Below are 87,665 nucleotides of genomic sequence, written 5' to 3'. Positions count from 1 at the left end.
CCGAGACCCAGTCGATCACCGACGAGGCCGCGAAGATCGGCGTGAAGAAGTTCATCAAGACCAACGCGCAATCGACCCTCTCGAAGCAGATCTCCGACATCAACGACCTCATCCCTCCCGCGGTTCCCGTCTACACCCTCGAGCAAGACGCGGGCGGTCTCTACTTTCCTCTCATCAAGGGTGCCGACGCTGTGCCAGGGGCTCTGGTCGAGGCTGTCGACGCCGCCGGATCGGTCTTGGCCTCTGCAACGGCAGACCTGTCGGGCGCATGGTCGATGACGGACTTCCCTGCGTTGCCCGTTGGCACGTCGACGGTTCGGCTTCGGCAGACGGTCGACACAGTGGTCTCGGCGGTGAGTGCGCCGGCCGATGTCACGATGGCGCCCCCTCCCGTGGTCTCACAACCCGCCGAAGGCGCCGTCGTCGATGCCACCGACTTCGTCATGCAACTGACGGGGGCGAGCGGCGCTGATGCGCAGAGAATCGTCAACGGCGCCGTTCGAGAGACGCCCATGCCGCTGACCGACGGCACGTGGCTGGGGTCGTTCAGCATCGCTCAGGGGCCTGTGAATCTGGGCATCCGGTATCTCGACCCGGTCACAGGGCGTTTTGGGCTGACCGCAACGAGGCTGTTCACCGCCCAATAGTCGCGGCCGACGGGTGGGTTCGAAAAGAAGTTCGGCGCACCGCGTCACGAAACGGGTCTGAGGGGGTCTTCCTTAGTGAAGGGCCCTGAATCCCCCCGAGGGGCCCTTCACCTACTCTGACGTGGAGATCACTGGTTGATCGGCCGCGGTCATTCGAGCGGAGCGGGCAGAACCCGCCTCAGCCTGAACTCCGTCATCGTGCAGCCGAACCGTTCTCTGAATGCGCGGCCGCAGGCATCCACTGATCGAAACCCGAACCGCCTGGCGACGGTGGCGAACGGCACGCGGCTCAACTCGACTCGCAGGTATGCGGCAAGCAGATCGAGCCTCGTGGCTCGGATCTGCGCTGCGAGGTTTGTGGGCTCCGCAGCGAAGATGCGGTACAGGTTTCGAGTCGTGGTGCCGAGGTCTGCGGCAATGGTTGCGGGAGCCAGGTCTTGTCTCTCGATCTGTTCGAGAATGAGCCGCCGGATGTTCGACACCATGATCTGGTCTGAAGTCGCCACCGCCACACCACTCTGCTCGGCGTGGTTCAGAATGAGTTGTTCGAGCAGACTGATGGTGAGCCCCTCGACCACGGTGCCGTCGCGCTCGAGCGGACGCTCATTGGCGAGGTGCGGGCTGAAGAACGCGGCTGCGGTGGCGAAGACCACCGGTTCATCGATGGGTTGTGAGGTCACCAGAGGAACGTGTCGGCGCGCCGGTAGCGCCAGGGCCGAGAGGGGCATCGACACGACATACGCGTTGCAGCCATCGCTCACGGCGTAGTCGTATGCCGCGTTGGCCCGGAGGATCGTCACCATGCCGGCCGGAGTGAACGCCGCCCGACCGTCTTGCCGCGTACGGATGCCCCCCACCCGCACGTACACAACGTGAATGATGTCGAGCGGTACCTCTCGAAGACGCTCGTGGCTACGTTTTGCCCGGTACGCGGATGACGTGATGTCGATGAGGGTCAGTGACCCGAATCGGTAGTTCTTCAGGCGCGCAGTAAAGCTGAGTGGGTCTTTGGCAACGCGAACGGCTTCGGGTGACATTTGCGTCAGTCCATCGGGTCCGAGATACTCGGTGATGTGGGGCATGAGTCGATTCGATGGGGGCGAAAAACTCTCGGTGATACGCACTCTAGGCCTTATGACTCAGTATGTGTAGTAGTTTCCGGGTAAGCCCTTTTTGCCTGACCGGGGCCCAACTGACCGGGGGGCATCGAGATGACAACGCAGGTTGAGGCTGCGCCTGTGACGGATGCGATGCCAGCACCCACGTGGAACACTCTCACCCACGCCTCGGGGCTGGTCAGCCATGAGCATCTCGCGCCCTTTCTCGAAATGGTGGCTCCAGCTCAGAGCAGCTTCTCTGCAACGATCATCCGCAGCACGCTCGGAAACGTGCGGTTGTTCACGATGACGGCCTCAGAACATCGAGCGGTTCGCTCAACCGAGCTTCTCCTCGCCGACGATCGCGATGTCGTAACCCTCTCGTACACCCGGTCTGGAACCTTCGGGGTGCGGCAAGACGGCCGTTCGTCGCTGGCCGAAACCGGCAGGCTCGTCTTTCTTCGTTCTGCTGCCACTTACTCATATGCCACAACCGGCAACGTCGAACTCGTCGTGGTGTCGATTTCGAGACGTCTGCTCCGCGGTATCTCCTCAGCTGCGCTGGCCCGTGTCACCGCTCGAACGCTGCCGCGGTCTGCGCTGACCGATTCGTTCGTGACCACGCTCGATACGCTCACCCGAACCGTCGTCGCGCCCGCACCCGCAGAACTCGTGACACTCGAGCGGTTCGTGATTCGGCTGGTTGGGGAGGTCTTCGATGAGAGCATCCGAGATAGTGCGGGGAGTGCGGCGTCAGATCATGACCTGCGCTCTGCTGCGCGCGTACAGATCGCCTTGCACGCGACCGAACCCGATTACGGGTCGGTCGATGTCGCAGCAGCCATCGGAGTCATTCCGCGGCGGCTGCATCGGCTGTTCGCGTCAGCAGAATTCGGAGTGGCAGAGCAGATTCTGAACACGCGGCTCGAACGCATCGCACGGCAGATCTCCGACCCCAATGACAGCGCGACGAATCTTGAGATCGCCGAGAGCTTCGGCTTTCACGGCCTCGACCAGTGTGTGCGGGCGTTCAAGAAGAGGTACGGCCAGACCCTGCGCGAATACCGCATCAGCAGCCGCCTCTGACCCAGCCCGATCATTCGAGTCTGAGAGTGACGAGCGTGCGCGCGGCGAGTTCGTCGAGCTGCTCATCGGTGACCGGGCGCTGCAATATGTATTCGCTCGCAAAGATGACGCCGGTGAGTGTTGCGTACTCGAAGTCGGTGATGGCACCCACATGGGTGCGAAACTCGGCCAGCCGAAAGGCAGTCAGATCGTTCAGCCCCGCCGCTGCCGATGGGTCGGTCACCGCCGCCGCCACCAGAGCAGCACCCAGCTGGCGGGCGACGGGCTCGTGCACTCCGTCGCGAAGGTTGCCGAGATATTCCCTCAGCCGTAGTGCAACCGGAAGGTCGGCATCGGCGGGGTGGTAGTCGACGCGGTTGAACTGCAGCGCGTCGGCGATGACCTGTTCGATACTCGACCAGTGCAGGTACAGCGTTCGCCGCGAGACCTCCGCTTCGATGGCCAGGGCAGTGAATGTGAGGGGCCGCGGGTGGGGTTGGCGCAGCAGGGCCTGCACGGTGTGGAGCACGTGCACGCGTGTTCTGCGGGCCCGCGGATCACTCATGTGCATCACTGTATTGCACGTGTTCGCGCCGTAGTGAAGGGCGCGTCTGTGAGGTGAGCATCCGGGAACTCTACGCCCGCGGGCTCCAGTCATGCCGAAGAAGCTGAGCTTTTTCGATCGTGCTTGTGACTTCGACACTTTCGCCGAGCGCAGAAGAGTGCTGGATGCTCAGCAACACGTCGAGCACGTGAAAGCCCAGTTCGCCCGACGCCCGGGCTGGTCGATCGTCGCGGATGGCCTCGGCCAACTCGGCGATTCCCGTGCCGCGGCTCGCTTCGTGGCCGGCCGCGGGTAGCACGGAGCCGAGCGGATGCGCAGCGTCGTACAGCACCGAGTCGCCGACGAACCGGTTGGGGTCGGGAAAGACGAGCGTGCCCGCCGTTCCCGACACCTCAAAAAGGCCGGTGCGCTCGCGGTGGGAGTCGAAACTGAACAGCAGTTGCGCTGACGCCCCGCCGACAAACTGAACGAGCGCCGAGACGGTCGTTTCGACCTCGGCGGTGAAGAACTCGCCGGCCCGCGGGCCTGAACCGATCTGTCGCGGCTGCGAGGTTGTCGACGCCGTTGCCGTCACTCTCGTCACCGCGCCGAACACCTGCACGAGAGTGGTGATGTAGTACGGACCCATGTCGAACAGGGGCCCACCTCCCCGCTGGTAGAGAAACTCGGGGTTCGGATGCCACGACTCTGGTCCGGCGGTCTCGAAGACGCACACCGCGCGCTGCGGTTCACCGATTCTGCCGTCAGCCACGAGTGCGAGCGCGGTCTGGGTGGCAGCGCCGAGAAAGGTGTCGGGCGCTGATCCGATCCGCAGGTTCAGCGCGACAGCCGTCGTCAGCAGCGTCGAGGCCTCGGTGCGGTCAAGGCCGATCGGTTTCTCTGTCCACACGTGTTTGCCCGCATGAAGTGCCTGCAGGCTCAAGCGTGCGTGCACCGCCGGTACCGTCAGGTTCACGACGATGTCGACGTCAGCTCGCCGGAGCATCTCATCCATCGTGCCGGATGCGTCGACACCGAATTTGGCCGCCTGAGTGTTCGCACGGCCACCATCGAGATCGGCCACGAACCGCACATCCACCGTCGGGAAGGTGCGCAGGTTCTGCAGATACGTGTCGCTGATGGTTCCCGCGCCGAGAATCCCTACTCCGAGTGGCGGGTGGTGTTGTGGGTTCATCGTCGGCTCTCATCTGAGGCGCGCACGAAGGCAATGCTCTCGGCGATGGCAGACAGGATGCTCTCGTCAGAGAGATCGAATTCCACTACACGGTCGGCGTGGGGCGCAGCGGCCAGAACTGCGACAATGTCGAGGTCGCCGCGACCCGCGGGGCGCTGGGTCTCTCGGCTGAGCGGATGGCCGCCGTCTTTCACGTGCAACAGCGCCACCCGGGAGCCGAGTCGGGAGAGAAGGTCTGCCGCCGGTACGCCCCCTGCGTCGGCCCAGAACGCGTCGAGTTCGAAGACCACCCTGTGGTCGAGCAGTGTGTGCAGAACTTCAAGAGCTGATGTTTCTGCGTGACGTGTAGAGAGCTCCCAGTCGTGATTGTGGTAGCCGACACGCACCGAGTGGCGGGCCGCAATGGCCGCTGCCCTGTTCAGCGCGTCGGCAACGGCCTCGATGTCATCTGGATGAGCGAACCGCTCACGGGGCAGCATCGGCTCGATCACGGTGCTGATTCCGGCTGATCGTGCCGTCTCGAAGAGTTTGTCAAGATCAGGGTGGGCGCCCGGGTCGCTGAGAAAGTTGGCGTGGGTCGATGCGACCTCCAAGCCTGCGCTGTTCGCGAGGTCGACGAGTGTGGTGGTTTCACTGCCGAATCCGAACGCTTCTACCCTGGTGACCCCGATCTCGAGGAGGTCGGTCAGCGCCCCCCGCATGTTGTTGGCCAGTCTGTCGCGAATCGAATACAGCTGAACGGCCGGTTCGCGCTCAGCGGTGCGGGCGGGGGCTCGGAAATCCGTTGTCATCCGCCTATTATATAGTTAACATGTTATTTGCTAACAAGTGACGTGGAATCAACCGGAAGGCGGCGCGTATGCATGACGACGGCAAACAGATCGAGATGCGGTTGGCCCGTTTTGTACGCGACCGTCTGCAGAACGCGCTCTATCGCCAGACGCTCGACGTGACTCTGACCAGTCATACTCTTGCCGGTGAACCGACGGGGTTCGAGCAGGCTACCGCCGGTGAATTCAGCCCGTTCGCCCTCGGGCAGGTATGGGGCGCGCCCTGGTCGACCACCTGGTTTCGCCTCAGTGCGGAGGTGCCTGAGCGTTGGTTCGAATCTACGTCAGCGGGCACGACCGGTATCGAGCTGGTGCTCGATCTGGGTTTCAACTGGCATCGGGCGGGGTATCAGGCCGAGGGCCTCCTCTACTCCCTCGAGGGCAGGCCGTTGAAGGGCATCAACCCGCTCAACGCGCATTTTGACCTGACCGGGATGACATCGATCGACAGCCGGTCGGTTGAGCTGTTTCTTGAAGCGGCCGCCAACCCCGACTTCGACATCGAAGAGTTTCGATTCAGGCCGACTTCGTTGGGTGACAAGGCCACGGCGGGTGCGGTGCCTCAGTACACCTTCAGAGAGTGTTCGATCGCGCTTCTCGATCGCGAAGTGTGGGAATTGCGCGCCGACATCAGCGTTCTTTCGGGGTTGCTCGAGGTGCTGCCGCGAACCCTGCCGCGCCGCGCCAGCATCGAACGGGCGCTCGAAGACATGCTGAACATCGTCGATCCAAACGACGTCTCGGGTACCGCGTCGCTGGGTCGAGCTGCGCTCGTCGGAGTTTTGTCGGCCACAGCGTACGAGAGCGCCCACGCCGTCGTCGCGATCGGGCACGCCCACATCGACTCGGCCTGGCTGTGGCCGATTCGAGAGACGATCCGCAAGTGCGCGCGAACGTTCTCGAATGTGCTCGACCTGATGGATCACGATGAGACATTTAGGTTCGCGGCCTCATCTGCCCAGCAGTTCGCCTGGATGAAGACGCACTATCCGACGATCTTCGAGCGAATCACGAGCAAGGTGCGCTCGGGCCAGTTCATTCCGGTCGGTGGCATGTGGGTCGAATCCGATACGAATCTGCCCGGGGGTGAAGCTCTCATGCGGCAGTTTCTGCACGGTAAGACCTTCTTCAGAGAGGAGTTCGGCATCGACAGCGAAGAAGTGTGGTTGCCCGACTCGTTCGGGTACTCCGGCGCTTTGCCACAGATCGCCCGGCTCGCCGGGGCGAAATGGATGCTGACCCAGAAGATGTCGTGGAGCCACACAAACTTTCTGCCGCACCACACCTTCTTCTGGGAGGGTATCGACGGCTCGCAGATCTTCACCCATCTCCCGCCCGTCGACACCTACGTGGCCGAACTGACTGCAGTCGAACTCGCTCACGCCGAGGCGAACTTCAGAGAGAAGGGGCGCGCGACCGTCTCGCTTGTTCCCTTTGGCTATGGCGACGGCGGCGGCGGCCCGACCCGCGAGATGGTGGCGACAGCGAAGCGGCTCGCCTCGCTGGAGGGTTCGCCGACGGTTGAGATGGCCGCTCCGGCCGACTTCTTTCGGCGCGCAGAGGCCGAATACGCCCACCCTCCGGTGTGGGTGGGCGAAATGTACCTCGAATCACACCGGGGCACGTACACGAGCCAGGCGCCCACGAAGCAGGGCAACCGTCGAAGCGAGCACTTGCTGCGGGAGGCCGAACTCTGGGCATCCACGTCGTCTGTTCGTACCGGTGCGCCGTACCCATACGACGAGCTCGACGAGGTGTGGAAGACGGTTCTGCTGTTGCAGTTCCACGACATTCTGCCCGGTAGTTCGATTGCATGGGTGCACCGGGAGGCCGAGACGAGTTACGAGGCCATCGCTCAGCGTCTCGAGGCCGTTATCGCCCGTTCCCTTCGGGAACTCTCGGGCGTGGGCAGCATCGATCTGCTCGCCAATGCGCTTCCGGATGCCTCGGCTGGCGTCGGCTCTCTTGCCATCGGCCGCCCTGTCTTCGACTCTTCGTCTCTTCCCGTCAGAGTCACTCGAATCAACGGCTCGATCGAACTCGACAATGGTCTTGTCCGCCTCCGTATCGACCCGCACGGCCTCCTTGTGTCGCTCATCGATCTGTCGTCGGGGCGCGAAGCGATCCCCGCGGGGGAGAGAGCGAACCTGTTGCAGTTACACGCCGACATTCCGAACGAGTGGGATGCCTGGGACATCGATCGGCACTATCTGAGCGCCTCTACTGACATCACCGATGTCGTCGGCATCGACGTCGACGACGACGCTTCGGGCAACCGGGTCTGCATCAGCGTCGCACGCCGGTTCGGGTCATCCCAGGCGGTGCAACGCATCTCGATCGAACGAGGGAGCACTCTCGTGGGCATCACGATCGAAGTCGACTGGCACGAGCGGCAGAAGCTTCTGAAACTCGCGTTTCCCCTTGCGGTCAAGGCCGACACTGCGGCATCCGAGATTCAGTTCGGTCACGTCTATCGCCCCACCCATTCGAACACGTCATGGCAGTACGCGCAGTTCGAGACCCCTGCGCATCGCTGGGTGCACGTGGGGGAGCCGGGGTTCGGGGTGGCCGTTGCGAACGACTCGACCTACGGGTACGACATCAGGCGGCACACCCGTGCCGATCGCACGCCCGTCATGGTGGTGCGGGCGAGCCTGCTGCGTGCCCCGCTCTACCCCGATCCAGAATCTGACCAGGGCCATCATCGGTTCGGCTTCTCACTGCGAGCGGCAGCTACGATCGGCGATGCGATCGCTGACGGCTACTCCCTCAACGTTCCTCCGCGGGCATTCAAGGGTGAACGGCAGACCGCGCCGATTGTGCGGGTCTCCGATGTCGGCGTGGTCGTCGAATCGGTCAAGCTCGCCGAAGACAGGTCGGGGGACGTGATCGTTCGACTCTACGAGGCGCGGGGTGACCAGCGGCCGGTGACGGTGCGCGTCGAGGCAGCGGTGATTTCGATCAGATGCGTCGACGGGCTCGAGAGAGACGATCTGACGATTCACCCGGCGCCTGTTCTCGGTGAGGCATCGATTCACCTCGTACTTCGGCCGTTTCAGATCGTCACGCTGCGGGTCGTGCTCGCATCGACGCACGAGGTGGAGCGCAATGGGCTTCCGACCGATTTATGATGTTAACACTCTAGGGGCGACGAGCCCGCGATTGGATCACGACCAATGCCGTCGAGCAAGCAACCGAAGTACGCGCAGATCAAGGCAGATCTTCGTCTTCAGATTCTTCAGGGCGCCTTCACTCCCGGTCAGCCGTTCGTCACGCAACAGCAGATCTGCGACTTGTATGCCGTGAGCATGCTCACGGCAGCACGAGCCCTCAACGAGCTCGAGTTCGAGGGCCTGGTGACTCGGCAGCGAGGTCGCGGCACCTTTGTCGCCGAACTGCGGGCGCCGGCGAAGGTGGGAGAGTCGAAATCGATCATGTGCATCGTTCCCGGGCTCACGAGCGGCCACGTGGCGAACGTCGTGCGAGGCATCGAGTCGGTGTGCGACAGCCGCGACTATCAACTTGTTCTAGCCGACTCCCACGGTTCGGAGGAACGCCAGTCGCGCTCGCTGCAGCGCGCCGCAGCCGGTGAAGTGGCGGGTGTCATCATCTATCCGGTCGAAGGAGCGGCAGACGAAGAGAGCATCGCCCAGCTTCGCGCCGCCAACGTTCCAATCGTCTTCGCCGACCGTTACTGGCCCGATATCCCCGCGGATGCCGTGATTCTCGATGACTTCGCCATTGGCTACGAACTCACCAGAAAGCTCATAGCGCGTGGTCATCGAAGCATCGGAACAGTCTGGGGCGAAGTGGCGTGTACCTCGGTTCGTGATCGCCTCGCCGGTCACCTCAGAGCCCTGAGGGAGCATGAGCTGCCCGTCATCGGCGAACTCACCGCCTTGCGCCCCTACCTTCCCGCCAGCGCTTCTGCCGGCACATCGGTTCTGAAACGGATGTTCACCGGAACAGTGCCGCCCACGGCCCTTCTCTGCGCCAACGGCTTCGTGCTCGCATCCGCGATGAACGAACTGGCCGAATGGGGCGCCGACGGCGCTGAACCCGTCGAGCTGGCCGGGATGGACGAGGCAGGCCCATATGACACGTTGCCCCTGACGGTCGCATCGGCCGCTCTGCCCTCGACAGAGATGGGCTCCCGCGCCGCCGAGATTCTGCTCGGTCGGCTGGGAGCCCCCTCGGTATCAGATGACACCGCGCACATCGTGCTTCCGGTGGAGATTCACGTGCGCGACGTTCCGGCGGTACTCATTCAGGCGTGAGGCGCGTAGACCACCTTCAACACGGGCGCATCGGTGGTGTCGGAAGGCGTGAACTCTGTCGGGCGGAACGTGCGGTAAGAGGTAGTGCTCGGCGCCACCACGGACAGTCTGATTCTGAACGTGCTGTGCGTGACCCCCGCCGCTTTGTCTGCCAGCACCCAGCTCGTTACGTCGATCTGGCGATGCGTACCCGTCGACGATGGCGCGCCAGAGATCGGGAACGGCTTCGCATCAGTGGCGGCCGATCCGAAATTCGACGCGCTCAGAACAGCGGTCGAGGGGAGGTGCTCGATGACGATGTCTGTCGGCGCCCCCGCTTCGAACTCGGTCAGGTCGAGAACCACACGTGAAAGCGGGTCGGCACCGAGGTCTGCCAAGGTGAACGAAACCACCGGCCGGTACTCGGTGTGAGTGCCGTCTGACCGCGCCGCGTTTCCGACCTGCAGGCGGCCATTCGAGTTGTTGATTTCTGCCGTGCCATCGGAGCGCATCGTGCCGTCACGGGCGGCCGTGGTACCCACGGTCACTTCCTTCGGGCTCACGGTGGCCGTGCCCAGATCGACCGTACCCAGAGGCGACGTGAAGGTGGCGCCCACGAGAGCATCGGCCCCGGTCGAGTTGACGAACGTGACGGCTGTTTCGCGACGTTCATCCGGTGCCAACGTCAGAGCCACCGACGAATGCGAAGCGGTGACCCCCGCAACCGTTTCGAGTGTGAGCGTTCCCGACACGGGAGCATGTGACTGGTTGTGAACCCAGAACGATTGCGAATCGGTGGTGCCATCGAAGCCGTTGCGAACGATGCGGCTCGCGAAGTCGGGAATGACGGTGAGGGGCAGAGGAACGCGTGACGACACCGTGATTCCGCCGACCGTGAGGGTGTAGCCGAGTTCGACGGCCTGCCGGTTTCCTTTCATCGGGCTCGGGCCGGCGAACATGTCAGAAACGGAGTAGATGACACCGTCACCGACGGCGGAGGGTACCGTCACGGCGGTCGAAGCGTGCTCGCCGGCGAGGGCGACAGTCGCTGCGGGCCAGGTCGTGGGGTACTGCAGCTGCCAGTTGACAGCACTCACAACCGGCGCGGGCCCGGCCGGGTCGACCTCGACATCTGCTGTCACCTGCACTGTCTCACCGGCGGTCACCGAGTAGTCGCTCGACCCTGCTGTGACGGTGATGCCGAATGCTGTCTCTGCCAGGCTGGCCCACGCGGCCGCGACCTGCGCGAGCAGCATCGGCGAGGTGCCCCCGCTCACCAACTCGGCACGGATCTCTTCGAATTGCGACGACAACCCAGACGAGCCGGGCAGGGCGGCACGAATCGCAGCGGCATCCGACGTCGACAGACTCTCGCAGAGGGCATCGGTGTGCGAGGTGGCAGAGCCGAGCGCAGCAGCCTCACCACTGGTGAGCGTGGGCGCTGCCGAAGCGGTGGCGATGGCCGAATGCAGCTCGTCGCACAGGTTCACCGACCGCGCACGCACGGTTCCATCGCGGTCATTGGTGCCGAAAACGCGGCCGACCTGGCTGGTGTAGGCGTCGCCGTCGGCCTTGGTCGGCAGAAAGTAGTGGCCCTCGAACAGCTCGTTCCAGCTGCCGATGATAGCCATTTTCACAGAACTACCGGGCGAGAGGTTGGTCTGCGGATGCTCGTCGAGAAAGGTCTTCGTCTCGCGCAGGTAATTGCCGAATGCTTCGGGCGTCTTGTCGATCGTCCACGAGTTGTATTCGGGATGCACGATGTTGTCCCACCCCTGAGAGACCACCGGCACGTAGTCGCTGTTCGCGTCGATGTACCGGGCGAAGTAGTTCCACACGTAGTCGTGGTTGTCGCGGATCAGGTTGTCGTAGCTGTTGTCGGCAGCGGGAACTCGTTTCATGTCGTGCCAGGCGTACGCGGTGAAGAAATCATAGAGCCCGTCGTAGTCATGCGCGCTCACATATTCGCCACTGAAGCCGGGTTGCTGCAATCCTCCGCCAATGATGACGTCGGGAAATCCAGCTGCTCGGGCTTTTGATTTCAGCACGTCTACCGCCGACTGCAGCACCGCTCGCTCTTCAGGAACCTGCGCCAGTTGATGCGGGTTCAGAATGGGGCGGGTACCCGTGCTGAAATCGGTGGTGAACCGCTGCACGTCGTAGATCTCGATCACGGGCTTGCCGTCGATTTTCACGTAGCTCGGGTCGGCGAACAAGCTCACCCACTTGTCGGTGATGGTGTTCCACTCGGCGCTTCGAACCGTTTCGTATTGCGCCTGCGTCATTCCGGGAGTGCGCAGTGCGCCGATGTTGAACGAACCGCCGTCGATGTAGTTGATCATGAACTGCATGCGGCTCTTCTCGGCTGAGGTGCGGAACAGGTTCATACCCGTGTGCAACCCGCCCAGCTCGCCGCCATCGTTGATGGTGGGGCGCTCGGGGTACCAGTCGAAGACGAAGTAGTCGAGGCCATTCGCGCTCGCGTCGACGATCTGCTGGTCGATCACGCTCTGAGTGTCGTCGTACCAGCCATACTTCGGCTCCAGCTCCGGATGATCGGCTCGCCAATCGGTGCCATTGAGGTAGTCGAAATGAAAGTTGTCACCGCTTCGCCACCCGCTGAAGTAGTTCGCTCCTACGAAGTAGTCGTCGTTCTGGGCACCGCGAGCGATTGGTGCAGCAGGCGGCGTTTCCGAAGCGTCAGCACTCTCTACGATCGGCGCCAGGCCCAGAAGGGCGGCGATCACCGTGCCGGCAATGACGAACGTAAGAGATCTGAGTCGGGAACGGGTTGGTGAGGCAGCAAACTTCATTGTTTTCTCCTAGTGGGTGAACCGTCACGTTGGTTTGACAAGTTAAGATGCTAATGCTTATGCTTGCCACCAACAAGCGTGAAATATCGCCCAGCTGGCTCAATGAGGAGGAAGAGTGGTCGTACTACCACCCAAGAAGAAGCGGGCGCACTGGGGCATCTACGTCGCACTGCTGCCGCTCGCCCTGGTTCTCGGGGCCTTTCAGTACTACCCGGCCCTCAGCGGTATCTGGTATTCGTTCTGGGACTGGAAGCCAGGCTTCACGTCGACCTTCACCGGTCTCGACAACTACGTTCGCATGTTCGGCGACGAGATCTGGTGGAAGTCGTTCGGCAATCTGGGCATCATCTTTGCCTTCAGCGTGCTCACGTGGGTGGTTCCGCTCGTCTCAGCCGAACTCCTCGTCTCGCTGAAGAGCGAACGCGCGCAGTTCATCTACCGCACCCTGCTCATCGTGCCGATGGCGTTTCCCGGCGTTGTGACGGCTCTCGTGTGGTCTTTTCTCTACCAGCCCAACAATGGCGTTGTGAACCAGATTCTGCGGGTCTTCGGTTTGGGCGACTTCGCTCAGAACTGGCTGGGCAACCCCGAACTCGCTCTCATCGCCCTGCTCTTCATCGGGTTTCCCTTCGTGGCGGGGCTGCCGTTTCTGATCTTCTACTCGACGCTCAAGAACATTCCGAACGAAATCTTCGAGGCGTGCGCCCTCGACGGCGTGGGCCGTGTTCGCCGGTTCTTCGCCATCGACATGCCGCTGATGGGGCGCCAGGTGCAGCTGCTGCTCATCCTCGTCATCATCAACACTCTGCAGTACGGCTTCGTCGCGTACATCTTGACGCACGGTGGGCCCGACAACGCCACGATGGTGCCTGTACTCCGGATGCTCAACCAGGCCTATGACGGCCAGGCCTGGGGTTACGCGGCAGCGCTCTCGACCACTCTCTTCGTCTTCACCATCGTGTTGAGTGCCATCGTCGCCCTTTTTCGGCGCAGAGACACCACGACCAACGTCAAAGGAATCTGATCGGCCATGACTTCTCTCACAGTGAAGCCGCCGGTTCGCCGCAGGCGTGCGGGCCGCAAGCAGATCGGCGTCTATGTGGCGCTGACGGTGATCGCGGTCGTCGGTCTACTGCCATACCTCTTCGCGCTCAGCACGTCTGTGAAGACCAACCAGCAATTCGCCAGTGAATACTGGCTGCCGTCGTTTCCCTTTCATTTCGAGAACTATGTTGTCGCCTGGGTGCAGATTCAGCCCTACATGGTGACCTCGTTGCTCGTGGCCGCCGCCTCCATCGTGGGCATCGTCGCCCTGAGCCTTCTGGCTGGCTTCGTTCTTGCGCGATTCGACTTTCCGGGGCGCAATTTCTTCTTCATCATGGTCATCACCCTGATGATGGTTCCGGGAATCGCCAGCCTGATCCCCCTCTTCGTCATGATGAAAGACCTCGGTCTGCTGAATACCATCTGGGTGCTGATCATTCCCCACATCGCCGCGGGTGCGGTGCTCGGAACCATCTTGATGAAGACGTTCATCGAGGGCATCCCGCAGGAGATCTTCGATGCTGCACGCGTCGACGGCGCCAACCCGGCGCGCCTGTTCTGGTCGATCATGATGCCGCTCTCGCTGCCCGTCATCGGCACCGTGTCACTCATCACCGTGATCGGCGTCTGGAACGACTTCTTCTGGCCGCTGCTGACTATCTCACAGAACGAACTCAAGACGGTGAGCGTCGGGCTCATCTTCTTCCAGGGCCAGTCGGGAACCGACTTCGGCCCGATGTTCGCCGGGTATCTTCTGGCCAGTCTTCCGCTTCTGCTCTTGTTCACATTTCTGTCGAAGTACTTTCTGGCAGGAGTCCAAGGCGGTCTGCCCGGTTCTCACTGAGCCGCAGCCTGCGCTGTTATGCACCACCCCGTTCACCCTTTCTGAAAGGCACAACATGAAACATCGGCGTTTCTTCACGGCGGCCGCCGCCACGATTGTCATTGGCGCAGTCGTTGCCGGCAGCTCCGGATGCTCGGCCCAGTCATCAGACGCGGGGGGCAAGGTGACCATCACTCTCGCCGGCCCCAACCAATGGAACAGCGATCCGTCGAGTTTCGGCCCCGCCTGGGAAGATCTCGTGGCGCGTTTCGAAAAGGCAGAGCCCACCATCACGGTCAAGACGACGGTACTGCCGCTCGCCGAGTTCAAGCAGACCTTGGCAACGCAGCTGGCAGCAGCAACCGCACCCGAACTCATTTTCGCCCAGACCTCCCATACCCCCGAGCAGGTCACCGCGCTCGATGACTACCTGGCCAAGCCGAACCCCTACGTCACGGGCAACACGAAGTGGCTCGATGTCTTCAACCAGGACTATTTCGGGCGGAACGCCACCGCCGGTCGTAACGTGGCGAACTCGTACGAATTCATTCCCCTCAACCTCTATATCTTCGGGTTGTACTACAACAAAGACGCATTCGCGAAAGCCGGCGTCAGCGCCGTGCCCGAGACCCTCGGCGACCTCATCACAGCCTGCGGCAAATTGAAGAGCGCGGGATTCACTCCCCTCGCGTATGACAACAGCTGGATCGCTCAGAACAGCACGGTGAAGCCCATCATGTCGATGCTGCTGACGAAATACTTCAACAAGCTCAACGCGTTCGGGGCAGACGGAAAGCCAGGAACCTCGACGCAGATTTCGAAGAAAGACTTCTCGAAAGCCATTCTGACCGGTGAGATCTCTCCACAGAACACCCCCGAGATCGCGGCCGGGCTCGAGCTGGCGAAGAAGGTCGTCGACAGTTGCGCTACACCGAACTGGTCTGGTGTCTCGCCGACAGGTGCAGCGTTCACGGGTGGTCAAGAGTTTCTCGGCGGCACTGCGGCGATGTCATTCGGCGCGAACTTCTCGGCCAACAACCTGGCCGGCGTCAGCTGGAAGTGGGGCACCATGCCCTTTCCGACGGTGACGAAGGCAGACAGTTCACTGTCGACGGGTGAGCCCGCACGGCTCGGGGCCACGATCGGCGGAACGAGTTACATGATCCCGTCGTACATCAAGGGCGCCAAGCTCGACGCGGCGATCAAGTTTCTGCAGTTCGTCTCGAGTCCGAATGGCGCGCAGCCGTGGCTCGACGCCACCGGCGGCATCCCGTCGCTCACCGATGCCAAACCTGCCCCGGGCCTCGAAGGGCTCACCTCGGGCGATTGGGCGCTGAGCCCCAGTGTGCCCGACCCGCAGTTCATCCCTCGCGCGCTCTCGGGCCAGGCTGTCTACACGGGCTTTCTCACCGGCAGCAAGTCGGTCGACAACCAGCTCTCTGACATGGCAGAGCAGTGGAACGACGCGGCCAAGGAGTTCGCCAAAGACGGGGCCTGGACAGAAGACTGGGCCACGAAATAAGCCATGAGCGAGACGAGAACAACCGAACAGATGAACACCACCTCAGCCGCGGAAACGGCGGAGGTGGTCGAGGGTCGATCGGGTGCGCCCGTGCTGTGGCAGGGCATCCCCGGCATCAGCGAGACCGCGGGTGGAGTGCTCTGGGCCACGTGGTACACCGGAGGCCCCCGCGAACCCGATGCGGCCAACACCGTCGTGCTTGCCCGAAGCGCAGACGGGGGTGCCTCGTGGGGCGACATCGCCGAAATAGTGCCGCCCTCATCGATCAGAGCCTTTGACCCGAACCTGTGGGTCGATCCGCTGGGGCGACTCTGGCATCTCTGGAACCAGACCGACGAGTCGGTAGCCGAGCTCTTCGACGGCCGCGGGGGTGTGTGGGCCCGGGTCGGGTCGGTCGGTGCCGCGGGCGACGTGACATGGTCGGCGCCGCGGCGGTTGAGCAACGGGGTGTCAATGAACAAGCCGATCGTGGCGGCAGACGGGGCATGGTTGCTCCCTGCTTCGGTGTGGGGCCAGGGCCCGGATGCACGGCTCCCAGAACCCCGCGAGGCAAACGTGTACGCCTCGACCGACCAGGGCGAGAGCTGGGTCTACCGGGGCGGTGCGCACATCGCCGCCGGCGTACGCACCTTCGATGAGCACATGGTGCTTCAGCGCGCGTCGGGGGAGCTGTGGATGATCATGCGAACCCTTGAGGGGCTGGCTGAGTCCTTCTCGGGTGACGGTGGAAGAAACTGGAGCCTCGTACGGCCGTCGGGGTTCAACCCGCACACCTCCAGTCGGGTCTTCTTCAGAGCCCTCGAGAACGGCACGCTTCTGCTCGTTCGAAACGCGCATCCAACCGAGCGCACGGGCCTCTCCGCGGTGGTTTCGACAGATGATGGGCTCAGCTGGAAGCCACCTGTCGTGCTCGACGATCGGGTGCTGCTCACCTATCCGGATGCCGCCCAGCTGGCAGATGGCCGTGTCGCACTCGTCTACGACCGCGAGCGTGCGGCCCGTGGAGAGATCGAACTGCTGTTCTTTCGGATCGGTGACGACGGCACCGTGGCAGAGGTCTCAGAACCCGCGGTGATCAGCGCGCTCTGAAGCACCCGTCGGGGTGACGACGTCAGCGCGAGACGTCGTCACCCATGGTGGCTGCCAGTTGCGCCCGTGACGGGCTGCCTTCCCAATCGCCGGCTGTGCTCACAGCGGCATGGCCGAGCGCTGTGCCGAGAGCCAGTCGTTCGGTAAGCGGCTCGCCCTCGAGCCGTGCGGCCAGGTAGCCGGCAACGAATGCGTCTCCGGCGCCGACCGGATCGACAACTGTCGCCGGCCGTGCCGGGCACTCGACGAGGCCTGACGCGGGAGTGTAGGCCACCGAGCCGGCTGCCCCCATGGTCAGAACGACCTCGGGCACACCGCTCTGACCGAGTTGCTCAGCGAGTTCGCTCGGCGATGAGCCTTCACAGAGCATCTGAGCTTCGTGGGCACTCGCAAACACGATGTCGACAAACGGAAGCACCTTTCTGAGCACGGCACCAGCAGATTCGGCACTCCAGAGCGCCAGACGGTGGTTCACGTCGAGCGAGACCAGCACGTTGGCGGCCCGAGCCCGGCTGATGGCGGCCAGCACGGCGCGACGGGGCCCGCCGCCCAGGGCGAGGGTGATTCCCGTCACATGCAGCAATTCTGTCTGCGGGGTGAGCGCGTCAGCGGTGTGTGCGGGTGAGAGCCGTGAGCCAGCAGAGCTCGAACGGTTGTAGCCGACGCTCCAGTGCTCGGGCGACAAGCGCTCTTTCACCATCGTGGCTGTTGCCGCGCCGGCGATGACATGTGCCTGCACATCGACACCCTCTGCCCGCAGCTCCCGCACGATCATCCGGCCTACCGCGTCGTCACCGACGCAGCCCACCCAACGCGTTGTCACGCCGAGGCGCGAGAGTGCGACAGCCACGTTGGATTCAGATCCCGCGTGGCTGAGCGAGAGCGACTGGCCGCGCATCAGCGGATGAGCGCGTTCGCTCGAAAACGACCCCATGGTTTCGCCCATGGTCACCACGCGGATGCCTGGAGCTGTCTCTGTCGGTGCGATCATCTCCGCGGTCACGGCCGGGCCGCCCGTCGTTCGGCAAGCTCGGTCACAAACGCGCGCAGACGTGACGGTTCAGCGGAGCTCAGCGCCCGGCCAAGGCCTACCGCGCTTGCGCCGGCGTCGAGGTATGTCGCAGCGTTCTCAAAAGTCACGCCTCCCACGGCGAGGAGGGGAATGCGAGGCAGCGGTTCGCGCACCTGTTGCAGGTAGACGATGCCGAGCGCGGCGGCCGGAAAGACTTTAACTGCTGCGACACCTGCCTCCCAGGCGCTGACGATCTCGCTCGGGCTGAATGCGCCGGGGTAGTAGCCGAGTTTGCGTTCCTCGGCCACGGTTCGTGCCGCCGCTGAGAAGTTCGGGGCGACCAGGAAGTCGGCGCCGGCGTCGGCGGCGACTGCGGCATCGGCGCCAGAGAGCACCGTGCCCGCCCCCACGAGAACCTCGGCGGGCAGTTCAGCACGCAGAAACTCGATGACCCGAGGCGCACCCGCGAGGGTGAACGATATTTCGAGCACCGTCACGCCGGCCTCGACCAAGGCGGTGGCGCGGGAGATCGCCTCAGTGTTGTCGGTCGAACGCACGATCGCCAGCAGCCCGGTCGAACTGAGCTGTCGGGAGAGGGGCTGATGCGGTTGAACAATCGCAGTCACGGTGCTGCCTTCACGGTTGTCGACGAACGACGTCGTCACATGTTAACTAGTTATAAAGTTAACATTACAACCATGAAGGCCTCGGATGAGCTACCCGTTCGAGCGCAGTTCGAGGTACTTCTCGATGAGCGCCTTCGTCGACGCGTCTTGCGACTCGAGTGCTGCGGCGTCACCAGCGACGGCGGGCGTGACCTGCAGCGCCAGCTGCTTGCCGAGCTCCACTCCCCACTGGTCGAACGAGTCGATGCCCCAGATGGTTCCTTCGGTGAACACGATGTGCTCGTAGAGCGCAATCAGCTGGCCGATGACGCTCGGTGTGAGCGCGGGCGCGAGGATCGACGTGGTCGGCCGGTTTCCCGCGAACACCCGGGCCGGCACGACAGACTCGGCCGTGCCCTCTGCGCGCACCTCGTCGGCCGTCTTGCCGAAGGCCAGGGCTTTGGTCTGGGCGAAGAAGTTGGCCATGAACAGGGCGTGCACGTCTTGCCCGGGCTCGACGCCGTGCCCGTCGCCGGTCTCGTCTTTCAGCGGCCTGGCCGGGTTCGCAACCGCAATGAAGTCGGCCGGAATCAGCCGGGTGCCCTGGTGGATGAGCTGGTAGAACGCGTGCTGGCCATTCGTGCCCGGCTCACCCCAGAAGATCTCACCTGTGTCGGTCGTCACGGGCGAGCCATCCCACTTGACGCTCTTGCCATTCGATTCCATCGTCAGCTGCTGCAGATATGCGGGAAAACGACTGAGGTACTGTGCGTACGGCAGCACAGCGTGGCTCTGAGCCTTCAGAAAGTTTGTGTACCAGACGTTGAGCAGCCCCATCAGAACGGGCACGTTCTGAGCGAGCGGCGTGGTTCGCATGTGCTCGTCGATCGCGTGGAACCCGGCGAGGAACTCGCGCCAGTTGTCGGGCCCGATGGCAACGATGACCGCTGTGCCGATGGCGGAGTCGACCGAGTAGCGGCCGCCCACCCAGTCCCAGAAGCCGAACGCGTTCTGCGGGTCGATGCCGAAGGCCTCGACTTTGTCGAGCGCGGTCGAAACGGCCACGAAGTGCTTGGCGACAGCGTCTTTTCGGTCGGCGTCTGAGTCGCTGATGGCACCGGTCGTGCTGAGGGCATTCCACAGCCACTGGCGCGCCAGGCGTGCGTTCGTCAGAGTCTCGAGCGTGCCGAACGTCTTCGACGCGACAATGAAGAGGGTGGTCTCGGGGTCGAGGTCTGCGGTCTTCTCGAAAATGTCACTCGGGTCGATGTTCGACACGAAACGGCACTGGATGCCCGGCTGCACATACGGCATCAGTGCGTCGTACACCATGACCGGCCCGAGGTCTGAGCCACCGATGCCGATGTTCACGACGGTCTCGATGCGCTTGCCGGTGACGCCCTTCCACTCACCCGAGCGCACGGTGTCGGCGAACGCGTACACCTTGTCGAGGGTGTGATGCACGGCAGCATCGATGTCTTCACCGTCGACCACGAAGCCCGCGGGCGGTACCAGCCCCGCGCCGTTCTTCGGGCGACGGAGGGCCGTGTGCAGCACGGCGCGGTCTTCGGTGACGTTGATGTGACGGCCCTCGATCATGGCCTGGTAGCGACCGGCGACGTCGACATCGTTCGCCAGCTGCAGCAGGTGGCCGAGAATCTCTTCGGTCAGAAACGACTTCGACAGATCGACCGTGAGGTCGGCCGCCTGGAACGTGTACGTCGCGGCTCGCGAGGCATCGGCGGCGAACCAGCCGCGGAGGTCGGGGGAGAAGTCTTCGGCTATGCCTTCGAGGTGCTTCCAGGCATCGGTCGAAGCGGAATCGACGGGAACGGACTCGGTCACTGTGGTCTCCTGAACGCCAGAACGGAATGAGCCCCGAGAAGAACGCGCCACTGCGGCAAGGGCTCCCTCAACCCTATTCCTTCTCGCCTTCGGCGCCGCTCGTTACTCTGATCGGTATGGGAGATCAGAGGAACGAACGCCAGAGGCTTCTCGAACTGGCGGCAGATCTCATCGTGGTCGAAGGCGTCAGTGCCCTCAGCCTCAGCGGTCTCGCTCGCTCGATCGGCTCGAACAACCGCATGCTGCTGTACTACTTCGGCTCGAAAGAAGACCTTCTCGCCGAGGCGAGCCTCGTGGTCTTCGCCCGCTTTCCCCGGCTGCGAACCATGACAGAGAACCTCACCGGCCGCGCCCCGCTGGCCGATCGGCTCGATGCCGCGTGGCTCGCCATCAGTCATCCCGACAACATGCCGTTTCTGCGGTTGTTCTTCGAGACATTCGGCCTCGCCGTGCACAAGCCAAAAGAGAACCAGCGTCTTCTCACCACAATGGGCACGAACTGGTCCAACGGCCTGCACGCAGCGCTGGTCGCCGACGGGTTCGACGAGGCCCCTGCCCGCATTGTGGGCGTTCAGGTGCTGGGGCTCTGGCGCGGGTTGCAGTTCGACCTCGTGCGGGGCGCTTCGAAAGAGCTGCTCGACTCCGCGCATCCGGCAGCCATCAGGGCGCTGCTCGCCCCCTACGGAAAATAGCCGTCGGCGTTCTACTGCGTCGGCGCGGGGTGGCCTTGTTGGGTGGCCACCGGATGCCCGGGCGGGCGCTCAGCGGCGAAAGCGCGCCCCGGGGTGGGTGTCGGGCAGCAGTTTGTGGCCGGCGCCGAAGAGGTGTTCGCGCAGAGTGGTTCCGGCCGGAGCGTCGGCGATCAGGCCGCGCCGACGCAGCTCTGGCATCACCTTCTCGAAGAACACGTCGTGTGAGCCGTCGGGCTCGGGCTGAACGAGCAGCCCGTCGGCACCGGTTTCTTCGAGCATGGCCACGGCCTGGTCGACGGCGCTCTCGACCGTGCCGAGGTAGGGGCGCCCCATGACGCCGTTCGCACGAAACTCGGTGAGTATCTCGCGTACGGTGGGTGCGTTCTCGCCGAGAAACCGTTCGACGTTGGTGCGGCCGTTGTCGCCGTTCGCCGCCGCGGCCGGTATGGGCTTGTCGAAGTCGAGCGAGAGCAGGTCGATGCCGGTGAAGTAGGCGTAGAGGGTGGCGGCGTGCTCGAGGCTGACGGCTTCGGTTTGCGCCTCGTGCTCTGCGCGGGCCTGCTCGTCGGTGTCGGCGACGCGAAAGGTGCCCGCGATGAGGCACTTGACGGCGTCGCGGCCGCGCCCGTTCTCTTCGGCGCGGCGCCGGATGTCGTTGATCTGCTCGGCGAGAGCCTTCGACTCGGCCGCGAGAAAGACGGCCTCGGCGTATTTGGCGGCGAGGGTTCGGCCGGCTTCCGAGGCTCCTGCCTGAAACAGAGTGGGCGTGACCTGCGGGCTCGGCGGCGTGACGAGCACTCCCTTGGCCGAGAAGTGCGGGCCGTCGTGTTCGATCTCGTGAACCTTCGCGGGGTCTGCCCACGTGCCCGACGCGCTGTCGGCGATGAGGGCGTCGCTCTGCCAGCTGCCCTCCCAGTACTTCAGCGACAGCTCGACGTGGTCGTCGGCCTTCGCGTAGCGATCGCCGTGCGGCATCAGCGGTTCGCCGAAGAGCAGGGCCGAGCCGGCCTGCCCCGAGCCGGTGACGATGTTCCAGCCGATGCGCCCCTTCGTCAGGTGGTCGAGCGTGCGGTACTGCCGGGTGACGATGGGCGGCTTTTCGACGGTGGTCGAGACGGTGGTGACAAGGCCCAGCGTGCTCGTCACGGCGGCCATCGCTGACATCAGCATCTGCGCATCCACGGTGGAGAACTGCACGTTGCGCTCGATGGAGGTGGGGATGATCGACCCGTTCAGGGTGGGGTAGCCGTACGAATCGGCGAGAAACAGAAAGTCGGCCCCGCCGGCTTCGCACTTCTTCGCCAACTCTGTCCAGTACCCGAGGTCGGTGAAGTTGGGCTCCGCCTCGCGCCCCGGCATCTTCCAGGTGGGCCGCACACCGCCGGTCTGGAACATTCCAATGGTGATTTTCTTCGTCATGATGGTGTCTCCCTGACTCGGATCGCGGCACAAGTGAACTGATCAGTTCAAGTCTAGAGAGCATCTGTTTCGGGCACGTATCGCGCCAGCACACGCCGTGTTACGTCACCATGCCACGAGCGTGCGATAGACGCGGGCCAGTCGGATGCCCGGGAGCACGGAGGAGCGTCGAGTCCGTCTGAGACCGCGGCGTTGTTCGGGGTCTACCTGATCATTCCGGTGTTTCACGGGGGCTGAACTATTGTGGCCGCCCTCGGGGGAGGCCGGGCATCCGGCAGCCGTATGTCAGCGAGACTGGCGCCGCTTGCCCACGCGCGAGGCGCCCTTGACCGCGGGAGCCCGCCCCTTGCCCTTCGATGCTTTCGCCTTGCCACCGGGTGCCGGAACATCGGCCGCGGCGGCCGCAGCCGACTTCGCGAGCTCGATCTTGGTCTTCTTCAGGTACGCGATTCCCGCCGGGGTGAGCGTTGTGCTGGTGGCTTCGTAGTCGAACAGCGGGTACCCGAGTTCGGCCTCGAGCTCTTTCACTGATGCAACCAGCGTGGCCCGTGACACGCCCTGTGAGCGTGCAGCGTGGGCGAAGTGCAGTTGATCGGCCGCTGCCACGAAGTGGCGCGTGAGTTCGCTGTTCACAGCATCCGTTCGGTCGTGGTGAGACCCCCAGACTACGCCAGCCGTGATCGGATGCTCGGAGGAGCTTCAGGCTGAGACCAAACCTTTTTGTGGGGGTGACCGAACTACTGCTATCGAGATGGCAACCGCTTCTCGCACACAGCCTGTTAGGACTCCCCCTCATGCGCAACATCAAAACTGTCTCGCTCGCTATCGCGGCGTCGGGTCTGCTCGCGTTCTCTCTCGCCGCTTGCTCGACCTCCTCAACGACATCGTCATCGACGTCGTCTCCTTCGGCTTCGGCCTCCACGAACGGCACCCCGATCGCGACGATCCCGGCCCTGTCGGGTGTCGATACCGAGGTCACGGTCGATGCCGGGTTCCTCGCCGCACTGAAGAGCCTCTCCCTCACCCCCGGTGTCATTGGTACCGCAACCCTGTCACAGGCCGGCGTTCTCGCGTTCCCGATCACGGGCGGTAACGTGAAGTACTACGACCCGGCCCAGTCGTACCGCCCCTACGTGCAGGGCACCATCGATCACGCCGGTTCGGGTCTGAGCCTGACCGGTGGCGGTATCGAGGTCGACCTCACGAACTTCACCATCGACCCGGGCACCTCGAAGCTCTACGGTGATGTCGCCGCGAACGGTGCATCGGTCGCGAAGCAGGCATTCCTGTTCGATCTCGATGGTTCAACGCTGAAGCCGCTGCAGACCGGTACGAACGGTACCGCGATCCTCGAGGGCACGACCGTGCACGTGTCAGCTGACGCTGCCGCACTGCTGAACAAGACCTACAACACGACCGCCGTCAAGGCCGGCCTGCTCGTGGGTGTCGCGAAGATCACCGTCAACACCAAGTAACACCCCGCACCACCCGCACCACGCACCACCCTCGCACCACAGCTGAAGGGCCCCGACGAAAACCGTCGGGGCCCTTTCGCTGTGCATCCACGGGCCCCGGCGGATCGGCTATGATTACTGAGGCAACAACCTAGGAGCTGTCGCATAGTTCGGCCTAGTGCACCACCCTGCTAAGGTGGAGAGGGGTTTATACTCCTCCGTGGGTTCAAATCCCACCGGCTCCGCAAGAAAAAATCCTCGTCAGACCGTCGTTTCACGAACGGCGCTCGCGTTGCGCAAGCGAGTGGTCTGACTCGCCCACGCGCATGCGCGTCGCGGTTGACGTGAGGGCCCTCCGGGTCGTAAGCGGTCGTCTGAGCAACTCCACTTTCGCCCGGGGGCCCTCACACCATTTCACCGACTGCAGCGAGGCGTCACACGGCCTCATCCACTGTCGCTGAGCGGCACACCGAGGTGCGCTACTTCGGGGTGTCGCCTGATCGTGGTCGATCAGTGCCGCCAGCACTGTGTCGGCGTCGGCGAACCATCAGCAGGGTCACGCCTGCGCCGATGAGCACGACCATGAGTGAGACCCAGCCGGTGACTTCGAGGCCGGTGTTGGCCAGTGCGCCTGAGTTCGGCCCGGATGCCGTCGTCGTTGCCGCCGATGTGGGGGCCGCCGACGCGGGAGGGGCTGAGCTCGACGGGGTGGCTGTCGAAGTCGGCTGCGAACCTACCGCGACGGGAACGATCGACGAGACCGAACCGTCGGCCGCCAGCAGCACGGCGCGCTGTTGCGGGTTTGCGAAGTCGAACAGGCCGGTGAGCTTACCGGCGCGGTCGTCGAACGAGGAGTCGCCGATGCGCCCGGTCGACCAGTTGTCTTCGATGAATTTCGTGACACTGGTCTGCTCGGTGGCCGTGCTGTCGATGGCATTCTGCTTGGAGTAGGGCGAGATGACAACGAGCGGCAGGCGCTGGCTCGGGCCGCAGCGGTCTTGGTAGCCGCCGGCAACGGGGGCAGTCGAAGTCGTGCAGGTCGCTTTGTCGGTGCTCGAGTCGGTTGAACCGTTCAGGATGGTCGGTGCAACGTGGTCGTACCACCCGTCAGAGTCGTCGTAGGTGACGACGATCGCCGTGCTTGACCACTCGGGCGAGCTCTGGATGGCGTTGATCTGGTTGACGAGGAACTTCTGTTCGTCGATCGGGTCGGAGTAGGAAGCGTGCCCGTCCTGTGCCTCGGGGGCCTTCAGAAACGACACGGCCGGGAGGTTGTTCTGGCTGAGCGCAGTGCTGAAGTTCGAGAGGTCGTAGTTGTGGTTGGCCTGGTCAGTGTGCCCGATCATCGCGTCTGACGTAGGAGCGAGGTGATGCGGGTTCGAGGTCGAGGCGTAGTACTCGAACGGAGAGTGGTGCGGTGAGTAGTCGCGTACAGCTGTACCGCCGACGTTGGTCGTCGTCGCTGAGCAGGTCGCATAGGTGCCGCTGGTTCCGCTCCACGCGGTGGTGGGGGCGAAGCCGCCTTGAAACCATCCCCAGGTCACGTTCTTGGTGTTCAGAAGGTCGCCGATGTTCGTGCCCTGCATCGCCACGGTGGCAGAGGTCGAAGTGTGGTTGTTGTCTGAGCAGTCGTCGTACGCCGGGTCGGGATCGCCGATGACGGTACCCACGCCGTTCGCGTCTGGGGAGATGACCGCGGTACTGCTGGTCAGAGTCGCACCGGTGACCGAATTCTTGGCCACAGCGCCGTGCGTCTGGCCCGAGACCAGGTTGAGGGCGCCTGGGGTTGAGGGGCCGAACGTGGTGTCCCAGTAGTTGTCGCTCATCGAGTAGTTCTGGGCGTAGTTCCACAGGGCGGTTGTCGTGTTGCCGTCGTAGTAGTCCATCGCGAGCCCGGGGCTGGTGGTCTGGCCCGTGCAGGTGTCGGTCGACGTCTTCTGCACGAACATGTTCATCGCACCGTTGTTCTCGGCCGCTTGCTCAGCGCTGTAACCGTGGTTCTGGTCGCAGGTGATGGCCTGGGCCGGGCTGAGCCGGCTCGGGTCATACAGATTGGGATTGCCGGTCAGCGTGTTCGACGACACCAGGTTGTTCGGCGTGGGGGTGCCGGCCGCAGCTGTGAAGCTGGTTCCATCGGTGTTCGCCGCCTTCGGATAGGTGCCGAAGTAGTGATCGAACGAGATGTTCTCGTCGAAGATCACCACAACGTGTTTGATCGGCGTGGTGGTGTCTGACGACGCATCGCCCGTGTTGGCGACAGCGGGAGAGGCCAGCAGGGCCGCTCCCAGCATGCCGGCTAACGCGAGCGTGGGTACTGCAACCCTGACCGCCCGGTTCTGTGTGAGACGAAACATGGGTGGGACCTCTTTCGTTTGATTTGCGCGGAACGTGAGAAGCGAAATGAACAGAGCAGGGTCAGGCCAACAGTGCGCGACCGAAATAGTCGGTCGCGCCGGTTACGCCGGGTAGCGCGAAGAAGTATCCGCCGCCGAAGGGGGAGATGTAATCGACCAGCGGTTCGTCGGCCAGCCGCTTCTGCACGGCCACGAATTGACGGTCGAGGTCTTGGTTGAAGCACGAGAAGATCAACCCCATGTTGAGGTTGCCGTTCGAATCGAGCCCCGAGTTGTAGTTGTACGGCCTCCGCAGCATCTGCTGGTTCGCGGCAGCGGCGGTGCGGGGGTTCGCCAGCCGGATGTGCGCATCCAGCTGGATGACGTCGCCGGTGGGATCGAGATCGTACGCCGGCACATCGAACTCAGCAGTACCCGTGAGGGGCGCGCCCGTCGCGCGACGCCGGCCGATCATGTTCTCTTGCTCGTGCAACGACACTCTGTCCCAGAACTCGACGAGCATACGGATCAGGCGCACCACGTGGTAGCTGCCACCCGTCACCCAGGCTGGCTCGTCGCCGACACCGCCCTGGGTCCACACCAGGCCGGCCATGCTCGGTGTGTCGCCCACGGGTGGGTTCGCCGTGCCGTCTTTGAACCCCAGCAGGTTTCGCGGTGTGCCGGTCGGGCGGGAGGGTGAGGTGAATCCGTCGCTTCGCCACCGCACTTGCATGCTGCCGCGGGTCTTTTTCATGAGATCGCGCAACGCATGAATGAGAGTGTCTTCGTTGTCGGCGCAGAGATGCAGCAGCAGGTCGCCGTCACAGACAGCGCGATCGAGCGCGTCATTGGCGAAGTCGTCCATCACGCGGAGGCGGGCCGGTTTGAGACCCGCGAGGCCGAAACGGTCGTCGAAGAGCGATGATCCGACAGAGAGAGTGATCGTCAGGTTCTCGGCGGGAACATCCGGCCCCAACACGCCCGAGTCCGTCGGGGGTGCGGTGAGCCCGGGGTCGACGGGGGTGCCACCTGCGGTGAGAAAGCGGGTGCGGTCTGTGAGTACCGTGAAGAGGGACTGCAACTCCGAGCGCGTCGTCGCGGTGACGTCGAAGGCGACGAAGCTCGCGTGCTTCTGGGACGGGGTCAGGATGCCCTGCTGATGTTCCCCCTCGAAGGGGTACGTGGGGGCATCCTGATTCGGCGAAGAACCGGTGTCGGCGAGGGCGGTCGATGTTCCGAGCCCCGCGCCCACCGTCAACGGAACGGCCAGACCTGCCCCGACAAGGCCGTGCAGAAAGCCTCTACGGCCCACGTGCGCCGAACCGTCAGTGTGTTTCATGATTCCCTTCGGATGTCGCAGATGGCAGCGACGGGGGCGAGGAGTTCGACGGCATTGCCGATGGCGGAGTTGATGCGTTCCCGCTCGGTCTGCGAGAGAGCGCTGAGAGGCGTCCAGGTGCCGTCAGCATGCCGATAAGAAGTGACAAGGGTTTCGGCGGCGCTGAGTGCCGCATCGGTGTCGGCCAGGGCGGCTGGCGGGTACCGTGTGGCAAGCAACGGCCGAAGCGGAGCCAGTGCGGCGTTCGTTCCCGTGAGATTGGCGGAGACGGTGGCCAGTTCGGTGCCGCTGTTCGCGTCGGTGCGCCCTGACAGCTCGAACTGCAGAGCGTTCTCGAGAATCTCATGCGCCCGCAGCCCGACATCGAGTGGGTCGATGCGTGCCGACGCGAACGCTGTTTGCAGATCGCTGACGGAGGCGACGAGCTGGCCGGTGGGCCCTGTGATGTCGGTGGCAGCTGCAGTGGAGTAGAGCAGTGCTTCGATGCGGTGAAACCCCGTGAGGCCAGGGTCGGTAAGAGCCGTCGAGCCCGACGCCGGCATTCCGTTGATGGCGCTATCGAGGTCGCCGAACGCGCCGTACGCGGCACCGAGCTGCTCGTACGCCAGATGCGCGGTGAGCCAGTCGCTCCGGGCTGCGGTCAGGTTTCCGGCGACGATGTCTGACTGCAGAAGCTGCGTGTCGACGAGCAACGCAGGCAGTTGGGCGGTTATCCAGGCGCCGTACTGCTTGGCGATCGGAATCATGTCGTTACGGGTCACCGGCACGATGCCGGGGGTGGCATTGGCGAAAAGCGTTCGACCTTCGTGGTCAGGGCCCAGCGAGAAGACCGGGCCGAGCACCGGATCTGCGTCGGCCGGGAGGCAGACGAACTGGTAGTCGCCGGCATTCAACACGAGGTTGACGTCGACGCTGGCGGTCGTGCCGAGACCTTCCACATCTAGATACGTCGCTCGTGAAACCGGATCCTGAAGGTACGTTTCTACGCCGGCGACGGTGGTGTTCTGCAGGGTGAACGACTGCTGGCCGGCATCGTGCCCGCTCCAGCCGCTGCCGCAGGTATCGGTCGACACTGAAACAGTCGGGCCTGCCGCAGCGACCCCTTTTGTCGGGCCAGGCGCAGCGATGAAAGCCACGACGACGATGGCGCCGACGATCAGTACCAGGACGGCGGCCGAGATCAGTCGGAGCGAACGCCGCCGTGCGAGCGAACTCGCCACGGCGGCATCGCCCGACTCCCCTTGATCTCTCTGCCCTGCCACCAAAACACGCCCCGAACTGGCTCTGCGAAGTGAGCCCGCGATGCCGGGTACTCCGCACCGATGCTAGAGCGCAGCCAGTTCGACAAGTAGTTAGTGCCTCTTAACTTCATTGCCCGTTCACATGGGCGTCGACAAGGCGTCAGATGTGAGCGGCGAGTCTCTGAGAACTCACAGATTCCCGGAGTTGGTTGCAGCTCGGCGGCGGCGGTTCAGAATGACCACGAGCGCACCGAGCAGCGCCAGCAACAGCCCCGCCAGAGTGGCTACACCTGACAGTTCGAGACCGGTGTTCGCGAGGGCAGTTGTGCCGGCTGCGCCGCCGATCGGAATCGTCGCTGCTGAATCGGTGGCGCTCGGGCGTGGTGTTGTCGCACCGGGCGCGCCTTCGATGCCGAAGTCGAAGGCGACCGGCTCGGATTCACGCGTTCCCAGTGCCTGCACAACCGATGCTTCGTAGGCCCCGGCTGCCAGCGCCTGTGGCAGAACGATCGACCACTTTCCGGCCGTGTCGACGACCGTGCTGCCGCCGATACTCCCCGACATGCGCACCTCGGCACCAGGGTGACCTGCGCCTGAGAATGTCGTCAGCCGGGTGGTTGCCGGAAGCGAGCCCTGCGGGGCGTCGGTGACGGTGAGGCCCGTGAGGTCGGCGCGAGCCGTCAGCCACTGGGTCTGATCGATGACGTGGTCGACGATGCGAGTCTCGCCGATGCAGCCGTTCCAGCCGGCCCCGGGGTTGTTGTTGTCCATTCCCGCACCCATCAGCCACGGGGCATCCGGCACGAAGCTCTGGCCGACGGTGTCGGTCGCATTTCGGAGCACGGGCGCACCATTCACGTACATGGTGGTGGTTCGAGCAGTGGGATCGTTGACGATAGCGACGTGCATCCAGGTGTCGAGTTGAATCTCGCCTGACCAGTTGACCCTGTCGCCGAGGCCGGGCTCGTTGGGGATAACGCTCCACTGAAACTCTTTGAGGTTCGACAGGCCGAGCACGACGGGCCCGCCATTGCCCCAGCGGTCGTAGGGCACGCCGGGCATTTCATTGCGGTTGCCCGCGCGGATCAGCGCCATCATCCATTGGTTGGTGCTCGAGGTCCATGACGCGTCGATCTTCAGGAATGACTCGATCGTGTACCCGTTGTCGAATGACGCGTTGTTGACCGGGGCGCCGCTCGCCGACGTGAGGTAGCTGTACCGGGAGTTGTTCCGATCGGCATTTGCGAAACACACGCTCGAATCGTCTGACGAGAGGTAGGCGTGGTCTGAACCAATGGTGACATCGCCCACCTCGGCGTTCGTCGCTCCGGATGCGGCAATGCTCGCGCGGGTGAGGTCATTGCCGGCCGCGACATCGGTAACGGTTTGGCCCTCTTTCACTACGCCTGAGGTGCCCGTGAAACGCCAGTGCGCGAGCGTGCCTGCAACGTCGACGTAGTCGTTGGTGTTGCCCGGCGCTTGTGTCGAAACCGGATCGGGCCCGACGAAACCGGCCAGCACGATGTCACGTGCCTTCTGCGACAGCGACGGGTGAGTGGGCGCGCCAACGGTGAAAGCTGGATTGAAGGTGGAGAAGCGTGCCGCGAAATCCATCGGCACCGTGAACTGCTGGTTCACGCCTTCGAGCAACGGCTGGTCGTAGCTCGTGAGTGTGTCTTGCGGCTTCCAGATGACCCAGGGAGATGCCGTCTGAACGGTGATGGCTTTGTTGCTCAGGTCGAATTCGAAGAGGCCGAGGTAGCCATCGCCGCCTTCATAGGCCATTTGGTAGTCGATGACGATCTGAGTCACGGAGTGGCCGAAATCGTTCGTCTTCGTGAGATGGGATTCTCCGTGGAAGTGCCCGTTGACGGTCAGAAAGATCTGGTCATTGGTCTTGATCAGCTTGTCCCACAGCTCGAGACCGTACTGGGTCTCCTTCGGCGAGATGGCGTCAGAATCGATGTCGATGACCTGGTGGGTGGTCAGGATGACCGGCACAGTGGGGTTCGCTTTGATCACCGAATCGGCCCATGCGATCGTCGCGTCTGACACACGCCAGCTCAAGGCAAGCACCATGTACTTCTGGCCCTCTGCCTCGAAGACGTGGTATTGGCTCATACCAGTCGGGTCGGCACCTTTGTAGGTGGAGACGTTCTTTGCGCGGCCAGGCCCGAACCACTTCAGAAAGGGCTCTTGGCTCAGATCGTACGACGTGTCGTCGAGATCATCGTTCGAATCGCGTACGTCATGGTTGCCCGGCGCCGTGGAGTACGGCAGAGCGGCATCGTCGAGAGTTTTGACTGCGTCGTCGGCAGCAACCCACTCATTCTCTTTCCACGATTGGTCGACAATGTCGCCGAGACCCGCCACGAACGGAATGTTGAGGGCATCGCGGTTGTGAGCGAGCCATTCCGTCTGGGCCTGGAAGGGGTCTTTTCCGTACCGGGGTTGAAACTGGTCTGCGGAGTACCGAGAGTAGAACTGGGTGTCGGGCAGTACGGCGAGGGTGAATCGCGAACCGAGGTCGGCCGTTGGTGCGGCCTCTGCCGCGGGAGCGGCCGCCAGTAGTGACAGGCTGACCGTTGCTACGGCGAGTGCAGCACTCGCGCGAATGAATCGCTTTCGAAAAAGCGGATGAAGGGCTGTGGAGGGCACGGTTTTCCTTGCGGGTTGTGTCGACTATCAGGTAACTCTCAATCAAGAGCAGTAGAACCTTGACAGCCCAACAAAACCGCAGGGTTTCACTCGAGTGAACAGGGCGCGACGTCGATGTCAGGCATTCGATCCGATGCGATCACATGAATCACGCTGAGAGTACTCACAGGGTGACGCAGGCCGAACAAATGAAGAGGTGGGGCCGATCGGATGATCGGCCCCACCTCTCGTTCTGACTTCAGCTATCGCCTAGAAGTTGAACTGGTCGATGTTGGCCTTGTTGAACACGGTCGGGTCACCGAGAAGCACGGTGCCCTTGTCGCCCACGGTGAACGAGCCGAGCTTGCCGGCGGTGAACTTGTCGCCGCTCTTGCCGGTGATGGTGCCATCGATCAGTGCCTTGTCGGCGTACGCCGCGAGGTAGCCGAGGTCGGCCGGGTTCCACAGCGCGAACGAGGTGACGGTGCCGTCAGCGATGTAGGCGCGCATCTGGTTCGGGGTTCCGAGGCCGGTCAAAGCGACCTTGCCCTTTGACGACGAGGTCGACAGGTAGCGGGCCGCGGCAGCGATTCCGACCGTGGTGGGGGAGATGATGCCCTTCAGATCGGGGTGGCTCTGCAGAAGCGCCGCGGTCTTGTCGAACGAGGTCTGATCGTCGTCGTCGCCGTAGACGACTTCGTCGAGCTTGATGTTCGGGTGGTCTTTGGCCAGGTCGGCCTTCATCAGGTCGATCCATGCATTCTGGTTCGTCGCGTTCGCCGATGCCGACAGAATCGCAATCTCACCGGTGTCACCGATCTGCGAGGCGATCTGGTCAACCTGCGACTTCGCGATGCCTTCGGGGCTGGCCTGGTTGATGAAGATGTCGCGGTAGCTCGGGTCGGTGTCTGAGTCGAACGTGACGACCTTGATTCCGGCCGCACGCGCCTCGTTCAGTGAATCGCCGATGGCCTTGGGGTCGTTCGCCGAGATGACGATTCCACCGACCTGCTGTTGTGTGAGCGTGTTGATGAAGCTGACCTGCGCGTCGGGGCTTGCCGTGGCGGGCCCGACTTCGGAGTACTTTCCGCCGAACTCGGTGATCGCCGCGGCGCCGCCCTTGTCTGAGGCGTCGAAGTACGCATTGCCGAGGTTCTTGGGAACGAATGTGATGGCGTAGTTTCCCGATCCACCCGTCGCCGCACCGCTCGCGGCGGGGGTGGAGCTGGTGGTGGCGCAGCCGGCGGCGACGAGGGCGACCGAAACCGCCATGGCGCCGATGGCGCCAGCACGAAGGGCGCGCCGGGTGGGCCGCGTGTTATGAAACAACATCGTTGTTCTTCCTTTCATTGTGCCGGTTGTGATCTACCGGCAGAGGTGTGAGCGTGTCAGCCTGCGGTAGCTGAGACGGCAGTTTTCTTGGTTCCTCCGCGGCGCTGACGGCGCTTGCGCGCCCAGGCCAAGAAGCTTGTGCTCACGACCGAGAGCACGAGGAGCGCGCCGGTGATGATGTTGATGACGTCGCTTGAGACGTTGGCGAGGCGCAGCGCGCTGCCGAGCACTCCGATGAGCAGAACACCGGCGATGACCCCGTGAAGGGCTCCTCGCCCACCGAAGATCGAGACTCCGCCGAGCAGCACTGCGGCGATCACCGACAGTTCGAGCCCCGTCGCATTGTCGCCGCGGGCACTGCCGAAGCGCAGCGTGTAGTAGATACCAGCGAATGCCGAAACGACTCCGGTGAGCATGAAGAGGATGAATTTGGTGCGCTCGACGTGCACCCCGGAGAACGCGGCCGCCTCTGAGCTCAGGCCGATGGCGAAGATACCGCGGCCGAACGAAGTGAAATGCAGCAGAACCGCGAAGACGACCGCGAGGATGATGAACGGGACGATGACAACGGGGATGCCGGTCGCCGCGAACTTCGCTTTCGCGATGTCTGTCCAGAACTTCGGAAAGTCGGTGACGGCCGTTGTGCCGAGCAGGCCGACCGCCAGCCCGCGGTACAGCGCCAGCGTGCCGATGGTGACGGCCAGTGAAGGCAGCCCCACCACGGTGATCAGAAAACCGTTGAGCGCGCCGCCGATGACACCGACGACCAGGGCGACGACGAAGGCCACCTCGATGGGCCAGCCCGCCTGTGTCAGCGTTCCGACGGTCACGCTTGACAGGCCCATCATGCTTGCCACCGACAGGTCGATCTCACCGGTGATGATGACGAGGGTCATCGGCAGCGCGATCAGCAGAATGGGCGTGGTGTCGAGCAGAAGGTAGCTGAAGGTGATGGGGGAGGCGAAGTTCTTCACACTGACAGAGGCCACGATGATGACGATTGCAAGAAGCGCGATGACCGCCATTTCGCGGGTGACGAAGATGCGTCGAAACAGCGAACTGCCGTAGTTGCGGTAGCTGCGGCCGGGTGCCTGCCCGGCGGGAGCGGCGGGCGAGGTGAGGGTGGTGGTGTCAGACATGCGAGGCGTCCCTCTCCTTGATCAGTCGGCGCGATTGTCGAAGCGCGAGCACTCGGTCGAGCACGATGGCCCCGATGATGAGAATTCCCACCACCGCCTGCTGCCAGAAGTCCGGTACCCCGAGAATGGGAAGCGCACGGTTGATCGTGAGAAGCAGAATCGCGCCGATGGCCGCGCCCCACACGGTTCCACTCCCGCCGACGATGGCGACACCACCGATGACGGCCGCGCCCACTGCGTCGAGTTCGAAACCCGTACCCGCCTGAGAGTCGACGGTTCCGTACCGAGCGGCATACAGTACGCCCGCGAGCCCGGCGAGAGCACCCGAGAAGACGAAGGCGAAGATGATGCGGCGGGTGACCTTCAGGCCGTACAGGTTGGCCGCTGACGGGTCTGAACCGATCGCGTAGAGCTCACGGCCACCGCGGATGTTCTTCATGAACCACCCCGCGGCGATGAGCACCACGAGAGCAATGATGGCGAGAAACGGGATGCTCAGAAACTGGCCGGTGCCGAGCGCGAGAAACTCTTTGGGCAAATCGGAGGCGTTGATGCGCCCACTGCCGGCCCACACCACATTGATGCCGCGGTATGCGTACAGCGTTCCGAGGGTGATCACCAGCGCGGGCACCCGGGCGAATGCCACCAGCACACCGTTCACGAGCCCGAGAACGCCGCCGAAGATGAGCCCGATCAGGAACACCGCAATGATGGGCATGCCGGGAAAGCTGACGAAGACCTTTCCGGTGAGAAAAGCGCTCAACCCGAGAACAGAACCCACCGAGAGGTCGACGCTGCGGGTGATGATGACCACGGCTTGGCCGATAGCGACGAGTACCAGAATCGACGGGGTGAGCAGCAGGTCGCGCCAGCCATCGCCACTGAAGAGAAAGGTGGGGTTCTTGATGGTGGTCACGAGAATGACGATGAGCAGAGCGAGCAGGATGCCCGTCTCGCGTGCCCGCACGAACCGACCGAGCGTCTCTGTCACGGCGTTTGTGCCTCTCGGCCGGCCCGGCAGCGGGGCGGGGGCGGTTGCCCGCGTGGAGGTGGTCATGCGGCGTGCTCCTGGGAGTGGGTTGCGGCGAACATGACCGATTCGGCCGTCGCTTCGGTTCGTGAGATCTCTGCGGTGAGACGGCCTTCGCGCATGACGAGCACGCGGTCTGCCACGCCGAGCACCTCGGGTAGTTCTGACGAGATCATGAGGATGGCCATTCCCTCACCGGCAAGCTGTGACAGCAGGCGGTGCACCTCAGCCTTGGTGCCCACATCGATACCGCGGGTCGGCTCATCGATGATGAGCAGCCTGGGGTTGGTGGCCAGCCACTTGGCCAGAACCACCTTCTGTTGGTTGCCGCCGCTCAGCGTGCCCACTTCGGCATCGAGAGCATTTGTTTTGACTTCAAGTCGGCTCGACCAGATGGCGGCGGCCTTGTTCTCGACGTGCGAGTCGATGAGTCCGAGTTTCGACAGCGAGCGACGGATGGCCATGGTGGCGTTGCGCGCCACTGATGACTCGAGCACGAGGCCCTGTTTGCGACGGTCTTCGGGTACGAGGGCCAATCCCAGACGCATCGCCTGTGACGGGCTGTTCTTGGGCACCGCGGTGCCGCTCATGATCACGCGGCCGGCTGCGTAGGGGTCGACCCCGAAGACGGCGCGCACCACCTCGCTGCGGCCGGCACCCACGAGTCCCGCGAGCCCGACGATCTCGCCGCTTCGAACCGTGAACGAGATATCGGTGAAGACGCCGGGTTGTGTCAGCCCCTCGACCGAGAGCACCACGTCGCCGATGGCAGCTTCTTGTTTGGGGAAGAGTTCTGTCACATCACGGCCGACCATTCGGCGCACGATCTCGTCGACGGTGACCTCTGAGATCGGGTCAGTGGAGATGTACTGGCCGTCGCGCATGACCGTGATGGTGTCGCAGAGCGAGAACACCTCATCGAACCGGTGGGAGATGAACACCAGCGCCCGGCCTTCGTCTCTGAGGCTGCGAGCCACGGCGAACAGGCGGTCGACTTCGACACCGCTCAGGGCGGCGGTCGGTTCGTCCATGATGAGCACCCGCGCGTCGAGCGAAATCGCCTTGGCGATCTCGATGATCTGCTGGTCGGCAATCGAGAGGCCCTCTGCGGGCCGATCGGGATCGATGCGAACGGCGAGACGCTCGAACAGGCGCAGGGCCTCGACTTTCATCGCCTTGCGGTCGATGCGCCCGAACCGGTTGGTGGGCTGGCGACCCATGAAGATGTTCTCGGTGACAGACAGGTCAGGAAACAGTGTCGGCTCTTGATAGATGACCGCGATGCCAGCGGCCTTCGACTCGGCCGTCGAGCTGAAGTCGACCGATTCGCCGCGCAACAGAAAGTCCCCTGCGTCACGGTGGTACAGGCCGGCGACGATCTTCACCAGGGTGGACTTGCCGGCACCATTCTCGCCGACCAGCGCGTGAATCGAATTCAGGTCGACTCTCAGGTTGGCTGAGGTGAGCGCAACGACGGCGCCGAACGCTTTGGAGACTCCGCGGAGTTCGAGCGCAGCTGGAACGGAGCTGTCTGGGGTGATCGCCATGGGCGTCTGTTTCCTCTTCATTGAGAATGGGTCGAATTGTCTGAAACGATTCACTCTTGGGCGTTCGAAGGCTAGCTGGCTGGTCATAGGCATGTCAACACAGATCAGGTCACAATTACGACGTTGCGCGCCCTCCGTGGTCGACGCAAACGGACTGTGACCCTTGTGGGGGCCATTGAATCTGCTGTAGGTTGACCCGGTATTGCATATGAATCGATTCAGGATTGACGTCTGAAATGCAATCAACGCACTGAATGGTGCGTCTTCACCTCAGCGCCGAGCCAGGGAGACGATGTCGTCTTGTTCCTTTTTTCGCAGTACTTTCGCTCGCTCACCCACCGTCGAACCGGTGGCGAAGCTTCGGCAATCCGCACCGTGGTGAAGCAATGGATCGCTGTCGCCGTGGCCTTCGTGCTGCTGCTCGGCAGTCTCGCGTCGGGGGGCCTCACGGCCGCAGCATCGACCGAGACCCCCTCAAGCGTGGGAACCGCACGGGCAGCTTCGGCCCTCGAAATAAACGCGCTGACGACCGGGGAGCTCCGCACGAATGGGCTGACAGACCCGCTCGGCACCAGCACAGAGGCTCCCACGTTCAGCTGGAAAGACAGCTCGACCGGCCGGGCGGTATCGCAGATCGCCTACGAGGTGCGGGTGGCATCGAGCGAATCGGCATTGCCGAGCGCTGACGTCTGGGCGAGCGGCAAGGTGGTCGCTGCCGACCAACTGAACGTCACCTATGCCGGGGCTCCCCTCGCTGCAGAGACGCGGTACTTCTGGCAGGTTCGGGCGTGGGGCAGCGACCAGAGCGCGTCTGACTGGAGTGCGCCGGCCTGGTTCGAGACGGCCCTGGCCGGTTCGGATGCGTGGAAGGGCGAATGGGTGGGCGGCCCAGACCCAGCGGTGCAATTGCAGCAGTGGAGCGACTACACCGTCACCGTGAACTTCACGATGGACAACCTCGTGATGGGGCTCTATGCCCGCGAGAAAGACAGCAACAATTCGTACATGTGGCAGCTGAGCGTTGCCGACGGCACCCCCCGACTGCGCCCCCACGTCAAGATCAACGGTGGTTTCCAGCTGCTGGAGAACAAAGACATCTCGGCCTTCATCTCGGCCGATCAGCTTCGCACCGGCAGCCATTCGTTCGCTGTCACCTTCGCGGGCAACGTGATCACCAGCAGTCTCGATGGTGTTGTGATCGACTCTCGCACCGATAACTCGCTCAGCCAGGGGTATGTGGGATTTCGGCAGAGCGTGGCGCAGGAGGGCAAAGAGAATTCCACCATTCACTCGGTGAAAGTCGTCTCTCCTACCGCCGGCGTGCTGCTCGACACCGATTTCAGCGACGGCCAGAACCCGTTCTCGGGTGGCACCGTGACGAATGACGGACTGCAACTCATCGCTCCTGTCGAGCCGCTCTACCTCACCGAACAGTCGAAGCCGCTGCTGAGAAAGAGCTTCACCGTCGACAAGACGGTCACCAACGCGCGACTCTACGCAGCCGCCCGCGGTGTGTACGAACTGAGCCTCAATGGCCAGAAAGTCGGCGACCAACAGCTCGCCCCCGGCTGGACCGACTACGCCAAACGCATCGACTATCAGACCTATGACGTGACCTCTCTGGTGGCCAGCGGCAGCAATGCCATCGGCGCTGAGCTGGGCGACGGCTGGTACGCCGGCAACATCGCCAGTTTCGGCCCCGGGCACTGGGGAACCGCACCGTCTCTGATCGCAGAACTGCGCATCGACTATTCCGACGGCACCAGCACCTGGGTGAATTCTGACGCGAGTTGGAAGACCGCGGCGGGCCCGTTCGTGCAGGCCGACCTCATCGAGGGTGAGACCTTCGACGCACGCAAGGTGCCCACAGGGTGGAAAGACGCGTCGTATTCCGACGCCTCGTGGGCACCCGTAGGTGTGGCCGACGCGGCTGCGACGGCCCTGCTCGAACCGCAGTCCGACCAGCCCGTTCGGGTGACCGAGAAGCGCACTCCGATCAGTGTCTCTGAGTCGGCGCCGAACACCTGGATCTACGACATGGGCCAGAACATGGTGGGCGTCGCCGCGGTGCAGCTCACGGGCACCGCGAACAGAACGGCGACCATCCGGTATGGCGAAATGCTGAACCCCGACAAGACGCTGTACACCGCGAACCTGCGAAGTGCGAAGGCGACCGACTACTACACCTTCAAGACCACGGGTACGGCTGACTACACACCGACGTTCACGTTTCACGGGTTTCGTTACCTCGAGGTCACCGGAGTGACGACGCCGCCGACGGTGAATCAGGTCACGGGCCTGGTCTGGGGCACCGATCTGCCCACCACCGGCACCTTGACCACGTCGGATGCCATGCTGAACCAGCTGCAGAGCAACATCACCTGGGGCCAGCGCGGTAACTTCCTGTCGATTCCGACCGACACGCCGGCGCGCGATGAGAGACTCGGCTGGACGGGCGACATCAGCGTCTTCTCACCCACCGCCAGCTACAACCAAGACACTCTCGCCTTCTTGAGCAAGTGGCTGGTCGACCTCAGCGATTCGCAGGGCGCCGACGGCAACCTTCCCGGCGTCTCGCCCGCACCGCCCGGTTCAGGCTGCTGCGGTGGCGGAACGGGCTGGTCTGATGCGGGCGTGACAGTGCCGTTCGCGCTCTACAACGCCTACGGCGACACCGCCGTGATTCGCGACAACTACGCCATGATGACGAAGTTCATGAATTACGTCGAAACCTCGACCGGTTCGAGCCTCATCCGCAACAGCGGCGGGTACGCCGACTGGCTGAACCTCGATGACCCGACTGATTCGGGCCTTCTCGGCACGGCGTACTACTCGTACATCTCGGGTCTGATGAGCCAGATGGCGGCCGCCATCGGCAAGACCGACGACGCAGCGCACTACGCCGACCTGGCCGCCAGGGTGAAGGCGGCGTTCGGTGCCAAGTACCTGGCCGGTGACGGCACGGTCGCGGGCAACAGTGAGACCGGGTATGCGATGGCCATCGGCATGAACCTCGTTCCTGCCGACAGGCTCGCACTGGTCGGCGACAAGTACGTCGCCAAACTGGCCAGCCGCGACAACCATCTTTCCACCGGATTCCTCGGTACCCCCTGGCTGCTGCCGGCCCTGACCGCGACAGGCCACCAAGACCTGGCGTATCAACTGTTGAACACGAAGAGCTACCCCTCGTGGGGCTACGAGGTCGCCTCGGGCGCAACCACGATGTGGGAGCGCTGGGATTCGTTGCGGCCCGACGGCTCATTCGGCGACGTCTCTATGAACTCGTTCAATCACTACGCGTACGGCGCCGTCGGCGACTGGATGTACGCGAACATCGGTGGCATCGCGGCGACCAGTGCCGGCTACAAGACGTTCACGGTCGCTCCGACGCCCGGAGGCGGGCTGACAAGCGGTAAAGGAACCTTCGACTCGGTCTACGGCAGCATCGTCTCTGACTGGAAGACGACGGCAACGGGCCTCGACCTGGGCGTCACCGTTCCCGTGAGCACGACCGCCACAGTGAAGATCGCCGCCACGAATCACTGGGAGGTCACCGAGGGCGGTAAGCCCCTCGACCAGATCGCCGGTGTGAGCGTGGTGTCTGACACCAACGGTGTGACGGTACTGACGGTCGGTTCTGGTACCTACAACTTCAACTCCGACCCGGCGAACAGCGGCCTCTCGGTGTCGTTGGTGGCCCCCGGAGAAGCGACGGCGCTGCCGGGTGACACGGTTCACGGCTCGCTGCACGTGGTGAACACCGCGGCGAACCCGGCAACGGGCTTCTCTGCTGTGCTCAGCCTGGGTGCGGGTCTCACGGCGAATCCACCCGCGGTCAGCGCCACCAGCGTGGCGCCCGGTGCGAGCGTCGACCTGCCCTTCTCGGTTGCACTGCCTGCCTCGAGTGCGGCGGGCGATGTCACGGTCACGGCAGCCGTCACCGCGACGGTGGGCGGTGAGGTTCGCCACTTCACGCTGGTCTCGAAGCTGGTGTCGGTCGTTGCGGCGATAGCCATCGCTCCGATCACTGCCGTTCTGTCAGACCCTGACTCGCCCGAAACGGCGACGATCACGGCGACGCTCACGAACTCGGCGCACGTTGCGATCAGCGGAACACTGGTTGTCGACCCGCCGAAAGGCTGGCCCACTGCCCTGCCTTCCCGGCTCGTCACTGTGGCGCCGGGTGCCTCGACTCAGGCCAGCGTGGTCGTCTCTGTACCGCTGTCTCTGAACGCAGGAGCGCAGACTCTCACGGCACGGTTCGTGGCAGGGAGTGCCACGCTTGCTTCAGCGACCTCAGCGGTCACCGTTCTGCTGGCTACTCCGCCGGCCGGTGCGCTCGACCACATCGATCTCGGCGAAGCAACGTCTGAGGCTGCCCACAACACGACTTCGACCGGCGATGGCGGTACAACCGTCGAGGCCGGCCTCACGAGGCGCTACTCGGGCCTCACGAAGGTTGGCGCCGCGTTCTCATTCGACATGCAGGTCACGCCGAATCAGCCGTTCCTCCTCCGGGCCATTGAGACCTACGACATGGCCCAGATCAAGAGCTACGACATTCTGGTCAATGGCCAGCAGGTCGCCCAGCGGCTCAACCCGCGCACCGATTCTGGCCCCGGTCTGGTGACCTACCAGGCACTGATTCCGGATGACGGCACGCTCACCTCGACCGGAAAGGTGACCATCACGTTTCGATTCAACGGGCTTGGCGACCATGACCCGTCGATAGCCGATGTCTGGACCCTGCCGGTGCCGAAAGACACCGTCGCCCCCTCGCTCGTGCTCGACGTATCGCATGCTGGCGCCAACGGCTGGTACACCGCTGGCGCAGCGGCCACTCTGCAGGCCGACGACGCCCGAAGTGGAGTAGCCACCGTCGAATATCAGCTCGACGACGGAGCCTGGCAGCCGTACGCCGCACCAGTGGCGCTGAACGAAGGTTCGACCTTGTTGCGCTACCGGGCCACTGACAGGGCCGGCAACGTCAGTGCCGCTCTGTCAGAAGTGGTGCGGGTCGATGCCACCGCGCCCACTGTGTGGGGCTGGCTCAGCACGGCGGGCCGTGTGGTCGCCTTCACGCAAGACGGCGGTTCTGGCGCCGATCATCTTCAGTATTCCGACGGTGGTGTGTCGTGGGTCGACTCGCTGACAGCGCTGCTCGGCAGCACATCATCGCCGTCAACGCTCTCGGTGCGCGCCATCGACATGGCCGGCAACACCAGTGCGGCCCTTGCCCTCACGCCGCGTGACGCCGCACCCACGCTGATCATCGCTCCCGGTCAGACGGCGATTGCCGAGGCCAGTGGCTTTGCGGCGGCGGCGACGGTTCGTGTCGAGCTGCACTCTGACATTGTGGTGCTCGGTACGGCCACGGCGGATGCGATGGGTGCGGTGTCGGTCAGCGGGGCTGTTCCCGCAGACTTCGCCGCCGGTGCCCACGAGCTGGTGTTCGTGGTCGAAACGCTCGCTCCTGACCCCGGCACGGGTAACGGCGCGACGCCCGGCACGGGGCCTGCCCTTGGCTCGGGTGCATCGGGAACAGCAGCAGGGTCATCGCTGACCGTACCCGCGCAGGTGCTCGCCGCCACCGGCGCAACACCGCTGCTGTGGGCCACCTCAGCAGGGCTGCTTCTGCTGGCCGGCCTCGTATTGCTCGTCGTGCGACGTCATCGACGTCGCCGTGGGCACGACGGCCGCGGGCATGACGACGGGGCAGACACCGTCTCGCCTCCGCTCAGCTGACTCTCTGTATCTCTCTGTTCCGTACGAAAGGCACTCCTATGTCGGTTCCTCCTGGTTTCGCTCGCGCTGCTGCGTGCGGAGCACTCGTGTTGGCCCTCGGCGCAGTCGCGGCGGTGCCAGCGATGGCTGCAGCTCCCGCCGCCTCTGGGCCTGCTGTGCCCGCGCCCTCGTGGCAGAAATACGTAGTCGGACCCGATACGTCTGACGTGAAGCCCACCGCGGTCGCGGCATCCACTGCGGGCGTGACCAATGCAGAGGGCGTTCTGGGCACGGGCGTCGCCACCCTCACCCGAACGCCGGCCCCGGCCAAGCCCACCTGGCCGGCTGGCACGTCGGCAACGGCATCATCGTTCGCCGGGGCGAACACCGACAACGGTCTGCCGCGCAGTTACGAACCCAGCAACGCGCTCGACGGCAACCCGGCGACGTTCTGGAACGACAACACGTACGGCGCGTATCCCGATTCGCTCACCATCACGTCGCCGACGCCCGTCACTGTGCCGGGCATCACGCTACTGTCGAACAGCGATGGCGTGCCCCAGGACTACACGGTCGACACGTGGGACGGCAGCGCCTGGCACCAAGCCGCTGCGGTGACGGGAAGCACCGACCTGCAGCGGGCCGTCTCGTTCGACTCACCCGTCACGACCACTCAGGTTCGTATCACCGTGACGAAAGACCAGTCCACAGGTAAGGGTGAATACACCCGCATCGCTGAGGTGTATCCCGGCCTGATCGAGGCCGACGTGGTTCCCAGCATCACTGTCGACTTCGGCAAGGTCGTGGTGGGGTACCCGAAGATCAGCTTCGCCGGGGCATCCGGAAACCACCCCGGTCTGAGGCTGGCGTTCTCTGAGACGAAGCAGTATCTCACCGACACCTCAGACTTCACGCGCTCGAACAACGGAGACACGATCACCCCGGGTACAGACCAGATTGCGGTGGCAGCTGCACCGTACAGCTGGAAGGGTGCGCACGGCTGTGCCGACGGCACGAAGGTGTGCGCCGATGGGCTGCACGGTTTCAGGTACATGAAGATCTCGCTCGACGCGCTCGCGGCTGACGCGCCCGACACGGCCAACACCGGCACCGTGAGCATGAGCGGAGTCTCGCTCGACTTCACAGCGTTCGTCGGTAACGCCGCCAGTTACACCGGGTGGTTTCAGTCATCAGACGAAGACCTCAACCGTTACTGGTACAACGCTTCGTACACCAACGAGCTCATCACTGACACATTCAGAAAAGACGATGTCGACCCGCGTAACTCGTACTCGGCCAGCCTCGATGGCAAACTCGTGCTCACCGACGGGGCGAAGCGCGATCGAGACCCGTACGTCGGCGACGTGGCGGTCTCGGGGCGCACGGCCTACCTCACGCACGACGTGAGCATCGCGGCCAAGAACGTGCTCGCCGACCTCGCCGATCACCAGCGCGCCGACGGCTGGATTCCGCCGGCATCGATCAGCAACTACTCCCTGCCGCTGTTCGACTACCCGCTCTGGTGGGTGACAAGCAGTTGGGACTACGAGCTCTACACCGGCGACACCGCTTACGCCGAGCAGTACTACCCCAACCTGCAGAAGGTGCTGAACACCTGGTACCCCTCCGTCACCGACAGCAATGGTTTGCTCTCGAAAGGCCTGAACGGCACGGGCGGTTACGGTGACTACGCGTTTCTCGGTCGAACCGGTGAAGTGACCTACTACAACGCGCTCTACGTTCAGGCGCTGACCGATGCCAGCAAACTCGCCGCGCAGCTCGGTCACGCCGACGATGCTCAGACCTGGGCCGACCGGGCGGCCACAGTGTCGGCAGCCATCAACGCCCACCTGTGGGATTCGACGGCCGCCGCGTACCTCGACTCGAACGTCGGCGATGTTCGACACGCTCAAGACGGCAACGGCATCGCGATTCTGGCGGGAGTCGCCGGGCAGCAGAGAGCCACTCAGGCGCTCGACTACCTCTCGGCCAACACCACGCTGCCGTATGGAAACTCGTTCATGGACAACGACACCCTTGTTTCGGATGGCTCGCAGCGGGTGTACGCCTTCACTTCGTATCCTGAGATTCAGGCGCGGTTTCTGTCGGGCCAGGCCGACTCGGCGATCGATGAGATCAAACGACTCTACGGCTGGATGGAGAGCCAGGATCCGGGCGTGACCGATTGGGAAGGTATCGGTGCGAACGGGTCGATGTACGAGGGCGGATTCACCTCGGCGGCTCACGGCTGGTCGACCGGTGTTCTACCGGCCCTCACGAATGATCTGCTCGGGGCGACGCCCACCGGTAGCGGGTTCAGCACGTGGACGGTAGTGCCGCACCCGGGTTCGGTGACGTGGGCCCAGGGCCAGCTTCCGACGCCCCACGGGCCTCTGGCCGTGAGCTGGAACACCGCACCGGCTGGCCAGTTCGCCCTCACTGTCACCTCACCCGCCGGAACCTCGGGCGATGTCGCAGTGCCGGTGAGCGATAGGTCAGCAAACGTGTTCGTCGACGGCGTGGTGGCGTGGAACGGCGAAGCGTCGGTGGGCGACTTCGCCGCCACGCGCGGAGCCGACGGTTACGTCACACTGCACGCAGTGGGCGCGGGTACGCACGTGGTCACGGTGGGTGCAGCTGTGGTGGTGGCACCCGGTGGCGGCACCGGAGGCGGCGCTACCGACCCGGGTGACGGTTCGGGGAGCGTAGGCGCGGGCACGGGAGCAGGGGCCGGTTCCGGTTCTGGCACATCCACGATCGCGGGATCGGGGGCCACCCACCTGGCTGCCACCGGGTTCGACGGGCTGCCCTTGGCCCTCGGCGGCTTCGCCCTCGCCGCGGCCGGCAGTGTGCTACTGCGCATGCGACTGCGCGCCCGCCTGGGTATGCGCTCGAACGCTAACCGAGGCCCAGGGCGGTGAGCTGCCACTGAAGGGCCGCGGCGATGTGCTCCGAATAAGCGGTGGTGAGGTGCACGTCGTCGTACTTTGTGGGCAGGGTTCCGGCGAAGGCGGGGCATCCGGCGGGCACGCAGCTGAAGGGCAACGACGAGATGAAGTGGTCGCCCTCGCCGAGTGCCGCCTGGGTGGCAGCGGCGAAGTCGGTGAAGGCCGGATCGACGGCGGTGGCGCAGTCGCGGGGGCTTGAACGAGGGGAGTAGCACTGGTTCAGGTCGGCGCCGAGAGGCGGGGGTGCGAGGTAGACCAGTCTGCCGGGTACGTTGTATTTCGCTGTCTCGGTGACGGTCGAGGCCACGAGTGCTGAGGTGCTGAGGGCGGCGCCGTTGGGGGACTTGCCGAGGGCGTACGCGTTCGACACGATGACGAGCTGGGGGTTGTCGGCCACGATGGCGCGGGCGATGTCGCTCTTGCGTTGCGGGCAGGCGGCCATCACGCCGTCGCCGTCGTTGGCCACCGCGGCATCGGTGAAACGGCAGCCGTACAAGCCGATAGTGGTGATCTTCCAGCGGCCGCCGCTGCCTTCGGCAATCGATTTGAAGGCGGGGGCGTAGGCCATCGCGGTCGAATCGCCCACGAGATAGAGGTGCTTCGACGCGTTCGGGTCGCCCCACGTGCACGACCCGATGTCTGGTGTTGCGCCGATGTCGAAACAGGCCTTCGCGGGGTTGTCATTCGAGGTGGTTCGCATGACGTCGTCGAGCGAGGGCGATAGTGTGCTCGGCCAGGCGGTCGCTTGAAGTGCTTCTGAGAGATCGGCCTGCAGCTGAACAGCTGGGTCGACCGACGAGGGCTGGGGCTCGGCGGGTATGCCCGGCGCGCTCGGGTCGATGCTCGCGAGCCCGGGGTCACCGGATGCTCCGGCCAGCGGTGCCACACCCCGGCCCGACATCTGAACGCCGGCGAAGACCACGACCACGATCGCGATGAGACCGACGGTGGCGAGAATGAATTGCGCGCCGAACCGATCGCGCCAGGCCTGCCACGCTTCGCGTCGAACCTCAGTGGTGCCCCGTGGTTCGAGCCACGGGGATCGGTGCAGGGGCTGTTCGACGAGGTAGTAGGTCACTACCGAGAGCGCCACGATCATGCCGGCGACCAGGGCCAGGTTCTGCGGTGTTTCGACCGGCACGAGTTGCAGCGAGAACACGATGACGGGGAAATGCCACAGATACAGCGAATACGAGATGTTGCCCACAAAGCGGCTGAGCGGGTTGGTGAGCAGAAAGAGATGGCCCTGGGGGCCGCCGATGCCGGCAGCCAGAACGAGGAGCGTGCCCGCGACGGGTGCTGCGGCCCAGGGGCCCGGAAAGGGAAGGGTGTCGCTCATCAGCAGGATGCAGGCCAGCAGCACGAGCAGGCCGAGCCAGCCGAGCACGAATCGTGCGGCTGCGGGGAGTTTTCTGAACTGGGGCGCTGTGAGTGCCAGCAGTGCTCCGGCAGCCAGCTCCCAGGCGCGGGAGAGCGTGGAGAAGTAGGCCGTTGTGGGCGAGGCTGCGGTTTCGAAGACGGCGTACACGAACGAGAAGGCCACAATGGCGGCGATCACACTGCCGACGACGAAGCGAGCACGGGTGCGAGCCTGGCCGCGGCCGCGGCCAGGGGCGAGTGCGAAGAGAAGCAGCAGCAGCCATGGCCAGACGAGGTAGAACTGCTCTTCGACCGACAACGACCAGAAGTGCTGCAGCGGCGAGGTGGGGCCCGCGGCCTGAAAATAGTCGGTGCCCACGGCGGCGAACCGCCAGTTGGCGGTGTAGAAGAACGAGGCAACGGCATCCCACACGGTCTCGAGCGCGCGGGTCTGGTTGAACAGGAACCAGGCTCCGCCGACGGTGGCGATGAGAACGGTCGCTGCGGCAGGAACGATGCGTCTGACACGTCGGGCGTAGAACCGGGCGATGGGATGCGAGGTATCGGTCTCGGTGGGAATGCCAGTGCCGTTGCGGTCGCGAACGAGGATGCCTGTGATGAGAAATCCGGAGATGACGAAGAAGATGTCGACACCGACGAACCCGCCCGTCGGCCACCCCACAAGATGGTTCGCGATGACGGCGATCACGGCCAGCGCCCGCAGCCCCTGAATGTCGCGGCGAGCATCCGGAGCCGCCGGGGTACCGGTGGCGGTGGGCCCGGCGGTGGTGGATGAAGCGCGCTCGGCCTCGGATTCAGACGTCATGCGCCCCCCTTTTCGCTGTCAAGGCTACCGGGCCTGTTTGCGCCCCGAAGTTCTCGGCCTCAGCGCCCCTCTCTGCAGCACTTCGCCGCGGCCGTCGTGAAGCACACCCTCACAGCAGCGTGGCGAGCATCAGGCCCACGGTGAAGTCGAACCGTTCGTGCCCGGTGCCAGAGGTCAACTCGGTGGCGTACCGTCGGGTGTTCGGAAAGGTGTCGGCCGGCAGGGCGGAGAAACGGCGAAGCACCTCGTCGCGCTGCTCGCGGCCGACGACCCCGTCGGCGTCGGGGCGGCCGGTGTCGCCGGCGCGGCCGGAGCCGTCGATTTCGTCGGTACCGCCGGAATCGATTCCCCCTCGTGCGGCGAGCGAGATCTCGAGCGTGTACGCACCCACATAGAGATAGAGAGCGTCGATCGCCCAGGCCGCGGTCTGTGGGTCGATGCCGGCGGTGACCAGGATGGCCAGCATGCCCTCGGCGACGCGCAGTACATCGAGGTCGGTGGCGACCATGGCGAAGGCGGCCCGCGAAATACCCGGGTACGCCAGGTACTGGTCACGCAGCTGCGCGCAGACGTCGGCGATCTGCTCGCGCCAGCGTGCCGCGTCGGGCGTGGGCAAGACCAACTGGTTGCAGAGCCGGCCGATGATCAGCTCATCGAGGTCGGCCTTGTTCACGACGTGAGCGTAGAGAGAGGCAGGGCCGGTGTCGAGCAGCTTCGCCACGCTTCGCATTGTCAGCGCATCGTAGTTCTGGGTGGCGACGACCTCGAGCGCGGCATCGGTGATGCGCTCGACGGTGAGCGGCAGTTTTCGTGGGGTGATGGATGCTGCGGGGGCCGACGGCGACGGGGCATGGCGGTCTCTGCGGCGTTGTCTTGGGTTCGCGGGCATGCTGACATCGTACCTTGACACGAACGTGGTTCGCGGCATATAACTAAGTACGTCATTACGAACATTGTTCGTTCATAACCATCTCGATCACCGTGATTCATCACGAAAGGAGCGCCCATGAGCGCCCAGCGCCACCCCGACGAAACGATAACCGCAGCCGGTGGGGCGCCTGCGTCTGCCTCCTCTCCCACATCGCTGCGAGCGGCGGGGTTGGCTCTGGCCGGTCTCTCGGCCATCTTTCTGTTCGAGATGCTCGACAACTCGATTCTGAATGTTGCGCTGCCGACGATCGGGCGCGATCTGCACGCATCGACGACCGGTCTGCAGTGGGTGACGGGTTCGTATGCCGTGGTCTTCGGTGGGCTCATGCTCGTCTTCGGCGCAGTGGCCGACCGGTTTGGCAGGCGACGCATCATGCTTATCGGCCTGGTGCTGCTGGGCGTGGCGAGCCTCGCGACGGCGTTTGTGACTACCGCAGACCAGCTCATCGCCGTTCGCGTTGTGATGGGCATCGCGGCGGCCATGACGACTCCCGGCTCGATGGCGCTGGCGTTTCGTCTGTTCGACACCGAGAGCCTGCGGGTGCGCGCGATCACGCTCATTTCGACGGTCGGTCTGGTCGGCCTCGCCGTGGGCCCCACGGTCGGCGGCCTGGTGCTCGCGATCGCCCCGTGGCAGGTACTGCTGCTGGTGAACGTTCCGATTGCGGCGCTGGCTTTTGTGGGCATCCGGTTCGGAATCGCGCGTGATGACGCGGCCGACCTGCACCGCGACCCGATCGATGTCGCGGGCGCAGCGCTCGGCACGGCGACAATTGTGTTCGCGCTGGTTGCGCCGACGCTGTTCGTGAACGAGGGTGCGGGCTCGTGGCTGCCGTGGGCCATGACGACGGCGGCCGTCGCGGGGGCGATTGCCTTTGTGCGGCGGGAGCGTACGGCTCGGCATCCGCTGCTCGATCTGAAGCTCATCGCCCGCCCGCTCGTCTCGAGCGGCCTCGCATTCAAAGCTGCGGCCGGCTTGGCCACCGCGGGCCTCGGCTACATGGTGACGCTGCAGCTGCAGCTCGCCTGGGGGTGGCCGCCCGCCCTCGCAGCCCTCGGCATGCTGCCGCAGGTCGTCGTGCTGCTCGGGGCCGGGCCGTTCGTCAACCCGTTCGTCGAACGCGTCGGTCTGGGCCGGGCAGCGTGGCTGAGTGCGTCGGCGGTCGTGATCGGGCTCGCCGTCTACGCGGTACTCGGGAGTTTCGGGTACGCGTGGGTGGCGATCTCGCTGGCCCTGGTGGCCGCCGGGCTGCGGGTGGTGGGCGTGGTCGCCGCGGTGAACGTGCTCAACGGTCTGCCGAAGAACAGAACCTCCATCGGTGCCGCCCTCAGCGACTCTGTGACGGAGGTCGCCTCGGCCATCGGTGTCGCCGTGACCGGAACGGTTCTGGCTGCGGTGTTCGTCGGTACCCTTGCCTCGACGAACTGGGTACCTGCGCAGACGGCCCAGTTTCAGCAGGCGATCACCATTTCGGCGCTCAGTCTCACCGTCATCGCGGCTGCCCTTGTCGGGTGGGGAATCGTGCGCACTCGGCGGGCGGGTGCGGGCGGCGACGATGCTGCGAATGGGGCAGTGGAAACCCGGGGAATGGGGCAGGAGTAGCCCGGGGAATGGGGCAGGAGAAACCCGGGGAATGGGAGATATTCCGCCGAAAGCGACAAGGTTGCAGGTGTATAAAGGGCTCACGATGATCCGCTAAGGAGCCCACCCGCAATGACCGTTTCGACCCCGATCACCCTCGCCTCTGCCGGCCCGCTGCTGTTCTCGCCTGAGCTTTCGCCGAGCGGCGGTGCCGTGCTGTTCGTCGCCGATGTGGCCGCGGCGACGGTGTTCGCGTTCGAACTCGAGCCCGAAGGCGCGGCCCAGGAGGGGGCGCAGCGTGTTCGGGTCGAGCAGCTCGACGCCAAGCTCGCTTCCCTGCTCGGGGTGGAGCGCGGGGGTGCGATCATCCGGGGGATGACCGTTCACCCGCAGTCGCATGCCGTGTATCTGTAACTGAAGAACGGGGCGCTTGTGCGGGGGCGCACGGTGGCCGAACTGGGCCCGATGAACCAGCCGTTCAGCCTGGTCTCGTACGACCGTGACGGCCAGGAGTTTCTGCTGGTGTCGAACACGCGGCATCCGCTGCTGAAGATCGCGGCCGCTTCGATCGCAGGCCAGGCGGGGCTGACGCAACCGATGTCGGAGCCGGGGGCGCCGCTCGGCGTCGAGCGCGAGACGCTCGACGCGCATGCCGGCGTCACGTGGATGGCCTCGCTCGACCGCGGCGCCGTGGTGGTGGTGCAGAACGACGACGGAGAGCAGCGGCTGCGCACACTCGAGGCGGCGGTGCTCTGAGCGATTCGGGCAGCGATTCGGGCGGCGATTCGGGCAGCAATGCGGGCGGCGTGTCGGCTGCCGTCGGTCTGCCCGGCGACGCTGGCAGCGTGCGGGCCGCGTGGGTGGAGGGTGCTGTGATCGTGAACGGTCGGGCCCTGCCAGGCCTGCCCGACCTCACCAGAGGGAGTGCCGCGCACGGCTCTGCCGACGCGTGGCCCCGCGCGCTCGCTGTGGTTCCCGCCGACGCGGTGCTCGGCACTGCAGACCTCGTTGCGATGGCGGGGTCGTGGCAGCGGGAGATCGGCGGTCTGCGTTTCACGCCGCGTTTCGCCGCCGCGCCGGGCAGCGTCTTCGTGGTGGCTCGCCGCGACCCCGCGAGCGGCGTGTGGGCCGAATGCGCCCGGGTGGCGGTGCCGGGCGGCCCACCCCCTCGCCTCACCACCGTCGTCTCGATCGACCCCGGCGGCGGCGAGGTGCCCGCGAACCTGTTGCGCTTCGCCGTCACCTTCTCTCACGAGATGCCCGAAGGTAGTTCAGCCGGGCAGCTGCGCCTCCTCGACGCGAACGGCACTGAGATCGCGGGAGCCCTGTACGACCTCCCTCCCGAACTGTGGGATCGCAGCCGCCGACGCCTGACCGCGCTGCTCGAACCGGGTCGCATCAAGCGCGGCCTGCAGCCGAATGCCGTGGTCGGCGCGCCGCTCGTCGAGGGCGCTACCGTGACATTCAGCGTGGGTTCGGGGCTTTTGGATGCCCGGGGCGCCCTGCTCTCAACGGGCGCTTCGCGCAGCTTCCGCGTCGCGGCGCCCGTGCGCTCCCGCGTCGATCCGGCCCGGTGGGAGTTGCGCTGGGCGGCATGCGGCGCCTCCCGCGGTTGCGTGCTGGGCGGCGATGCGCTCGTGGTTCGGTTCGAGAGGCCGCTCGACCGCGCGCTCGCACTGAGCTGCATTCGCCTTCGAGACGGTCGCGGGCATCCGGTGCCCGGTATGGTCTCGGTCAGCTCTGATGGCTCCGAGTGGGCGTTCGCCCCAGCTGCCATTACCGCCAGCGCTTCGCGGGCAGATTGGCGACTGCACATTGCCACGCGCCTCGAAGACCTCGCCGGAAACTCGGTGCGGCGCGTGTTCGACCGCGACCTACGGCTGCGCGAAGACGACGGTATCGACGCTGCCGAGGTCGTGCGTGCGCTGCCCGCGTGATCGTCGGCCGCATGCTCCAAATCGACCGATAGAACACCTCCAAATCGAACGATAGAACACCTCCAAATCGAACGATAGAACACCTCCAAATCGAACGATAGAACACCTCCAAATCGAACGATAGGGCTTTGGAAGTTCGGGCGTCGGGCTCCTAGCCGAGTTGCGAGACCGCCGCGCGCAAGCGGTCGAGCGACCCGTGCATCAGGTCGGCCAGCTCGGTGGGGCTTTCGGTGGGTGACTCGTCGGCGACCCACGCCGCGAATGCCTCTTTGAAGGCGAGTAGCCCCAGTTCGGCCGCCGCGGAGGCAACGGGGTCGGGCACGCCTCGAGCACGCAGGGCATCCGTCATGGCTGCCGCCATGCCTACCCGCTTCAGGGCATCGCGCTGCTGCAGTTCGGAGCTCGAGGCGATGACCGCCGCAAGCCGGGGGGCCAGTTCGCGGTTGAACTGCGTCATGGTCGCCGCCGCGTGCGCGAGGCCAGCACCCACCGCCTCGAGCGGGGTTGCCGACGCGGGCGCGGCCGTGATGCCGTCGGCCAGGAGCCGCGAGAGGGTCTCCTGCCCGGCAGCGAGAACCTCGCGCTTGTCACTGAAGTGGCGAAAGAAGGTGCTCTTCGTGAGCCCAGCCCGTTCGGCGATCTCGGCGACCGTGGTGTCGTCGTACCCCTGGTCGGTGAAGAGCTGCAGGGCGGCGACGACGAAGCGTGCACGAGCATCAGGTTCCCAACGAGGCATGGGCCCAGTCTATCGACGCGACAAGAGTCGCATCACGGTGCTAGGGTGATGGGAGTCAAGTCGCATCACAAAAGGAGCTTCTCATGCGTGTTTTTGTCACAGGTGCCTCAGGGGGCATCGGCTCGGCCGTCACCGCCGAACTCATCGCCTCGGGCCATGAGGTTCTGGGCCTGGCCCGGTCGGAGGGCTCGGCCCAGATCATCGAAGCGCTGGGCGCAACCGTTCTTCGGGGCGACGTCGACGATGCGGGCATCCTGACAGCCGGAGCAGAGCAGAGCGACGGGGTCATTCACCTCGCCTTCAGTAACGATTTCACCAAGTTCGCAGAGGGAGTCGCCGAAGAGGCGTTTGCGCTCGAGACGCTCGGCGCGGCGCTCATCGAGACCGGCAAGCCGCTGGTGATCGCGTCTGGCACGCCCGGTGTGGCCGGGCGCGCGTCGACCGAGCATGACCCTGCGCTGGTCGATGGGCCCGTGGGAGGGCGCGGCCGCAACGCCCAAGGCGTGCTGAAACTGGCTGAGAAAGGGGTTCGTTCTGCCGTCGTTCGCCTGCCGCGCTCGGTTCACGAGGCCGGGGTGAGCTACGGGTTCGCCGGCATTCTCATCACCGCCGCCGAGCGCTCGGGCGTCTCGGGGTTCATCGGCGACGGCAGCCAGCGCTGGCCCGCCGTGCACCGACGCGACGCCGCAACACTGTTTCGGCTCGTGCTCGAACAGGCCGAAGCGGGCACGGTGGTGCACGCCGTCGCCGACGAGGGCGACACGATGCGCTCCCTCGCCGAGGCCATCGGTGGTCAGCTCCGGATGCCCGTCGAAGCGGTTGCGGCAGAGAACTTCGGTTTTCTCGGAGCCGTCTTCGCCGCAGACCAACCCTCATCGAGCACCTGGACACGTGACACGTTCGGCTGGCGCCCCACGCACCCGAGCATGCTCGCCGATCTGGCTGCCGGGGGTTACCCGGTGCTGGCAGGCTGAGCTCGGGAGCAATTCGGGAGCAATTCGGGAGCAATTCGTGACCGACCCGGGCGCGGCTCGGGACCGGCCCGACCGGCTACGGTGTCAGCACGATGCGCCCGAACACTTCACCCGCATCCATCCGGCGGTGTGCGTCGGCGGCCTGCGCGAGCGGCAGCACGTCGTGCACCACGGCGACCAGTTCGCCCCGGGCCGCCGCCTCGAACTGCTCGGAACGCACCCGGTTGCGCTCCGCGATGGGCACGGTGTTCAGGCTGACGGTGGCGAACGAGAGCGACCGCTGAAAGCCGCGCATGAGCGGCATGCCGAAATCGGCGGGTGGGTAGCCGGCCACGATGCCGACCGACACGAAGCGCCCGTTCGGCGCGAGGCGGTCGAAGAAGCTCGGCAGTGCCTCGCCGCCGACGATGTCGATCACGACGTCGAATTCGTGCGGGGCCTCGGTGCTGCCATCAACGCCGGCAACAGAGTTGCTGTTGCTGTTGCTGTTGCTGTTGCTGTTGCTGTTGCTGTTGCTGTTGCTGTTGCTGTTACCGTCGCGGTCGAGCACGTCGGTCGCGCCGAGCGCTCGCAGGCGGTCACCGCGCTCGGGTGACGACGTGGTGACGCCGATCACAGGCTCCGCCCGGCCTGCGCCGCGCGCCGCCGCGAGCTGCACCGCCATGATGCCGATGCTCCCCGCGGCCCCGCGCACCAGCACCGACTCACCCGCCGCGAACCGGGCGTGAGCGAGTGCGAAGTGCGCCACCGGCCCGGCGCTGCCGAGCGTCACAGCGTCGATCGCCGAGAGACCCTCTGGCAGGCTTGTCACATCGTCAACCGCGGCGACCGCCCGCTCGGCATACCCGCCGCCCACGCCCGTGAATGCCCACACGCGCTTGTCGAGCCACGCTCTGTCGACCTCCTCGCCGACCCCGATCACGCGCCCAGCCACCTCGCTGCCGGGAATGTGCCCCGAGACGAATGCGGCGCTGCCGAGCGTTCCGCGCCGGATGACCGCGTCGACGCCCCCGACACCGACTGCCTCGACCGCGATGAGCATCTGGCCGGGCCCCGCCACCGGTTCGGGCAGCTCGACCACGGTCATCCCGCTCGCATCTCCGAAGGTTTCAATCGCCACTGCTCGCATTGCCGTCATCGTTTCTGTCGTGGGATGTTCGGAGTACTCCGTCACCCGGTCGTGAGTTCATTCGAGACAGTACCGGACGCCCACGTCCACTTCGATAAAGTGAGAGGTATGGCCACTCGATTGCCTCAGATGCTGCGCGCCGACGCGGAGGAGAACCGTGAGCTCGTGCTCGACGCGGCGCGGGCGCTGTTCTCCGAACGCGGCCTCGACGTACCTCTGCGCGAGGTGGCCCGCCGCGCCGGAGTGGGCCCGGCTACCCTGTACCGCCGCTTTCCCACAAAACAGGCACTCATCGACGAGATCTTCACCGACGAACTGCGCGCGTGCCGGGCGATCGTCGACGAAGAGTGCGCCGACCCTGACCCCTGGCGAGGGTTCTGTGCGGTGCTCTGCCGCGTGGGCGAGCTGAATGCGATGAACCAGCGCTTCATCGATGCGTTCCTGTCGACGGATGCCCGGTCGATCGACCTCGACGCACACCGCGCCGCGCTCCTGGGTTCGCTCGCCGAACTCTCCCGTCGCGCGCAACGTGCGGGCGGATTGCGGGCCGACTTCGTGCTCGACGACTTAGTGCTCTTTCTTGCGGCCGCACGCGGGCTGCCCGGCGGCAGCGTGCAGCAGAGGCTCGCGGGCGCTCGTCGGTTCGCCGAGCTCGCCATCGACGCGTTCAGGGCGTGACGGCGACGCTGTTGCCCGTGACCAGCCTGAGCGAACCGGCTTTCGAGTTGCTGTGAGCGGGCGGAGACAGTGCCGGCAGACCGGGCATCGCAGAAGCATCCCCCGAACAGGGTAAGTTTGGCACGCTGCGGGCGCTGCCTGCGCAGACAAGGGGTACCGTGGGATTTTTTGACAGCTTCTGGAACATCGTCAGTGTCTTCTTCTGGACATTCGCGTTCATCGCCTACCTGATGGCTCTCTTCTCCGTCATTGGCGATCTCTTTCGTGACCACACGATCGCCGGCGGATACAAGGCCATCTGGATCATTTTCCTGGTGTTCATCCCGTTCCTCACCGTGCTCGCGTACCTGATCTTCCGCGGTCGCGGCATGGCCGAGCGCCAGGCTGCCAACGTGAAGCAGGCCCAGACCGCGGCCGACAACTACATCAAGACTGTCGCGGGCCTCAGCCCGTCTGACGAGATCGTCAAGGCCAAGTCGCTGCTCGACTCGGGCGCCATCAACCAGCAGGAGTTCGATTCGCTGAAGGCGCACGCCCTCAGCGTGACTCCTTCGGTCTGAGAGACCACGCGGCTGTGAAGCCCTGCTGTCACTGCTTCGGCTGTGACCGCAGGGCTTCTGTGTGTGCGGCGCCGGTCGCGCGCACGACGAGGGTGACCAGCACAACAGCCGTGGCTGCGATGACGGCGGTGGCCGCAACCGGGCCGGAGTCGAGCGAGCCGGTGATGCGGGAGACCGCCACCCACACCAGCCCCCAGGCGAGCGAGGCGGCGGGCGCGAACCGCCCCTTGCTCCAGAACGCCACGAGTACGCCGATGAGCCCGGCCACGCCGACGACCAGCACGCCCCAGAGGGTGGCCGACCATCCGAAGCCCCTGAAACCAGCGGTCTGCAGAAACGACGTCAGATTTGCGGCGGTCGCGATCGAGACCCAGCCGAGGTAGAGACCGATCGTCGCATCGACGAGCAGCGTCTCGACGATGCCCTGCCGGCGGGCCCCCGTCGCCCGAGTGTTCAGGGCGAGCGCGAAGGCGTAGACGAGCGAAAGCAGCAGCAGCACGATGATGATCGCGCTGAGGGGGAGGAGCCCCGCCTGGATGCTCAGAATCCAGGCCGCGTTCAAGATCAGCGTCGCGGCGATGGGGTAGCCCAGGGTGCGCTGGCGGGCATCCGTTCGCTGGGCCGGCAGCAGCTGCCACACGGCGTAGGCCACGAGCCCCACGTAGATGACGCTCCAGATGGAGAAGGCGGGGCCGGCCGGGGCGATGAGGGTGGCGTCGGCTCCGAGGGCTCCGCCTGCGGCTTCGGCGATGGGGGTTCCGCCCGCCGCTCCCGAACCGATGAACGACCCGACCACGGCGATGACGGCCGAAACGGCGACGACGACGTGGCGAACGATGTCTCTGATCTGCACGGTGGCCTCCGGATGCTCGGCCGGCGCTCATCGCCGGGCCCCTCTATTCACCCACACTCCGCGCGCTTCTGCCCTGGGCTTGCGCTCCGCCCGGTCGTGGGCGACTCGGTCCAGCACTCCGGCTCTGCCCGGCGTCACTCAGCGGCGCGTGCCAGGGTGCGGCTACATCAGGTTGAGGATCTGGGCGGCCTCGAGGCCCGCCGTGTCGAGTAGGTCTTCGAGCAGGCCGCGGCCCTCAGGCGGGCAGGTGCCGCGCAGCCGCGCGAGAGGCGCGCACAGCGGTGATCATGCCGGTAAGGGTGGAGTTGCAGGCGAGCGGGGTGGGCACGACGCCGTTGCCTGCGAGGTAGAGGTTGTCGAAACCCCACACCCGGGCATCCACATCGCAGACGCTCGTACCGTCGTCGACGGGGCCGAGGCGCACGGTGCCGGTGTAATGCAGCGACGAGCCGGCCGCGAGCAGGGCCGAGTCACGGTCGGGGTCGAAGTCGCCGAGGGCGCGGCCGGCGAGGGCCTGGCTCTGGCGGCCCCGCTCGATGAGGGCGAGGTCGGCGTCGCTGTAGGAGAAGTGCACGCTCAGGCGCGGCATGCCGGCGGGGTCGAGTTCGGTGTCGGAGAACTCGAGGCGGTTCGCGGCTCTGGTCTCGGTGGGCACGTACCACGACAGGCCCACGGCGTACCCGACGATCTCGCCGGCCTCGTCGGTGATGGGCGAATCCATGATCTGGCCGTGAAACGGCTGGCCCTCGCCGCTGGTCGGCAGCCAGTACGAGCCGATGAAGTGTTCGCCTTCGCGCGGCAGGGTGAGGGTGCTGAGGTCGATGCCGAGGCGCTCGTGGTCTGCCGTGACGCGCCCCGAGAGAAAAGCGTGCTCGTTGAGGTTCTGGCCGAGGGCTTCGGGTCTGATTCCGGATGCCCACAGCAACTGCGGCGTACGAATGGTGTCGGCGCAGACCACCACCACGGTCGCCTCGATCAGGTACGTCTCGCCGGTCTCGATGGTGCGTACCGTCGCGCCGGAGACGTGGCCGCCGGCGTACTCGAGCCGCGTGCAGAGGGTGCCCGGGCGCAGCTCGAACAAGGGGTCGCCGCCGGTGGCGATCGGCTCGAAGATGCGGTTGGGGCCGGTGCGCAGCATCTCGCCGCTGGGCGAGGCGGTGGCAGCGTGCATGTCGGTGCCGGAAGCATCGGTGCCCGTCGTCGGGGTGACCGCCATCGGCATCGGCTGGGGGTGCCGGCCTTCGGCCGAGGCGGGCCCGAACACCTCGTCGAGGGCGGCGATCATCGTGTCGCCGGGTGCCCCTGAGGAGTACGGGTGGGGGTCGACGTGCAGCAGCTTCTGTGCGGAGGCGAGATCGGCCTGCCATTGCCCCTCGGGCGCACCGGGAGCCGCGAACGCCTCGAAGGCGAACGGCCACGGGGTCGCCGCTGTCCAGTGCACGCCCATACCGCCCGCATTCCAGGCCACGGCGCTCGCGGGCATGGCGTCGGCGTCGGCGCCGAAGGCCGAGAGGTTGTATATGCCGGGTTCGGCACCCACTACGGTAGGGCCGATGTCGGCGGTCGTCTCGGCGCCCAGGTAGTGCGACTGCACGCCGGTGGAGACGCGGGCGTTGTAGCGCGACCAGATGGCTTCGTCGGGGGAGTCGTGCAGATGCTGGCCGGCGACGGAGCCGATAACGGTGCCGGCATCGACCATGAGGATACGGGCACCGGGCCGGGCGTCACGCAGCTGGCGGGCGACCCCGGCGGCCATGATTCCGCCGCCCACAATCAGAACGTCAACCGAGTTGCCGAGCATCCGTTGTTCTCCCTTGCACGCCGTTCAAAAGTAATTCAGCTACTTTGTAGCATAAATACGTGACGGTTGTGTTTCAGCGAACCAGCGGCCCGAAGATCTCGACATCGCTGCGGTCGAGCGCGTACTTCACCGCACCGACCAGAACCGCGTCGCCCCCGAGGCTCGACGCGCGGAGCTCGACGCCGGGCGCCCCGGTGCGTTCCATCTCTGCCGAGAGCCTCGACACCAGCAGTTCGCCCGCCACCTCGACACCTCCGCCGAGAACAATGAGGGGCGGGGCAAGGGTCCACGAGAGGGTGCGCAGCATGCCCGACATCACCTGCGCGAACTCGTCGAACAGGCCGAGAGCTGCGGCGTCGCCCCGCCGAGCCGCCGCGACGATGAGTTCTGCGCCGCCTCGAAGCGCAGGGTCGGGTGATGTCAGGTACGACAGCGGATGGTTCTGAATGTCGCCGAACCCGAGCGTCTCGGCGTGCACGATCTCACCCGCGCCGCCGTTCACGCCGCGGTAGATCTGGTTTCTGATCACGATGCCGGCGCCCTGCAGCTGCCCGGGAATCAGCCAGATGAACGTGTCGACAGCCTGCGCCGCGCCCTGCCACTGCTCGCCGAGCGCCGCCAGGTTGGCATCGTTCTCGGTGAAGATGGGAAAGTCGAACGTGTCGGCCAGCGCCACCCCGATGCTCACATTCGACCACGCCGGTTCGTTCGGCAGCGAGAGAATGTAGCCGTCATCGCTGATTGTTCCGCCCGAGGCGATGGTGCACGCGATCACCGAATTCTTGGTGCGCCCGGATGTTCGAAGCACCGCCTTGATGGCGCTCGCGATCACCCGGGTGGTCTCTTCGGGCGACTCACGGCTGTCGACCTGTTCGCGTCGACGGCCGAGAATACTGCCGCGCACGTCGGCCACCACGGCGGTCACCGACACCAGGTCGATCTGCACGCCGATCAGCAGCCGATTGTCGGGCTTGAACTCGAAGAACCGCGGCGGTCGACCCGCCCCGTACTGGCCGGGCGAGGGCGGGGTCTCCCGTACCCACCCGCTCTCGACGAGATCGCTCAGAATGGCCTCGGTGGTACGCCGCGAGAGGCTGGTGAGTTCGAGCAGCTGCGCCATGGTGAGAGCCGGTGAGCCGTACAGCGCCCGCGAGGTGAGGCCCTGGTTGAGCTTGCGCATTGCCGCGGGCTGCAGAGCGGGCATCCGGTGTCCTTATCTGTGAGCTGGCATCGGTGTGGTGGGCTGCCGGGGTGGCGAGTGAGAGCTTAGTTCGAAGACGAACCCAGCACCTCGGCGCGCACCGATTCGACGAAGGTGCGGGCGGCGATCATCTCGCCGATCGGGTCGGGGGTGGCGTCGAGTTCGAGCAGAGTCACGTCGGAGTGCCCGGTGCTCTCCATCAGCCGCGCCCAGCTGCGCCAGTCGACGACGCCCTCGCCGAGTGTGCACATGTACTCGCGATGGGCGGTGTGGATGCCCGCATCGATCGGTACATCGGCCGGCATCGGGCCCGTGGCGTCTTTCCAGTGTGCGATGACCACTCTGTTTCGCCACGGCTCGACGACCTCGACAGGGTTGCTGTCGCCGAGCGTGATGTGGGCGGTGTCGGGGCAGAGGAACACGTAGTCGGGGTCGGTCAGCGTCATCATGAGCTGAATGTCGCGGGCGGTGTAGAAGATCGAGTGCGCCTCGGTGTGCAGCGCGGTCTTCACCCCGAGTGAGAGCGAGCGGTGCCCGATGTGGTGCAGGGCATCCGCCACCCTGCTCGCGAGGCCGAGGTCGGCGAAGACGGGCGGCGTGCTGCCGACGGTGGCGCGCATCGGCGGGCCGACCACGAGGGTGTCGCCCCCGGCGGCGGCGAGAAACTCGAGGTAGGGGGTCACGGCGTCGGCCGCCGCGGCCGGGTCGAGATCGGCGCCCTGCAGGCCGTAGAACCCGCTCTTCAGTGTCAGATTGCGGGAATCGAGCTCGCGGCGGAAGCCCTCGGCCGAACCGAAGACCTGCAGTGCGGTGGTGAAGTCGGCCGGGGGAAACGTCATCTCGATGTGGCTGATGCCCGATTCGCTGAGGGCGTCGAAGATGGTGCTCCAGACGGTTTCGGGCGCCGAGTTGCGTAGCCGTTCGAACTCCTCGTCGGTGCTGAGCCCCCAGAACGACGGGTGGAAGAAGGTGATGAGGTCGACACCGTAGTGGGTGGGCATGGCGGGCTCCATTCGAGGTAGATCTCAGTATTATGCGATATCCGCCCGAAATGTTACGAACGTGAGAAGTTTTGGGCGAATACCGCAAAATTCGTTGATACGCCCTCGAAAACCCAATAGCTTCGGTTCTCACGAGCGGCACCCAGCGCCGGTCGCCCTTCCCGCACCACTGTCTCGCCACCCGACATAAACAGGAGTGTCATGAACTTTTCACGAAAGCGGCCGGCCACGAGGCTGCGCCTTGTCATCGCCCTCGGCGTGACGACGGGCCTCGCCGTCACGGGCTGCGCCAGCGCCAGCGACTCGAGCAGCGGAGGAGCCGCCACCAGCGCTGCCACCTCTGCCGCAGGAACACTGCCGTCTGCACTCGTCGATGCGGCCGTCGCTGCAGCGAAGACCGCCTCGGGCGGAATACAGTTCGGCGGCGAGATCAACATTCTCGGCGTGACCAGCGGCGACGAGGCAAAGGCCCTCACCGATGCCATGGCGCCGTTCACCACCGCCACCGGCACGAAGATCAACTACACCGGCAGCCAGGACTGGTCGACGGTTCTCGCCACCGGCATCGCCTCGAACAACGTTCCCGACATCGTCGACGCCCAGGGCGCCGGTACTGCACTCACGTACGCCAAGCAGGGCCTCTTTCTGCCGCTGAACTCGATTCTCGGCGACACACTGAAGGCCAACTACAGCCAGGGCCTGCTCGACGCCGTCACCGTGAACGGCGACACCTACGGCATCTGGGGCGAGACCGACGCCTTCATGGTCTGGTACAACACCAAGACCTACACCGGCCCCACCAAGCCGGCCTCCTACGACGAGCTCAACACGTGGGCCACCACCCAGGCCGCGACCGGTGTCGCCCCGTGGTGCATGGCGCTCGAAGCCGGGCCGGGCTCGGGCTTTCGGGCCGAGTCGTGGGTCGAGAACATGTTCCTGAAGATGTACGGCCCCGAGAAGCTCGCCGCGTGGGCGAACGGCACCCTGCCGTTCAACTCACCCGAGGTGAAGGCGGCATTCCAGCGCTATGCCGACGTGGCCGGCTCGAAGACGATGGTGAACGGCGGCCCGCAGACGGTCGTCTCGACGTCGTTCCTCAACTACACCACGGGCATGTTCAGCTCCCCGCAGCAGTGCCAGCTCTCGCTCTGGGGCAACTACGCGGTGGGGCTCACCACGAGCACCTACCCGAACGTGCAGGTTCCCGGTGACATGAACTTCTTCACCGTTCCCGGTGCGACCCCCGCTGCCGACACCGCGCAGAACACCGCCGGTCACGTGCTCAGCGCGCTCAAGTCGAAAGACAGCCCCACGGTCGAGGCGTTCATGAAGTATTGGGCGTCGAGCGACGCACAGTCGCTGATCGCGGCAAGCGGCCGCTGGTCGGTCGGCAATAAGAACGTCGCCCTCGCGAGCTACCCGAACGCCACGATGAAGGCCTCGGCCGACCTGCTGAACAACGCCTCGACGATCGTGATCGGCCCGACCGGCACCATGCCCACCGCCGTGGTGGCCGCTTGGGACAAAGCCAACATCGCCATCGCCCAAGACCCATCGACCCTGGATGCGCAACTCGACGCAATCCAGGCGCTGGTGCCCGCCAACTAGCCCATGCCCAGTCTGATCGCACTGGTCGTCGGCGCGGTCGCGCTTCCGGCCGTCACGATTCTCATCGTGGCGGCCGCGGAGTGGGTCATCTCTCACCTGCGACCGAAAGCCCAGCGCCGAGTGCGCCCCTGGGTGTGGCTCTCCCTCGCCTGCATCATGATCGCGGTGACCCTGATCTACCCGATCGTGGTGTCGCTCGGCCTGAGCCTGCGCGGTGCCGATGGGAGCGCCTGGGCGGGCTTCACCAACTTCATCTGGGCGTTCGGCACCGAGATGCGCCCCATTCTGCTCAACAACCTGCTCTGGCTCATCGTGTTTCCTGTGGGCGTCACCGCGGTCGCCGTGCTGATGGCCGTGCTGCTGAACAAGGTGCGCTACGAGAAGGTTGCGCGGGTCATCCTCATTCTGCCCACCGCCGTTTCATTCACTGCTGCTGCCGTCACGTGGCGCCAGATGTACACCTATGCCCCCGCCGGCCGCACCCAGCTCGGTGTGTTCAACGCGGTGCTGCAGGCGTTCGGCATCGAACCGGTGGCCTGGCTCGCACGCCCGGCCGGTGCAGACCAGTGGATGAACAACCTCTCGCTCATCATGGTGGCGGTGTGGGCATCCCTCGGTATCGCCCTGCTCATCATCACGGCCGCGGTGAAAGCGGTTCCGCAGGAACTCAACGAGGCCGCCCGCCTCGACGGGGCCTCGGAGTGGGGCGTGTTTCTGCACGTCACGCTGCCCACCATCTGGCCGAGCGTGCTCACCGTGATCACCACCCAGATCATGTTCGCGCTGAAGATCTTCGACATCGTCTACATCATGACGAACGGCAACAACGGCACCGATGTCGTGGCCAACAAGCTCTACAACGAAGTTTTTCGCAACCCCACCAACCTCGGCCACGCGGCCGCCATCGCCGTGCTGCTGCTGGTCGCCGCGATTCCGGTGCTCTGGCTGAACCTGCGCAACATGCGAAAGGAAGGCCTCACATGAGTGTCGCCCTGCCCAAGAGGCGCAAAGCGAAGATTCCGATTCTGACGCGGGTGCCGCGCTGGGTCGTACATGTGGTGATCTTCGTGTTCTGCGCGGTGTGGTTCACGCCGCTGCTGGCCATGGTCGCCACGTCGCTGCGCACCAACCCCGACACCGCGGCCGGCGGCTGGTGGATGATCTTCGTGAAGCCGCTCGTCACGCTCGACAATTTCACCCGGGCCTCCGACCTGCTCGAGCTGAACACCAGCCTCGTCTCGACGCTCGCCATCGCGGTGCCCTCGACGATTCTCACCGTGATCATCTCGGCCTTCGGCGCCTACGCGCTGGCCCGCATGCACTTTCGCGGCAAGGCGTTCGTCTTCATTCTGCTCGTGGCACTGCTGGCCATCCCGCCGCAGCTCGCCATCACGCCCTTGCTGCAGCTGTTCGGGCACCTCGGGCTCGGTGGGTCGATCGCCACGGTGTGGATCTGGCAGGTGGGGTTCACCGTGCCGTTCGGCATCTTCTTGGTGCGCGGCTACCTGTTCACGCTGCCCGAAGAACTCATCGAGGCGGCACGAATCGACGGGGCGAGCGAATTCAGGCTCTTCTTTCAGATTGTTCTGCCGCTGATCACGCCCATTCTGGCGTCGCTGGCGATTCTGCAGTTTCTGTGGAGCTGGAACGACCTGCTCACCCCGCTGGTGTTCATGGGAGTCGCCAATCACGAGGCCCCCATCACCCTGCAGCTCGCCTCGCTCTTTCAGACCCAGAGCGGCCTCGGCCAGAATTCGGTGGCCGCCGGCGCCTTCATCTCGGTGATTGTTCCGCTCGCGGTGCTCATCGGCCTGCAGCGGTATTTCGTCGCTGGTATCACGGGCGGCTCACTCAAGGGATGATGGACTCACTGCTCCGCCCCACCTCGTCTCACCCGCACTCGAGAGGCTCCGCACATTCTCGCTCTCACTGACTACCTGCAGCTGTTGCCGAAGGCCGAGCTGCACTGCCACTTCGTCTCGGTGATGAGGCCAGAGCGCCTGCTGCAGCTCGCGGCGAAGAACGGGGTCGCCCTGAAGAGCGACAGCGTTGACACGTTGCTCGACTTCGACAACCTGGTCGACTTTCTCGACGTGTTCAACGCCGCGCACGAGGTTCTGGTGGCGCCCGACGACTTCGCCACGGTGGCCTACGAGGGCGTTCGTGACGCGGTCGAGGTGGGCAGCCTGAAGTACCGCGAGTACTTCGTGAACCCGCTGAACTTTCGCGCCCGCGGCCTCTCATACGGCTTCGTGATGGATTCGATCGCTGACGGCCTGGCCCAGGCGAAAGCCGACTTCGGCGTGGGGTTCGGCCTCATCGCGGCCGTCAACCGTGCGCACGGCCCAGAGAGCGCCGTCGACCTGGTCGCCGAGGTCGCCGCGAACCCGCGCGATTACGTTCTGGGCATCGGCCTCGACGACCTCACGGCCGAAGGCGAAGAGGCACCGCTGCGTTTCGCCGAGGCGTACGAGCTCGCCGGTCGCCACGGGCTGAAGCGCACGGCGCACGTCGGCGAGACCATGGCCGCGAGCCCGCAGAACGTGGTCGACGCCATTCAGACGCTCAAGGTCGACCGCATCGACCACGGCTACCGGGTGGTCGACGATGCGGCGGCGCTCGCCGTGGCGCAGGGCTCGGGCATCCCGTTCGCCTGCACGCCCGTCTCGACCAGAGTGCTCTCGGCGTGGCCGTTCGACCCGTCGCACCGCATTGCCCGGATGATCGCCGCCGGCCTGCCCGTCACGCTCTCGACCGACGACGCCGTGTTCTTTCGCACCGACATCGCCACCGAGTACCGCGATGCCCTGCCACCCATGGGTCTGGCCGCGGGCGACGCCAAGCGCCTCGCCCGGGCCTCCTTCGAGGCGGCCTGGTGCGACGACGCCGAGAAGGCACGGTACCTGGCCCAGGTCGATGCGGCGTTCCTGGCGCTCGACCACCTGCTCGACCCGGAGGCGCGCTCATGAAGAAACTCTCGCTCGGCGTGTTCGACATGATGAACCCGAGCAACGGCATGCCCACGTGGCGCCACCCGAACGGGCGCGCCGACCGCTACAGCGACGTGGGGTACTGGATCGGCGTGGCGCAGCTGCTCGAGACGGCCGGGTTCGACTTTCTCTTCTTCGCCGACACCTACGGGTACCCCACCATCGATGGCGAGTTGCCGTCGCAGGTGGCCACCGCGGGCATCCAGTTTCCGGGGTTCGACCCCATGCTGATGATCGCGGCGCTGGCGCAGGCGACGACACGTATCGGCTTCGTGGTCACCTCGCCGACGACCGTCGAGAAGCCGTACGCCTCGGCTCGTCGGTACGCCACCCTCGACCACTACACGAACGGCCGCATCGGCTGGAACATCGTCACCGGCAGCTCGCAGGCCACCGTCGACAAGCTGTTCGGCGTGACCGACGAGACCACGCACGACTCGCGCTACGACATCGGCGACGAGTTCGTCGACATCAGCCTCGCGCTCTGGGAGGGCGGCTGGCACGACGATGCCTGGGTGATGGATGCCGCACGGGGCATGCTCGTCGACCCCGCCAAGTTGCACCGCACCGAATACGAGGGGCGGTACCTGAGCGCATCGGGGTACTTTGCGGTGCCGCCCTCACGGCAGCGGAGCCCCGTGCTCTTTCAGGCCGGCACCTCGGCGCGCGGGCGGGCGTTCGCCGCGCGAAACGCTGAGGTGGTGCTCATTCAGGGGCAGACCGTCGAGAAGGCGGCGGCGCACGTGGCCGAGATACGTGCTGTGGCGGTGGGGCACGGGCGGGCATCCGGAGACATCAAGGTCATCTCGGGGGTCACGGTGACCGTCGCGGCGACAAGCGAAGAGGCGTGGGCGAAGCGGCGCGAGCTCGAGGCGCTCTACGAGGTCGACGATGCGGCGGTGATCTACGCCGGGTTCACGGGGGTCGACTACCGCGGGGTCGATCCGGCGACTCCGCTGGTGGTGGGCACGTCAGACCAGGGGCAGACGCTGGTCGACCGGTTCGCTGGGGGGAGCGGTGGTGGCGGTGCGGGTGCGGGCTCGGGTGCCGCCGGCGGCGCGCGCGTGCCGACCGTGGGCGAGGTGCTCGAGAGCTTTCGTATGAAGGCCAACCGCGGCTTTCAGGTGACCGGCAGCCCGGCCGAGGTGGCCGATGAGCTGATCGCCATCGCCGAAGGCAGCGACATCGACGGGTTCATGCTCGAGCCGACGTTCGGCGACGAGCAGGCGTACGTCGAGTTCATCGAGCTGGTGCTGCCGCTGCTGGTGGCGCGCGGGGCGGTGGGTGCCGCGGCGACGGGTGGCGCAGCTGCTGCCGCAGCTGCTGCCGAGACTGCTGCGACCAGCCCTGCTGCGACGAGCCCGACGCTGCGCGAGCGACTCTTCGAACCGGGTCGCGCCCGGCTGCCCGCCACCCACCCGGGCGCCCGGTTTCGGCCCGCACCCATCGCATCCGCCACACCAGAGGAGACCCCCGCATGAAATCCACTGCCGTCGACGCGGTCATCCGCGGGCTCAAGAAGGCGGGGGTCACGGTGGTCTGCTACCTGCCAGACTCGCTCTTCAAAGAGCTGTACCCGGCGCTCGACGCCGACCCGGACATCCGCACCATTCCCGTCACCAATGAGGGCGAAGGCGCGGCCATCTGCGGCGGCGTCTTTCTCTCGGGCAAGCGTGCCGTACTGGTGATGGAGAACTCGGGGCTGCGCGCGTCGGTCGAACCCCTGGCGCGCATGGGGCTCGGGGCGGGCATCCCGGTCGTCATGCTGATGAGCTACCGCGGCGAACTCGGCGAGAACAACTGGTGGGCCATTCCGCACGGCATCACCATGGAGCCGATGCTGGATGCCCTGCGGGTGCCCTACCGCGTGGTGCGCGACGAAGACGCGATCGAAGAGGCCATCACCGATGCCTTCAGCTGGTCGTACGCGGCCTACTACCACTCAGCCATCGCCCTCGGAGGGAGCATCGTTCGATGAAACGCTACGACTGCATGACCAAGCTCGGTGAGCGCCTGACCGACGAACTCGTGATTCTCTCGCTCGGCGGCAGCGTCGACGAGTGGTACAACGCCGCGCCGCACATGCGGGCGGCCAGCCTCTTTCAGCAGCAGCTCGGCTGCGTGACGGGCGAGGCGTTCGGGCTCGCCGTCGGGCTGCCGCACCGGCAGGTCATCTCGCTCGACACCGATGGCGGGCTGCTGTTCAACCTCGGTATTCTCGCGACCCTCGGCAACGAGCAGCCCGAGAACCTGCTCACCATCGTGTGGGACAACCAGATGTACCTCTCCATCGGCGGCCCCCGAACGCACACCGCGGCCGGCCGTGTCGACCTCGCTGCCATCGCGCGGGCCAGCGGCGTCGAGAAGGCGTTCACCGCGACGACCCTCGAGGAGTTCGACGCGCTCTGCGCCGAGGGGCTCGCGGCCAGCGTGCCCTACGTCATCGTGGCGAAGGTCGACGGCGTTCTGCAGCCCGGCATCAAGCGCAAACACAGCGATGGGCGCGAAGACAAGTACATCTTCGTGCGGCACGTCGAAGAGACCGAGGGTGTCGTCATCATGGGTCCCAGTGAGCACAATTAGCGCCGGCGTGGGCTTCGCTTTCGGCACGGGTCGGGCCCACTCCGCGCTCGAGACCCACGCCGGGAGTCGGGCCGCGATCACCGGTCGGTGCGCCGGATGACCGGGGGAGCGCCCGCGCGCGAGGCCGACATCGTCATCGTGGGCGGCGGGGCCGCAGGTTCGGTGCTGGCACGGCGGCTGGCCGAGAACCCTGCGCTCGAGGTGCTGCTGATCGAGGCCGGGCCGAGCGATGCGGGGCAGCCGGGCATCCGGTCAGCCGGCACCTGGAACGAGCTCATCGGCAGCCGCTTCGATTGGCAGCAGTCGTACGCTGCAACCTCGCATACAGCAGGGCGGGAGATCGGCATTCCGCGCGGGCGAGTGCTCGGCGGCTCGAGCAGCATCAACGCGATGCTCTGGTACCGCGGCCACGCCAGCGACTACGACGAGTGGGAGGCCGCGGGCGCCACCGGCTGGAACTTCGAAACCCTGCTGCCGTTCTTTCGAAAGAGCGAAGACTGGCAGGGCGGGGAGACCGACTTCCGCGGTGCCGGTGGACCGATGAAGGTGCGTACCTCGACGGCGCCGCACGCGGTCGCCCAGGCCATGCTCGACGGAGCGGCCGAGCTCGGGCTGCCCGTCATCGACGACGCCAACGCGGCCGACAACGAGGGTGCCACGCTCTCGAACCTCAACGTGACCATTGAAGACGATGGCACCATGACGCGCTGGAGTACCGTTCGCGGCTACCTCGACCCGGCATCCGGATGGCCGAACCTCACCATTCTCACCGACGCCACCGTCACCGCGCTCACGTTCGAGGGCGACCGCTGCGTGGGCGTCGAGTACCGGGCAGTCTCCGACGGGAACGCGACGGTTCGGGTGCGCGCGCGACAGGGTGTGGTGTTGGCGGCGGGGGCGCTGATCACTCCGCGGTTGTTGATGCTGGCCGGAATCGGCGAGCCTTCTGAGCTGGTGCCGTTGGGCATCCGGATGCGCGTGGCACTGCCCGGGGTCGGCAAGAACCTGCAGGACCACCCCCTGCTCATGGGGGTGAACTTTCGCGCACGCGGCGAACTCGGGGCGACCCGCGACAACGGCGGCGGCAGCATGCTCAACTGGAAGAGCTCGAAGGCCCGCGGCAAGCCCGACCTGCACGCGTTCGTGGTTCAAGGCCCGCATGCCACCGACGAGGTGCGCGCCACACACGATTTCACGGGGGCCGCCGGCGGCACCGGAGCGGCGGGCAAGGGTTCGGTGTTCGCCATCGCGCCGGGGCTGATGCACTCGCGAAGCGTCGGGTACCTGCGGTTGCGCACTGCCGACCCGTTCGCCGGCGTGCACAGCGCGCTCGAGCTGCAACCCAACTACCTCGCCGAACCCGACGACCTCGAGGCGCTGATCGAGAGCCTCGACGTCGTGCGCGAGCTTGCCGCCACCTCGGCGTACGGCGAGCTGGGCGCCGACCCGGTGTCGCCTGCCCGCGGGCTCTCGCGCGCGGAGAAGATTGCGTTTGTGCGGTCGAGCGTGTCGACCTTCTTCCACACCTGCGGAACCGCCGCCATGGGCACCGGCCCCGGCGCGGTGGTCGACCCGGAGCTCCGCGTATACGGCGTCGACGGCCTCTGGGTGGCCGACGCCTCCGTCTTCCCCGTCATTCCCACCTCGAACACCCAGGCCCCCGTCATCGCCGTCGCCGAGCGCGCCGCCACCCTCATCGCGGCCTCCCTGGCCGCCGTGGCTTCCCGATGACGCGCCCGCAGCCCCTCGCCCGCCCGCCCCGCGCCCGAGTCGTTCGGCCTCGCCCCTGCGCCACCTTCACGACACGAAAGACACACGATGACACTGTTGCCGTACGACCCCGCCACCCGCAGTGCCGCCGCGAGTGCGTTTCTGGCGCGCGCGGGCACGGCGCACCGGCTGCTCATCGACGGCGAGTGGGCGCTGCCGCACGGGGGCAGGTACATCGACAGCACCGACCCGGCGACGGGCCAGCTGCTCGCCCCGATCGCCCGCGGTGACGCCCGAGACGTCGACGATGCCGTGGCGTCCGCCCGCCGCGCCCTCGACTCCGCCGCCTGGGCCCGCATGACACCAGCCGTTCGCGGGGCCCTGCTCTGGCGCGTCGCCGATCTCATGGAGCAGCACATCGACGTGCTCGCAGAACTCGAGACGCTCGACCAGGGCAAGGCGTACCGCACCGCCCGCTTCGGCGAGCTGCCCGGCGCGATCGCGCAGTTCCGCTACTACGCCGGCTACACGACAAAGCTGCTCGGCACCACGATTCCCACCTCCATCGCGCACCAGCCCGAAGGCAAACAGATCTTTGCGTACACGGTGAAGGAGCCGGTCGGGGTGGTCGCGGCCATCGTTCCGTGGAACTCCCCACTGCTGATGGCGTCGATGAAGTTGGCTCCGGCGTTGGCTGCCGGATGCACGGTGGTGCTCAAACCGTCAGAGAACACCTCGCTCACAGCGCTGTACCTCGGTGAACTTCTGATCGAGGCCGGGTTTCCGGCGGGAGTGGTGAACATTGTCACGGGGTACGGCAACGAGGTCGGGCAGGCGCTCGCCGAGCATCCGGGGGTCGACAAGATCGGCTTCACGGGCTCGACGGCTGTGGGAAAAGCGTTGCTCGTCGCGGCGCAGGGAAACCTGAAACGGTTGACGCTCGAGCTCGGCGGCAAGTCGCCCGCCATCGTGATGCCTGACGCCGACTTCTCGCTCACAGTGCCCGGAATCGCACGCGGGATCTTCTCCAACGGTGGACAAGTGTGCGTGGCCAGTTCGCGCGTCTATGTGCACTCGAGCGTGTACGGCCGGTTTGTGGAGGAGTTGTCGCAGGAGGCCGGCGCGCTGGCCCTCGGCCACGGAATGAACCCCGCAACCGACCTCGGCCCGCTGGTCAGCCGAGTGCAGTCGGATCGGGTGGCGGAGTACGTTCGGGGAGGCATCGCCGACGGCGCCGAAGTGGTGGCGGGCGGCGTTCAGGAGCAGGGTGACGGCGCGCAGAACTTCTTCAGACCCACCGTGATCACGAACGTGCGCCAAGACATGCGGCTGATGCAGGAGGAGATCTTCGGCCCGGTGGTCACCGTGACTCCGTTTGATGACGTCGACGAGGTCATCGGCTGGGCAAACGACAGCGTCTACGGCCTCGCAGCGAGCATCTGGACGGAAGGACTCTCGAACGCCCACCGACTGGCGGCCCGGGTGAAGGCCGGAACCGTGTGGATCAACTGCCACTCCTACTTCTCGCCCGAGCTGCCCAAGGGTGGTCACAAACAGTCGGGCTGGGGCTACGAGAACGGCGCCCAGGGCATCGAGAACTACCTCGAGTCGAAGACGGTCTGCGCGGTCATCTGACCGGGTTGCGCGTGGGCGGTGCTGGCGCTGACGGCCGCCCGCCGCCCGAGCAGCAGCGCCACCACCACAATGCCCACTCCGATCAGCGACAGTGCGGCCCCGATGACGGCCGGTGACAGGTAGCCGAACCCGGCGGCGATGACGAGGCCGCCGAGGTACGCGCCGAGGGCGTTGCCGAGGTTGAGAGCGGAGTGTGTCAGCGCGGCGCCGACCGCGCGTGAGGGGGCCGCGACATCCATCAGCCGGGTCTGAATGGCCACCGACGAGCCGCCCGCGAAGATTCCGAGCAGAAAGGTGAACACCAGCAGGCCGGCCAGTGTCGCTGCGAACAGCACGAACCCCGCCAGCGACAGCGCCATGCCGCCCAGAAACACGAGCAGCGCGGCGGCAACAGAGAGGTCGGAGACGCGGCTGGCCGCCACACTGCCGCCGGTCATCCCGAGCCCGAAGACCACCAGCACCCACGGCAGCATGCCGTCGCCGATACCCGTCACGTTCGACGCGATGGGCGCTATATAGGTGAACACGGCGAACATGCCGCCGAAGCCGATGGCTCCCATACCGACGGTGAGCCAGACCTGCGGCAGCAGAAATGCGCGGAGCTCTGACCGGATGCCCGCTTCAGGGTTGCCCGCACGAGACGGTATTGCGGCGAGCACCGCCACCAGGGCCAGCGCGAAGATGCCGGCGATGATCACGAAGATCGCACGCCAGCCCAGCAGGCCGCCCACGATCGAACCGAGCGGCACACCCACGATGGTGGCGAGCGTGAGGCCGGCGGCGATGAAGGCCACCCCGCGACCGCGCTTGCCCGGGCCCATCAGCGAGGCGGCGAGGAGCCCTGCGGTGCCGAGGAACGCGCCGTGCGGCAGACCGCTGAGAAAGCGTGCCGCCAGAACGAGGTGGAACGACGGCAGCAGCGCCACCGCGAAGTTGGCCACCACGAAGACCGCCAGCATCAGCAGCAGCACCCGTTTCTGTGGCCAGTGCGCGGTGGCAGCGGCGATGGCCGGGGCGCCCACCACAACCCCGAGGGCGTAGGCCGAGACCAGGAGCCCGGCAGACGCGATGGCGGAGGCGGGGTCGACGGCATACGTCGCACCGTCGAGGTCGCGGGCGATGTTGGGCAACAGGCCGCTGGTGACGAACTCGGCGATGCCGATGCCGAATGCGCCGAGGGCCAGAGCCACGAGGGCGAAGCGGCGCCGGGCGGCGGGGAGGGTGTCGAACACGCGTCACTATCTCGGTTGTGAAGCTACGAAGGTGCGGGGCAAGAGTCACAGGATATCCGGTGCGCCGGTGCGCAAGCGACTGAGAGGGCTCGCAGAATCGCACTCGACATGATTCAATGAAAGTCGAACGTGTGCACCCGAATGGGGGAGGGCGCGCGGCACATCGAAGGAGATGACGCGTGCCAGCACCAGCGCACCCCGACGGGTCGCGGCACGACCGCCACCTCGAGTTCATCCGGCGCGCCGGCGAGACCACGCGGCGGGCCATCGCCGAGCACACCGGGCTCTCCCGCAGCGTCGTGGCCCAGACGGTGGCCGAGCTCATCGCCCAGGGCCTCGTCGAGGAGCATCGCGTTGAGGTTCGTCGAGCGGCGGTGGGTTCAGCGGCGATGGCAGGCACCGCGATGGCCAGCTCCGCGCTCGCTGCTGGCAGCGCACCGGTTCGCCGCGCGCACTCAGCGCCCGCCGACGCGAGCCGCACCGGCCGCCGCGGTCGACCCACCGCGGTGCTGCGACTCGCCCACCAGCAGGGGGCCATCGTCGCCTGCGACATCGGCCACGCACACATCACGGTCGCGGTCACCGACCTGCAGGCGCGCGTGCGCCGCGAGCGCCGCATTCCGTTCCCCGTCGACACCGGAGCCGCCGCAACCTTCGCCGCCCTGCACACGCTCGTCGCCGAATGCCTCGCCTCCTGCGGCGTCACCGCGGCCGGTGTGCAGGCGTTCGGAGTCTCGTTTCCGTACCCGGTCATCCGCACGCGCGGCACAGTGCGGGCCCCGCTGCACCTCACCGGCTGGCAGGGTGCGCTCGCCGCCGACGCAGTGCCGCCTGCGTTCAACTGCCCCCTGGTTTTCGACAACGATGCCAATTTCGGATTGTGGGGCGAGCGGATGCACGGGGCCGGCCGAGGCATCGACAACCTGCTCTACATCAAGCTCGCCGACGGTATTGGGGCAGGCCTCCTCGTCGACGGCCTCGTTTTGGCCGGCGCCCGCGGTATCGGCGGAGAGATGGGGCACCTGCGCGTGGATCCCCTGGGCGCACCCTGCCGCTGCGGCAATCGTGGCTGCCTCGAGTCGCTCGTCTCCACCTCCGCTGTGCGCCGTCGCCTCGCACAGGCCGCCGTCTCCGCCCCAACCCTCGCCGTCTCCGCCCCAACGCCCGCCGCACTCGCGGCCTCCCCGACCGACCCTCCCTCCCCGACCGCCCCTCCCGCCGCCCCCGCCGACTTCGTCGTCACCCCCGAGAACGCGACGGTGTTCCGCGAGGCCGGTTACACGGTGGGCCGCGCCGTGGCGCAACTCTGCGCGTTCATCGACCCCGAGGCGATCATTCTCGGCGGCCAGCTGGGCGCCGTCGGTGAACCCCTGCTGGCCGGCGTGCGGGAAGCGTTCGCCGAGTTCGCGCCGTTCGCCGCCCCTCTGGCACCCGTGCACTCGGCCGAGCTCGGCCATCGGTCAGAGCTTGTCGGCATCATCGACCGTGCCCTCGAGGCCGCGTGGGCCAGTGGCCACGGCTCGGCCCGTCACCCTCTCTCCGCTTGAGGCGCCCGACCCCGCATTCGTCCTGTGCCCGGAGTAATTCGACCGATTTACTGGCTACGTCGTTCGTTACGAAGGAGTAACTGTGCCCTCATCTGGTTCGCGCTCAGCCGCCGCCCCCGCCACGTCGCCCCGCCCGGGCATCCGGAGCCGGCTGCGCGCCCTGCTGAGCACCGGCATCGTGGTCGCCGTGATGGGCAGCGCGCTTGTGGTCGGCCAGACCGCCACCGCGGCCGAACCCGACCTCGCCCGCAGCGGAACCACCACCGCCTCGGCCGCACAGAACGACAAAGACGGCAACTTTCCGGCCTCGAATGCCACCGACGGCAATGCCACCACGCGCTGGGCCAGCGGCAACGGGCCCGACTCCGACACGACCTTCACCGCCAGCCTGACCTCAGACCTGGGCTCGGTCGCCACGGTCACCGGCGTCACCATCTCGTGGGAGGCGGCCTTCGCCACCGCGTACGACATTCAGGTCGCCTCGGCGAACCCCGCCGACGACGCGAGCTGGAGCACCGCCGCGAGCAAGACGACCGGTGCGGGCGGCACCGAGCAGGTTGCCTTCAGCACGCCGATGGATGCCCGGTACGTGCGCCTCGCCATGCTGAAGCGCACCGCGGCAACGTGGGAGGCCCCCACACTGCACTACTACGGCTACTCGGTGTTCTCGTTCGAGGTGCACGGCACCGTCGCCGTGCCGACCGCCTCGTTCGACGCCTCGGCCCTGTCGGTGGGAGCCGGTGACGACGCCGCGGTGCACGTGAGCCTGAACAGCACCTCGACCACAGACCAGAGCGTTCACGTGACGAGCACCGACGGCACGGCCGCTGCCGGAACCGACTTCACGGCCGTCGACCAGACGGTGAGCATCCCGGCCGGCCAGACCACGGCCACGGTCACGGTGCCCACCGTCTCGCACGGCGCCCTCGCGCCCGAACGAAGCTTCACACTGGCGCTCAGCGACCCGTCGGCCGGCATCACGATCGGCACGCGCAACACCGCGACTGTCACCCTGAAGCCCACCGGAACCCTGCCGAATGCCGGTGCCACCACCGTTCTGCAGGGCTTCGAGGCCGGGGTGCCGGCCGACTACTCCACGTGGGCCAGCGCCGACTCGGTGAAGCCGGTGCTCAGCACGAAGGTCGACGACACCGTTCCGGGCGCGGCGACCGACAACCGGGTGCTCGTCGCGACCGTCGGCGGTGCCCCCACCGCCAGCGACTGGTTCGGCTTCACCAACGACACCAGCCCCAAAGATTGGTCTGCGTCCGACGGCTTCAGCTTCTGGTTTCTCGGCCAGGGCTCGGGCAAGACGCTCAGCTACGAGCTGAAGAGCGGCGGCCAGATCTTCGACCAGAGCGTGGTCGACACCACCACGGGCTGGCGCCAGATCAGCGTTCTGTTCGATGACCTGCGCCTGAAGGGCAACCACACCGACCCCGCGCGGTTCTTGCCGGGCGCCTCGGCCGGGTTCGCCGTCACCCTCACCGGTCTGGGCGCGGGCACTTTCTCGTTCGACGACTTCGCCACGTTCGAGCGCGCCACCACCCTCGAAGACTTCCAGGGCGCCGTGCCCCTCGGCACGTCGACCAACCCCGTGGGCTTCTTCACGTGGGGTTCGGCCGACAACCTCGCCACGATGGCCGTCACGCCGCAGGTTCGCGGCGACGTGCCAGACAACAAAGTGCTCGCGGGCACCTACAAGATCCCGTCGGGCGGCTACGCGGGCTTCAGTGACAACCTCTCGTCGTCACAGAACTGGAGCTCCTACCGCGGCATCCGGTTCTGGTGGTACGCCTCGCAGGCCAGCAACCCGGCCTCGCCGACCGCGGGCGACGACATCAAGGTCGAGATCAAAGACGGCGGCCCCGACGGCGAGCACTCCGAACTGTGGTCGACCACCTTCAAAGACAACTGGGGCAGTTCGACCAGTCGCTGGAAGCTCATCGAACTCCCGTTCACGGCCTTCACGATCGGCTCCTACCAGCCCGGTAGCGCCGCCACTCAGAACGGCACCCTCGACCTGACCAGCGCGTGGGGCTTCGCCATCACGTTCGCGCCCGGCAAGCCCACCAGCACCGGCTGGGCCGTCGACGACGCCCAGCTCTACGGAACCCCCGCCCAGGCGGCCAACCTCACCGTGAACTCGACCAAAGACGTCTACCTGGTCAACTCCGGCGAGACGGCCTCGGTGGGCCTCACCCTCACTACGTCGAATGGGGATGCCCTGACCTCGCCCGTCACGGTGAAGTACGCCCCCGGCAGCGGTACCGCAACGGTCGGCACGCAGGTCGCCGACTTCACCGGCAGCGTGACCTTCGCCGCCGGAACGGCCTCCGGCACCACCCAGAGTTTCGACGTGAAGACCATCGCCACCCCGGGCGGCGACCAGTCGCGCAGCATCTCGGTTGCGCTCGACGCGGCGGGCGCCCAGCTGCCGGCCAGTGCCCCGCGCGTCGTGATCAACGCCCACGGCCTGCCGTATCTCGACTCGTCGCTGCCGGTCGCCACCCGCGTCGACGACCTGATGAGCCGCATGACCCTCGCCGAGAAGGTGGGCCAGATGACGCAGGCCGAACGGCTCGGGCTCTCCAGCCCCAGCCAGATCGCCGACCTGGGCCTCGGCTCGATTCTCTCGGGCGGCGGCTCGACCCCCGCGGCCAACACGCCCGCGGCTTGGGCCGACATGGTCGACGGTTTTCAGCAGCAGGCACTCTCGACCGCGCTGCAGATTCCGCTGCTCTACGGCGCCGATGCCGTGCACGGGCACAGCAACGTACTCGATGCCACGATCTTTCCGCACAACATCGGCCTCGGCGCGACACGTGACCCCGCACTCATCCAGACCCTCGCAGAAGACACCGCCGTCGAGACGAAGGCCACCGGTGTGAACTGGGCCTTCGCCCCGTGCCTGTGCGTCGGCCGCGACGAACGCTGGGGCCGCACCTACGAGTCGTTCGGCGAAGACCCGGCCCTCGTCACCACCTTCTCGGCCGCGAACATCGTGGGCCTGCAGGGCAGCGACCCCGCCGACAAGTCAGGCCCCGACAAGGTGCTCGCCACGGCCAAGCACTGGGCGGGCGACGGCGGCACGAGCTACGACGCGAGCAAGGTCGGCAACGGCTACCCCATCGACCAGGGCCTCACCCACTCGCCCTCGATGGCCGACTTCATGACCACCTACGTCGACCCGTACATTCCGGCCATCGACGCCGGGGTCGGCAGCATCATGCCCTCGTACTCCGGCGTCGACATCGGCGGCACGGGCGACGTGCGCATGCACGAGAACACCGCGCTGAACACCGGTGTGCTGAAAGAGCAACTCGGCTTCAACGGCTTTCTCATCAGCGACTGGGAGGGCATCGACAAGCTGCCGGGCGGCACCTACGCCGAGAAGGCGGTGCGCTCGGTGAACTCCGGGCTCGACATGGCGATGGCGCCCTACAACTTCGGCGCCTTCATCACGAGCATCACCGATGCGGTGGGCGCCAAGACCGTCGCCGCGACGAGGGTCGACGACGCGGTGCGCCGCATTCTGACTCAGAAATTCGAGTTGGGGTTGTTCGAGCATCCGCTCACCGACCGCAGCAAGGCCAGCGAACTGGGGTCGGATGCCCACCGCGCCGATGCCCGCCAGGCCGCCGCCGAGTCGCAGGTGCTGCTCAAGAACGACGGCGTGCTGCCTCTCGCGAAGAACGCCTCGATCTATGTGGCCGGCTCGAATGCCGACGACCTCGGCAACCAGATGGGCGGCTGGACCATCTCGTGGCAGGGCGCCTCAGGCAACTCGACCACGGCAGGAACCACCATTCTCGCCGGCATGAAGCAGGTGGCACCCGATGCCGCCATCACCTACTCGAAAGACGCCTCGGCCCCCATGGCCGCGGGCAGCGTGGGTGTCGTCGTCGTGGGCGAGACACCCTACGCCGAAGGCCAGGGTGACGTGGGCAACAACGGCCACAGCCTCTCGCTCACCGACAGCGACCGCGCCACCATCGACAAAGTGTGCGGCGCGATGAAGTGCGTCGTGCTGGTTGTGGCCGGCCGCACCCAGCTCGTGACCGACAAGCTGAGCGAGATCAGTGGTCTCGTGGCGTCGTTCCTGCCCGGCAGCGAGGGCGAGGGCGTCGCCGACACCCTGTTCGGCGACACCCCGTTCACTGGGCGGCTGCCGCTGACCTGGCCCGCGACCGCCGAGCAGGTTCCCATCAACGTGGGCGACGCCACCTACGACCCGCTGTTCGCATACGGTTGGGGCGAACGCACTGACAGCCCCAAAGCCCGGCTCGAGAAGGTGTCGGCGTCGCTCGCTGCGGGTGCTGCGAAGACGGCTGTGGATGCTCTGCTTTCGGCTGCGGTCTGGAGCCCGTCTGGCACCGTGAGTGACCCCGCCGCGGCCATCCAGCTCGCGGTGAATGCGGCCGCACAGCTCGGCGGCACCGACAGCGCCACCCTCGCCGACGCCGACCTGCTCGTCTCGGTCGTTCGTGACCTGGCCCAGGCTTCGGTCACGGCGAACACCGCTGTGGCCGGGTCGTCGTCGCTCACCGCCGATGCCGAGCATGCGCTGCTCGGGGGAGACTCGGTCACCGCCGTCACTCTGCTGGCGAAGGTGCTCGGCCTGGCTGTGGCGGTCGACCCCGGCACCGGCGGCACCGACCCCGGCGCGGGTTCGGGCGCGGGCGGTGCTGGCGCAGGATCGGGCACGGGCGTTGGATCAGGATCGGGTTCCGCAACCGGCACCACGGGCCAGTCCTCAACCGCATCCGGACAGTCCTCCGGCTCAGCCGGCCCCCTCGCCACCACCGGCAGCCAGCTCACCCTGGCCCTGCTCCTCGCCCTCATGCTCTCCACCTCCGGCGCCCTCCTCTTCGTCGCCCGTCGTCGTCGCCGCCTCACCCCCTGACCCGACGCCCACGCCCACCCCACCCCCACCCCGCCATCGACTCGGCGAAGTTTGTGGGTTGCGCGCCGCCGCACCCGCAAACTTCGCCGACTCGATGAGGAGTTGCGGTGGGACGCCATGGTCGGGAGGAGACGGGTGGGCGAGAATGGTGCGAGCCAGTTGAGGAGAGCACCGCGATGACACGTCCCCCCGAAACACCGAACCCCGCCGCGCAGCACCCTGAAACACCGAACGACGCCACACCGAACCCCGAAACACCGAACCCCGAAACACCGAATTCCGCCGCGAGCAGCACCGCCGCGCAGCACCCCGCCGCGAGCAGCCCAACCACGCAGGGCCCCGCCACCGCGAACTTGCGCGCCGCCCGCGACACCCTGGTCGCCCTTCGCGAGTCGTACGACGAGGCCGTCGCCACGTTCGCCTGGCCCGACGTCGGCGACACCTTCAACTGGGGCACCGACTGGTTCGACGCCATCGCGCGTGGCAACCCCCGCGAGGCGCTCGTCATCGTCGAAGAAGACGGCCGCCGCACCACCCGCACCTTCGACGAACTGGCCACCCGCTCCGACCAGCTCGGCACCTGGCTCGCCGGCCTCGGAGTGCAGCGCGGCGACGTCGTGATGCTCATGCTCGGCAACCAGGTCGAGCTGTGGGAGTCGATGCTCGCCGTCATGAAGCTCGGAGCCGTCATCCTGCCCACCACCGTCGCCGTGGGCAGCGCCGAACTCGCCACCCGCATTGCCCGTGGCGGCGTGCGCCACGTCATCGCCGACCACGCCGTGCTCGCCAAGTTCGACGCCGTTCCGGGCCCCTACACACGCATCGCGACGGCTCCGGATGCCGCACCCTCCACACCGGCGGCCTCCACCTGGCAGCCGTACGCCGCCGCCTTTGCGGCCCCCGCCGCCCCGCTGCCGCACCCCGGCACCGCCCCGAACGACCCGTTGCTGCTCTACTTCACCTCGGGCACCACCAGCCAGCCGAAGCTCGTCGAGCACACCCAGGTGTCGTACCCCGTCGGCCACCTCACCACGATGTACTGGTTGGGGCTGCGGCCCGGCGACATCCACCTCGCCATCAGCTCGCCCGGCTGGGCGAAGCACGCGTGGAGCTGCTTCTTCGCCCCGTGGATCGCCGAGGCCACCGTATTCGTCTACAACTACTCGCGCTTCGATCCGCAGGCCCTGCTCGGCCAGATCCGCGCCGAGAAGGTCACGTCGTTCTGTGCGCCTCCGACGGTCTGGCGCATGCTGATCCGCAGCGACCTCTCTGGCGGGCCGGGCGCCCTGCGGGAGGCCATCTCGGCCGGCGAGCCGCTGAACCCCGAGGTGATCTCGCAGGTTCGCCAACAGTGGGGCCTCAGCATCCGCGACGGCTACGGCCAGACCGAGATGACGGCCGTGGTCGCGAACACCCCCGGCGCCACCATCACCGACGGCTCCATGGGACGCCCGCTGCCCGGCTGCCCCATCGTGATCGTCGACGTCATCACGGGAGCCCGTGCTGAGGAGGGCGAGATCTGCGTCGACCTATCGACGCGCCCGCTGAACCTGATGACGGGCTACGTGGGCGATGCCGCGCGCAACGAAGAGGCCGAGTCGGGCGGCTACTACCGCACCGGAGACGTGGCCGCCCGCGACGTCAACGGCTACATCACGTACATCGGCCGCACCGACGACGTCTTCAAGGCCTCTGACTACAAGATCAGCCCGTTCGAGCTCGAGAGTGTGCTGGTCGAGCATCCAGCCGTCTTGGAATCGGCGATCGTGCCAGCACCGGATGCCCTCCGCCTGGCTGTACCGAAGGCCTACGTCACTCTGGCCCCCGGGTTCAGCCCCTCGGCCGATACCGCCCGCGACATTCTGTTGTATGCCCGCCAGCGACTCGCCCCGTTCCAGCGCATCCGCCGGGTGGAGTTCTTCGACCTGCCCAAGACCATCTCCGGCAAGATTCGGCGGGTCGAGCTGCGCGAGCGCGAAGAGCAGGTGGCCGAGGGGCTCGTCGCCCCCACCGAGTGGAGGGACGACGAGTTCCCTGAGCTCAAGAACGTGACGCAGTAGGCGTCACGCGGGTCGAACCGGCAGCCGACCGGCGACGCGCGTTGACGACGTCGGCCCGCAGCCGGCAGCTCTGTCAGTTCTCGACGTCGCCGCGCCACGCGCCGGTGGCCGAGCCCTGGCTCTCGATGAACTCCTTGAAGTTCGCGAGGTCTTTCTTGACCGCGTGGTTGTCGGCACCGAACAGCGCGCCGATCTTCTCGAGGGCGCCCGACGGCTGCCAATCGATCTGTACGGTGACGCGTGAAGTGTCATCTGACAGCTTGTGAAACGTGACGACGCCCGCATGGTCGACCTCGCCGCTGGTGCTGTTCCAGGCGACACGCTCGTCGGCGTGCTGCTCGGTGACCACGGTGTCGAATTCGCGCTCCTGGCCGCCGATCTTCACCTTCCAGTGGCTGTGTGTGTCGTCGGTCTGGGTGATCGATTCGACGAAGTCGAGAAACTTCGGGAAAGTCTCGAACTGGGTCCACTGGTTGTACGCGGTTGAAACGGGAACGTTGACGTCGACGCTGTCGATCAGTTGTGCCATGAGGTGAAACTCTCGCAATCGGTTGTGGGTAACTGGTTTGCTTGCCCTTCCAGTTACCCACAACAGATGCTGGGGTTTCCACCCCTTGCGTCAGGCGGCGACAGCCTCCAGAATCGGCACATCGACGAGGTAGTGCGCGTAGGCCGGAATGGTGAGAAACGTAGGAAAATCGTCGCTCAGCGAGGCAAGGCGCACGATGGCGGCCGCATCGTCGTAACGATTGCCGGGCATCCGGTCGACCGAACCGAGCAGTGCGTCGAGCTCCGCTTCGACGAGTGCGCGGGTGATGCGGGTGCCTTCGACGGTGACCGTGCCGTAGGCGATCCACTGCCAGAGCTGTGAGCGCGAGATCTCCGCGGTAGCGGCGTCTTCCATCAGGTTGTCGAGGGCGGCGGCGCCGACACCGCGCAACCAGCTCTCGAGGTACCGGGTGGCGACGCTGACGTTGGCGCGAACGCCGGCATCCGTGACCCGCTTGTCGAGCGAGCGCACATCGAGCAGCTGCTCGGCCGTGACCTCGACCTCGGGGCGCAGCCGGTCGAGTTGGTTGGGCCGGCCACCGAGCACGCGGTCGAACTCGGCCCGGGCGGTGTCGATGAGGTCGGGGTGGGCAACCCAGGTGCCGTCGAAACCGTCGGTCGCCTCGCGGCGTTTGTCGTCGCTGACCTTCGCGAGAGCCGCCGCCGTCACCGCGGGGTCACGACGGTTCGGGATGAACGCACTCATGCCCCCGATGGCGAAGGCCCCACGGCGGTGGCAGGTGGCCACGAGCAGTTCGGTGTAGGCACGCATGAACGGCACGGTCATGGTGATGCGGTCGCGGTCGGGAAAGACGAACTGCGGCCCCCGGCCCCGGTAGCTCTTGATGAAGCTGAAGATGTAGTCCCAGCGGCCGGCGTTCAGGCCGGCGCAGTGCTCCCGCAGCTCGTAGAGAATCTCCTCCATCTCGAAGGCGGCCGAGATGGTCTCGATCAGAACGGTGGCCCGAATGGTGCCGTGCTCGAGGCCCAGGGCGTTCTCGGAGTAGGTGAAGATGTCGTCCCACAGCCGCGCCTCGAGGTGGTTCTCGATCTTCGGCAGGTAGAAGTACGGGCCGCGACCGCCGTCGATGAGCGCCTTCGCATTGTGAAAGACGTAGAGCCCGAAGTCGACGAGCGACGCCGAGGCCGCCTGGCTCTGGCCGGCGCGGTCGGTGAAGCGCAGGTGTTTCTCCACCAGGTGCCAGCCGCGCGGGCGCATGACGATGGTGGGCAGCTCGCCCGTCGTGAGGCGGTACGGCTTGCCCTCGTCGCTCGTGAAGTCGATCTGGCGGCGAATGGCGTCGAACAGCGAGAGCTGCCCGCCGATGATGTTCTGCCAGGTGGGGCTGGTGGCGTCTTCGAGGTCGGCCAGCCACACTTGGGCGCCCGAGTTGAGCGCGTTGATCGTCATTTTGCGGTCGGTGGGGCCGGTGATCTCCACCCGGCGGTCGTGAAGGCCGGGGCCGGCGCCGGCGACGCGCCAGTCGGGGTCGCGGCGAATCGGCGCGGTCTCGGTCAGAAAGCGAAAGTCGCGGCCGTTCTCGACCGAGCGGCGGCTGGCCATGCGTTCGTGCAGCCGCTCTTGGCGGCGGTGGCCGAACTGGTCGTGCAGACGGGTGACGAAGGTGAGGGCATCCGGGGTCAGAATCTCGTCGAAGCGGGGCTCGTCGGAGCCCAGGGGCTCGAGGCGGGAGTGGGTGTTGACCGGGGTGGAGGTGGAGGTGGAGGCCGGGGTGGAGGTGTGCGTGGTCATGGTCGTGCTCCTTTGCGACGGTGAGGTGTGACGGTGAGGTGTGTTGTTGAAGCGGGAGGTGGAGGTGGCGAGTGCAACTGGCGGGTCAGTGAAACTGCTGCGACTCGGTCGAGCCGACGAGTGCCAGGGTGGCGCTCGCGGGGTTGAGCGCGGTGGCGATGCGGTCGAAGTACCCCGTGCCCACCTCGCGCTGGTGCTTCGTGGCGGTGTAGCCGTCGGCCTCCGAGGCGAATTCCGCCTCCTGCAGCTCGACGTAGGCGCTCATGCCGCGCTCGGAGTAGTCGCGAGCCAGCGTGAACATCGAGTGGTTGAGGGCGTGAAAACCGGCCAGCGTGATGAACTGGAAGGCGTACCCCATCGCCGCGAGCTCGCGCTGGAACTTCGCGATGGTGTCGTCGTCGAGGTGACTCTTCCAGTTGAACGACGGCGAGCAGTTGTAGGCGAGTTTCTTGACCGGGAACTCCCGGTGGATGCTCTCGGCGAATGTGCGCGCCAGTTCGAGATCGGGCTCCGAGCTCTCCACCCACAGCAGGTCGGCGTAGGGGGCGTAGGCGTGGCCACGGGCCAGAACGGTGTCGATTCCGGGCCGGGTCTCGTAGAAGCCTTCGGCGGTGCGGTCTCCGGTCAGAAAAGGCTTGTCACGGTCATCCACGTCGCTCGTCACCAGGTTCGCCGCGAGCGAGTCGGTGCGCGCGATGATCAGGCTCGGGATGCCCGCCACATCGGCCGCGAGCCGCGCCGCGTTCAGCGTGCGAATGTGCTGGCCCGTGGGAACGAGCACCTTGCCGCCCATGTGCCCGCACTTCTTCTCGCTGGCAAGCTGGTCTTCCCAGTGCACGCCCGCGGCGCCGGCGGCGATCATGCTCGTCATGAGTTCGTACGCGTTCAGCGGGCCGCCGAAGCCGGCCTCGGCGTCGGCCACGATGGGCGCCATCCACTCGCGTTTTGGCAGGCCTTCGCTCGTCTCGATCTGGTCGGCGCGCAGCAGTGCATTGTTGATGCGGCGAACGACGCTCGGCACCGAGTTGGCCGGGTACAGGCTCTGGTCGGGATAGGTCTGGCCGCTGAGGTTCGCGTCGGCGGCGACCTGCCAGCCCGAGAGGTAGATGGCCTTGAGGCCGGCGCGCACCTGCTGAACGGCCTGGTTGCCGGTGAGCGCGCCGAGGGCGGGCACCCACTCCTCGCTGTGGATCAGCTCCCACAGTCGCTCGGAGCCGCGGCGGGCCAGGGTGTGCTCTTCGGTCACCGAGCCGCGAAGGCCCACCACGTCGTCGGCGCTGTAGTCGCGTTCGATGCCGTTCCAGCGGGCGTCGGTCTTCCAGCTCGCGGCGAGCTCTGCGGCGGTCTGGGTGGTGTCTCCGGTGCGGGGTATCTGGCGGGTCATGGGGTGCTCCGTTGCGGTGGGTGAGTGAGTGGGTGGGTCGGTGAGTGGGTTGGGCTGCGGCGAAAAGTGCCGGTGACCCCACTGTGCGGCCGTCGCAACCCCCGCAGCTCGAATCTCCCGGCAGAAGAACATCAGTTTTTCTGTTTCGGTTAAGAACGGCGTCTGTCACCATGGGCAGATGACACCGACGTCTGTCTTTCCATCCGATGATGAGTTCATGCTCGACACCCTCACCCTTGGCCGCCGCATCAGGCAGCTGCGCACCGACCGCGGCCTGACGCTCGACGCGCTCGGGGCATCCATCGGCCGCGCCGCTTCACAGGTCTCGGTGGTCGAGAACGGAAAGCGCGAAATGAAGCTCGGCGAGATGCAGCGGTTCGCCGCCGCGCTCGACGTCACGGTCGACCAGCTGTTGAACCCCGAGCCGCCGAGCCGCCGTGCCGCGCTCGAGATCGCCCTCGAACGAGTGCAGCGCGGGGCGCTCTACGCCTCGCTCGGGTTACCGCCTTTTGCCGCGCGCAAAGCCCTCAGCGACGAGGCCATCGAAGCGATCCTCGGGCTGCACCATGAACTCGAACGGATGCACGGCGAACGCGCCGCGACCCCCGAAGAGGCGCGTCGGGCCAACACCGCGCTGCGCGTCTCGATGCGCAAACGCAACAACTACTTCGGCGAACTCGAGGCCACAGCCAAAGACCTGCTCGCCGGCGTGGGGCACCTCGGCGGCCCGCTCTCGCAGCGCGTCACCTCCGACCTCGCGTCGCGGCTCGGGTTCGCGCTGCACTACGTGGCCGACCTGCCGGGCTCCACCCGTTCGATCACCGATCTGAAGAATGGGCGAATTTACATTCCGCGCTCGCAGGGGCCCGACGCCGACCCGCGCACGCTCGTACTCCAGGCGTTGGCCAGCCACGTGCTCGGGCACGCCGAGCCGACAAACTACGCCGATTTTCTGCGACAGCGTGTCGAGACCAACTACCTCGCCGGGGCGCTACTGGTTCCCGAAGACGGCGCGGTCGAGTTTCTCACTCGGGCGAAGAACGCCAGGGAGTTGTCGGTCGAAGACCTGCGCGACGTCTTCGGGGTCACGTATGAGACCGCTGCGCACCGGTTCACCAACCTCGCCACCCGGCACCTGGGCATTCCCGTGCACTTTCTGAAGGTGCACGAGACGGGCACCGTCGTGAAGGCGTACGAAAACGACGACGTCGTGCTGCCGACCGATGTGCTCGGCTCGGTCGAGGGGCAGCTCGTCTGCCGGTACTGGAGCGCCCGGCAGGTCTTCGACGCCGAAGACCGGTTCAGCCCCTACCACCAGTACACCGACAAACCCATCGGAACGTACTGGTGCACCTCGCGCATCCAGTCGACCGCCCGCGGCCAGTTCTCGGTGAGCGTGGGCACTCCGTTCGCCCAGACGAAGTGGTTCAGGGGCCGCGAGACCACCAACCGTTTCACCTCGACCTGCCCCGACGAGTCGTGCTGCCGGCAGCCCTCCGCCGAGCTTTCGGGTCGCTGGAAGCAGCAGTCATGGCCCGCCGCGCGCCTCAACTCGTCGCTGCACGCCGCCATGCCCACGGGGGCGTTTCCCGGGGTCGACACCACCGAGGTCTTCGAGTTTCTCGACCGCCACGACGCGTGAGGCGGGGCGGGCATGACCATGGCTGCCAGTTCGGCCCGCACGATAATGGGGCATGACGATTCTTCGCGTGGTGGTGCTCTTCATTCTGGCGGCCGGGGCTGAGATCGGCGGCTCGTGGCTCATCTGGCAGTCGGTGCGCGAGGGCAGGTCATGGTGGCTCGCGGGGCTCGGCGTCATCGCCCTCGGCGCCTACGGATTCATCGCCACCCTCCAACCCGACGCCAACTTCGGGCGCATCCTCGCCGCGTACGGCGGCGTCTTCGTGGCCGGGGCTCTGGTCTGGGGCGTCGTCGTCGACAAGTTCACGCCCGACCGCTACGACATCGCGGGCGCCGTCATCTGCCTGCTCGGCGTGGCCGTCATCATGTTCGCGCCGCACACGCGCCAGGTCGCCTAGCTGTACCTGGTTCCACCGGGCCTCCACGGAGGTTCGCCGTGCACTCGCAGCCAGCGGTGTGATACTCACTTCATGGCACGCCCCACCCCCGAGCCGCCGGATGCCCCGCGACCCCCGCACCGCCGCACCCCACCCGGGCCGCCCGACGAATTCGACCCGCCCCTGCCCCTGCCGAGCGGCCGGCGCACCGCGTTCGCCGTCACCATCGCCGCATGGGGAGTGCTCGTCGTCTCGGTTCCCCTCTATGCGGCGTTCCTGCTCTACAACCTGCCCGACACGGTCACCATGGTCTCGGCCCTCCGCGCCTCTCTTCTCCGCCGCCGGTAGCCCCCGCCCGCCGCGGCTCCTCTGACCTCGCGATTCCCGCGGTGTTCGCAGCGTGAGAGGCTATGCAGCATGCCCGAACTGCTGACTGACGACGAAATCGTGGCGATCGCCGGCGCGACAGGCGAGTGGTTCGCGCCGCTGCCGACCGTTGCCCTGTCTGATTTCGCCGAGGCCGAGCCAGCCGCAGAGCGCGGAGCCCGATCGCTCGCGGTGCGAGAACTGCTCTCGGCGTCTCACCGCGACGGAGCGCCGCTGTTCGCCGGCGAGAGTTGCGCTCTGGTGCAGCAGATCATCCGGTCGCCCCGCACCGCCGTCGCGTACATCGCCGAACGCGATGCCCCGCACCGCCTCTCCGGCGGGGTCACCGTGCTCGCGGTCGACGACGACGCGCGCGCGGTGCTCGACCTCGTCTCGACCGCCGGAATCCACGACCTCACCGCCGCCTCTGCCGCCGAGGCCGAATTCGCCTTCTTTCACTTCGTTCGCGGCGCCTTCGAACTCGGCGTCGATGCCCCGCCCGCCCCCGACGGCGGACGGGGTGGTGGGCGAGAAC

General features: G+C 65.9%; 64 protein-coding genes, 1 tRNA gene and 1 pseudogene. 36 read left to right on the top strand and 30 right to left on the bottom strand.

Annotated elements, in window-relative coordinates; all coding sequences use genetic code 11:
- Positions 1-647: pseudogene (locus D4765_RS19460) on the top strand (hypothetical protein); the annotation flags it as partial.
- Positions 648-796: 149 nt separating this feature from the next.
- Here the strand turns inward: D4765_RS19460 and D4765_RS09795 are convergent.
- Positions 797-1,729, bottom strand: a complete 933-nt coding sequence (locus tag D4765_RS09795) for an AraC-like ligand-binding domain-containing protein (protein WP_136642117.1) — start codon at positions 1,727-1,729, stop codon at positions 797-799.
- 129 nt (positions 1,730-1,858) lie between these two features.
- On the opposite strand from D4765_RS09795, the gene D4765_RS09790 reads away from it, so the two are divergent.
- Entirely contained in the window at positions 1,859-2,830 is a 972-nt protein-coding gene (locus D4765_RS09790) for an AraC-like ligand-binding domain-containing protein (RefSeq protein WP_136642116.1), read from the top strand.
- A 10-nt stretch (positions 2,831-2,840) separates the two neighbouring features.
- Here D4765_RS09790 and D4765_RS09785 read toward each other — a convergent pair whose 3' ends face one another.
- The 3 genes from D4765_RS09785 to D4765_RS09775 form a co-directional block, all read right to left on the bottom strand.
- Entirely contained in the window at positions 2,841-3,374 is a 534-nt protein-coding gene (locus D4765_RS09785; RefSeq protein ID WP_136642115.1) for a hypothetical protein, read from the bottom strand.
- Positions 3,375-3,444: 70 nt separating this feature from the next.
- Positions 3,445-4,548, bottom strand: a complete 1,104-nt coding sequence (locus D4765_RS09780; protein WP_136642114.1) for a Gfo/Idh/MocA family protein — start codon at positions 4,546-4,548, stop codon at positions 3,445-3,447.
- On the bottom strand, positions 4,545-5,339 hold the full coding sequence (locus tag D4765_RS09775; protein WP_136642113.1) for a sugar phosphate isomerase/epimerase family protein: 795 nt from the start codon (positions 5,337-5,339) through the stop codon (positions 4,545-4,547). Before D4765_RS09775 ends, D4765_RS09780 begins: the two co-directional genes overlap by 4 nt.
- A gap of 68 nt (positions 5,340-5,407) precedes the next feature.
- Here D4765_RS09775 and D4765_RS09770 point away from each other — a divergent pair, with 68 nt between their 5' ends.
- Positions 5,408-8,509 (top strand): alpha-mannosidase, encoded by a 3,102-nt coding sequence (locus D4765_RS09770; protein WP_136642112.1) that lies wholly within the window; start codon positions 5,408-5,410, stop codon positions 8,507-8,509.
- A gap of 45 nt (positions 8,510-8,554) precedes the next feature.
- Positions 8,555-9,655: a GntR family transcriptional regulator gene (locus tag D4765_RS09765; protein ID WP_136642111.1), complete on the top strand. Its 1,101-nt coding sequence runs from the start codon at positions 8,555-8,557 to the stop codon at positions 9,653-9,655.
- Here D4765_RS09765 and D4765_RS09760 read toward each other — a convergent pair.
- A complete protein-coding gene (locus D4765_RS09760) occupies positions 9,646-12,447 on the bottom strand; it encodes a glycoside hydrolase family 99-like domain-containing protein (RefSeq protein WP_136642110.1) in 2,802 nt (933 codons plus the stop codon). The genes D4765_RS09765 and D4765_RS09760 overlap by 10 nt on opposite strands.
- A 115-nt stretch (positions 12,448-12,562) precedes the next feature.
- Here D4765_RS09760 and D4765_RS09755 point away from each other — a divergent pair, with 115 nt between their 5' ends.
- From D4765_RS09755 to D4765_RS09740, 4 genes are read left to right on the top strand one after another with little or no spacing between them, the layout of a single operon-like run.
- Positions 12,563-13,471 carry a carbohydrate ABC transporter permease gene (locus D4765_RS09755; protein WP_136642109.1) on the top strand — a complete coding sequence of 303 codons (909 nt, stop codon included), beginning with the start codon at positions 12,563-12,565 and terminating at the stop codon, positions 13,469-13,471.
- A 6-nt stretch (positions 13,472-13,477) separates the two neighbouring features.
- Positions 13,478-14,335, top strand: a complete 858-nt coding sequence (locus D4765_RS09750; RefSeq protein ID WP_136642108.1) for a carbohydrate ABC transporter permease — start codon at positions 13,478-13,480, stop codon at positions 14,333-14,335.
- Positions 14,336-14,390: 55 nt separating this feature from the next.
- Positions 14,391-15,836 carry an ABC transporter substrate-binding protein gene (locus tag D4765_RS09745; protein ID WP_136642107.1) on the top strand — a complete coding sequence of 482 codons (1,446 nt, stop codon included), beginning with the start codon at positions 14,391-14,393 and terminating at the stop codon, positions 15,834-15,836.
- 3 nt (positions 15,837-15,839) lie between these two features.
- A complete protein-coding gene (locus D4765_RS09740; RefSeq protein WP_136642106.1) occupies positions 15,840-16,925 on the top strand; it encodes a sialidase family protein in 1,086 nt (361 codons plus the stop codon).
- Positions 16,926-16,947: 22 nt separating this feature from the next.
- On the opposite strand, the gene D4765_RS09735 is transcribed toward D4765_RS09740, so the two are convergent.
- Genes D4765_RS09735 through pgi form a run of 3 tightly spaced genes read right to left on the bottom strand, consistent with a single transcriptional unit; the run spans position 16,948 to position 20,387 of the window.
- The gene (locus D4765_RS09735; RefSeq protein WP_201799279.1) at positions 16,948-17,916 is read right to left on the bottom strand and encodes a sugar kinase; all 969 of its coding nucleotides are present in this window, start codon (positions 17,914-17,916) and stop codon (positions 16,948-16,950) included.
- An 8-nt stretch (positions 17,917-17,924) separates the two neighbouring features.
- Positions 17,925-18,602, bottom strand: a complete 678-nt coding sequence (locus D4765_RS09730; RefSeq protein WP_136642105.1) for a bifunctional 4-hydroxy-2-oxoglutarate aldolase/2-dehydro-3-deoxy-phosphogluconate aldolase — start codon at positions 18,600-18,602, stop codon at positions 17,925-17,927.
- A gap of 51 nt (positions 18,603-18,653) precedes the next feature.
- Positions 18,654-20,387 (bottom strand): glucose-6-phosphate isomerase, encoded by a 1,734-nt coding sequence (pgi, locus tag D4765_RS09725; RefSeq protein WP_136642104.1) that lies wholly within the window; start codon positions 20,385-20,387, stop codon positions 18,654-18,656.
- 116 nt (positions 20,388-20,503) lie between these two features.
- Between pgi and D4765_RS09720 the strand changes: the two genes are divergently transcribed.
- Positions 20,504-21,079 (top strand): TetR family transcriptional regulator, encoded by a 576-nt coding sequence (locus D4765_RS09720; RefSeq protein WP_161580405.1) that lies wholly within the window; start codon positions 20,504-20,506, stop codon positions 21,077-21,079.
- Between the two features lie 69 nt (positions 21,080-21,148).
- Here D4765_RS09720 and D4765_RS09715 read toward each other — a convergent pair whose 3' ends face one another.
- Both D4765_RS09715 and D4765_RS09710 read right to left on the bottom strand, forming a co-directional pair.
- Positions 21,149-22,498 carry an NtaA/DmoA family FMN-dependent monooxygenase gene (locus D4765_RS09715; RefSeq protein WP_136642102.1) on the bottom strand — a complete coding sequence of 450 codons (1,350 nt, stop codon included), beginning with the start codon at positions 22,496-22,498 and terminating at the stop codon, positions 21,149-21,151.
- Between the two features lie 285 nt (positions 22,499-22,783).
- Complete coding sequence (locus D4765_RS09710) at positions 22,784-23,131, bottom strand: LysR family transcriptional regulator (RefSeq protein ID WP_136642101.1); 348 nt, start codon at positions 23,129-23,131, stop codon at positions 22,784-22,786.
- A 161-nt stretch (positions 23,132-23,292) separates the two neighbouring features.
- Between D4765_RS09710 and D4765_RS09705 the strand changes: the two genes are divergently transcribed.
- Complete coding sequence (locus D4765_RS09705; protein ID WP_136642100.1) at positions 23,293-23,973, top strand: hypothetical protein; 681 nt, start codon at positions 23,293-23,295, stop codon at positions 23,971-23,973.
- Between the two features lie 133 nt (positions 23,974-24,106).
- Positions 24,107-24,197: transfer RNA gene (locus D4765_RS09700), tRNA-Ser, on the top strand.
- A 234-nt stretch (positions 24,198-24,431) separates the two neighbouring features.
- Here the strand turns inward: D4765_RS09700 and D4765_RS09695 are convergent.
- The 8 genes from D4765_RS09695 to D4765_RS09660 form a co-directional block, all read right to left on the bottom strand.
- A complete protein-coding gene (locus tag D4765_RS09695) occupies positions 24,432-26,306 on the bottom strand; it encodes a phospholipase C (protein WP_136642099.1) in 1,875 nt (624 codons plus the stop codon).
- Positions 26,307-26,367: 61 nt separating this feature from the next.
- Positions 26,368-27,624: an iron uptake transporter deferrochelatase/peroxidase subunit gene (gene efeB, locus D4765_RS09690; protein WP_136642098.1), complete on the bottom strand. Its 1,257-nt coding sequence runs from the start codon at positions 27,622-27,624 to the stop codon at positions 26,368-26,370.
- A complete protein-coding gene (locus D4765_RS09685) occupies positions 27,621-28,886 on the bottom strand; it encodes an EfeM/EfeO family lipoprotein (RefSeq protein ID WP_237280349.1) in 1,266 nt (421 codons plus the stop codon). Before D4765_RS09685 ends, efeB begins: the two co-directional genes overlap by 4 nt.
- Positions 28,887-29,054: 168 nt before the next feature.
- Positions 29,055-31,523 carry a LamG-like jellyroll fold domain-containing protein gene (locus D4765_RS09680; protein WP_136642097.1) on the bottom strand — a complete coding sequence of 823 codons (2,469 nt, stop codon included), beginning with the start codon at positions 31,521-31,523 and terminating at the stop codon, positions 29,055-29,057.
- A gap of 249 nt (positions 31,524-31,772) precedes the next feature.
- Positions 31,773-32,834, bottom strand: a complete 1,062-nt coding sequence (gene rhaS, locus D4765_RS09675) for a rhamnose ABC transporter substrate-binding protein (RefSeq protein WP_136642096.1) — start codon at positions 32,832-32,834, stop codon at positions 31,773-31,775.
- A gap of 56 nt (positions 32,835-32,890) precedes the next feature.
- Entirely contained in the window at positions 32,891-33,973 is a 1,083-nt protein-coding gene (locus D4765_RS09670) for an ABC transporter permease (protein WP_136642095.1), read from the bottom strand.
- Positions 33,966-35,030: an ABC transporter permease gene (locus tag D4765_RS09665; protein ID WP_136642094.1), complete on the bottom strand. Its 1,065-nt coding sequence runs from the start codon at positions 35,028-35,030 to the stop codon at positions 33,966-33,968. Before D4765_RS09665 ends, D4765_RS09670 begins: the two co-directional genes overlap by 8 nt.
- On the bottom strand, positions 35,027-36,550 hold the full coding sequence (locus D4765_RS09660; protein WP_136642093.1) for a sugar ABC transporter ATP-binding protein: 1,524 nt from the start codon (positions 36,548-36,550) through the stop codon (positions 35,027-35,029). Before D4765_RS09660 ends, D4765_RS09665 begins: the two co-directional genes overlap by 4 nt.
- A gap of 300 nt (positions 36,551-36,850) precedes the next feature.
- Here D4765_RS09660 and D4765_RS09655 point away from each other — a divergent pair, with 300 nt between their 5' ends.
- Complete coding sequence (locus D4765_RS09655) at positions 36,851-42,295, top strand: family 78 glycoside hydrolase catalytic domain (RefSeq protein ID WP_136642092.1); 5,445 nt, start codon at positions 36,851-36,853, stop codon at positions 42,293-42,295.
- A gap of 38 nt (positions 42,296-42,333) precedes the next feature.
- Positions 42,334-45,195 carry an alpha-L-rhamnosidase-related protein gene (locus D4765_RS09650; RefSeq protein WP_201799278.1) on the top strand — a complete coding sequence of 954 codons (2,862 nt, stop codon included), beginning with the start codon at positions 42,334-42,336 and terminating at the stop codon, positions 45,193-45,195.
- Here the strand turns inward: D4765_RS09650 and D4765_RS09645 are convergent.
- Both D4765_RS09645 and D4765_RS09640 read right to left on the bottom strand, forming a co-directional pair.
- A complete protein-coding gene (locus D4765_RS09645; protein ID WP_136642091.1) occupies positions 45,173-47,407 on the bottom strand; it encodes an acyltransferase family protein in 2,235 nt (744 codons plus the stop codon). The two genes, D4765_RS09650 and D4765_RS09645, sit on opposite strands and share 23 nt — an antisense overlap.
- A 109-nt stretch (positions 47,408-47,516) precedes the next feature.
- A complete protein-coding gene (locus D4765_RS09640; RefSeq protein ID WP_136642090.1) occupies positions 47,517-48,296 on the bottom strand; it encodes a TetR/AcrR family transcriptional regulator in 780 nt (259 codons plus the stop codon).
- Between the two features lie 117 nt (positions 48,297-48,413).
- Between D4765_RS09640 and D4765_RS09635 the strand changes: the two genes are divergently transcribed.
- The 4 genes from D4765_RS09635 to D4765_RS09620 all read left to right on the top strand — a co-directional run bounded on the left by D4765_RS09635 (position 48,414) and on the right by D4765_RS09620 (position 51,856).
- Entirely contained in the window at positions 48,414-49,940 is a 1,527-nt protein-coding gene (locus D4765_RS09635) for an MFS transporter (protein WP_136642089.1), read from the top strand.
- Positions 49,941-50,051: 111 nt separating this feature from the next.
- Positions 50,052-50,333: a hypothetical protein gene (locus D4765_RS09630; protein ID WP_136642088.1), complete on the top strand. Its 282-nt coding sequence runs from the start codon at positions 50,052-50,054 to the stop codon at positions 50,331-50,333.
- Between the two features lie 51 nt (positions 50,334-50,384).
- A complete protein-coding gene (locus tag D4765_RS09625; protein ID WP_136642087.1) occupies positions 50,385-50,675 on the top strand; it encodes a hypothetical protein in 291 nt (96 codons plus the stop codon).
- 50 nt (positions 50,676-50,725) lie between these two features.
- The gene (locus tag D4765_RS09620) at positions 50,726-51,856 is read left to right on the top strand and encodes a hypothetical protein (protein ID WP_136642086.1); all 1,131 of its coding nucleotides are present in this window, start codon (positions 50,726-50,728) and stop codon (positions 51,854-51,856) included.
- A gap of 151 nt (positions 51,857-52,007) precedes the next feature.
- On the opposite strand, the gene D4765_RS09615 is transcribed toward D4765_RS09620, so the two are convergent.
- A complete protein-coding gene (locus D4765_RS09615) occupies positions 52,008-52,592 on the bottom strand; it encodes a TetR/AcrR family transcriptional regulator (RefSeq protein WP_136642085.1) in 585 nt (194 codons plus the stop codon).
- An 83-nt stretch (positions 52,593-52,675) separates the two neighbouring features.
- On the opposite strand from D4765_RS09615, the gene D4765_RS09610 reads away from it, so the two are divergent.
- Complete coding sequence (locus D4765_RS09610; RefSeq protein ID WP_136642084.1) at positions 52,676-53,566, top strand: SDR family oxidoreductase; 891 nt, start codon at positions 52,676-52,678, stop codon at positions 53,564-53,566.
- A gap of 76 nt (positions 53,567-53,642) precedes the next feature.
- On the opposite strand, the gene D4765_RS09605 is transcribed toward D4765_RS09610, so the two are convergent.
- Positions 53,643-54,695, bottom strand: a complete 1,053-nt coding sequence (locus D4765_RS09605; RefSeq protein WP_136642121.1) for a zinc-binding dehydrogenase — start codon at positions 54,693-54,695, stop codon at positions 53,643-53,645.
- Between the two features lie 108 nt (positions 54,696-54,803).
- On the opposite strand from D4765_RS09605, the gene D4765_RS09600 reads away from it, so the two are divergent.
- Positions 54,804-55,373, top strand: coding sequence for a TetR/AcrR family transcriptional regulator (locus tag D4765_RS09600; RefSeq protein ID WP_237280348.1), 570 nt, complete (start codon positions 54,804-54,806; stop codon positions 55,371-55,373).
- 158 nt (positions 55,374-55,531) lie between these two features.
- Entirely contained in the window at positions 55,532-55,933 is a 402-nt protein-coding gene (locus tag D4765_RS09595) for an SHOCT domain-containing protein (protein ID WP_237280347.1), read from the top strand.
- 28 nt (positions 55,934-55,961) lie between these two features.
- Here the strand turns inward: D4765_RS09595 and D4765_RS09590 are convergent, their stop codons facing one another.
- From D4765_RS09590 to D4765_RS09575, 4 genes are all read right to left on the bottom strand, one after another.
- Positions 55,962-56,786 (bottom strand): tryptophan-rich sensory protein, encoded by an 825-nt coding sequence (locus D4765_RS09590; protein ID WP_338054632.1) that lies wholly within the window; start codon positions 56,784-56,786, stop codon positions 55,962-55,964.
- Between the two features lie 235 nt (positions 56,787-57,021).
- A complete protein-coding gene (locus D4765_RS09585; protein ID WP_136642083.1) occupies positions 57,022-58,587 on the bottom strand; it encodes a GMC oxidoreductase in 1,566 nt (521 codons plus the stop codon).
- A 73-nt stretch (positions 58,588-58,660) separates the two neighbouring features.
- The gene (locus tag D4765_RS09580) at positions 58,661-59,791 is read right to left on the bottom strand and encodes an ROK family transcriptional regulator (RefSeq protein ID WP_136642082.1); all 1,131 of its coding nucleotides are present in this window, start codon (positions 59,789-59,791) and stop codon (positions 58,661-58,663) included.
- Between the two features lie 62 nt (positions 59,792-59,853).
- The gene (locus tag D4765_RS09575; protein ID WP_161580404.1) at positions 59,854-60,789 is read right to left on the bottom strand and encodes a sugar phosphate isomerase/epimerase family protein; all 936 of its coding nucleotides are present in this window, start codon (positions 60,787-60,789) and stop codon (positions 59,854-59,856) included.
- 201 nt (positions 60,790-60,990) lie between these two features.
- On the opposite strand from D4765_RS09575, the gene D4765_RS09570 reads away from it, so the two are divergent.
- The 9 genes from D4765_RS09570 (at position 60,991) to D4765_RS09530 (ending at position 71,315) form a co-directional block, all read left to right on the top strand.
- Positions 60,991-62,397 (top strand): ABC transporter substrate-binding protein, encoded by a 1,407-nt coding sequence (locus D4765_RS09570; RefSeq protein WP_136642080.1) that lies wholly within the window; start codon positions 60,991-60,993, stop codon positions 62,395-62,397.
- A gap of 3 nt (positions 62,398-62,400) precedes the next feature.
- Entirely contained in the window at positions 62,401-63,381 is a 981-nt protein-coding gene (locus tag D4765_RS09565) for a carbohydrate ABC transporter permease (protein ID WP_136642079.1), read from the top strand.
- Entirely contained in the window at positions 63,378-64,259 is an 882-nt protein-coding gene (locus D4765_RS09560) for a carbohydrate ABC transporter permease (RefSeq protein ID WP_136642078.1), read from the top strand. Before D4765_RS09565 ends, D4765_RS09560 begins: the two co-directional genes overlap by 4 nt.
- An 84-nt stretch (positions 64,260-64,343) precedes the next feature.
- Positions 64,344-65,366: an adenosine deaminase gene (gene add / locus D4765_RS09555; RefSeq protein WP_136642077.1), complete on the top strand. Its 1,023-nt coding sequence runs from the start codon at positions 64,344-64,346 to the stop codon at positions 65,364-65,366.
- Positions 65,363-66,868 carry an NtaA/DmoA family FMN-dependent monooxygenase gene (locus D4765_RS09550; protein WP_136642076.1) on the top strand — a complete coding sequence of 502 codons (1,506 nt, stop codon included), beginning with the start codon at positions 65,363-65,365 and terminating at the stop codon, positions 66,866-66,868. Before add ends, D4765_RS09550 begins: the two co-directional genes overlap by 4 nt.
- Positions 66,865-67,365 (top strand): thiamine pyrophosphate-binding protein, encoded by a 501-nt coding sequence (locus D4765_RS09545; RefSeq protein ID WP_136642075.1) that lies wholly within the window; start codon positions 66,865-66,867, stop codon positions 67,363-67,365. The genes D4765_RS09550 and D4765_RS09545 overlap by 4 nt, the downstream gene beginning before the upstream one ends.
- Entirely contained in the window at positions 67,362-67,970 is a 609-nt protein-coding gene (locus tag D4765_RS09540) for a thiamine pyrophosphate-dependent enzyme (protein ID WP_136642074.1), read from the top strand. The genes D4765_RS09545 and D4765_RS09540 overlap by 4 nt, the downstream gene beginning before the upstream one ends.
- Positions 67,971-68,066: 96 nt before the next feature.
- Positions 68,067-69,701: a GMC family oxidoreductase gene (locus D4765_RS09535; protein ID WP_136642073.1), complete on the top strand. Its 1,635-nt coding sequence runs from the start codon at positions 68,067-68,069 to the stop codon at positions 69,699-69,701.
- Between the two features lie 87 nt (positions 69,702-69,788).
- Positions 69,789-71,315 carry an aldehyde dehydrogenase family protein gene (locus D4765_RS09530; protein ID WP_136642072.1) on the top strand — a complete coding sequence of 509 codons (1,527 nt, stop codon included), beginning with the start codon at positions 69,789-69,791 and terminating at the stop codon, positions 71,313-71,315.
- On the opposite strand, the gene D4765_RS09525 is transcribed toward D4765_RS09530, so the two are convergent.
- On the bottom strand, positions 71,279-72,547 hold the full coding sequence (locus D4765_RS09525; RefSeq protein ID WP_136642071.1) for an MFS transporter: 1,269 nt from the start codon (positions 72,545-72,547) through the stop codon (positions 71,279-71,281). The genes D4765_RS09530 and D4765_RS09525 overlap by 37 nt on opposite strands.
- Positions 72,548-72,726: 179 nt before the next feature.
- Between D4765_RS09525 and D4765_RS09520 the strand changes: the two genes are divergently transcribed.
- The 3 genes from D4765_RS09520 (at position 72,727) to D4765_RS09510 (ending at position 81,060) form a co-directional block, all read left to right on the top strand.
- On the top strand, positions 72,727-74,094 hold the full coding sequence (locus tag D4765_RS09520) for an ROK family transcriptional regulator (protein ID WP_136642070.1): 1,368 nt from the start codon (positions 72,727-72,729) through the stop codon (positions 74,092-74,094).
- Positions 74,095-74,176: 82 nt separating this feature from the next.
- A complete protein-coding gene (locus D4765_RS09515; RefSeq protein ID WP_136642069.1) occupies positions 74,177-79,000 on the top strand; it encodes a glycoside hydrolase family 3 N-terminal domain-containing protein in 4,824 nt (1,607 codons plus the stop codon).
- Positions 79,001-79,176: 176 nt separating this feature from the next.
- On the top strand, positions 79,177-81,060 hold the full coding sequence (locus D4765_RS09510) for an AMP-binding protein (protein ID WP_136642068.1): 1,884 nt from the start codon (positions 79,177-79,179) through the stop codon (positions 81,058-81,060).
- Between the two features lie 73 nt (positions 81,061-81,133).
- Here the strand turns inward: D4765_RS09510 and D4765_RS09505 are convergent, their stop codons facing one another.
- The 3 genes from D4765_RS09505 to aceA all read right to left on the bottom strand — a co-directional run bounded on the left by D4765_RS09505 (position 81,134) and on the right by aceA (position 84,746).
- Entirely contained in the window at positions 81,134-81,589 is a 456-nt protein-coding gene (locus D4765_RS09505; RefSeq protein WP_136642067.1) for an SRPBCC family protein, read from the bottom strand.
- Positions 81,590-81,679: 90 nt separating this feature from the next.
- Positions 81,680-83,362, bottom strand: coding sequence for a malate synthase A (aceB, locus tag D4765_RS09500; protein WP_136642066.1), 1,683 nt, complete (start codon positions 83,360-83,362; stop codon positions 81,680-81,682).
- An 85-nt stretch (positions 83,363-83,447) separates the two neighbouring features.
- Complete coding sequence (gene aceA, locus D4765_RS09495; protein WP_136642065.1) at positions 83,448-84,746, bottom strand: isocitrate lyase; 1,299 nt, start codon at positions 84,744-84,746, stop codon at positions 83,448-83,450.
- Positions 84,747-84,924: 178 nt separating this feature from the next.
- On the opposite strand from aceA, the gene D4765_RS09490 reads away from it, so the two are divergent.
- The 4 genes from D4765_RS09490 to D4765_RS09480 all read left to right on the top strand — a co-directional run.
- A complete protein-coding gene (locus D4765_RS09490) occupies positions 84,925-86,388 on the top strand; it encodes a helix-turn-helix transcriptional regulator (RefSeq protein WP_136642064.1) in 1,464 nt (487 codons plus the stop codon).
- Positions 86,389-86,440: 52 nt separating this feature from the next.
- On the top strand, positions 86,441-86,785 hold the full coding sequence (locus tag D4765_RS09485; protein WP_136642063.1) for a YnfA family protein: 345 nt from the start codon (positions 86,441-86,443) through the stop codon (positions 86,783-86,785).
- Positions 86,786-86,857: 72 nt separating this feature from the next.
- A complete protein-coding gene (locus tag D4765_RS19190) occupies positions 86,858-87,112 on the top strand; it encodes a hypothetical protein (protein WP_161580403.1) in 255 nt (84 codons plus the stop codon).
- A 69-nt stretch (positions 87,113-87,181) separates the two neighbouring features.
- Positions 87,182-87,665: hypothetical protein (locus D4765_RS09480; RefSeq protein WP_136642062.1), on the top strand; the 484-nt coding region annotated here is incomplete at its 3' end.

It is taken from the genome of Subtercola vilae (genome assembly GCF_004923255.1).
In the GTDB taxonomy this organism is placed as follows: Bacteria; Actinomycetota; Actinomycetes; order Actinomycetales; family Microbacteriaceae; genus Subtercola; species Subtercola vilae.
Note: the sequence above shows the minus strand (reverse complement) of the source record. Positions and strands in the feature narration are given on the sequence as shown.

Coding starts and splice junctions, on each gene's coding strand:
- D4765_RS09795 (WP_136642117.1), bottom strand. CDS start 1,729: ATGCCCCACATCACCGAGTATCTCGGACCCGATGGACTGACGCAAATG.
- D4765_RS09790 (WP_136642116.1), top strand. CDS start 1,859: ATGACAACGCAGGTTGAGGCTGCGCCTGTGACGGATGCGATGCCAGCA.
- D4765_RS09785 (WP_136642115.1), bottom strand. CDS start 3,374: ATGAGTGATCCGCGGGCCCGCAGAACACGCGTGCACGTGCTCCACACC.
- D4765_RS09780 (WP_136642114.1), bottom strand. CDS start 4,548: ATGAACCCACAACACCACCCGCCACTCGGAGTAGGGATTCTCGGCGCG.
- D4765_RS09775 (WP_136642113.1), bottom strand. CDS start 5,339: ATGACAACGGATTTCCGAGCCCCCGCCCGCACCGCTGAGCGCGAACCG.
- D4765_RS09770 (WP_136642112.1), top strand. CDS start 5,408: ATGCATGACGACGGCAAACAGATCGAGATGCGGTTGGCCCGTTTTGTA.
- D4765_RS09765 (WP_136642111.1), top strand. CDS start 8,555: ATGCCGTCGAGCAAGCAACCGAAGTACGCGCAGATCAAGGCAGATCTT.
- D4765_RS09760 (WP_136642110.1), bottom strand. CDS start 12,447: ATGAAGTTTGCTGCCTCACCAACCCGTTCCCGACTCAGATCTCTTACG.
- D4765_RS09750 (WP_136642108.1), top strand. CDS start 13,478: ATGACTTCTCTCACAGTGAAGCCGCCGGTTCGCCGCAGGCGTGCGGGC.
- D4765_RS09745 (WP_136642107.1), top strand. CDS start 14,391: ATGAAACATCGGCGTTTCTTCACGGCGGCCGCCGCCACGATTGTCATT.
- D4765_RS09740 (WP_136642106.1), top strand. CDS start 15,840: ATGAGCGAGACGAGAACAACCGAACAGATGAACACCACCTCAGCCGCG.
- D4765_RS09735 (WP_201799279.1), bottom strand. CDS start 17,916: ATGATCGCACCGACAGAGACAGCTCCAGGCATCCGCGTGGTGACCATG.
- D4765_RS09720 (WP_161580405.1), top strand. CDS start 20,504: ATGGGAGATCAGAGGAACGAACGCCAGAGGCTTCTCGAACTGGCGGCA.
- D4765_RS09715 (WP_136642102.1), bottom strand. CDS start 22,498: ATGACGAAGAAAATCACCATTGGAATGTTCCAGACCGGCGGTGTGCGG.
- D4765_RS09705 (WP_136642100.1), top strand. CDS start 23,293: ATGCGCAACATCAAAACTGTCTCGCTCGCTATCGCGGCGTCGGGTCTG.
- D4765_RS09695 (WP_136642099.1), bottom strand. CDS start 26,306: ATGTTTCGTCTCACACAGAACCGGGCGGTCAGGGTTGCAGTACCCACG.
- efeB (WP_136642098.1), bottom strand. CDS start 27,624: ATGAAACACACTGACGGTTCGGCGCACGTGGGCCGTAGAGGCTTTCTG.
- rhaS (WP_136642096.1), bottom strand. CDS start 32,834: ATGTTGTTTCATAACACGCGGCCCACCCGGCGCGCCCTTCGTGCTGGC.
- D4765_RS09670 (WP_136642095.1), bottom strand. CDS start 33,973: ATGTCTGACACCACCACCCTCACCTCGCCCGCCGCTCCCGCCGGGCAG.
- D4765_RS09665 (WP_136642094.1), bottom strand. CDS start 35,030: ATGACCACCTCCACGCGGGCAACCGCCCCCGCCCCGCTGCCGGGCCGG.
- D4765_RS09660 (WP_136642093.1), bottom strand. CDS start 36,550: ATGGCGATCACCCCAGACAGCTCCGTTCCAGCTGCGCTCGAACTCCGC.
- D4765_RS09650 (WP_201799278.1), top strand. CDS start 42,334: ATGTCGGTTCCTCCTGGTTTCGCTCGCGCTGCTGCGTGCGGAGCACTC.
- D4765_RS09645 (WP_136642091.1), bottom strand. CDS start 47,407: ATGACGTCTGAATCCGAGGCCGAGCGCGCTTCATCCACCACCGCCGGG.
- D4765_RS09640 (WP_136642090.1), bottom strand. CDS start 48,296: ATGCCCGCGAACCCAAGACAACGCCGCAGAGACCGCCATGCCCCGTCG.
- D4765_RS09635 (WP_136642089.1), top strand. CDS start 48,414: ATGAGCGCCCAGCGCCACCCCGACGAAACGATAACCGCAGCCGGTGGG.
- D4765_RS09630 (WP_136642088.1), top strand. CDS start 50,052: ATGACCGTTTCGACCCCGATCACCCTCGCCTCTGCCGGCCCGCTGCTG.
- D4765_RS09625 (WP_136642087.1), top strand. CDS start 50,385: ATGAACCAGCCGTTCAGCCTGGTCTCGTACGACCGTGACGGCCAGGAG.
- D4765_RS09615 (WP_136642085.1), bottom strand. CDS start 52,592: ATGCCTCGTTGGGAACCTGATGCTCGTGCACGCTTCGTCGTCGCCGCC.
- D4765_RS09610 (WP_136642084.1), top strand. CDS start 52,676: ATGCGTGTTTTTGTCACAGGTGCCTCAGGGGGCATCGGCTCGGCCGTC.
- D4765_RS09605 (WP_136642121.1), bottom strand. CDS start 54,695: ATGCGAGCAGTGGCGATTGAAACCTTCGGAGATGCGAGCGGGATGACC.
- D4765_RS09600 (WP_237280348.1), top strand. CDS start 54,804: ATGGCCACTCGATTGCCTCAGATGCTGCGCGCCGACGCGGAGGAGAAC.
- D4765_RS09585 (WP_136642083.1), bottom strand. CDS start 58,587: ATGCTCGGCAACTCGGTTGACGTTCTGATTGTGGGCGGCGGAATCATG.
- D4765_RS09580 (WP_136642082.1), bottom strand. CDS start 59,791: ATGCCCGCTCTGCAGCCCGCGGCAATGCGCAAGCTCAACCAGGGCCTC.
- D4765_RS09575 (WP_161580404.1), bottom strand. CDS start 60,789: ATGCCCACCCACTACGGTGTCGACCTCATCACCTTCTTCCACCCGTCG.
- D4765_RS09570 (WP_136642080.1), top strand. CDS start 60,991: ATGAACTTTTCACGAAAGCGGCCGGCCACGAGGCTGCGCCTTGTCATC.
- D4765_RS09565 (WP_136642079.1), top strand. CDS start 62,401: ATGCCCAGTCTGATCGCACTGGTCGTCGGCGCGGTCGCGCTTCCGGCC.
- D4765_RS09560 (WP_136642078.1), top strand. CDS start 63,378: ATGAGTGTCGCCCTGCCCAAGAGGCGCAAAGCGAAGATTCCGATTCTG.
- D4765_RS09550 (WP_136642076.1), top strand. CDS start 65,363: ATGAAGAAACTCTCGCTCGGCGTGTTCGACATGATGAACCCGAGCAAC.
- D4765_RS09545 (WP_136642075.1), top strand. CDS start 66,865: ATGAAATCCACTGCCGTCGACGCGGTCATCCGCGGGCTCAAGAAGGCG.
- D4765_RS09540 (WP_136642074.1), top strand. CDS start 67,362: ATGAAACGCTACGACTGCATGACCAAGCTCGGTGAGCGCCTGACCGAC.
- D4765_RS09535 (WP_136642073.1), top strand. CDS start 68,067: ATGACCGGGGGAGCGCCCGCGCGCGAGGCCGACATCGTCATCGTGGGC.
- D4765_RS09530 (WP_136642072.1), top strand. CDS start 69,789: ATGACACTGTTGCCGTACGACCCCGCCACCCGCAGTGCCGCCGCGAGT.
- D4765_RS09510 (WP_136642068.1), top strand. CDS start 79,177: ATGACACGTCCCCCCGAAACACCGAACCCCGCCGCGCAGCACCCTGAA.
- D4765_RS09505 (WP_136642067.1), bottom strand. CDS start 81,589: ATGGCACAACTGATCGACAGCGTCGACGTCAACGTTCCCGTTTCAACC.
- aceB (WP_136642066.1), bottom strand. CDS start 83,362: ATGACCACGCACACCTCCACCCCGGCCTCCACCTCCACCTCCACCCCG.
- aceA (WP_136642065.1), bottom strand. CDS start 84,746: ATGACCCGCCAGATACCCCGCACCGGAGACACCACCCAGACCGCCGCA.
- D4765_RS09490 (WP_136642064.1), top strand. CDS start 84,925: ATGACACCGACGTCTGTCTTTCCATCCGATGATGAGTTCATGCTCGAC.
- D4765_RS09485 (WP_136642063.1), top strand. CDS start 86,441: ATGACGATTCTTCGCGTGGTGGTGCTCTTCATTCTGGCGGCCGGGGCT.
- D4765_RS19190 (WP_161580403.1), top strand. CDS start 86,858: ATGGCACGCCCCACCCCCGAGCCGCCGGATGCCCCGCGACCCCCGCAC.